We start from the raw sequence: 115343 nt of genomic DNA on the forward strand, positions 1-115343 counted from the left end.
GATGCAACCTCCGGATGGCCTCCCGCGTCGTACGCAGGTACAGGCATATGCGCCCAGGTGTCGGGTAGAGGCGCGGATGTTCGATGAAGCGATGGGGCTGCTGTGACCAGAGGGACCGAAGGACACGCCCGGGGCGCGCGGCGAGGGCTCCGCCGCCATGCCGTGGTCCTCGCCCTGGCCACCTCCTTCGCACTGATAACCGGCGGGGCGGTCGCGGGGAGCGCGAACGCCGCCTCGGTCTGCGCGGGCCGCCCGAAGAAGACGGTGAAGTTCGCGACGGGCGAGCTCCGCGTCTACAAGTCCCGCGCCTACGCCTGCGTCACCGCCGTCGCCGCCAAGCCCGGCAAGCGCCGCCCCATGTCCGTGACCATCCAGCCGCGCGGCGGCCTCCCCGTCACGGACAGCGGCCGCTTCACGCAGCTGGCGGGCCCGGTGACCGTCCACGCCCTGAACCGGTGCGTGCGGGTCTCCGGCACCGTCGACGGCAAGGGCGCCCGCACGGGCTGGATCCTGTGCTGACCGAGTGACAGCTCCCCGGACCCGGCAAGGGGGTCTGGTGATAGGTGTGTTGCCCCGCTAGGTTCACCGCGTCAGCTGTGGACCAAGAGCCGTCTCGCGGGACTCCGGAGACGGCTCAGGGGAGGACACGCATGCGTAAGGCGCTCAGAGGAATCCTGTCGCTCGCGGTGCTCATCGGCACGGTGAGCGCGACGGGTGCCTCGGCCGGGGCGGCCACCGCCGCCGTACCGGCCCCGCTCGGTACCGCCGTGAGCGACAGCGGAACGAGCACGGACATCAAGGACCGCATCCTGGCCATCCCAGGTATGAGTCTCATCGAGGAGAAGCCCTACGCGGGCTACCGCTACTTCGTCCTCAATTACACCCAGCCCGTCGACCACCGCCACCCGTCCAAGGGAACGTTCCAGCAGCGGATCACCCTGCTGCACAAGGACACCTCGCGTCCCACGGTCTTCTTCACCGGCGGCTACAACGTCTCCACCAACCCCAGCCGCTCCGAGCCCACCCGGATCATCGACGGCAACCAGGTCTCGCTGGAGTACCGCTACTTCACCCCCTCCCGGCCCTCGCCCGCCGACTGGTCCAAGCTGGACATCTGGCAGGCGGCCAGTGACCAGCACCGCGTCTTCACGGCGCTCAAGCGGATCTACTCCGAGAACTGGCTGACCACCGGCGGTTCCAAGGGCGGCATGACCGCCACCTACTACGAGCGCTTCTACCCGAAGGACATGGACGGCGTCGTCGCCTATGTCGCCCCCAACGACGTGGTGAACGACGAGGACTCGGCGTACGACCGGTTCTTCGCCCGCGTCGGCACCAAGGAGTGCCGCGACAAGCTCGGGGGCGTACAGCGCGAGGCCCTGATCCGCCGTGCGCCGCTGGAGGAGAGGTACGCGCGGTACGCGGCCGACAACGGGTACACCTTCGACACGGTCGGCTCGCTGGACAAGGCGTACGAGGCCGTCGTCATGGACTACGTGTGGGCGTTCTGGCAGTACAGCCTGCTCGCCGACTGCGACAGCCTCCCGGCCGACGCGAAGAAGGCGACCGACCAGGAGATCTGGGACTCGGTCGACGCGATCTCCGGCTTCTCCGCCTACGCCGACCAGGGCCTGGCCAACTACACCCCGTACTACTACCAGGCGGGCACCCAGCTCGGTTCGCCCGACATCAAGCAGCCGTGGCTCGGCAAGCTCAGCCGCTACGGCTACCAGCCGCCGCGCACCTTCGTGCCGCGCTCCATCCCGATGCGGTTCCAGCCCGGGGTGATGCGGGACGTCGACAGCTGGGTGAAGCACCACGCCACGCACATGCTGTACGTCTACGGCGAGAACGACCCGTGGGGCGCGGAGCGCTTCCGGCTCGGGGCGGGCGCCCGTGACAGCTACGTCTTCACCCAGCCCGGCGGGAACCACGGTTCCAACGTCGCCGGTCTGGTGCCCTCCGAGAACGCGACGGCCACGGCCGCGATCCTGCGCTGGGCGGGCGTCGCCCCGGCCGCCGTCCAGCAGGACGAGTCCAAGGCGAAGCCGCTCGCGAAGTTCGACGCACGACTCGACAACAAGGACCTGACGACCGACCACCGCCTCGGCGTCCGGCGCCCGTGAGGTGATCCTGCCCCGGTGGCCGCGGCCACCGGGGCAGGAGGTGCTCAGTACTTCAGCCCGTACCCCACCGGGTACAGCACCTTCGACGGGTCGTCCGCCCGTTGCACCGGCACCGGGAGCCTGCCCTCCGGCCGGGCCCGGCCCGCGATCACCCGGGCCGCCGCGCGCAGTTCGACGTCGGTCCAGGAGTACGCGGCCAGGTGCGCCTTGTGCCCGGTCCCCGCCAGCTGCGCGATGTCGTACGGATTGCGGATGGCGACCGTGATCACCGGGACGCCCGTCGCGGCCAGCGCGCTGACCAGGGTGCGCTGCGAGCTGGTCGCCGAGACGTTGTACGTCCCCACGACCACCGCGTCCTTGCCCCGCGCCGCCGCCACCGCCGCGTCGATGGACGCCTGGGTGGGCGCGGTCCCGGTGGACAGCGCGGTCGCGGCGAAGCCCAGCTCGTTGAACGCCTCGGCCAGCGTCGTCGTCGGCGGACCCGTGGTGCCCGAGGGCGAGGCCGGGTCGGCGCCCACCACCAGCAGGTTCCGGTGCGAGCGGCGCGACAGCGGCAGCAGCCGGGCCTCGTTGGCCAGCAGGGTCGTCGTGTGCTCGGCGATCCGGTCGGCGGCGGCCAGATGCGCCCGGGTGCCGACCGTACGGTCCACCCCGCGACCGGAGACGAACGGCTGCTCGAAGAGCCCCAGCTTCGTCTTCAGGCGCAGGACGCGCAGGATCGATTCGTCCAGCCGGGCCTCGCTGACCTCACCGCTCTTGACGGCCGCCAGCAGCGCGTTCCACGAGACCTCCAGGCTCGGCGGGTTCAGCAGCTGGTCCACGCCGGCCTGGAGCGCGAGCACCGGAACCCGGTCGTCCCCGTACTTCGTGCGCACCCCCTCCATGCCCAGCGAGTCGGTGACCACGACCCCGTCGTAGCCCAGCTCCTCGCGCAGGATGCCGGTGAGGATCGGCTTCGACAGGGTCGCCGGGTCCTCCGCCGGGTCGAGCGCGGGCACCACGATGTGCGCGGTCATGATCGAGTCGATGCCCGCCGCGATGGCCGCCCGGAACGGGGGCGCGTCCAGCTCCGCCCACTGCTCCCGGGTGTGGCCGATGACCGGCAGGCCCGTGTGGCTGTCGGTGCTGGTGTCGCCGTGGCCCGGGAAGTGCTTGGCCGTGGAGGCGATCCCGGCGCTCTGATACCCCTTCACCTGAGCGGCGACCATCTCCGCCACGGACTGCGGGTCCGAGCCGAAGGAGCGGACCCCGATGACCGGGTTGGCCGGGTTCACGTTGACGTCGGCGTCCGGCGCGTAGTTCTGGTTGATGCCGATCGCCGCCAGCTCGGCGCCCGCGATCTGCCCGGCCCTGCGGGCGTCGGAGTGCGAACCGCCCGCGCCCAGCGCCATCGCGCCCGGCATCAGCGTGGCGGGCTCGCCCACGCGGCAGACGATGCCGTGCTCCTGGTCGGTGGAGATCAGCAGCGGCACGCGGGACGGGCCCGCGAGGCCCGCGCGCTGGATGCCGTTGGAGAGCTCGGCGATCTGGTGCGGGTCGCGGGTGTTGTGCGCCCAGGCGAAGTAGATGATCCCGCCGACGTGGTACTTGGCGATCATCTCGGCGGCCGTACGCACCCCGATCTCGGCGAGGTTGGCGTCGATGTCGGCCTGGTCGGGGTCGGTGGCGGAGTGCCCGTAGACCCGCATGACGAAGAGCTGGCCGACCTTCTCCTCCAGGCTCATCCGGGAGATGAGCCGCTTCAGCCGCCGGGTCGTGGCGGCGGAGGTGTGACCGCTGTGCGCGGAGCCCTGGGAGGCGAGGGCCCCCGGGGCGGTCGCCATGCCCGCTGCCGCCGCGACGGCGGTGGCGGCGGTGGCGGTGAGGAGGGTGCGTCTGGAGGTGCGGTGGTGCACGTGAGCTCCTTCGGCCGTTCTCGGTGACGAGGGGGTGAAAGAAACTTCCAAGGAGCACGGATATCCAGAAAATAACTTCCGGTCAAGGGTGCGGGCCGTTTCGAGCGCGTCCCTTCCGGTCATCGTGTGCCGGGACGACCGGCTCGCACCCCGCCGCGCGCCCGCCCCGGCACCGGCACCCGTCTGAGACCGCTTACTGCTTGGGCGCGCCCAGCCGCAACAGATGCTCGCGCCCCGCGCCCAGCAGCCCCGGCAGCTCCGCCGCCTCCGGGTACCAGCGCTTCTCGTACTCCCAGCAGACCCAGCCGTCCGGGTCCAGCGTGTCCAGGCACGCCCGCAGCGGCAGCACCCCGGCCCCGAGCGCGAGCGGCGTGGTGTCGTCCGCCGACGCGATGTCCTTCACCTGCACGTAGCCGAGGTGCGGGGCCAGCACCGCGTGACTGGCCACCGGCGCCTCGCCCGCCAGCCAGGTGTGCATGACGTCCCACAGCGCACCGATGTTCTTGTGCCCCACCGTCCCGGCCACCCGGGCCACATCGGCTCCCGCCCGGTGCGAGTCGTGGGTCTCCAGGAGCAGGTGTACGTCCAGGTCGGCGGCGTACGGAGCGGCCGCCCCGAGCCTGCGCGCGGCGGTCGCGTCGGCCTCCGCCGGGTCTTGGTCGCTGCCCCCGGGGAACACCCGGACGTAGGACGCGCCCAGGTCCCGGGCCAGCTCGGTCAGCGCGGCCAGCTCGTCCAGGACCGGCTGGTCGTAGCCCTCGGCGGCGACCTTCGCGTACCCCGCCACGCCCAGGATCTCGACCCCGCCGCGCTCGAACTCGGCGCGCGCGGCGGCCCGTTCGGACTGCCCGAGGCCCAGGTGTACCGGCTCCTCGGGGTGGGCGCGCAGCTCGACCCCCGGGTAGCCGTTCCCGGCGGCCAGCCGGACGACCTCGGGCATGGGCAGCCCCGGCACCCCGAGGGTGGAGAAAGCGAGCTTCACTGCGTGTTCCTTCCGTCGTTCACGAGGGCGGGCGCCCTCACGTGTACCCAGGCACCGGACTCGGACTCACCCCCGGGGCGCCGCCGTCGAGCCGCGCACCATCAGCTCGGCCGGGATCAGCGCGATGCCGCCCGGCGGCGGGTCCTCCTTGCCCATGGCCAGCCTGCCCGCCCGGGCCCCCGCCTCGACCAGCGGCAGCCGTACCGTCGTGAGGGCCGGGACCACGTCCACCGAGAACGGGAGGTCGTCGAAGCCGGCCACCGAGATGTCCTCCGGGATGCGCAGTCCCCGGTCGCGGATCGCCGCCGCCGCGCCGAGCGCCACGGTGTCGTTCGCGGCGACGACCGCGGTGATCTCCGGTTCGCGGCGCAGGAGTTCGACCGTGGCGTCGTAGCCGGAACCCCGGTCGTACGAGCCGTGCACGGTCAGCCGGTCCTCGTCCCCGGCCGCCCCCGCCGCGCGCATCGCCTCGCGGTGACCGGCCAGGCGGTGGCGGGTGGTGGTCCGTTCCAGCGGGCCCGCGACATAACCGATGCGGCGGTGGCCCAGGGAGAGCAGATGGGCGGTGAGGCGCCGGGCGCCGCCCTGGTTGTCGAAGGCCAGCGCCGCCACCACGGACGCCCCGTCCGGCAGCGGGGGCCGCCCGCAGAGCACCACCCGGGTCCCCGCCTCCGCGAGCTTCGCCAGCTTCGCGGCCATCGCCACCTGGTGCTCCGGGTCCTCCACCGCGCCCCCGGTGAGGACGACGGCGGCGGCGCGCTGGCGCTGGAGCAGGGTGAGATAGGTCAGCTCGCGGGCGGGGGAGCCGCCGGTGTTGCAGACGACCGCCAGTTTCTCGCCGCCCGCCCGGCCGGACCCGTCGCCGGGCCCGCCGATCTCGGTCTGCGCGGCGCCCGCCATGATCCCGAAGAACGGGTCGGCGATGTCGTTGACGAGGACGCCGACCAGGTCGGACGTGGCCGCCGCCAGGGCGCTGGCCTGCCCGTTCAGCACGTAGTCCAGATCGTCCACCGCGCGCAGCACCCGTTCCCGGGTGGACGCCGCCACCGGGTAATTGCCGTTCAGCACACGGGAGACGGTGGCCGGGGACACCCGGGCGCGGGCCGCCACGTCCGCCAGGGTGACTGTCATCGCTTTCCTCCGTGGCCGGTGACCGATTGACGGGCCCCCTCTTGTCCGGGCCGCTGTCGGCAGGCTAGCGTCATCCCGCATAGAAAGCGCTTGCTACGGCTGTACGGAGGGAACTTTCGTGACACGCAGGACAGTGCGCATCGCCATGAACGGCGTGACGGGACGCATGGGATACCGGCAGCACCTGGTGCGCTCGATCCTCGCGATCCGCGAGCAGGGCGGCCTCGACCTCGGCAATGGCGACGTGCTGTGGCCGGAACCGGTCCTCGTCGGCCGCCGTGCCCACGCCCTGGAGGAACTGGCCGCCCGCCACGGCCTGACCGAGTGGTCGACCGACCTGGACGCGGTCCTCGGCGACGACACCATCGACATCTACTTCGACGCCCAGGTCACCCAGGCCCGGGTGGAGGCGATCAAGAAGGCCGTTGCCGCGGGCAAGCACATCTACACCGAGAAGCCCACCGCCACGGACGTCGAGGGCGCCCTCGACCTGGCCCGGCTGGCCCAGGAGGCCGGCATCAAGCACGGCGTCGTCCAGGACAAGATCTTCCTGCCGGGCCTGCTGAAGCTGAAGCGCCTCATCGACGGCGGCTTCTTCGGCGAGATCCTGTCCGTGCGCGGCGAGTTCGGCTACTGGGTCTTCGAGGGCGACTGGCAGGAGGCGCAGCGTCCCTCCTGGAACTACCGCGCGGAGGACGGCGGCGGCATCGTCGTGGACATGTTCCCGCACTGGGAGTACGTGCTCCACGAGCTGTTCGGCAAGGTCACCACGGTCCAGGCGCACGTCCAGACCCACATCCCGGAGCGCCGGGACGAGCGCGGCCAGCCGTACGCGGCGACCGCCGACGACGCCGCCTACGGCATCTTCCAGCTGGAGGGCGGCGCGGTCGCCCAGATCAACTCCTCCTGGGCGGTCCGGGTCAACCGCGACGAGCTGGTCGAGTTCCAGGTGGACGGCACCCACGGCTCCGCCGTCGCGGGCCTGCGCAACTGCCGCGTCCAGCACCGCTCGGCCACCCCGAAGCCGGTCTGGAATCCGGACCTGCCGGTCACCGAGTCCTTCCGCGACCAGTGGCAGGAGGTCCCGGACAACGCGGTCTTCGACAACGGCTTCAAGGCCCAGTGGGAGCTGTTCCTCCGCCACATCGTGCTGGACGAGCCCTACGCCTGGGACCTGATGGCGGGCGCCCGCGGCGTGCAGCTCGCGGAGCTGGGCCTGAAGTCCCACGCGGAGGGCCGCCGCCTGGACGTCCCGGAGCTGTCCCTGTGACCCGCCGCCTCCCTTCCGCCCCCCAGGAGCCGTCACCGTGACCATCCCTCTCCCGCAGGGCCCGTACGAACCCCGGGCCACCCCGCTGGACCTCACCCCGACGGGCACGCCGCTCGCCTCCCGTACGGTCTTCTCCGCCGCGCACGTCGTCGCCGACCCGTACGCGGACGTCACCCCGGACTCCCCGGCCGCCGTCGACTGGGACGCCACCCTCGCCTTCCGCCGCCACCTCTGGGCGCACGGGCTGGGCGTGGCCGAGGCCATGGACACCGCGCAGCGCGGCATGGGCCTGGACTGGGCGGGCGCCGAGGAGCTGATCCGCCGCTCGGCCGCCGAGGCCAGGTCGGTCGGCGGCCGCATCGCCTGCGGCGTCGGCACGGACCAGCTGCCGCCCGGCCCGGCGACGCTCGCCGAGGTGCGCGCGGCCTACGAGGAACAGCTCGCCGTGGTCGAGGAGAGCGGCGCCCAGGCCATCCTGATGGCCTCCCGCGCACTCGCCGCCGCCGCACAGGGCCCCCAGGACTACCTGGACACGTACGCCCATCTGCTGCGCCAGGCCACCGAGCCGGTCGTCCTGCACTGGCTGGGCCCGATGTTCGACCCGGCGCTCGAAGGCTACTGGGGCTCCACCGACCTGGACCTGGCAACCGACACCTTCCTCCAGGTCATCGCGGAGCACCCGGACAAGGTCGACGGCATCAAGATGTCGCTGCTCGACGCGGAACGCGAGATCGACGTGCGCCGCCGGCTCCCCAGCGGGGTCCGCTGCTACACCGGGGACGACTTCAACTACCCGGAGCTGATCGCGGGCGACGACCGGGGCTTCAGCCACGCGCTGCTCGGGATCTTCGACCCGCTGGGCCCGCTGGCCGCGCACGCGGTACGGGTGCTGGACACGGGTGACACGAAGGGCTTCCGCGAACTGCTCGACCCCACGGTCGAGTTGTCCCGGCACCTCTTCCGGGCGCCGACGCGCTTCTACAAGACGGGCGTCGTCTTCCTCGCCTGGCTGGCGGGCCACCAGGACCACTTCACGATGGTGGGCGGCCTCCAGTCGGCCCGCTCGCTCCCGCACCTGGCGAAGGCGTACGCACTCGCCGACGGGCTCGGCCTGTTCCCGGATCCGGACCTCGCGGAGTCCCGGATGCGGGCGTTCCTCACGGTCAACGGAGGCACCCGATGAGCGACGGCCGTCTCTCGATCAACCAGGAGACCATCAAGCAGTGGTCGCTGCCGGAGCTGGCCGAGGGCTGTGCGAAGGCGGGTATCGACAAGGTGGGCCTGTGGCGGGCCCCGGTGCAGTCGTACGGGGTCGAGGCGACGGCCCGGTTGCTGTCCGACCACGGCCTGACCGTCACCAGCCTGTGCCGGGGCGGCTTCCTCACCGCCCTGGACCCGGCGGAGCGCGCCCGCGCCCTGGACGACAACCGCGCCGCCCTTGACGAGGCGGCGGGCGTGGGCACGGACACCCTGGTCCTCGTCTCGGGCGGCCTCCCGGAGGGCAGCAAGGACCTGTACGGCGCCCGCGAACGCATCGCGGACGCCCTGGCCGAGCTGGCCCCGTACGCGGCGGAGCGCGGGGTGCGCCTGGCCATCGAGCCCCTGCACCCCATGTTCGCCTCGGACCGCTGCGTGGTCTCGACGCTCTCCCAGGCCCTGGACCTCGCCGAGCGCTTCCCGGCCGACCGGGTGGGCGTGGTCGTGGACACGTACCACCTCTGGTGGGACGACCAGGCCCCCGCCCAGATCGCGCGGGCCGGTGCGGCGGGCCGCATCCACTCCTTCCAGCTCGCGGACTGGATCACCCCGCTCCCGGCCGGCGTCCTGCTCGGACGGGGCCAACTCGGCGACGGCAGCGTCGACTTCCGCTTCTTCCGCGAGGCGGTGGAGGCGACGGGATTCGACGGCCCGGTCGAGGTGGAGATCTTCAACGAGGCGCTGTGGGCGCGGGACGGCGCGGAGGTCCTGACGGAGGTGGCGTCCCGCTACGCCGAGCACGCCTGCTGAATCCACCCCGCCCCGGGGCCCGCCTGTGCGGTGCGGGTCCCGGGGCGGGGTGGTCGACGAGGCGGGGTGGTCGACGAGGCGGCCCTAGCGGCCGCCGCTGCCCGAACCAGACCCCAGCAGCTTCTCAATGCTTTCCGTTGCAAGGGAGTCCACCTGCGCGGCGACTGAATCATCAAGGTCCACGCCCGTGGAAGCGAGGTAGGCCAGAAGCGCCCCGCGAACAACCGACCTGACGTCGCCCGCCCCCACATCGACCTGAGCGTCCCGAAGGTCTGTCAGCTCCCTCAGGGCGGTTGTCAGGGCTTCCTCCACCGACGCATGTGGATTCGCGGCTCCGTCGACGGCTCGGCGGCACACCACAACGCTGTCGAGATTGGAGGGCTCGCGGGCTCCCGCCTTGACGACACTGGTCGTCATCTCGCCCTTCACCGGTTGGACGGCCGTCACGATCCACCCGGAGCGGCGCAGCGACTCGACCACCTGCACCCACCCGCTGATCCGGGCCTGATGGAAAGTGAAGGCCAGCAGACCACCCGGTTTCAGGACGCGCGCCGACTCGGTCCACACGGCCTCCAGCGCCTTCCCGAATTCAACTGGGTCAGCGTTCTGGACCTCGCCCACTCGACGGGTCGTTGTCGCGTCGGAATATCCGGTGTACGGCTGCATGCACTGGAGCCACGCATGAAAGAAGTCCGCGAGCTCCGCGTAGTGGACATTGTCCATGTAGGGCGGATCGGTGATGATGAGGTCGATCGCCCCGTCAGGGATATCTGTCTGCGCCGAATTTTTGGTGGCAACGTAGGCTGCCTGCTCTTCGGCCGAGACGAAAGATGCCCACGAGTCCGCAATGCTCGCGCCGACCGGCTGAGAAACTCCGGAGATCCGCTCGATCGCTGCGCCTTGGTAAATAAGGTCTGCAGGCTTCTTCTTGTACTCGTGAGCGCGTCGCAGACGACTCTTGAAGAGAGTCGAGAACGCGCCGGAGGACTGCGGCGTGCCCCAGGGGTGCGCCTCCAGTGGAGTCCGCTCCGGTTTGAGGACGTGATGGCTGAACATATGCCGGACAGCCCCTGTCCCCTCACCCTTGAACGATGTGAACAAATTATTGAACTCAAGCGTCCCTGAAAACAGTGCGCACAGTGCTTCGCGTTCGGGAGCTGATCCGGCGAGGTCGCGAATGGCCGTCGCAATCAGCGAGAGAGAGACCAGCTGACGTGCGTTGAAGAAGTCGCGCCATTCCCGGAAGTTCCATTTCAGGGCCTGGTCGGTACTGTTGCCGGGAGCCAGTCGGCCGCGTGGAAGCACTGCGGACTGTGATAGCCCTGCAAGAGTCGCTACACATTCGTCATAGAGATCGCGGTCCCAGTCGGTGATGCCTTCATAGCTCTTCGAACCGTCCGAGTTGGCCACCATTTTGGCGTACATCTCGTATGCGGGGGGCGCCCCGTCCAGGGCGTCCAGAACCTTGAAGATGTGACCGTTTCCGCATGTAGAAAAAGAGCCCCGCACTGCGCCGCGCTGAGTGATGAGGTGGCCCTCTGGGCATGTCTCGGTGACGAAGTCGTATCGACTCTCCTTAATGGAGAGACATTCGGGGCAAACAATTTGTGCTTTGGGAACTCGCCTCGGGTACGCGTTCTTGGAGAAAACTGGCGAGTCGAACAGGCGAACTTCTGTGGAGCACTCCGGGCACCCGAGGGTTGCGACCCAGAAGTAGTAGAGGACAGTTCGCCCGTCCTCTGCTCGGTGGAGTCGGTCTACCTCGGATCGGCAGGCCGATTCGACCTCTCTGTAGGCAGTCTCCAGAGACCCGAGATCCCACGGCTGGATGGCTTGGCGTTGAACGAGCGTTGCCACGGGGTTGATATCGAAACAAACAGCCTTGGCGCCGAGCTTGAGAACTTCCACGCCGGTCACGCCCGAACCTGAGAACGGGTCGAGCACGATGGCTCCCGCCAGGTCGAGCGACGATCCGTAGGCTTCTGCGGCGTCAGTTCCATCAGGTGTCGTCGCCGACGCAATGATTCCCCGAAACACGGTGCCGAGGCGCTTTGCCCACCACTTGTGCGTGCTGGTGGCCGGCCGGTGCACTTCCTTGCGCCAGGATTCCTTCGCGCCGATGCCGCTGAGCATCGCTGCCGGAAAGTTTGACTCCAGGCTGGTGCGCTGCGGTACTACGAACGTCACAGTCGACCGCTTACAAGGGAAACCGATTTGGATTCGCCCGCCCCGTGCGAACGATATGCTCGGAAACTGTGGACCTTACCCGCATGGGGATTCGGTGCCTTGTGCGTCACCATCTCATTGGTTTGAAGGTTGAACTCGTACGACACGACGACCTCGTCAGCCTCGGGCCGGTCAAATTCACCCACCTGGACAAGGGCATCCGACTGCAACGCGAACTCAGTAGGCACGATCAGGGTTGCGAGCCCTGCGGTTCCAGAAGTCAGCGCGAAGGGAGTGGGCACGACGTACATTTTTCGATCGCGGACCAGGATGTCACCGTACGAGCCGAAACCACGGAACGACTTGTTTTTGTGGAGATACTCGCTGTCGGCATTGAGGAAGCTGCCATGGCACACCACCAGATCGACAACGGGGTACTCCTCGACGCCGCGCTCTGCTTTCGGGTAGCGGCCGAACACGTAGAAGACCTCACGGCCGCTGTGGTTGCCGGTGGGCACCTGGGAGTTCGAGTCGTAGTCCGCCTCGCGGCCGGGAAATTCGAGCCCCTTGACCTCGTACCCTTCCGGGTGGTGGATCAGCCGGAAGTCCGGATACGTGTTACGGCCGGGACTGTCGTATGCGAGCCCGCATGCATCTATGCGAGCCTGCACCCAATTCTGGAAGTGGTACTCCTTGTCGCTGGCGGAGACTCGCTGAATCAAGTCACCGTCCGCGCGAGCGCGTTCGCACTCCAAGAATACCTGTTCGACCGCGCTCATTGGCACCCTCTGTCACCCTCGATAGCTCAGCGTCCGTTCTGGCCGCCTTTCGCGGCGACAATGTCCCGAGGTTACAGAACAAGCACCCATGCATGGACGCGTGCCGGCAGATCGGACCCGGACCTTGCTGAGCGCTTCCCGGCCGACCGGGTGGGACGGGGGTGGCGTCCCGCTACGCCGAGCACTCCTGCTGAATCCGCCCCGCCCCCGGGCCATAACGGCCGGGGGGACCGCCAAGTCGGACGGCGACGGCCGAGACGTCGGCGGCCGGCAACGTGGCGGCGTATGCCGCGATGCCATCGGTGTCCGAGGCCAGTACGGCGCCGCCGCCGTGGACCGCCGCGATGAAGACAGCCAGGGCGTCCACCGGGTCCGGGCGCTTCTCGGGAGGCAGGGCGGCCGCGCCGACCATGTCGCCGACTATTTTCCAGTGCTCGATGGTCATGCCTGCCGCGCAGGGCAGGCAGTGCGGCACCTGGTCCGCGGTCAGCCGCGTCCGGGCCGCAGGGAAGACGAAGACGTCGGCGAGAAGGCGCTTCCACGCGTAGGCGGTTTTCGGGCTCGTCCGCCACGCCTGCGACAGGGCGGGACCGGGGACGATCGGCGGGTGGCCGCCCGTGACGACGAAGCCCTTGTGCAGGGCGTGTGCTCGTTGGTCCTGGCTCACCAGCGCCATCGGCATGCCGGTGTCGTAGACGACGACACTCACGCGGCGGCCTCACCCCGTGAAGGGCGGCCGAGGATCGCGTCGACCTCCGCTTGTTCCGCGTGGGTCAGCGCGATGTCGTCGCCTGCCCAGGCCCCGGTACCCGCCTCCTCCTCGGCTGCCGCGCGCGCCTCGTGGAACGGGGCGAAGACCTTCTTGACGCGGTCCTGCTGGTCCATTTGCGCCTGTGCGGCAATCGCCAGAAAGGTCGAGACGTCGAGCCCGGCGGCGGCATGGTGCTTGAGCCGCTTGCGGACCTCTCCCGGCATGCTGACGGAAAAGCGTTCAGTGGCCATGCCAGTACGGTCACACCCGGTGTTACGGGGCGTCCGGTGCGCGGCCGAGTTGTCACCCCGCCCGGGTACCGTCTCCCCATGGCCTCCCCACCCCACGCCCCCAACCTGGCCGTCCTCGAAGGCGTCCTCGAACGGATCACGTACGCCAACGAGGAGAACGGGTACACCGTCGCCCGCATGGACACCGGGCGCGGGGGCAACGATCTGCTCACCGTCGTCGGGGCGTTGCTCGGGGCACAGCCCGGGGAGTCCTTGCGGATGGAAGGGCGTTGGGGGTCCCACTCGCAGTACGGCAAGCAGTTCCACGTCGAGAACTACACGACCATCCTCCCCGCCACCATCCAGGGCATCCGGCGCTACCTCGGCTCCGGGCTGATCAAGGGCATCGGGCCGGTGATGGCCGACCGGATCACCACCCACTTCGGGGTCGACACCCTCGACATCATCGAGCGCGAGCCCAAGCGGCTCGTCGAGGTCCCCGGCCTCGGGCCCAAGCGGACGAAGATGATCGCCGCCGCGTGGGAGGAGCAGAAGGCGATCAAGGAGGTCATGGTCTTCCTCCAGGGCGTCGGCGTCTCGACGTCCATCGCCGTGCGGATCTACAAGAAGTACGAGGACGCCTCGATCTCCGTCGTGAAGAACCAGCCCTACCGGCTGGCCGCCGACGTCTGGGGCATCGGCTTCCTGACCGCCGACAAGATCGCCCAGGCCGTGGGCATCCCGCACGACAGCCCGGAACGGGTGAAGGCCGGGCTGCAGTACGCGCTGTCGCAGTCCACCGACCAGGGCCACTGCTTCCTGCCGGAGGAACGGCTGATCGCGGACGCGGTGAAGCTGCTCCAGGTGGACACCGGGCTCGTCATCGAGTGCCTGGCGGAGCTGGCCGAGGAGCCGGAGGGAGTCGTACGGGAGAAGGTGCCGTCGCCCGAGGGCGGGGAGCCGGTCACGGCGGTGTATCTGGTGCCGTTCCACCGGGCGGAGATCTCGCTCGCCGCCCAGGTACGACGGCTGCTGCGGACGCCGGACGAGCGGATGCCCGCCTTCGCGGACGTGGACTGGGACAAGGCCCTGAAGTGGCTCGCGGGCCGGACGGGCGCCAAGCTGGCACCCGAGCAGGAGGCCGCCGTGCGGCTCGCGTTGAGCCGGAAGGTCGCCGTGCTGACCGGCGGTCCCGGCTGCGGCAAGTCGTTCACGGTCCGGTCCATCGTGGAGCTGGCCCGGGCCAAGAAGGCCAAGGTCGTGCTGGCCGCGCCCACCGGCCGGGCCGCCAAGCGGCTCTCGGAGCTGACGGGGACCGAGGCGTCCACCGTGCACCGGCTGCTCGAACTGAAACCGGGCGGCGACGCGGCGTACGACAAGGACCGCCCGCTCGACGCCGATCTGGTCGTCGTGGACGAGGCGTCGATGCTTGATCTGCTGCTCGCCAACAAGCTCGTGAAGGCGGTGGCACCGGGTGCCCACCTGCTGCTCGTCGGCGATGTGGACCAGCTGCCGTCGGTGGGGGCGGGGGAGGTGCTGCGGGACCTCCTCGCCGAGGGCGGCCCCGTGCCCGCGGTCCGGCTGACCACGATTTTCCGCCAGGCCCAGCAGTCGGGCGTCGTCACCAACGCGCACCGCATCAATTCCGGAGTACCGCCCCTCACCCAGGGGCTCAGTGACTTCTTCCTCTTCGTGGAGGACGAGACGGAGGACGCCGGAGTGCTCGCGGTGGACGTCGCGGCCCGCCGTATTCCGGCCAGGTTCGGGCTGAACCCGCGCCGGGACGTCCAGGTGCTCGCCCCGATGCACCGGGGCCCGGCCGGGGCCGGACATCTCAACGGTCTGCTCCAGCAGGCGATCACCCCGGGCCGGCCGGACGTGCCCGAGAAGCGGTTCGGCGGGCGGGTCTTCCGCGTCGGGGACAAGGTCACCCAGATCCGCAACAACTACGACAAGGGCGAGAACGGCGTCTTCAACGGCACGGTGGGCGTCGTCACCGCCCTCGACCTGGACGAACAGCGGCTGACGGTCCTCACCGACGAGGACGAGGAGATCGGCTACGACTTCGATGAGCTGGACGAGCTCGCCCACGCGTACGCCATGACGATCCACCGTTCCCAGGGCAGCGAGTACCCGGCCGTCGTCATCCCCGTGACGAGGAGTGCCTGGATGATGCTCCAGCGCAACCTGCTCTACACCGCCGTGACCAGGGCCAAGAAGCTCGTCGTGCTGGTCGGCTCGCGGCAGGCGATCGGCCAGGCGGTCCGCACGGTTTCCGCAGGAAGACGCTGTACGGCGCTGGATCACCGGCTCCGCGGTGGCGGCGACGGAGGATCGTCGGTAAAAATGATCGATCAAATCGGTGGGAAACATCACGGAGGTCTTCCGGAACCGCAGTCAAGGGGGCAGGATGGCTAAGTTCGCGGCACTCAGTGCCGCGAGTAGGTCCAATGGACGACCCCGAGTGCACTCTCCTGAGCCAAATGGGGGAGGGTGGAGACAGTCAGGGAACCTCGAAGAAGAGGCACTACGTCGGTGAGGGATGACGTGAGCGAGCACACCAACAACGCTGTGGTACTGCGGTACGGCGATGGCGAGTACACCTACCCGGTGATCGACAGCACCGTCGGCGACAAGGGCTTCGACATCGGGAAGCTCCGGGCGAACACCGGCCTGGTGACGCTGGACAGCGGATACGGCAACACCGCTGCCTATAAATCGGCCATCACCTACCTCGACGGCGAGCAGGGCATCCTGCGCTACCGCGGCTACCCGATCGAGCAGCTCGCGGAGCGTTCGACCTTCCTTGAGGTCGCGTACACGCTGATCAACGGTGAGCTTCCCAAGGTCGACGAGCTGTCGACCTTCAAGAACGAGATCACCCAGCACACGCTGCTGCACGAGGACGTCAAGCGGTTCTTCGACGGCTTCCCGCGCGACGCCCACCCGATGGCCATGCTGTCCTCGGTCGTCAGCGCGCTGTCCACGTTCTACCAGGACAGCCACAACCCGTTCGACGAGGAGCAGCGCCACCTCTCGACCATCCGGCTGCTCGCCAAGCTCCCGACCATCGCCGCGTACGCGTACAAGAAGTCGATCGGTCACCCGTTCGTCTACCCGCGCAACGACCTGGGCTACGTCGAGAACTTCCTGCGCATGACCTTCTCGGTCCCCGCCCAGGAGTACGAGCTGGACCCGGTCGTCGTCTCGGCGCTCGACAAGCTGCTCATCCTGCACGCGGACCACGAGCAGAACTGCTCGACCTCCACCGTGCGCCTGGTCGGCTCCTCGCAGGCGAACATGTTCGCCTCGATCTCCGCCGGCATCTCGGCGCTCTGGGGCCCCCTGCACGGCGGCGCCAACCAGTCGGTCCTGGAGATGCTGGAAGGCATCCAGGCCAACGGCGGCGACGTCGACTCCTTCATCCGCAAGGTGAAGAACAAGGAGGACGGCGTCCGCCTGATGGGCTTCGGCCACCGGGTGTACAAGTCCTTCGACCCGCGCGCCAAGATCATCAAGGCCGCCGCGCACGACGTGCTGTCCGCCCTCGGCAAGTCCGACGAGCTGCTGGACATCGCGCTCAAGCTGGAGGAGCACGCGCTCTCCGACGAGTACTTCGTCTCGCGCAACCTCTACCCGAACGTGGACTTCTACACGGGCCTCATCTACCGCGCGATGGGCTTCCCGACCGAGATGTTCACCGTGCTCTTCGCGCTCGGCCGGCTGCCCGGCTGGATCGCCCAGTGGCACGAGATGATCAAGGAGCCCGGCTCCCGCATCGGCCGCCCGCGCCAGATCTACACCGGCGAGGTCCTGCGCGACTTCATCCCGGTCGAGGGCCGCTGAACATCCCCTCACGCATCACCCGGCCCTGACTGACGCCGGACCCGCGCCCCCTCCCGCCGCGCCCTCGCCCCGAGCGACGCGGCGGGCGGGGGCGTCGGGCGTTTCTGGGGGCGTACGGGGGTGCGCCAGGCGCGTACGCCGGGGCGCGCGCCGTCCGGGAGCGCTCCCGCGTAAAAGAAGAAGCGCCTCGCCATCGATCCCCCCACGGGCCGACAGCGAGGCGCTTCCCATGTCCCGGAGCGGATTCCCCCCACGGGATCCGGCCGGGCGTTCAGTGGGAGCCGTAGCTCCTGGGCTGGGTGCCTCGGTACTGCTTGTCCTGCTGCTGTGCTGTGGTCTGCCGGGGTACGTACCGACGGGAGGGCCGCTCAAAGCTCCCCGGTGTACGTGCCCCGGCCCACTCTTGCCCGGAGCATCCCCCAAGATGCTCCGTCGGACGTCCCCCAAGACATCCTTGGCATCGCACTCTAAGACTTACGAACCCATCGAATGGTTACCCTGAAACCGATGTGATCTGAATCTCATTGTGGAAATTACGTGAAGGACCGCAGGCGCAGGCTGTTCGTCACGACGAAGACCGATGAGAACGCCATCGCCGCTCCGGCAATCATAGGGTTGAGCAGCCCAAATGCCGCAAGGGGTAGGGCGGCCACGTTGTAGCCGAATGCCCAGAAAAGGTTGCCCCTGATCGTGGTGAGGGTGCGGCGGGAGAGACGGATGGCGTCTGCTGTCACCTTGAGATCTCCACGAACCAGGGTCAGGTCGCTCGCCTCGATCGCGGCATCGGTGCCGGTGCCCATGGCCAGGCCCAGGTCGGCGGTGGCCAGGGCGGCGGCGTCGTTGACCCCGTCGCCGACCATGGCGACGACCCGTCCCTGCCCCTGGAGACCCCGGATGACGTGCGCCTTCTCCTCCGGCAGCACCTCGGCGCGGACCTCGTCGATCCCGGCCTCGCGGGCCACGGACTCCGCCACGGCGCGGTGGTCACCGGTCAGCAGGATCGGGGTGAGGCCGAGTTCCCGGAGCGCGGCGACGGCCTCCGCGCTGGTGTCCTTGATCGCGTCGGCGACCTCCAGGACCGCGCGCGCCTCGCCGTCCCAGGCGACCGCGACGGCCGTACGCCCTTGAGCGGCGGCGTCCGTGACGGCGGCGGCCAGAACGTCGGGGAGGGTGATTCCGGCCTCGGTGAGCAGCCGGGGGCGCCCGACGAGCACGGTGTGGCCCTCGACGGTGCCCCGGACGCCGAGCCCGGGGACGTTGGTGAAGTCCTCGGGGGCGGGGAGGGGTGCGCCGGTGCGTTCGGCGGCTCCGGTCGCCACCGCCTGGGCGATGGGGTGTTCGGAGGCGTGTTCCAGGGCTCCGGCGAGGCGGAGGGCGTCGGATTCGGTGGTTCCGGGGGTCGTGTGGACGGCCTGGAGGGTCATGCGGCCCGTGGTGACCGTGCCGGTCTTGTCGAGGACGATCGTGTCGACCCGGCGGGTGGACTCCAGGACCTCGGGGCCCTTGATCAGGATGCCGAGCTGGGCGCCGCGCCCCGTACCGACCATCAGCGCGGTCGGGGTGGCGAGGCCGAGGGCGCAGGGGCAGGCGATGATCAGGACCGCCACGGCCGCCGTGAACGCGGCCGTCACGTCGTCGGTGGCCAGCAGCCAGCCGATGAGCGTGCCGAGCGCGAGGAGCAGGACGACCGGGACGAACACCGCCGAGATCCGGTCCGCGAGGCGCTGCACCTCGGCCTTGCCGTTCTGCGCGTCCTCGACCAGCCTCGCCATCCGGGCCAGTTGCGTGTCCGCGCCGACGCGGGTCGCCTCCACGACCAGGCGGCCGGAGACGTTGAGCGTCGCGCCGGTCACCGCGTCGCCCGCGCCCACGTCCACGGGGACGGACTCGCCGGTGAGCATGGACGCGTCCACGGCCGAGGAGCCCTCGGCCACGGTGCCGTCCGTGGCGATCTTCTCGCCGGGGCGGACGGTGAAGCGGTCGCCCACGACGAGCCGGGCGACGGGCACGCGGACCTCGGTGCCGTCGCGCAGGACGGTGACGTCCTTGGCGCCGAGGTGCATCAGGGCGCGCAGCGCGGACCCGGCCCTCCGCTTGGACTTCGCTTCCAGGTAGCGGCCCAGCAGGATGAAGGTGACGACGCCCGCCGCGACCTCCAGGTAGAGGGTGGACGAGGCGTCGGTCCGGGAGGCCGTCAGGTCGAAGCCGTGCCGCATGCCGGGCATTCCGGCGTCCCCGAGGAACAGCGCCCACAACGACCAGCCGAAGGCGGCGAGCGTCCCGACGGACACCAGGGTGTCCATGGTCGCCGCGCCGTGCCTCAGGTTGGTCCAGGCGGCCCGGTGGAAGGGCAGCCCGCCCCAGACCACGACGGGCGCGGCGAGGGTGAGCGAGAGCCACTGCCAGGAGTCGAACTGGAGGGCGGGGATCATCGCCAGGGCGACCACGGGGGCGGCCAGCACGGCGGAGACGATGAGCCGCTGCCGGAGGGCGGCGAGGGCGGGGTCGGGGGTGTCGGCGGGGTGCGGCGGGGCTTCCGTTTCCGGTTCCGGTTGAGATGCGCGCGGGGCGGGCCGCGGGGCCTGCGGGACGCCATCGGCGGCGGGCTCGGCGGCCTGCGGGGCTTCCGTGGTGGCGGCGGGCTCGGGGGCCCGTGCGGAAGCCCCGGGCAGCGGCTTCGCCGTATAGCCGGTCCTCTCCACCGTAGCGACAAGATCGCTTACGGAGACGGCGGCGCCGTCATAGCTGACGCGGGCCTTCTCCGTGGCGTAGTTCACGGTGGCCGTGACGCCGTCCATCCGGTTGAGCTTCTTCTCGACGCGGGCCGCGCACGAGGCGCAGGTCATGCCGCCGATCGTGAAGTCGGCCCGGGAGAGCTCCGCCTCCGGGGCGCCGGCCTCCGTCGCGCCGTGGGTGTCCGATGCGCTGTGCATGTCCGAGCTCCTGGAACGCCGACCGGGCCGTACCCCACCAGTATCCGCTGGTCGGTGCGGCCCGGCCGGGACGGGGTGTCGCGGGTGGGTGGTCCAGGGCCGGTCAGGCGCGCCCGGTGAGCTCGTAGCCCGCCTCGTCCACGGCGGCGCGCACGGCCTCGTCGTCCAGGGGGCCCTCCGAGACCACCGTCACCCGCCCGGTGGACGCCACGGCCTTCACCGAGGTGACACCCTCGATGGCGGAGACCTCCTCGGAGACGGCGCCCTCGCAGTGGCCGCAGGTCATGCCGGTCACCTGGTAGACGGTGGTGACGCCGGACTGCCCGGCGTCGGCGCCCGCGCTGTCGTGGCAGGAACCGCTGGGCGAGCAGCAGGAGCCGGTCGCCTGGGGGAGCTGGGTCTCGGCGGTCATGGTGATCTCCTCTTCGACGGGCACACGGGGCGGAGCGACGCACACCGGTGCGCCTCCACGGTCCCCACTTTATACCCCTAGGGGGTATGAAGCGAGTGAGGCCCGGCCGCCGTGTCGTCGACCGGGAGGACCGCCGCCGTCACGCCCCCGCGTCGGCCGGGGCGTCGCCGCGCCAGAGCGCGGCCCAGGTGTCCGTGTCGACCAGGCCGGTGCTGAGCAGGGGCGGGTGGTCGGCCTGGAAGCGCCGGACCGCGTCCAGGGTGCGCAGGCCGAACGTCCCGTCCACCGCGTCCCACGGCAGGTAGCGCCGGTTGGCCAGCATGCACTGCACCTGGAAGGCGCGGTCGCCCTGGTCGCCGACGACGGTCATCCCGTCCCCGTCGTAGAAGGCGCACACGGGGCTGGAGCCGGCCGGGGGTACGTTCTCGGCGTCGGCGGCGGCCCCCGGGGCCACGGCCACGGCGGCGGCCAGCGCGGCGGCGGCCAGGAGTCCGGTGGTCAGGGCCGAGGCGCGGGCGGACCGGCGCGAAGGCTGCGGGGACGAGGGGGTTCGGGACATGGAGGTCGCTCCTCGGTGAGTGCGGGGGGCGGGCCCGGGGGCCCGGTCTCACCGAGGACAACAGCCCGGCCCGGTCTCACGTCACTGCCCGGGGCCGGGCGAGCCCCGGACGGGTCAGGGCCGCCCGCAGGAGCGGAGGTAGTCGCGGGTGCGGCGGGCGATCGGGGACGGCCGGTCCGGCGGGCAGGGGTACATGTCCTGCTCGACGATGGCGAACAGGTCGACGTCCAGCCGGCGGGCGGCGGCGAGGACGGGCTCCAGGGCCGGGACCCCGCCCGGCGGTTCGCACATCACGCCGCGCGCCACGGCGGGACCGAACGGCACCTCGTCCGCCACCACCTCGGCGAGGACCGCCGGGTCCACCTGCTTGAGGTGGAGGTAGCCGATGCGCTCCCCGTACGTCTCGATCAGCTCGACGCTGTCGCCCCCGCAGTACGCGTAGTGCCCGGTGTCCAGGCAGAGCGAGACCAGGTCCGGGTCGGTGGCGTCGAGGAAGCGGGCGACGTTCTCCGCGGTGTCGATGTGGGTGTCGGCGTGGGGGTGAACGACGACGCGCAGCCCGTAACGGTCCCGGACCTCGCGCGCCAGCCGTTCGGTCTGCGTGGTGAGGTGGCGCCACTGATCGGCGGTGAGGACCCGGTCCTCCAGCACCTCGCCCGTCTTGTCGTCGCGCCAGAAGGAGGGGATGACCACGAGGTGCCCGGCGCCCATCGCTTGGGTGAGTGCCGCGATGCCGGCGACATGCTCCCAGGTCCGGTCCCAGACGTCCGGCCCGTGGTGCAATCCGGTGAAGACGGTCCCCGCCGAGACGGAGAGCCCCCGGCTGCCCGTCTCGTCCGCGAGGCGGGCCGGATCGGTCGGGAGGTAGCCGTACGGACCCAGCTCGATCCACTCGTAGCCCGCGGCGGAGACCTCGTCCAGGAAGCGCCGCCACGGCACCTGCCGCGGATCGTCGGGGAACCACACCCCCCAGGAGTCGGGCGCGGAGCCGATGCGGATGCAGGGCGAAGCGGAGGACGGGGAGGAGGTCATGCGCCAAGCCTCACCACGCGGGTGGACCACTGTCAAGAATACGTCCGTATGTCCGTACAAATGATTGACGATGATCCAAGCGGAGATGATCCAGGTACAGGCGCCCAGCCGAAGGGACGTTGCATGCCTGAGCAGCCGTACGACGTGATCACGATGGGGCGGATCGGGGTGGACCTCTACCCCCTGCGGACGGGGGTGCCGCTGGCCCGGGTCGACACCTTCGGGAAGTTCCTCGGCGGCTCCCCGTCCAATGTGGCGGTCGCCGCCGCCCGCCTCGGCCGGCGCACCGCCGTGGTGACCCGCACCGGCGAGGACCCCTTCGGCGACTATCTGCGGGAGCAACTGCGGGAGTTCGGGGTCGACGCCCGGTGGGCGACGCCCGTCGCCGCCTATCCGACGCCGGTCACCTTCTGCGAGGTCTTCCCGCCCGACGACTTCCCGCTGTACTTCTACCGGCAGCCCAAGGCCCCCGACCTGGAGATCCACGCCTCCGAGCTGGACCTCGAAGCGGTCCGGGCCGCCCGGGTGTTCTGGATGACCGGCACCGGCCTGTGCGCCGAGCCGAGCCGTGCGGCGACCCTCGCCGCGCTGCGCGCCCGCGACCGCTCCGGCACCACCGTCTTCGACCTCGACTGGCGCCCGATGTTCTGGCCGCCCGGCACCTGGGAACCGAGCCCGTCCGCCCGTTACCGCGAGGCCCTGGCTCATGCCACCGTCGCCGTCGGCAATCTGGACGAGTGCGAGATCGCCACCGGCGAGCGCGAACCGTACGCGGCCGCCCGCGCCCTCATCGAGGCCGGTGTCGAGCTCGCCGTCGTCAAGCAGGGCCCCGCGGGCGTCCTCGCCGTCCACCGGGACGGGACCGTCGCCGACGTACCGCCGCTCCCCGTCGACGTGGTCAACGGCCTCGGCGCGGGCGACGCGTTCGGCGGCGCGCTCTGCCACGGGCTGCTCAGCGGCTGGGACCTCGCGCGCACCATGCGGTACGCCAACGCGGCGGGCGCCATCGTCGCCGCCCGGCTCGCCTGCTCCTCCGCGATGCCGTTCCCGCACGAGGTCGAGGCCGCCCTCGCCGAAGGCGCGGTCACCGCACACGGCGAAGGGGCATGAGCATGCGAGGCGAACCGGCGTACCACCTCCCGGCCGGCTCCACCGCGCACGGCCCGTACGCCCTGGACATCGACCCCGAGCAGGCCGGCTGGGACCGGTCCGGCCTCCGCGTGCTGGAGCTGGAACCGGGAGGAGTTCACACACTTGTCACCGGGGAGAGCGAGTGGATCGTACTGCCGTTGACCGGCAGCTGTACGGTGCACATCTCAGATGAGATCTTTGAACTGCTGGGCCGGAGAAGCGTGTTCAGCGGCGTCTCCGACTTCGCCTATCTACCGCGCGACGCCCACGCACAGATCGCCTCCGGCGCAGGCGGCCGCTTCGCCCTGGCAGGAGCGAAGTGCGAGCGACGACTCCCCGCTCGCTACGGCCCCGCGCCGGAGGTACGCGTGGAACTGCGCGGCGCCGGCACCTGCTCCCGCCAGGTCCACAACTTCGCCGCCGCCGACGCCTTCGACTGCGACCGCCTCATCGCCGTGGAAGTCCTCACGCCCGGCGGCAACTGGTCCTCCTACCCGCCGCACAAGCACGACGAGCACCACCCCGGCGAGGAATCCGTCCTGGAGGAGATCTACTACTTCGAGGTCGAGGACGGCGGCCTCGGCTACCACCGGGTCTCCCCGTCCCGCCCCGGCGGAACGGACGTGCTGGCCGAGGTCCGCAGCGGCGACGCGGTCCTCATCCCGGACGGCTGGCACGGCCCGTCCATCGCCCAGCCGGGCCGCACCCTGTACTACCTCAACGTCATGGCGGGCCCCGGCGAGCAGCGGGAGTGGCTGATCCGCGACCACCCCGACCACCAGGGGGTGCGCGACACCTGGCCGTCCCAGCCGGTCGACCCCCGGCTGCCGCTCCACGGACCGGAGGACCCCGCATGACCGCGACGCCCGGCACGCCCTCCCCGGCCGGGGAGGCCACCCGCCGCCTCACCACCGCCCAGGCGCTCATCGCCTTCCTCACGCGCCAGTACGCCGAGCGCGACGGCGAACGCCACCGGCTGATCGCCGCCACCTGGGGCGTCTTCGGCCACGGCAACGTCGCCGGAATCGGCCAGGCGCTCCTGGAGACCGGCCCCGCGATGCCCTACCTCCAGGGCCGCAACGAACAGGCCATGGTGCACGCGGCCACCGGCCACGCCCGCCAGTCCGGCCGGCTGTCCGCCCACGCCGTCACCACCTCCATCGGCCCCGGTGCCACCAACCTCGTCACCGGCGCCGCCCTCGCCACCGTCAACCACCTCCCCGTCCTGCTGCTGCCCGGCGACACCTTCGCGACCCGCCCCGCCGACCCCGTACTCCAGCAGCTGGAAGTGGCGTACGCGGGCGACGTCTCCGTCAACGACTGCCTGCGCCCGGTCTCCCGCTCCTTCGACCGGATCACCCGGCCCGAGGCCCTGATCCCGGCCGCGCTGCACGCCATGCGGGTCCTGGCCGACCCGGCGGAGACCGGCGCGGTCACCCTCGCGCTGCCGCAGGACGTCCAGGCCGAGGCGCACGACTGGCCGGCGGAGTTCTTCGCGGAGCGCGTCTGGCACGTACGCCGTCCCGCCCCCGACCCGTACGAACTCGGCGCCGCCGTACGGGCGGTGCGGGCCGCCCGCCGTCCCCTGGTCGTCGCGGGCGGCGGGGTCCACCACAGCGCCGCCGAGGACGCGCTCGCCGCGTTCGCCGCAGCCACCGGCATCCCCGTCGCCTCCACCCAGGCGGGCAAGGGCTCGCTTCGCCACGACCACCCCGCCGACGTCGGCGGTATCGGCCACACCGGCACCGCCACCGCCGACGACCTCGCCCGCACCGCCGACCTCGTCATCGGTATCGGCACCCGCTACACCGACTTCACCACCGCGTCCGGGACCCTCTTCCAGCACCCCGGCGTCCGCTTCCTCAACGTCAACCTCACCGGCTTCGACGCCCACAAGCTCGCCGCGCTCCCGCTCGTCGCCGACGCCCGCACGGCCCTCGTCGCCCTCACCGAGGCCCTGGCCGGACACCGTACGGACCCCGTGTACGAGGCCGGGTACACCGAGGCCAAGGCCCGCTGGGAGCGGCGTGTCGACGCCGCGTACGCCACGCCCGACCCGCGGGCCCGCCCCACCCAGACCCAGGTCCTCGGCCTCCTGGACGAGCTGGTCACCGACGAGGACATCCTCGTCAACGCGGCCGGTTCGCTCCCCGGCGACCTGCACAAACTCTGGCGGACCCGCTCCCCGCGCCAGTACCACGTGGAGTACGGCTACTCCTGCATGGGCTACGAGATCCCGGCGGCGCTCGGCGTGTGCATGGCGGCCCCGGACCGCCCGGTCTGGGCGCTCGTCGGCGACGGCACCTACCTCATGAACCCCACCGAGATCGTCACCGCCGTCCAGGAGAACCTGCCGGTCAAGCTGGTCATCCTGCAGAACCACGGCTACGCCTCGATCGGCGGCCTCTCCGAGGCGACCGGCGGCGAGCGCTTCGGCACGGACTACCGGCACCGGTCGGCGGACGGGGGCTTCACCGGACCCCCGCTCCCCGTGGACCTCGCCGCCAACGCGGCCTCGCTCGGCATGCGGGTGCTGCGCGCCGGGACGGTGGCCGAGCTGCGGGCGGCCCTCGCCGAGGCCCGCGTGGCAGACCGGCCCGTCTGCGTACACGTGGAGACCGAAACGCCCGGCGACGGACAGGGGCCGCCGGAGGCACAGGCGTGGTGGGATGTTCCCGTGGCCGGGACGGCCACCCGCCCCGCGGCGGTCGAAGCACGGAAAGAGTACGAACGACACAGCGCCGGCCGACGCCGTCACCTCTGAAGGAGCCACAGCATGAAGACCGTGAACCACTGGATCGGTGGCAAGACCGTCGAGGGCACCTCGGGCAACTACGGCGAGGTCACCGACCCCGCCACCGGCGCCGTCACCACCCGGGTCGCGTTCGCCTCGCCGGACGAGGCCGATACGGCGGTGGCCGCCGCGAAGGACGCCTACCGGACGTGGCGCGACTCCTCACTGTCGGCCCGTACGGCGGTCCTGTTCCGCTATCACGCGCTGCTGGACGCCCACCGGGACGAGATCGCCGCGCTGATCACCGCCGAGCACGGCAAGGTGCACTCCGACGCGCTGGGCGAGGTGGCGCGCGGCCTGGAGATCGTGGAGCTGGCCTGCGGGATCACGACGCAGCTCAAGGGCGAGCTGTCCACCCAGGTCTCGAACCGGGTCGACGTGTCCTCGATCCGCCAGCCGCTGGGCGTCGTCGCGGGGATCACGCCGTTCAACTTCCCGGCCATGGTGCCGATGTGGATGTTCCCGCTCGCCATCGCCTGCGGCAACACCTTCGTGCTCAAGCCCAGCGAGAAGGACCCGTCCGCCGCCCACCTGCTGGCCGAGCTGGCCGCGGAGGCCGGGCTTCCGGACGGTGTGCTGAACGTGCTGCACGGCGACCGGGTCGCCGTCGACGCGCTCCTCGACCACCCGGACGTCGCCGCCGTCTCCTTCGTCGGCTCGACGCCCATCGCCCGCCACATCCACGCCACCGCCTCGGCCAACGGCAAGCGCGTGCAGGCGCTCGGCGGCGCGAAGAACCACATGCTGGTGCTGCCCGACGCGGACCTGGACGCCGCCGCCGACGCCGCCGTCTCCGCCGCGTACGGCTCGGCGGGGGAGCGCTGCATGGCGATCTCCGCCGTCGTCGCCGTGGGCGCGATCGGCGACGAGCTGGTCGCCCGGATCAAGGAGCGGGCCGCCCGGATCACGATCGGCCCCGGCACGGACCCCTCGTCCGAGATGGGCCCGCTGATCACCGCCGCCCACCGCGACAAGGTCGCCTCGTACGTCACCGGCGCCGCCGCCCAGGGCGCCGAAGTGGTCCTCGACGGGACCGGATTCACCGTCGACGGCTTCGAGGACGGCCACTGGATCGGCCTCTCCCTCCTCGACCACGTCTCGACCGGCTCCGACGCGTACAAGGACGAGATCTTCGGCCCGGTGCTGTGCGTGCTGCGCGTGGAGACGTACGAGGAGGGCGTCGCCCTCATGAACGCCTCGCCGTACGGGAACGGCACCGCGATCTTCACCCGCGACGGCGGCGCGGCCCGCCGCTTCCAGCTGGAGATCGAGGCCGGCATGGTCGGCGTCAACGTGCCGATCCCGGTCCCCGTCGGCTACCACTCCTTCGGCGGCTGGAAGGACTCCCTCTTCGGCGATCACCACATCTACGGCAACGACGGCGTCCACTTCTACACCCGCGGCAAGGTCACCACGACCCGCTGGCCCGACCCGGCGGACGCCCCGGCGGGCGTGGACCTGGGCTTCCCCAGGAACCACTGACCCGGTGACGGCCCGAGTACGGGCCGGGCCCCCGCCCCGGCCCGTACTCAGCCCAGCTCCAGCACCCCGACCGTCTGGTCCCCGCTCGTCTCGCCCGTGGGCCGGAAACCGAGCCCCAGGTAGAAGCCTTCGGGGCCGTCGTCGCCCGGATGCCAGGTGACGTACATCCGCGTACCGCCGCGCCGCCGGATCTCGTCGGCCACGCACCCGACCGCGAACCGCCCGTAGCCGCGCCCCTGTTCCCCCGCCGCGATGTTGAGGCGCCACAGCCCCGAGCGGATGTCCCGCCCGGTGCCGTCACCCGCGAAGTCGATGTCCAGGAAGGCCATCAGGAAGCCGACGATCCGGTTCCCGTCGAGCACGAGCCGGGGCCAGGCGGTCTCCTGATGCGCGTACGCCTCGGCGAGGGACTTCACGACGGGCGCCACCAGGTGCTCCTGGTCGGGCCGGACGCGCAGGCCGATCGCGGCATCGACATTGGCGGCGGTGACCTCGGCCAGCCTCAGCGAAGTAGTCATACGAAAACGGTAAACGCCGAGGTCAACCGGTTTACGGCCGCACACATGACCGCAGGGCCACTCCCCCGGAGTGGCCCTGCGGAGTTCTGGTGGACGGTCAACGGTCCGAGGAGGCGTCCGCCTCGGCCGCGATCATGCGCTCCATCGGGACGACCCCGATACGGCCCGAGACGAGGAAGGCCAGGACCATCGAGGCGACCATGAGCACCGTTCCGGCCCACACCATCGTCTCGACCGGCACGGTGTACGCGCCCACGGCCCGCACCGCGCACTCGGTGAGCAGCGCGCCGCCCCACACCGCCGAGAACCGGATCTCGGCCCGCTGGAAGGCCGGCGAACCGGCGGAGAGCCGTTCCCAGGCGGCCGTCTTCGCGGCCTCGCCCCGGGTCAGCCACGGCCGCAGGCCCGCCGACAGCATCGGGCGGCCCCGCAGCGCCGTCACCAGGAACGTCAGGCCGACGACGCTGCTCACCGCGCTGTCCTTGAGGAGCATCAGCCGGGGGTCACCGGACACCAGGCCCAGCAGCAGCGAGACCGCGTTGACCGACACCATGAGCGCCGCGAGGGCGTTGAGCCGCCGGTCGCGCACGGCGCCCCACACGGTGCGCACGAGCGGCACCACGCTGCTCCAGGCCAGCGCGCCGAAGGTGGAGAACCCCGCCGCCTTCAGCGCGTAGTACGCGGCGAGTGGCAGCGCGACGTCCACCAGCAGCGGCTTCAGGCTGTCCACGAGGGCCTTGCGGGGCGCGATCGGGGCGGGGGTGTCGACGGCGGGGGAGGGGGCGGTGAGTGTGGCGGCCGGGCTGCTCATGTCGGTTCCTCCCGTTGCGGCGGCGCCTTCGTGGCTCCCGCTCTCGACACGTACAGACTGCCGATCCGGGCCCCCTCCCCGGCAGAGCCGCGTGTACTGACCTCCGCATGACGAATGTCATCGCCTTCGCATGCGGTCGTACGGCTCCGAGCGCGTGACCCGATCGTTGCCGTACGGCGTACAACCGCGTCGGGTCATGCCTGGTCCCACTGACGTTCCGGTTTTCAAAGGGAGGGGATGGTCTCGCGTATGGCGAAGACGATGTGGAACGCGGTGGTGGCCGGGGGAGCGGCGGCCGTGTTCACCGCGATGGCAGCGGTACCGGCGGGGGCGGCGGAGGGGGGCGCGTCCTTCTCGCGGGTGTCGTTCAACGGCGGAAAGCCGATCGTGATCGGGGTGCAGGAGGTGGTCGAGGTGCACGGGACCTTCCGGATGACGACCACGCGACAGTTCGACTACGGGCCGACCGTGTATCCGTACCGGGGGAGCCTCGAAGGCGGGGACAGCCTGTGGACCTTGATCACCACCAGCGACTGCCGCCCCGTGGCGAAGGGGACCTGCGACTTCGAGGAGTGGCTGGAGATCGACCCGCGTCACGTCGACTTCGGCAACGAGGACGTGGGCACCTGGAAGACCGCGGCCGAGATCTCGTACGTCGGTGACGACTACGACAAGGACGACATGAACATCCCGATCCAGGTCCAGCGCGCCACCCGCGTCACCGTCAACGCCGCGCCCGAGCCGGTCACGTTCGGCAAGACCGTCACCGTCACCGGCAAGGTCACCCGGGCGAACTGGGACACGCACACCTACCAGGGCTACGCGGGCCGCACGGTCAGCCTCCAGTTCAAGGCGGACGGCGCGTCCTCGTACAAGACGGTCAAGAAGGTGACGTCCAGCTCGACGGGGGCGCTCAAGACCACCGTGAAGGCCACCGAGTCCGGCACCTGGCGGTGGAACTACTACGGGAACTCCACGGCCGGCGCGAAGGCGTCGACCGGTGACCACGTCGTCGTGTCGTCCGGCGTCCGCGTGATGCACGGCCCGCGCGTGATGCACGCCGCCCGGTAGCGCCGCCGGGGGCGCTACCGGAAACTCGTTCGCCGTCCCCCGCCGCCGGTGCTGGGATGGCTGCATGACCGCATCCGCAGCCATCCCGCCCCAGCACCGGATCCGCGCCCTCCACACCGCCGGGACCGTGACCGTCTATCAGGCGTACAGCCCGTCGCTCGGGCTGCCCGCCGCCCGCGACGGGCGTTTCCCGGCCGCCTGGAAGCGCGACCGCATGACGTGGATCAAGCCGAGCTTCCTGTGGATGATGTACCGCTGCGGCTGGGGGACGAAGGAGGGCCAGGAGACCGTCCTCGCCGTGGAGATCACCCGCGAGGGCTTCGACTGGGCTCTCGCCCACGCCGAACTCTCCCACTACGAACGGGACGTGCACCCCGACCGCGCCACCTGGCAGCGCGACCTGCGCCGGGCCCCCGCCCGCGTCCAGTGGGACCCCGAGCGCGACCTCCACCTGAACCGGCTCCCGTACCGCTCGCTCCAGCTCGGCCTGGCCGGGGAGGCGTCACGGCGTTACGCGGACGAGTGGACGGTCTCGATCCGCGACGTCACCCCGCTCGCCCGGGAGATCCACGCACTGGCCGGCGCGGGCGAGACGGAGGCCGCGACCGCGCTGCTGCCCGCCGAGACGCCGTACCCGCTGCCGGTGCCCGCGACCTGGTGATCTGACCGGAAATGATCACCTGATTGGTGTCGACTGATCTTGCGCCGGTCGGATGTGACGACACGTCCGGACGGCGGGGGAGGCGCGATGGCAGAGCTGGTCAGTCTGCGGCCCCTGTTCCCCCGCCGCGATGTTGAGGCGCCGCGCCACAGCCCACTCAGTGGGCGGGAGGCCGTCCCCGCCTGCTTGACGATGACGACGAGGAGTTCGTCATCCAGACGGCCACCACCCGCCCACCAGAATTGGCAGGCCCTTCACTCGCTGGTCGATCCGCAAGCTCGCCTACCATCTGCGGTACAACATCGCCCGGCTGATAGCCATCGGCCGCGACACCCTGCGATGCCTGAGGAACCCAGCGACCCGGATTTCGACGCCAAGCTGGACCGGATCGAGTACGCGCTGACCGAACGCCCCTGCGCTTTCGCCGAGTTCGGACCGTTCGGTATCCGCCCGACCGGCGGGTCCTGCTGGGCGAGGCAGAGCCGTCCGGACCGGCCGGCGCGACATCAACGCCCGTCACCGCGAAGTCCTCGCCGCCCAACGCAAAGAACGCGCCCGCATTCGCAGCGAGAAAGGCATCCGCCGGGGTGGTCGGCCGTTCTCCTCGGTAGCAGCCTGACCATCGAGTTCGGTGATTGTTTCCGCTCACGGCTCCAGGCCGGCGCGGACGAGCCGGAATGCAGCCACAGGGTCTGCGGCACGGCTGACGGCCCGGCCCACGACAATATGTGACGCACCTGCGGCAATGGCCGCACGTGGTGTGCCGATCCGGGCGTGCTCACCTGGGGACTCACCAGGAAGCGCGACTCCCGGCGTGACGATCAGGGTGCCGGCTCCCAGCGCACGACGCAGCGGCCCGGCTTCCTGCGGCGATGCGATCACGCCATGGCAACCAGCGCCTTCCGCCAGGCGCGCCAGCCGCAGCACCTGTTCCTCGGTCGAGGCTGAGCCGGTGACTCCGACGTCAGCGAGATCGGATCTCGTCATACTGGTGACGACAGTCAAAGCCAGCACGCGAAGACGTGGAAAGTCGCGGGCCGCTTCGACAGCGGCGGACATGATGGCGGTGCCACCCATGCTGTGGACGGTCACCATGGAGACACCCAGAGCACCCGCGGCACGGACCGCACCGGCCACAGAGTTCGGGATCTCGAAGAGCTTCAGGTCCAGGAAGACCTCCTTGCCCTTGGCTACAAGGTGCCCGATCAGATCCGGCCCGGCCGCCGTGAGCAGCTCAATCCCGACCTTGTAAAAACGGCACTCCTCGCCCAGCCGGTCGACCACTTCGTCAACCGCTCGGCGATTGTCAAAGTCCAAGGCAACGATGATCTGACTGTTTCGATCCACGGCGTCATTGTCACCCACGTGGCATTGAGGGCGTCAGCGGCCTGCACCGCAGCCGCCTGCCCTCACGAGCAATCCCGGCCGTCCAACCCGGTGAACCTTTGCGGCCCTAGCCCCACCCCGTCAGCTCCACGATCTCCCGCGCGATGTCCGGCACCGTCCGCCCGTCGGTCGCCACCCGTGCGGTGTCCGCCGGGGCCCGTGCGTCGAGCATCCGGGCCTTGCGGTGGCTGCTGAGCAGCTCGTGCTCCAGCTCGGAGCCGATCTCGCGGCCGGTGAGCCGCTGCTCGGCCGTCGCGTCGGACGCGGTCAGCAGCACCCGTGCGCACCGCACCCCGGCCCCCATCGCGCGCTCGAACATGGTCGCCGTCTCGGGCAGCACGCACACCGTGTTGGTGTAGACGAGGCGGCGCACGCCCAGGGCCGCGTAGTTGGCCCAGACCGCCGTCAGATTGCGTTCGGTGATCAGGGAGCGGTGCGGGTCGCCGTCCGGCGCGGGATGTACGGCGCACATGAAGTCCCCGTCGATCACCGCGTGCACGGCCCCCGCCTCGCGCAGCCGCGCCGACACCTCCCAGGCCACGGTGGTCTTCCCGACGCCCGCGCGGCCGCCTATGAGCAGTACTTCCGGCTGTTCCATGGCGGCAGCGTTCCAGAGCGCGGGGGCGTCGCGCGACGCGATTGCCGGGCCGGGGCATACCGCGTCCGGAGTACGAGGCCCGCTTCCGTACGCCTTGAGGATGCCCGGGAGTTCCGACCGGCGGCAGGTGGGGCGGGGTGGCGGGCCGCATAGGGTCGACGCATGGACTCCCCTGTTGCGCGTACGTCCCGGTGGCGGCGCCTGCTGCCCCGCACCCGAGGCCGGTGGGCGGCGGCCGGTGCCGCGCTCCTCGTGCTCGCCGGTGCGGGCACCTGGACGGCGGTGGCCGACGACAGCGGCCCGGCCGTGCACCGCCAGGACCGGATGATGCGCGTCGACGGGGTCTCCCTCGACACCTCGTACTTCACGGCCGGGGGCGACGGGCGCCGGCCCGCCGTGCTCATCGGCCACGGATTCGGCGGCAGCAAGGCGGAGACCCGGGCGCAGGCCGAACAATTGGCCCGCGACGGGTACGCCGTCCTCACCTGGTCCGCCCGCGGCTTCGGCAAGTCCGGCGGCAGGATCGGGCTGAACGCCCCCGACCGCGAGGTCAAGGACGTGTCCCGGCTGATCGACTGGCTCGCCGGGCGCCCCGAGGTCCGGCTCGACGCCAAGGGCGATCCGCGCGTCGGCATCACCGGAGCGTCCTACGGCGGCGCGGTCTCGCTGCTCGCCGCCGGCTACGACCACCGCGTCGACGCCGTCGCCCCGCAGATCACCTACTGGAACCTCGCCGACGCGCTCTTCCCGGACGGGGTGTTCAAGAAACTCTGGGCCGGGATCTTCGTCAACTCCGGCGGCGGCTGCGCCAACTTCGAGAAGGAGCTGTGCGACCTGTACGAGCGGGTCGCCGTCAGCGGCAAGCCGGACGCCGCCGCCCGCGACCTGCTCACGCAGCGCTCCCCGAGCGCCGTCGCCGACCGCGTCAAGACCCCCGCGCTCATCGTGCAGGGCCAGACCGACTCCCTGTTCCCGCTCGGCCAGGCCGACGCCATGGCGAAGGCCATCGCCGCCAACGGCGCCCCCGTCTCCGTCGACTGGGCGGCCGGCGGGCACGACGGGGGTGACATGGAGACCGGCCGGGTACAGAAGAGGATCGCCGGCTGGTTCGACCGGTATCTGAAGGGGGAAGAGGGCGCCGACACCGGACCCGCCTTCCGTGTCACCCGGACCGGCGGCATCGACTCCACGGACGGCGCCGCCCTGACCAGGGGCGCGAGCAGCGACACGTACCCGGGCCTGCACAGCGGCCCCCGGACCGTCGGACTGCACGGGCGCACCCAGAGGATCAGCAACCCCGCGGGGGCCAACCCGCCGTCGATCTCCGCCGTCCCCGGCGTCGGCGGCTCGCTCGCCCAGCTCTCCACCCTCGGCGTCGGCGGCCTCGCCCTCGACTTCCCCGGCCAGTACGCCCGCTTCGACTCCGCCCCGCTGCCCACCGCCCGCCGCATCACCGGCGCCCCCACGGTCCGGGTGACCGTGAAGGCCGACCACGGCGACGCGGTCCTGTTCGGCAAGGTGTACGACGTGTCGCCGGACGGGAAGCGGCAGGTGCTGCCCGCCCAGCTCGTCGCGCCGTACCGGATCGCCCCCGAGCGACAGGGCAAGCCGCTGGAGCTGACCCTGCCCGCCGTCGACCACGAACTCGACGCGGGCCACCGCCTCCGCCTCGTCCTCGCCTCGACCGACCTCGGCTACGCGTCCCCGGCCGAGCCCGCCACGTACACGGTCTCCCTCGACGGGCCCCTCACCCTTCCCACCGCGCCCGGCCTGAAATCCGCCTCGGCCGCACTGCCCTGGTGGACCTGGGGCCTGCCGGCCGCCGCCCTGGTGATCGCCGCCGTCCTGCTGCTCACCGCCCGGCGCCGTACCGCGACGCCCGCACCCGACCCCGCACTCACCGACGTACCGCTCCAGATCACCGGCCTGTCCAAGAAGTACGCCAAGTCGGCCGACCGGTACGCCGTGCGCGACCTCTCCTTCCGCGTCGAGAAGGGGCAGGTGCTCGGCCTGCTGGGCCCCAACGGGGCCGGGAAGACCACCACCCTGCGCATGCTCATGGGGCTCATCACCCCCGACGACGGCGAGATCCGGGTCTTCGGGCGGGCCATCCGCCCCGGCGCGCCCGTGCTGTCCCGGGTCGGCTGCTTCGTGGAGGGCGCGGGCTTCCTGCCGCACCTGTCCGGGCGCGCCAACCTGGAGCTGTACTGGAAGGCCACCGGGCGCCCCGACGAGGACGCGTGCATCGAGGAGGCCCTGGAGATCGCCGGACTCGGTGACGCCCTGGCCCGCGCCGTGCGCACGTACTCGCAGGGCATGCGGCAGCGGCTCGCCATCGCCCAGGCCATGCTCGGCATGCCGGACCTGCTCATCCTGGACGAACCGACCAACGGCCTCGACCCGCCGCAGATCCGGGAGATGCGCGACGTGATGATCCGGTACGCGGCCGGCGGCCGCACCGTGATCGTCTCCAGCCACCTCCTGTCCGAGGTGGAGCAGTCCTGCACGCATCTGGTCGTCATGGACCGGGGCAGGCTCGTCCAGGCGGGCCCGGTCGCCGAGATCACCGGCTCCGGCGACATGCTCCTGGTCACCGCCGCCGACCCGCTCACCGAACCCCTCGTGGAGAAGGTCGCCGCCCTGCCGGGCATCGGCTCCGCCGTCCGCACCGACGACGGGCACGGGCTCCTCGTCCGGCTCGACGGGGCGAGCTCCCCGGAACTGATCGCCGAACTGGTCCGCCTCGACGTCCCGCTGACGGGCGTCGGCCCGCACCGCCGCCTGGAGGACGCCTTCCTCACCCTGATCTCCGGAGGCTCCGCATGAGCACCGCAGCCGGCCTCGCCGAGGCCCCCGAGGCGCCCGGCTACCGCGCCCGCCACACCCTCCCGCTGCGCGTCGAGGCGGTCCGGCAGCTGCGCCGGCGCCGGACCCTGCTCATGGGCGGGGTGCTGGCCGCACTGCCGTTCATCCTGATCATCGCCTTCGCGATCGGCGGCACCCCGGACGGCGGGCCCGGCGGCGCCGACCGGATCACGCTGATGGACACGGCGACCGCGTCCGCCGCGAACTTCGCCGCGACCTGCCTGTTCGTCTCGGCGGGCTTCCTGCTCGTCGTCCCGGTCGCGCTGTTCTGCGGCGACACCGTGGCCTCCGAGGCGAGCTGGTCCTCGTTGCGCTATCTGCTGGCCGCGCCCGTGCCCCGGGCCAGGCTGCTGTGGAGCAAGCTCGTCGTCGCGCTGGGCTTCAGCCTCGCCGCGATGGTGCTGCTGCCGCTCGTCGCGCTCGCGGCGGGGGCGGCGGCCTACGGCTGGGGGCCGCTCCAGCTCCCGACCGGCGGAGCGCTGTCGGCCGGGGACGCGGTGCCGCGCCTCGCGCTCGTCGTCGCGTTCGTCTTCGTGTCCCAACTGGTGACCGCGGGGCTCGCGTTCTGGCTGTCGACCAAGACGGACGCCCCGCTCGGCGCGGTGGGCGGGGCGGTCGGGCTGACCATCGTCGGCAATGTGCTCGACGCCGTGACCGCGCTCGGCTCCTGGCGCGACTTCCTGCCCGCCCACTGGCAGTTCGCCTGGGCGGACGCGCTCCAGCCCACCATTGAATGGGGCGGTATGGCGAAGGGCGCGGCCGTATCAGTGACGTATGCCCTGATCCTGTTCGCTTGCGCGTTCCGGGGGTTCAGCCGTAAGGACATCGTGTCCTGACCTTGACATTCCGCCGGTTCCGCGCTCGCCGTTGCCGCATCGAGATCGTTCCGCAACCCTTTCGTCCGGTCCGGGCCACCCGTTCGCACGTCACATTCACCAGTGCTGACGTGATGACACAGGGGGTACGGGATGGAACACCGCATACGGAAGTACCGGGGCCCGGTCGGGCTGTTGCTCGCGGCGGGCGTGCTGCTCACCGGATGCTCGGGGGCGGACAGCGGCGGCAGGGCGACGTCCGACCAGCGGCGCGCGGGGGCGCCCGCGCCCGCCTACACGGGTGGAGCGAAGGAGGGGGGCGAGGCGGACCGGGTGAAGGAGACCGCGCGGCCCGACTACCTCTCCACCTTCGCACTGGACGTCGACACCGCCTCGTACGGCTACGCCCGCCGCACCCTCGCCGACGGCCGGCTGCCCGGACCGGAGACCGTGCGGCCCGAGGAGTTCGTCAACAGCTTCCGCCAGGGCTACCACCGCCCCGAGGGCAACGGCTTCTCGGTCTCCGTCGACGGGGCCAGGGCCGCCGAGGAGGACGGCGACTGGTCGCTGGTCCGGGTCGGCCTGGCCACCAAGGCCGCGCCCAGCACCGCCGAACGGCCCCCGGCCGCGCTCACCTTCGTGGTGGACGTCTCCGGCTCGATGAACTCGCCCGACCGGCTCGGCCTGGTCAAGACCTCGCTCGGCATCCTCACGGACGAGCTGCGCGACGACGACTCGATCAGCCTGGTCACCTTCAGCGACGAGGCGGAGACCGTCCTGCCGATGACCCGGCTGAAGGGCCACCGGAGCAGGATCCGCGACGCGGTCGACTCGCTGGAACCCGGCGCCTCCACCAACGTCGGGGCGGGCATCGAGCGCGGTTACGAGGAGGCGGTGGAGGGCCGCCGCAAGGGCGGCAACAACCGGGTCGTCCTGCTCTCCGACGCGCTGGCCAACACCGGCGACACCGAGGCGGACGACATCCTCGAACGGATCGACTCGGCCCGCCGCGAGTACGGCATCACGCTGTTCGGCGTGGGCGTCGGCAGCGACTACGGCGACGCGTTCATGGAGCAGCTGACCAACAAGGGCGACGGCCACACCACGTACATCGCCGACGAGGAACAGGCCCGCAAGGTGTTCGTGGACCAGCTCCCCGCCCACCTCGAACTGACCGCCCGGGACGCCAAGGCGCAGGTCGCCTTCGACCGGAAGACCGTCGAGAAGTTCAAGCTGATCGGCTACGAGGACCGCAAGGTCGCCGACGACGACTTCCGCGACGACACCGTGGACGGCGGCGAGGTCGGCCCCGGCCACACCGTCACCGCCCTGTACGCGGTGCGGCTGCGCGACGGCGCCTCCGGCCATGTCGCCACCGCGACCGTGCGCTGGCTCGACCCGAAGACCCGCAAGCCGCACGAGGAGACCGGTTCCGTGACGACCGGGGCGATCACCGGCACGCTCTGGGGCGGCCGGAGCACCCGCCTCCAGGTGACGGCGGTGGCCGCCTACTTCGCGGAGAACCTGCGCGGCACCGCCCTGCCCGGCGCCCCGGGCCTCGGCGAACTCGCGGACCGGGCCGAGAAGCTGGCCACGACGACCGAGGACACCTCGGTGACGAAGCTGGCCGACGCGATCACCCGCGCGGAGCGGCTGAAGGGCGGCCGGGACACCGTGGAGGACAAGGGAGAGGGCGAGATGGACTGACAGGCCGGGCGGCCGGTGCGCTCGCGTCGGCTGCCCGCCGGACCCCTCGGAGCCCCAACCGGTCTTATGCGTCTGTGAATTGCGGCGACGCGTGCGCCTGTACCGGGCCATGATGGGACCGCGTGACCCTCGTCGTGATCACGACCGGCCTCTACGCCGGATTCCTGCCGGCCTTCCTCATCGCGGTGATGCCCGGCTTGGCTGGACCTGGCCGACCTCAGCCCAAGGAGCAGGCGGCGCTGATCGCTGGCCGGACCGTGGGTGTGCTCCCCTCGGAGGACGCACTGTCCTCGGCCATCGAGGCCGCCTGGGCGGAGGGGCGGCCGCTGCGGGTCAAGCTGGGCATCGACCCTACGTCGTCCGACGTGCACCTGGGGCACACCGTCCCCATGATCATTCTGAGCCGGTTCCAGCGCATGGACGCGACATCGTTCTGATCATCGGGGACATCACGGCGAAGATCGGCGACCCCTCCGGGCGGCGGTGTCGACCAGCTGCTGAACATGCAGATGGGCCGCAAGGTCATGGAGATCGCGGGTCAGAAGCCGCAGCTGGTCCTCTCCATGCCCCTGATCGCGGGCACGGACGGCAGCGGTGCCAAGATGAGCAAGAGCAAGGGCAACTACATCGCCTCGACCGCGACCGCCGACGACATCTTCGGCAAGATCATGTCCATCCCGGACCGGCTGATGGTGCCCTACCTCAAGGCATGGACCGAGTGGACCGACGTCGAGGTGGTCGCGGCTGTCGCCCGTATCGACAGCCAGAGCCGGCACCCGATGGACCTCAAGAAGGTCCTTGCCGGCGAGGCCGTCGCCGCGGTCCACGGCCTCGAAGCGGCGATGGCCGCCGGCCCGACGCGTATGCGGGACGCCCACTGTTTTGGGGGCAGCAGGCCGGCACCAGCGTTGCCCTGGTGTTCGCCGCGTACGCGTAATGCATCAGTGATCAAGAGCGAGATCTGGGGCAGCGACTTGACGGGATGGAGGACGCCCGGGCCACCCCGGTCGCGTCATCGCCGACGGGTGTCACCGCTCCTGCCGGTAGGGGTCCGTGTACGGCTCCATGGACTGGCGGACCTCGTCCCGGACCGGATCCATGAGCGGGCCCGGGGCGTAGTAGCGGGCGCGGGCCTTGCCGTGAGGGACGAGCCAGCCGCGGGCGACGAGTTCCCGAATGTCGCGGATGGCTTGTTGGTCGCTGAGGTCGGCGTCCTGCTGGTAGACAGTGCGGCGCACCTTCGCATCCGAGAACGCGGGCAGCAGGGCGTAGACCACCCGCTCGTCCAGCCCGGTGGCCCCGACGCCTTCGACCAGGCGGGTCCAGGCCCGCGACATGACGTCGAAGCGGCGCTGAGCCTGCTGGGCCTGGCGATGGTGGGCGGTGAGGCAGAACCGGATCCAGGGGCGGGTGTCCCGCTCGGGGCTCCAGTGAGGGCCGCCCACGTCCTCCAGGATCTGGTAATAGGCGTACGTGTTCTGTCCGCGGCCGAGCCATTCCTCGATGGAGGAGAACTCGGCCGGTATCAGCGCCTCACGGGAGAACACCAGGGTGGACAGGGCGCGAGACATGCGCCCGTTGCCGTCCTTCCACGGATGAATCTTGACGAGGTTGAGGTGGGCCATGGACGCGCGGACGTGGACGGGCGCGTCGAGGTCGCCCTCGTTGAGCCAATCGATGAATTCCGACATCAGAGCGGGGACGTTCGTCCGGTCCGGTGCGGTGTAGGCGGGAATCAGAGGATCGTCCGGGCTGGTCACGTAGACGGGTCCGTCGCGCCAGCGGCCGGGACGTTTGTCCAGGTGATGTCCCTGAAGCATGAAGTGCAAGCTGTTCAGCAGGCCGGCGTCGTACTGGAAGTCCTCTCCGGCGTCGGCGAGGGCCTGGATGTAGGTCATGCCGCGCTGATATCCCTCCAGCTCGGCGCGCGTCTTGTCCCCGGTCTCCAGCGGTTCCTCACCGGACATGAGGGCTTCCACATCGTCGACCGTCGCCGCGTATCCCTCGATCGTGTTCGATCCGGCGATGGCGCGGGCGGTGAGGTTGCGGCGCAGCTGGCGAGTCCAGCGCGGGGTGGCCCGGAGCATGTGGCGCAGGGAGCGACGCATGGTTTCGATTTCGTCGAGGACGCGGCGGTCGTTGGCGTCCAGGGAAGGCGTTACGTACAGCATGACTTCATGACATGATAATTGTGTCGTGGAGTCAAGCGTCAGTGCCTCGGTCACCTGGCGGTCTTCCGCCCCCGCCGAAGGGGGTGGCTGTCGTGGACCAGGAAGTCCGGCACCCGGCCGTGACGGTGGGCGAATCGGGCGAACAGTCCGGTGGTCACCCGCGCGGAGCGGCTGAAGGGCGGCCGGGACACCGTGGAGGACAAGGGAGAGGGCGAGATGGACTGACAGGCCGGGCGGCCGGTGCGCTCGTGCCCGGGGCCACTCGCCTACTTGTGGTCATGGAGGAAGGCCGGGATGTCGGCGCGGGTCGGGTAGTCGGGCAGCGGTGCGGGCTTGTCCTGGAGGAATGCGGTGATGACGGCTGCCGCTCGTCGGTCGTTGTCGCCCAGGCCGTTCCACATGTGGTGGCCGACGCCGGGCATGTACTGGGTGCGCTGGATGGCGGGGTTGTCCGCGAGGACGGTTGTCTCCCACTGCCGGACCTGGGAGGAGCACTCGGCGATCATCAGCATCGCGGGCGTCCGGGAGCGCTTGAGCTGCGGGGCGATGGAGGGGGAGTCCTTGATCGTTTCCTGGATGCGGAGGCTGGCGGCGGGGCTGAAGGAGAAGTTCTGCTCCGTGTCCTCGACCGGGATGCGGTGCGCGTCCCGCGCGCAGTAGGCGGACGCGGTGTCGCTGCCGAGATCGGCGGCGGTGAAGGCGTTGTCGCCTTCGGCCTGTCCTGCCAGCCCGTTGTCGGGGTTGAGCAGCCCGAGTCGCATGAGGCCGAAGGCGACCGCGTACCGCGGGACGTGTGTGGAGCGCGGTCCGGTCATGGCCGGGGCGATGCCGCGGGCCGACGGCCGGCCCTTCTGTCCCGCGATCCGGGCGGTGGGGCCGTCCATCGGGCCCGGCTCGGCGATGACCGCCCGGTGCAGACGGGCGGCGACGGCCGGGTCGGCCAGCGCGCGGGTGAGGGCGACCGCGCCCGAGGAGAATCCCAGTACGTCGGCACGGCCCTCACCGAGTCTGCCGACGAAGGCACCGAGGTCCTGGACGGACCGGGTGATCGAGTACTGGTCCATGGGCAGCAGGTCGCTGCGTCCACCGCCGGCCTGCTCGTACGCGTACACGTCGTGTCCCTGGCCCGCGAGCCGTTGCAGGAAGCGGTGGTCGAGCACTGAGATGCCGCGCACCGGTCCGCCGTTGAGGTAGACGAGCGGAACGCGGTGGCGGGGGCCGTCGCCGGTGGGCGGGTAGTGGTAGACCGCGACCCGGCTGCCGGTGGACAGGCGCCAGTGCTCGGTGGTGACGAACGACAGGGCGGCCGGGTAGCGGCGCGTCGTGGGAACGGTGGGGACGCACACCGACAGCGTCAGGGCCGCCGCGACGAGCACCGGCAGGAAGGGCACCAGCCGCCCCCGCCAGGAGCGTCGGCGGCCCCGCCACAGCGCCGCGACGACCGCGACCCCGACAGCCGCGGACCATGCGGCCAACCCCGACCCCGCTCCGTCGGTGGCGACGATCAGCGCCAGGAACACGACGACCATCCCCACCGCCCCGGCGACAGCCGCCAGCAGGCGGCCGACAAGGTGTAGCGAACGTATGGCGGATGGTGACATGGTGAGCTCTCCCCGTTTTGTAACGCAGTTTCGTAACGTCGTTTTGAAACGATGTTATCAGAACGGGTAAGCTGTTTCCCATGGGAAGGCCGAGAACGAACGACGCCGAGGTCGGAGAGCGGCTCGTGGGGTGCGCGACCGAGATGTTCGCCACCCGCCCGCAGGAGTCGGTCACGGTGCGCGCGCTGGCCACCGCCGCCGGAACGTCGACGGCGGCGGTGTACACGTTGTTCAAGGGGAAGGACGGACTGATCCGCGAGGTGCGCGACCGGGCGGTCTCCGGCCTGTTCCGGGACCTGGCGGCCGTCCCCGGCTCGGAGGCGGCCCTGGAGGATCTGCGCGCGCTGGCCGTGGCGTATCGCCAGTGGGGGCGCGAACACCGCCATCTGTACACGGTGTTGTTCGGCGGCGCGCAGTCCTTCGTCCCGTCGGCCCAGGTCGGCGAGCGGGACCCGGTGCGGCCGCTCGTCGCGGCGATCGACCGCGCCGTGGCGGACCGTATCCTCGCGGGCGACACCACGCTGATCGCCGTCTCGTTGTGGGTCGCCCTGCACGGGCTCGTGACCCTCGAACTCGCCGGGAGCCTCGACGGCGCCTCGGCCGAGACCGCGTTCCGGTCGACGGTCGATGCGGTCCTCCGCGGCTGGGCGACCCCCGCCGCCTTCCCAGCCCTTCGACGCCCGGACCCGGCGCGCTGAGGCGTCCGGCCTCATTGCCGGGCGGGCCCCTCTCGCCGGTCCGGCGCTTACGTTCCCGCTACGCCCTGCTGGGTAGCATGCCGCTGACCAGCGAAAAGGCCCTCCGGGGTGGAGGGCCTCACAGGGCTGGGATCTGTGCGCCCCCGGCAGGACTCGAACCTGCGGCCAAGTGCTTAGAAGGCACCTGCTCTATCCACTGAGCTACGGGGGCCGGGTGGTGGCTGCGGTGGTCAGGAGCCCCGGGACCCGGGCGGTCCGTGACCTTGCCGGGACAAGGATAGGGCTCCGATTGGCTCGACCTCGTTGCTTCACCTGCGTGGCACGATGTGGAGGTTCGGTGAAGCGAGACGATAATCGCAGGTAGGCCCGGATCACGCACCGCTTTTGGCGCTTCACGCCACGGGTGTTGTGCACTCGTTATGCCTGCGTCCCACTCATCCCGTCTGTCCGGACGGAGGAACCGGCGCGCAGAGGTGGCTATACGCTTCAAAAAGGCTCCAAAATTGGGCATTCTTCGCATGTGGTGACCTTGGACGTACGGCCTCAGCTCATCGACGCACTTTCCGCCCTGCGCGACCGTGTCGCTGCCGTGCGTCTCCCACTCCCGCTCCCAGGCGCCCCCCGCGCCAGGCAGACCAGGACCGAGCTGCTCGCCCAGCTGGACGACTACCTGCTGCCCCGGCTCAAGGATCCCGAGGCGCCCCTGCTCGCCGTCATCGGCGGATCGACCGGCGCCGGCAAGTCGACACTCGTCAATTCCCTGGTGGGGCGCCGGGTCAGCGAGGCCGGGGTGCTGCGCCCCACCACCCGCACGCCCGTCCTCGTCTGCCACCCGGACGACCAGCACTGGTTCACGGGCGTACGGGTGCTGCCGCAGCTCACCCGGGTCTGGCTGCCGCCCGAGGAGTACGCCGAGCCCGGCCAGTGCGACGACCTGGACGGACCCGACGGCCACGCGGCCGAGGAGGGCACCGCGCTGCGCGTCGAGACCGCGCCCGGGCTGCCCCGCGGGCTCGCCCTGCTGGACGCCCCCGACATCGACTCCCTCGTCGTCCGCAACCGGGTCCTGGCCGCCGAACTCATCTGCGCCGCCGACATCTGGGTCATGGTCACGACGGCCTCCCGGTACGCCGACGCCGTGCCCTGGCACCTGCTGCGTACCGCCAAGGAGTACAACGCCTCGCTCGTCACCGTCCTCGACCGCGTCCCGCACCAGGTGATCGCCGAGGTCTCCCGCCAGTACGGGGCCCTGCTCACCAAGGCCGGGCTCGGCGAGGTGCCCCGGTTCACCATCCCCGAGCTGCCCGAATCGGCGGGCGGCGGCCGCGGCCTCCTGCCCACCACCGCCGTTGCCCCGCTCCGCGCCTGGCTCGCGCACCGCGCCCAGGACCCGGCCGCCCGCCAGCAGGCCGTCGGCCGGACCGCCGCCGGGGTCATCGACTCCCTCGACGTCCGGATGCCCACGCTCGCCGGAGCCGTCGCCGCGCAGTACGCCGCAGCCGTGCGGCTCACGGGTGTGGTCGAGGAGGCGTACGGCAAGGAGGGCGCCCGGCTCCGGCGCAGGCTGAAGAACGGCGGCGCGCTCGCCGGCGACGCCCGGACCAGGTGGCGGGGCTACCCCACGTACAGCAGCTCCGACGAAGTGCTGGACGCGCTGGTCGAGAGCCTGGCCGCGCTCCTGGAGTGCGGCGTCGCGGCCGCCGACGAGCAGATCCGCGCCGTCTGGCGCAAGGAACCCGCGGCGGCGGCCTTCGCCTTCGAGGCGGCGGGCCGCGAGGAGGGCGGCTGGGGACCGGCCGAGGACATCCGGGGCCGGATCGACATGGCCGTACGCAGATGGCGCCGCATCCTGGAAGAACTCGCCGAGGAGGAGCTGCGCCTGATGGAGCGCAACACCGCTCCGGACCCCGAGACCGTCGCCGCCCTGCTGGCCGCCGCCCTGCTCGGCGGACGCCGCGCCCGCACCGCCGGCGAACAGCTCGCCGAACGCATGGGGGCGCAGGGCGCGCTGCGGCTGCGTGACAAGGGCGGCGCGCTGCTCACCAACTGCCTCGACCACGTGCTGAACGGCGAACGCGACCGGCGGCTCGCCCCCCTGGACGCCCTCGACGTGGCCCCCGAGCCACAGGCCGAACTCATTGCCGCGCTGTCCCTACTGCAGAAGGAGAGGTGGCAGCGATGACTGCCGTCACTGACGAGAATCCGGGGCAGGGCGGGACCGGGGAGCAGCTGTCCGACACCTCACGCTCCGGCACCGGCTGGGACGACGGGCTGATCGCCCGGCGCGCGCAGGCCGACCGGAAGGAGGCCGGACAGACCCCGGACGAGGTCCCCGAGGACGAGGACGAGGACGACGGACGGCCGCAGGTCGAGGCGTACGTGGACTCCGGCAGCCCGCTCCGGCCGCGCCTGGACGCCCTGCGTGAGCTCGTCGGCCTCTCCCGGGCCCGCCTGGACCGGGCCGCGCTCGCCGAGGCGGGCCGGGTGCTGGACGAGGCGGCGGCCCGGCAGCGGCTCTCCTCCCGGCACACCGTCGTCGCCATCGCCGGGGCGAGCGGCAGCGGAAAGTCGGCCCTCTTCAACGCGCTCGCGGGCGCCCAGCTCTCCGAGACCGGCCTGCGCCGCCCCACCACCTCCTCCCCCCTCGCCTGCTCCTGGACCGACGGGGCCGCCGGACTGCTGGACCGCCTCGCCGTGCCCGGCAGGCTCCGGCGCAGGCCGACGCCGGGCGCGGCGGCCGACGAGGCGCTTCAGGGCCTGGTCCTGGTCGACCTGCCCGACCACGACTCGGCGGCGAAGGGTCACCGCGACCAGGTGGACCGCGTGCTCGCGCTGGTCGACGCGGTGATCTGGGTGGTGGACCCGGAGAAGTACGCGGACGCCGCCCTGCACGAGCGCTACCTGCGCCCCCTCGCCGGCCACGCCGAGGTCACCTTCGTCGTGCTCAACCAGATCGACCGGCTCCCGGGCGAGGCCGCCGACCAGGTCCTGGACGACCTGCGCCGGCTGCTGGACGAGGACGGCATGGCGCTCGGCGAGCACGGCGAGCCCGGAGCGACCGTCCTGCCGCTGTCCGCCCTCACCGGCGAGGGCGTCGGCGAACTGCGCGAACTGCTGGGCCGGTTCGTCCAGGACCGCACGGCCGCCACCCGCCGCCTGTCCGCCGATGTGGACGCGGCGGCGGCCAGGCTCCGCCCGGTGTACGTCGCCGAGGGACGGCCGGGTCTGGGGGAGCGGGCCCGGGAGGAGTTCACGGACCGGCTCGCCGAGGCCGTGGGCGCGGCGGCGGCGGGCCAGGCGGCCGAACGCGAGTGGCGCCGCAACGCCGGACGGGCCTGCGGCACGCCGTGGCTGCGGCTGTGGCGCTGGTACGAGACAGCCCGGCAGCCCGGCAGCCGGGACCGGGCCCCGCTCGCCGCCCCGCCCGAGGAACGGCTCACCGCCCGTCAGCGCGTCGAGCAGGCCGTGCGCACGGTCGCGGACGACGCCGCGGCCGGACTGCCCGGACCCTGGGCGCAGGCGGTGCGGGAGGCCGCGGTGCACGGGGCGAAGGGGCTGCCGGACGCGCTGGACGAACTGGCGGGGCGCGTGACGGGCGGGGAGACGGCCGCGCGGGGCGCCGGCGGCGGCGCGGTGTGCGCGACGGCTTCGGAGCCCGCGGGCGGCCCGGCCGGTGAGGGCCGGGGCGGGCGCGCCGCCGGGAGGCCGCCGCGCCCCGCGTGGTGGCCGGCGGCGGTGCTGGCGCAGGTCGCGATGACGCTGTTGCAGATTTTCGGCGGCCTGTGGCTGGCCGGCCAGATCATCGGGGTGCTGGAGCCGGGGCTGCTGACGCCCGCCCTGGTGATGCTCGGGGGCATCGTGGGCGGCCCGCTCGTCGAGTGGTCGTGCGCGGCGGCGGCCCGGGGGCCGGCCCGGCGGTACGGGCAGGAGGCCGAACGGCGGTTGCGCGAGGCCGCGGCGGCCTGCGGGCGGGCCCGGGTGCTCGACCCGGTCGCGGCCGAGCTGATGCGCTATCGCGAAGTGCGGGAACGCTATGTGGCGGTGACGGAGTTTTCCACAACGGGCCGTTAGTCCACAGCCCCCGGCAGGATTTCCGCCTCCCCTCCAGCATGGGACCGGTGACCGCGCGCACGGCGCGGCCACGGGATCCGGGCGAAGGGGAGGCGGAGTCATGAACGAGACCCTGGTGACGCTGGTGGGCAACGCGGCGACGGCGGTGGAGTTCCGGGAGACGGTGAGCGGGGGCATGGCCCGGTTCAGGTTCGCGGTGACGCCCCGGCGGTGGGACCGGGTGAAGGAGGTCTGGGCCGACGGGCACACGAGCTTCTACACCGTGTGGGCGTGGCGCACGCTGGCCGTGAATCTGACGGGCTCGGTCGCGGTGGGGGAGCCGCTGGTGGTGCACGGCAGGCTGAAGGTGCGCGAGGAGGAGTTGGAGGGGCAGCGCCGCACCTTCGTGGACATCGAGGCGGTGGCGGTGGGCCACGATCTGACCCGGGGCACCGCGGCGTTCCGCCGGGTGCTCAGGGGCGAGCAGGGGCTGACATCGAGGTACGGCCCGGCGCCGGTCGCGGCGGGGGCCGATCCGTGGGCGGTGCGGGAGGCGCCGGAACGGCCGGGCGAGGAGCCGGTGGGCGGTGGTGAACCGGTGGGAGGCGTGGAGCCGTCGGAGGAGGCGCCGGTGCGGGAGCGGCCGGCGCGGCGGCGGACGGTGCGTCAGAAGGGCGGTGCGGCGCCCCGGAAGCCCGACTCCGATCTGGTGACCGCGTGATGACCACGCGTGCCGGGGCCGGTGGGGGCAACAGGGCACGAGTTGCCCGTGATAACGATTGCGATTCGGAATGGTTGTCGGATGGTATGGCGGGGGACTGTTCATGGCCCGCTCCATAGGATCTCCCCGTACTCACAAGGCACTTGAGTAGTCAGGCGGGACAACCCCCACACGCGTACCGGGCGCGAGGGTCTCGCCCGGAGGGGAAATAAGTGTTTTCTGCTTCTTCAGCGACCGCTTCGTCATCCAGGGCGACGGCTCCGACCGCACGGCGCGGGCGCATAGCCCGGCTGACCGCTTCCGTGATGGCGTCCGGCCTGGTCGTGGCCGGAGCCCTCGTCGGCGCCGGCACCGCGACGGCCGACGAGGTGCCCGCGCACCAGGGCGGGGCCACCGCCGTACTGGACGGCCTCAAGACCTTCGACACCGCCTACGTCCACGCGGACGGAAAGCAGGACAAGGTGTCCGCGGGCCTGTTCGAGATGAACGTCGACGGCGGCGGCACGCTCAAGACGTACTGCATCGACATCCACAACCACACCCAGGACCAGGCGAAGTACCTGGAGACCCCCTGGGGCCAGACCTCGCTCGGCAGCAACAAGGACGCCGGCAAGATCCTCTGGATCCTGCAGCACTCCTACCCGCAGGTGAACGACCTCTCGAAGCTCGCCGAAGCGGCCGGCACCGGCGCGCTCACCGAGAAGACCGCGGCGGCCGGTACGCAGGTCGCGATCTGGCGGTTCTCCGACCACGTCGACGTGACCGCCCAGGACGAGCAGGCGGAGAAGCTCGCCGACTGGCTGGAGAACTCCGCCACCGTCATCGCCGAGCCCAAGGCGTCCCTGGCGCTCGACCCGGTCGCGGTCTCCGGCCGCTCCGGTGAGCGCCTCGGCCCGGTCACCGTCCGCACCAACGCCGGTCAGGCCACGGTGACCCCGCCGGCGGACCTCGCCAGCGGCGTGAAGGTCACCGACAAGGCGGGCAAGCCCGTCACCACGGCGTCCGACGGCGACCAGCTCTACTTCGACGTGCCCGCCGGCTCCGAGGAGGGCACCGCCTCGCTGACCGTCCAGGCCGCCACCTCCGTCCCGGTCGGCCGCGCCTTCGCCGGGGTCACCAAGAGCCAGACCCAGATCCTGGCCGGCTCCAGCGAGTCGACGGTCTCCGCGACCGCCACCGGCACCTGGGCCAAGAAGGGCCCGATCCCGACGGCCACCGCCGAGAAGAACTGCGACAAGGGCGGCGTCGACATCACCGTCGGTAACCAGGGCGACGAGCCGTTCACCTTCGAGCTCGACGGCAAGCAGAACACCGTCGAGGCCGGCAAGACCGTGACCGTCACCGTGCCCGTCGCCGAGGACCAGGCGTACGACGTCACGGTCACCGGCCCGAACGGCTTCTCCAAGACCTTCAAGGGTGTCCTGGACTGCAAGACCACCAGCAGCGGCACCGGCGGCACGGACACCCAGACCGGCGGTGACGAGCCCACCCCGACCACGGCCACGGCCGGCGGCAGCACCTCGGGCGGCGACGACACCAACCTCGCCGAGACCGGCAGCTCCAGCGCCACCCCGATGATCGCGGGCATCGCCATCGCCCTGGTCGTCGTCGGCGGCGGCGCGGTCGTGCTCCTGCGACGCAAGGGCCGCACCGCCAGTGAGTGACCAGCGGTAGCACACCGTCACACGCACTGATCAAGGCCCCGGCAGGCTTCGGCCCGCCGGGGCCTTCGCGTACCCCCGCCGCACCACCCCGTCCCGCCCGCACGTACCGAGACCCGGGATCGCGCGTATCGCGCACCGGACCGGTTTCCGTCAAGAGGCGGCCGTCAGGCAAGATGGGATGCATCTGCCCACTCATCGATTGCCGGACGGTTTCTCTTGGCTGAGTACATCTACACGATGCGCAAGACACGCAAGGCGCACGGCGACAAGGTCATCCTTGACGACGTGACGCTGAGCTTCCTGCCCGGCGCGAAGATCGGTGTGGTGGGTCCCAACGGTGCCGGTAAGTCCACGGTGCTGAAGATCATGGCGGGCCTGGAGCAGCCCTCCAACGGTGACGCGTTCCTGTCGCCCGGGTTCAGCGTCGGCATCCTCATGCAGGAGCCCCAGCTCGACGAGGCGAAGACGGTTCTGGAGAACGTCCAGGACGGCGCCGCCGAGATCATGGGCAAGCTCAAGCGCTTCAACGAGGTCGCCGAGCTCATGGCGACCGACTACTCCGACGCGCTCATGGACGAGATGGGCAAGCTCCAGGAGGACCTGGACCACGCCAACGCGTGGGACCTGGACGCCCAGCTGGAGCAGGCCATGGACGCCTTGGGCTGCCCGCCCGGCGACTGGCCCGTCGTCAACCTCTCCGGTGGCGAGAAGCGCCGCGTCGCGCTCTGCAAGCTCCTCATCGAGGCGCCCGACCTCCTGCTCCTGGACGAGCCCACCAACCACCTCGACGCCGAGTCGGTGAACTGGCTGGAGCAGCACCTGTCCAAGTACGCGGGCGCCGTGGTCGCCGTCACCCACGACCGCTACTTCCTGAACAACGTCGCCGAGTGGATCCTCGAACTCGACCGCGGCCGGGCCATCCCCTACGAGGGCAACTACTCCACGTACCTGGAGAAGAAGGCCACCCGCCTCAAGGTCGAGGGCCGCAAGGACGAGAAGCGCCAGAAGCGGCTCAAGGAAGAGCTGGAGTGGGTGCGGTCCAACGCCAAGGGCCGCCAGACCAAGTCCAAGGCCCGTCTCGCCCGGTACGAGGAGATGGCCGCCGAGGCGGACAAGATGCGGAAGCTGGACTTCGAGGAGATCCAGATCCCGCCGGGGCCGCGGCTCGGTTCCATCGTGGTCGAGGTCGAGAACCTCTCGAAGGCGTTCGGCGACAAGGTCCTCGTCGAAGACCTGTCGTTCACGCTCCCGCGCAACGGCATCGTCGGCATCATCGGCCCGAACGGCGCCGGCAAGACCACGCTGTTCAAGATGATCCAGGGCCTGGAGACGCCGGACAGCGGCTCCATCAAGGTCGGCGACACGGTCAAGATCAGCTACGTCGACCAGTCCCGCGCCAACATCGACCCGAAGAAGACCCTCTGGGCCGTCGTCTCGGACGAGCTGGACTACATCAACGTCGGCCAGGTCGAGATGCCTTCGCGGGCGTACGTCTCCGCGTTCGGCTTCAAGGGCCCGGACCAGCAGAAGCCGGCCGGTGTCCTCTCCGGTGGTGAGCGCAACCGCCTCAACCTGGCGCTGACCCTCAAGGAGGGCGGCAACCTGCTGCTCCTCGACGAGCCCACCAACGACCTCGACGTCGAGACCCTGTCCTCGCTCGAGAACGCGCTGCTGGAGTTCCCGGGTGCGGCCGTGGTCATCTCCCACGACCGCTGGTTCCTGGACCGCGTCGCCACGCACATCCTGGCGTACGAGGGCGACTCCAAGTGGTACTGGTTCGAGGGCAACTTCGAGTCGTACGAGAAGAACAAGATCGAGCGTCTCGGTGCGGACGCGGCCCGCCCGCACCGCGCCACGTACAAGAAGCTCACGCGAGGCTGATCGTCTTGGCTCGTCACATCTACAGCTGCCCGCTGCGCTGGTCGGACATGGACGCCTTCGGCCACGTCAACAACGTGGTCTTCCTCCGCTATCTGGAGGAGGCGCGGATCGACTTCATGTTCCGGCTGGCGCCGGGGGACGGCTCGCCGTCCTTCGCGGGCGGCTCCGTCGTGGCGCGGCACGAGATCGACTACGTGCGGCCCCTGGTCCACCGGCACCGCCCGGTGACCGTCGAGTCCTGGGTCACGAAGATAGGCGCCGCGTCCCTGACGATCGCCTACGAGATCAAGGACCCGGACCAGGTCTACGTACGCGCCTCGACCGTCGTCGTGCCGTACGACCTGGCCGCCGAGCGCCCCCGGCGCATCTCCCCGGAGGAGAAGCGGTTCCTCCAGGAGTACCTGGCCGAGGAGCCCGCCGCGGTATGACCGTGTCCGTACAGTCGCTGCGGTTCGCCGACGCGAGGGAGTCCGCCGATCTCGGCGCCTTCCTCGGGCGGCTGCTCCACTACGACCGTGCCGCCGCCGTACGCCTCCAGGCGGGCGGCGGCGCGCTCGCCGTGTTCGGCAGGCCCCCGTCCTTCGACGTGCTGGCGATCCGCACGGCCCGGCTCGCCGACCCGCACGACTTCGACGTCACCGTGTCGGCCGGCGACCTCCTGGAAGCCCTGCCCGACGAGGGGCCGGACGCCGCCGTCCTGCCCGCGCCGGTCACCGGGCCGCCCTGGGCCGGTGTCCTCCCCCCGCGCGGCGGCTGGCGGGAGCGGTCCGGGCTGCCCGGCCCGGTAGCCCTGCGCGCCGCTCTCACCGCCGCCGTCACCGAATTCCGGGTCCGCGACGAGGCCCTGCCCGAGGACCGGCGCACCCGCGAGGAGCGGGACCGCATCGGCCACGACATCTGGTCGCGCACCCTCGCGAGCACCGAACTCCCGCTCCGCGCGGTGCACGCCGCGCAGTCCCTCGGCTTCCTGCGCGCCGACCCCGCCTTCCCGGTCGCCCTCCTGGCGGCCGGCAGTTGGCTGCGCCTGCGCACCCCGTACGGCTCCGTCGCCCTGCGCCGGGCCGGAGCGGTGGGCGGCCTGGGAGACCTCGCGGTCTCCGTGAACGGCTGAATCCCGCGTTCCTACGCAGTAAAGCTCCGCTCACCACCGCATCCGCACGTCCTCCGCCCACCCCAGCAGGCGCTCCACCGCGATCCGCGTCCCGTCGTCCGCGCGGACCGTGCCGTCGTAGTGGCCGAACAGCTGGTCGGTGCGATTCGCCAGCACCCCCGCCTCGGTGCGGACGCGGCGGTTGTGGAACGGAGTGAACGTCAGGTCGACCTGCCCGGTCAGCGGAGTGCGGATCGTCCACGGGCGGAGCGGGTCCACGGCGGACCAGCGCCAGTCCAGCTCCTCGCCGATCTTGCTGAGCCGGCCGTCCACGCAGAGCGCGTTCTCCGTGGAGCCGGTGCCCAGCGTCCACTGCCCGCCGAGCTGGACGCCCAGGGTGTGCCCGTCGGTGCGGCCGGACGCGGCGCCCCAGTTCCAGCGGACCGTACGCGGCCAGCGGCCCCGGCCGTGGTCCAGCACGGCCCAGGTGTCGTCCCCGTCGAAGTCCAGGAACTCCCCGCCCACCCTGACCCGGCCGGACGCGGGCAGCGCGGTCTGCTTGGAGGTGTACTGGAAGCGCCGGCTGTCCCACGGCACGACCACGGAGAGCGATTCGTGGTCCGCCGGCCGGGCGACCAGGAGGTCCACCTCCACCGGCACCCGCTCCGGGGTCAGACAGCGGGCCCGCAGCCGGGTGCCGCCGGGCTCGTCGCGGATCTCCACGCGCACCTTTCCGCCCGTCGGGCGCGCCGGGCCCGTCGCCACGTCGGGGGTGCCGGGGGAGCCGGCCACGGTGTCGGGGAGGCGGGCGCCGAGACCGGCGGGGAGGATCGCCGTACGTTCGAACTCAAGGCCGCCGGGCGTGTATTCGAGCAGGTAGACGCTGTTCAGGGCGAGGAAGTCCAGATCGCTGACGGTCAGCGCCACCAGGTGGGTGGGCGTCGCCACGCACCAGTACTCCCACCGCTTCGTCCGCCCCCAGCCGCGCAGATTGGCGCGGTGCAGCGGGGTCCGCGACCAGCCGACCGCCGCCGGGTCGAGGCTGCCGTCGGGCAGGCACAGGTCCACCGGCTCGGTGATCTCGCGTTCGAACGTCGTCATGGCCGGATCCTAACGGCCGGTCACACGGTGTTCCGGGGCCGGTCACCCGCCCTTCGGGCCGTCCGGCCACACCCCGATGTGGTCCTGCTCCAGCTCCAGCATCACCCGGTGCTCCATGCCCAGCGCCTCGGTGTAGTCGGCGGGGAGCTGCAGCCGGCCGGCGCGGTCGAGCATCGCGTACTCGCGGGCGACCTGGGACTCCTGGCCGGTCGCCGCGTCGACCTCGGTGCGGCGCAGCACCTCGAAGGACGTGCGGCCGTCGCGGATCGCGACCGTACGCCGCACCTCGTCGGCGACCGCCTGGTCGTGGGTGACGATCACGATCGTCGTGCCCAGCTCCTCGTTGGCACGGCGGAACGCGGCGAAGACCTGCTCCCCGGTGGCCGAGTCGAGTTCGCCGGTCGGCTCGTCGGCGAGCAGCACCGAGGGGGAGTTGGCGAGCGAGACGGCGATGGCCACCCGCTGCTGCTGGCCGCCCGACATCTGATGCGGGCGCCGGTCGCGGCAGTCCTCGACCTCCAGCATCTTCAGCAGCGCCTCGGCGCGCGCGGCCCGTTCGCGGCTCCGGCCCCGGCCGCGCAGCTGCATGGGCAGGGTGACGTTCTGGATCGCCGTGAGATACGGCAGCAGGTTGCGGGCGGTCTGCTGCCAGACGAAGCCGACCACGTCCCGGCGGTAGCGGAGGCGTTCCTTCGGCCCCATGGACAGCAGGTCGCGGCCCGCCACCTTCGCCGCCCCGGCCGTCGGCTCGTCCAGGCCCGCCAGGATGTTCATCAGCGTCGACTTGCCGCTGCCGGACGCGCCGACCAGCGCCAGCAACTCGCCCTCCTCCACCAGCAGATCGAGGCCCTGGAGGGCCTGCACCTCCACCCCGTCCGTGGTGAAGATGCGTACCAGCCGGTCGCAGGCGATCAGCGCGTCATGGCCGTAGGAGGGCCGGTCGCGCCGGGCGGTGGCCCGCTGTTCGAGCTCCGCCAGCGTGGAATCGGTCGACGGCGTCGTCATCGGGAGTCTCCTGCCCTGAGTTCGGTGATCGATCCGCGGCGGCCGGCCCACCACGCCTGCACACCGGCCACCGCCCCGGTCAGCACGATGACACCGAGCGCCGGGAGGACCAGCGACCACGGATCGGTGCGCAGCGGAGCGGTGTCCAGCAGGCTGGTACCGGGGCCGGACGAGAGTGCCAGGCGTACGAGGTCGATCCCCGGGGCCAGCAGAGCGATGGTCGCCCAGCCGACGAGGAGCCCGCCGCCGGCCGCGAGCAGCGCCTGCGGCAGGGCCTCGAAGCCCAGCAGCCGCCCGCCCTGCCGGGAGGTGAGACCCATGGTGCGCAGCCGGGCCAGCAGCGTGGTGCGCTCCGGCGCGGTCTGGAGCAGCGAGAGCAGGACGGCGAGCAGGGCGTATCCGGCGCCGGCGATGATCGCCGCCAGATAGATCCGCTCCGCCCCGGACTGCATCGGGGTGTCGACGTACGTGGCCCGCTCCTCGGAGCGCAGCTGTACGGCGGCCTTCTCGCCCGAGTGCCGCGCCGCCGCGCGCAGTTCCTTCGCGTCCAGCCCGTCCCCGGTCAGCAGCAGCGCCGTGGTCTGCCGGTGGGTGAAGGCGGCGGCGTCCACGACGATGAAGGAGCTGCCGTCCACCGCGGGTGTACGGGTGACCGTGGCGGCGGCCTTCACCCTGAAGTCGCCGGCCAGCGCGCGGAGGCCGAGCGGCCGGTCGCCGAGGCGTTCGGCGACGGACGGCGAGACGAGTGCCGGCACGACCCGGTCCTCGTCCGGCGGCGTCCCCTCGCGGACCGCCGCGCCCTTCGCCCGCAGCCGGTCGGCGGAGAACGGGCCGAGCCCGGTCGAGCGGGCCAGCGCGGCGTACGTGGCGGGGTCGACCCCGATCAGGGTCGCACCCTTGGCGTCCTGGGTGCCGTTGTCCGGGGCCGGCAGGGCCACCCCGAACTCGACCTGGACCCGGGCCGATCCGCGTACCCCGCCGGCCTTCTCCACCGCGCGGACCAGACCGGCCGACAGCGGTACGGAGTCGGCCTCGCCGGTGACCCGGGCGTCCGCGCCGGTGGCCAGGACGGCGGCGTCGTCGCGGGCGTCCGCGACCCCCGCGAGGACCGAACCGCCGAACGCGGCCGTGGTCAGCGCGACCAGCAGGGCGAGCAGCGGCAGGGTGCCGGCGGCCGAGGTGCGGCCGGCCCGGGCCAGCGACAGGAAGCCGACCGCGCCGCGCAGCCGGGACACCGAGCGCAGCGCCAGGCGCAGCGGCAGCGGGTAGAGCCTGACCAGCACCACCGCCGCGATCAGCCCGACCAGTACCGGCGCGGCGCTGACCAGCAGGTCGGTGCCGCCCTCGGCGTCCGTGCCGCGCCGGCGCAGAGCGAGGACCGCGCCCACGGCCAGGACGAGGAGGGTGAGTTCGGCGACGGTGCGCCGCCGGGACGGGCGCGCGGTCGCCAGGTCGTCCCGGCCGATGTGGGTCTGCGGGGTGCGGTGGCGCAGGGCGGTGCGCAGGGGGAGCGCGGCACAGACCAGGGCGACGACCGCGCCGGCGCCGACCGCTGCGGGCCACAGCCGGGCCTCGCCCACGGTGAGCACGGCGAGCAGCAGACCCAGCGCCCCGGCGGGCACCGCGGTGACCGCGGTCTCGGCGAGGAGCCGGCCCCCGATGCCCCGCAGGGAGCCGCCCCGGGCCCGCAGCAGGGCGAGTTCGGCGTGTCTGCGGCCGGCCAGGAGCCCGCCCGTCATCAGCAGGACGACGACGGCGACCGCGCCGATGCCGACGGCGGCGACGGTGACGACGGGCTGGATCGCGGTCCGCATCCCCTCGTACCCGGTCAGGATCTCGTCCAGGTCCGTCGCCATGCTCACCGTGGCACCGGCCACGTCGCGCATGGCCAGCAGCCCCGGGCCGCCCTCCAGCGACGCCACCGAGGTCCGCAGCTCCGGCACGTCCAGCGCGGTGAGGCGCGAGACGTCCGGCGCGATCCGCCAGTACAGCTCGGGCTGCCCGGCGGTGGAGAGCAGGGCGGGCGCGGCGTCCGGTGGCAGCAGCAGCGCGGCGATCCAGTAGTAGCGGGGCGTGTCCTTGGTGGGCTTGGCCACCAGCGAGGGCGTCCGCAGCAGCGGCTCGGCCGACCAGTAGGAACCGTCCGGGTTCTTCGGGGCGACGATGCCGGTGATCCGCACGGTCAGGGTGTCGTCGCCCCGGGTGGGGACGGCGATCGTCGCGCCGGCCTCGATGCGCAGCGCCTTCGCGGTGTCCTCGGTGACGGCGGCCTCGACCTCCCTGGTGCTCATCGACACCGTGCCGTGCGTGGCGGGCCAGCCGCCGGAGCGCAGGGTGGCGTGGGAGGACAGCCCGGACTGGGTGACGTACGTCAGTGTCGGGTCCAGGCCGAACGGGCGCGGGAACCACGGCTCGCCGGCCGCGATCGGAGTCGAGGTGCGTATCCCGTACGCCGACTCGGCGGTGTCGGCGCGCAGTGGAGCGGGAAGCCGCTTCAGGACCTGCGCGTGGGCGGCGGCCATGGTGCCCTCGCGCACCGCGGCCTCGCGTGCCGCCGGGGGCAGTTCGAGGCCGGGCTGGGGGCCCTTCAGCTCCAGCACGCTGTGCGCCGGGGTCGCCGTGCCGAGGTCGTGGCGCAGCCCCTTCGTCCCGTACGCGTCGACGGAGCGCGGGAAGGCGGCGGCGAGGAACGCGGTCACCAGCACCAGCAGTGCGAACGCGCAGGCGGCGCCGGGTGCCGTGCGCAGCCGGGTGCGCACCCAGGGGGCGCAGGGGGCCGCGGCGCGGGGGGTTCGGGCACTCATGTCAGTTGTCCCCCTGGGTGCGCAGCGAGATCGCGGGGTCGGCGCGGCGCAGGGTCAGGGCGGCGACGATGAGGAGGGGCAGGGCGGCGACTCCGGCCAGCAGCGCGGCGACCTGTCCGGGCGGCAGCTGGACCAGGACCGGTGGCACCGGCTGGGCGGCCTGCCCGGTCAGCACGATCAACGGCACGACCGCCCGGGTCAGCAGGGCCCCGAGCAGGGCCCCGACGAGCAGCGCTATCGCGATCAGGACGCCCTGCTCGGCGGCGGTCATCCGGGCCAGTTGGCGACGCGGGGTGCCCAGCGCCCGCAGCACGGCGAACTCGGCGGAACGTTCCCGCTGGGAGCCGGCCGCGGCCACTGCGAAGCCGACCGCGGCCAGCGCGGCGGCGATCACCGCGACGGCGAGCAGCGCGGACTGCGGGCCCGCCCCCAGTGGGTCGGTGACCAGCTCGTCGGCGATCTCGTCGCGCACCTGGACCTGGACGGGGTCGGTGTCGGGCTGTGCGCGCAGGGCGGCGGCCACCTCCGCCGTGCGGCCCGGTTCGGTGCTCAGCCACCACTCCGTGGCGGTCAGCCGGGCGGTCGGGCGCGCGGCGAGGACCTCGCCGAGGGAGCGCAGGTCCAGCAGGAGCGCCCCGCCGTCCCTGGCCCGCTGGGACTCGGCCGACGCGCTGGAGGAGCCCGAGCCGGGTCCGGTGGTGGGCAGCCGGTGCACGGACCGGGTGATCGTCACCCGGACCGTCTCGCCGGCCAGGGTCACATCGGTCTTCTGGCCGGGCTTGGCACCGGTCGCCTTGAGGTACGCGTCCGTGGCCACGGCGTTCAGGGCCGGGGCCTGGGGACGGGCCGCGGTGAGCCGCACGCCGATGGTGGGGACCGAGTACGCCGCGTCCTCGGCGGTGACCGAGCCGGTGGAGTAGCCGACGGCGAGGGGGGTGGCGGCCGTCGCGGCCGGGGAGAGCGGCACGCCCGGCTTCGGCTCCTCCACGAGGGAGTCCTCGGTCTGCTCGCCCTGCCAGCGGAAGCCGTCGGGGACGGGGACGGGCCGTTCGGTGCCGTCGGTGGCGGTCGTCCGCAGCGCGCTCACGGCCAGCCGCTGCGACTCCGCGTGCTCCACGGGCTGCTTGCCGCTCAGCTCGATCCCGGTGACGGCGAACCCGGCGCCGGGCGCCACGGCGACGGAGAGCGGGTGCGCCTTCCCGTCGGCGGGGGCGGACCCGGCGACGACCTGGTAGGGCAGCCCGTAGCGGTCCTCCAGGAGGACGGAGACCCGGGCGGTCATGCCGGACGGTGAGGCCGTGCGCGGGGCGCCCTCGGTGGATATCCGTACGTCGAAGTGGAGACGGGTGCTGTGGTCCGGCAGCGGCAGCCCGACGCGGGCGGCCTTCGGCGGGGCCAGGGCGTCGAAGAGCCCGGCCACCGGGCCGCCCCCGAGGTCGTCGCGCATCAGCATCCGCTCGTCGGCGTGCGCGGTGTCCAGGGCGAGGATCTCGGCGGTGCGCTCGCCGGAGAGGCCCACCGTCGTGCGGTAGGCGGGCGCCGCCGCGCGTACCCCGGGCAGCTGTCCGTACGCGGGTGCCTTCGCCGGGTCCGCGTTGACACCGGCGGTCATGCGCACCGACGCTCCGGACCTGAAGTCGGCCTGGTCGCTCTGCGAGCGGTTCCACGACGTGCTCTGCCCGATCGCCAGCATGCCCATCGCCACCGCGAGGACCAGCAGCAGCACGGGCCCGGCACCCCGCAGCGGCCGGCGGCTGAACTGCCAGCCCGCCAGCGCGGTCGTCAGCCCCCGCCCGCCGGAAGCGCGCCGCTCCGCGAGCCTGGCGGCGGGCGGCAGCAGACGCAGCGTCAGTACGGTGCCGGCGAGCAGGGCCAGCGCGGGCGCGGCCACCAGCAGCGGGTCGATCCCGAGCCCGCCCGCCCGGTCCCCGCTGAGGGCGCCGCTCCCCGAGCCCTTCGTCTGCCGGTCCAACTGCCAGTACGCCACCGCCGCGACGAGCAGCAGCGCGAGGTCGGCGCCCGCCCGCACCGGGCCCGGCAGCGCGGCGGACCGCGTGGTGCGCCGCCCCCCGCCGCCCGCGGCCAGGGCGGGCGCCACGACGGCGAGCGCGCAGGCCAGCGCGGTGACGGCGGCGACCAGCCACACCTGTCCGGTGACGCCGGTGTCCAGGCGGAGCCCGATCCGGGAGAGCTCGCTGCGGTCCGCGAGGAGCCGGGTCAGCGGGCCGGAGAGCAGGGGCGCGACGAGGGCGGCGGGCAGCGCGAGGAGCAGCGCCTCGACGGACGCGAGCCAGGTGATCCGGGCCCGCGAGCCGCCGCGCGCCCGCAGCAGCTCGGTCTCGCCGGCCCGCTCGCTGCTGAGCAGCCGGGCCACGAGGAGCAGGGCGTATCCGGCGAGCAGGACCAGCTGCACGGCCACGATGGTGAGCGTCGAGCGGGAGACCAGCAGGGCCCGGTCGATCTGTTCCAGGACGGTGGGCAGCGAGGTCTGCGCGGTGGCCCCGTCCGTGAACCCGGGCTGTGCCAGCAGCTTCTTCGGGCCGGCGGTCGCCGCCTCGCGCAGCGCCGCCATCCGGTCCGTGGTGACCGGGCGGAAGTCGGCGGACGCCAGCCAGGACACCTCGCCCGAGGTGGTCCGGCCGGAACCGAGCACGGCGGGATCGGTGAGCAGGGGACCGTACGTGGTGAAGACGACCTTGCGGACGCCGCGCCCGCCGAGCGCGTCCAGCTGCCAGTACGGGTCGGCCTGGTCGGCGGCCTTGTAGAGCCCGGTGATCACGACGTCCACCGGCTTGCCGCCCAGCCGGTCGGTGAGCCTCAGCCGGGCGCCGGGCTTCAGCGACAGCGCCTCGGCGGCGGTCGCGGGCAGGGCCACCTCGACGGGGGCGCCGCTCTTCCCCGCCCCGGCGGCGGGCATGCGTCCGGCGGTGAGGCGGACGCGGCTGCGGTCCAGCGAGGCGAAGTGCGTGAGGTCGGGGTCACCGCGCCGGGCGGCCGGGTCCTGGAGGCTGCGCGGCAGCGCGTACGGGCCGGACGCCTCCAGCTTCCGTACGGTCACCGGCAGCCCGTCGAAGGTCTCCCGGGCGGCCTTGCGCGCCGCCGCGTCGGCCGGCTGCCGCTCGTCCGGTTCCAGCTGCGCGGAGACGACGAGCGAGGCGGGGACGGCGGAGCGGTGGGTGAGCGTGTGGCGCAGCGCGGCATCGCCGACGGAACCGGAGAACGCGGTGAGCGCGGCCAGGACCGAGGTGGTCAGGAGCACGGCCAGCACGGCCGCCGCGAGGAGGAGCCGGTGCGCCCTCACCCGCAGAAAGACGAACCCCGTCACTTGCCCCCCAGTCACCACTCACCGCACGCGCGCCCCCCGGCGTTGTCTGGATGCTGTCAGACGGCCCGTGCCCGTGGAAACCGCTGACGGGTACAACTTGATGCATTCGTGACCGCTATCCGGTCGCGGAGTACCGGATTCCGGCCGGATGTGGGCGGTCGGTGACCAGTGGTCAGCCGTCGGTGTTCACCATCGAGGCGGCCGCGTAGGTGAGGTAGTCCCAGAGCTGGCGCTCGTGCTCCGGGGCGAGACCCAGCTCGTCCAGCGCGACGCGCATGTGGTGCAGCCAGGCGTCGTGCGCGGCACGGTCCACCCGGAACGGCGCGTGCCGCATCCGCAGGCGGGGGTGCCCGCGCCGGTCGCTGTAGGTGCGCGGTCCGCCCCAGTACTGCATGAGGAACAGCGCGAACCGCTCCTCGGCAGGACCGAGGTCCTCCTCCGGGTACATCGGCCGCAGCAGCGGGTCCTCGGCGACGCCCTGGTAGAAGCGGTGGACCAGGCGCCTGAAGGTCTCCTCGCCACCGACCTGCTCGTAGAAGGTCAGCTCCTGCACCGTGTCGCGCGGAATCTCAGTCACGCGTCCATGGTCGCAGACGCGCGCCGCGACGGGCCGGGCTCGGGGGATCCTCTCCGTTTCCGGCCCTTTCCGTCTTGTCGGTTCGTTGTACGAACTACTATGGTTCGCGTAACGAACGAAATAGTGTCCCTTCAATGGCTGGGGTCGGCATGGCAAACGGAACAGGTAAGCGCACCGTCGTCGTCATCGGCGGCGGATACGGCGGCTCGGCCGTCGCGAAGGCGCTCGACGAGGAAACCGATGTGGTGCTGGTCGACCCGAAGGACGCATTCGTCCACGCGGCGGGCTCCCTGCGGGCGCTGGTCCGGCCCGACTGGGCGGAGAACATCTTCTTCCCGTACGACACCCTGCTGAAGCGCGGCACCGTCCGCCGCGAGCGGGCCGTCGCCGTGGACCGCGGCGGGGTCACCCTGGCCGGCGGCGAGCGCGTCGACGCCGACTACCTGGTGCTCGCCTCCGGGTCCGACTACCCCTTCCCGGCCAAGACCGACACCGACCTGGCGGGTGAGGCGCTGGCCCGGATCAGGGAGGCGCACCAGGAGCTGGCCGGGGCCGGGCGGGTCCTGATCGCCGGCGCCGGACCGGTCGGCCTCGAACTCTCCGGCGAGATCAAGGCGGTCTGGCCCGAGAAGCACGTGGTCATCACCGACCCGGCCGATGAGCTGCTGCCGGGCTTCCTGCCCGAGGTCCGTGAGGAGCTGCTGCGCCAGCTGGACGCGCTCGGCGTGGAGCTGCGGCTCTCCACCGCGCTCACCGGCGAGCCGGCGGCCGCCCCCGGGCGGCTCGACCCGTTCACGGTGACCACCGACGGCGGTGAGCGCATCGAGGCCGACCTCTGGTTCCGCTGCTACGGCGTGCGCTCCAACGGCGACTACCTCGCCGACGGCCGGGTCTCCGAGCGCGACGCGCAGGGCCGGGTCCCGGTGGACGAACGGCTCAACGTCACCGGGCACCGGCACATCTACGCCCTCGGCGACCTCACCGACCTGGCCGAGGCCAAGATGGCCGGGTACGCGATGAAGCACGCCGAGGTGGTCGCGGCCAACATCCTCGCTCAGGTGCGCGGCGAGGACCCGGCGGCCGTCTACCTGCCGTCCCCGGTGCGCTCCGCGCTGCTCCCGCTCGGGCCCGGCGGCGGGGTGGGACAGGTCCCCTCGCCGGGCGGGCCGGTGCTGCTGCCGGCGGAGGAGGTCAGCGCGTACAAGGGCAAGGACCTGTTCACCGGGCGCTTCGCGGAGCTCTTCGGCATCGTGCGCTGACGGCCCAGTGGCAGGGGCGGTCCTCAGCAGCCGGGGGTGGCCGCCGGGGTGTTCTCGCAGGACTCGCGGAAGACCATGGGCACCTTGTTCTCCAGCACCAGGCGGCCCAGGAGTGCGGTCAGCTGCTCGCGGCCGGCCGCGTCGAGCCCTTCCGCCAGGGCCTCGACGCGCCGGCAGGTCTCCGCGTAGAACGCCTCGGCGAGCTCGCTCCCGGCCTCGGTCGGGGCGACCCGCACCGCGCGCCCGTCCTCCGGATCGGCCTCCCGGCGCACCAGGCCGCGCTGCACGCACCGGTCCACGAGGCCGGTGAGGCTGGACTTCGCCAGACCCAGTACGGTGCCCAGCTCGCGCATGCCGTACGGCTTCACCATCAGCACGCAGAGCAGTTGGCCCTGCTGGGCGGTGATTCCGTGTTCGCGTCCGGAATCGGCGTACACGGCATTCACCAGGAATGCGGAGCGCACCAATGCGGTGGCGATCCCCATCTGCCCCTCGTCGGCCTTTCGCATGTGAACAGAATATGGCAGGCGCGAGCGGTACGGACCCGCCCGGACCGTACATTCGTGGTACGAACTACCGCACGGAAGAGCGGCCGGTGAAGGGGCATCCCCTCACCGGCCGCTCTTTTGCGCGCGGTTCGTCAGTCCCGGCGGACCGTGATCGTCGTCCACGCGCCGACGTGCACCTGGTCGCCGTCCTGGAGCGGAACGGGGACGTAGGGCTGGATCGGCTCCTCGGAGCCGTTGACCGTCGTGCCGTTGGTGGAGTTCTGGTCGACCACGGCCCAGCTGCCGTCCGGCTGCTGCACCAGCACGGCGTGCTGGTGCGAGACGCCCGGGTCCTCCGGCGGCACCGACAGGTCGATGTCCGGGGACTCGCCCGTGCTGTGCCGGCGGCGGCCGATCGTGATCTGCCCGCCGGTGAGCGCGAGCTGCTGCTCCGGGGAGTACGCGGGCAGGTTGAGCCCGGTCGCCTCGGGGCCGCTGCGCTGCATCATCGCCAGGAAGTACTCACGGTCGGGCGCGATGAACGCGGTCCAGTTGTTGGACAGCGGCGGCCGGCCGGGCCCGGGACCGTGCTGAGGGCCGGGGTCGCCGTGCTGTCCGTGGCCGTGGCCCTGCGGGCCGGGGCCGCCGTGCTGCGGGCCCGGTCCGTGCTGGCCGAAACCCTGCGGGCCAGGCCCCTGCTGCCCCGGGAGCGGCGGCTGCGGGCCCGGGCCCGGCGGGGGCGCGGGCTGCGAGGGCGGGGACAGCAGCCAGTCGTCGCCGTCGGTGCGCGGCGGGGCCGGCGGGGGCGCCGTCTGCTGCTGGAAGGCGGGCGGTGCGCCCTGCTGCTGGAACGGCGGCGGGCTCTGCGGGCCGCCCTGCGGACCCTGCTGGTACGGGGGCGGGGGCGGCGGCGGCCCCTGCCGGCCCTGCGGACCGGGGCCGGGGCCCTGCGGACCGGGACCCTGCGGACCGGGGCCGCCCTGGCCGAACGGCGGCGGGCCGCCCTGCGGGCCCTGGCCGAAGGGCGGCTGCCCCTGGCCCTGGCCCTGGTGGCCGGACTGGCCCGGGCCCGTGGACAGGGGCTCGGCGGACCGGTTCACCTGCGAGGGGCGGGAGCTCTGGTAGTCGAAGGGGTCGCGCGACTGCGGCGGACCGGGCGGCTGCTGCGCCGGGAAGCCCTGCGGCCGGTTGCCGGCGGGGCCGGGGTCGCCCGGGAGGTTGTGCCGGGGAGCCAGCGGGGTGTAGGACGTCGCCGTGTTCGTGAGGAAGTTCCAGCGGCACTCCTCGCAATACGGCGCCATCGCCTCGCGCGGCGTGCGGCACTGCGGGCACAGCTCGGCCTGGGCGGTCGCGTCCGGGTCGTGCGGCCGGGGATATCCGTAACCGTGTGCGGGCGGCGGGGGAGGCGGCGGGGGGACCGCACCCGCAGGCGCGCCCGCCCCGGTCATGCGGTGGCCGCAGACCTCGCACCAGTCCTCGGAACCCGACTGGTGTCCGTTCGGGCAGGTCGGCATGTCGGCGCTTCCCCCTCTCCTTCTCCGGCCCGCAGGCCGTCATGTGGCGTGCTCCGCCGCCCGGCGGACCTGGACCGGCGGGCGGCTGATCGTTGCGGATATGTGGTTATTTCTTGACGCGGACCGTCTTCGTGGAGCGCGTCTCGAGAGTCATCTCGTCCGCTTCCGCGACCTTCGCCTTCAGTCGCACAGTACCCGTCGCCGCATCGACCACGTCTACCACCTTCGAAAGCAGTTTCGCAGTGTCCTCGTTCCCGGACGCCGATGCCAACTGCACCGCTCGGCCCAGTTTGGCCGTGGCGCCGTCGAAGTCTCCCGACTTTCGGGCATCGAGCCCCTGCTGGATGACCTGTGCCAGTTCGGCCTGGCCCGTGTAGTGCGCCACCTGCGGATTGATGGAGGTCGACGCCACCATGTCGTCCGTCCACACCGCCCGTACCAGCCCCTGCGAGAGCGTCTGCGGGGCCCCGCCGGACGGGTCGGGAAGGACCAGGGAGACCCGGGCGGCGAGCATCTCCTGCCCGATGCCGGCCTCCGGCACCCGGACGCACACGTGGTAGTCGCGGGACTCGTCGCCCCAGGAACCGGTCGGGTAGTCCCCGGCGCGGGGGCCCGCCTCGGTGCGGCGGCCGGTCAGGTCGGCGACCGTCGGCGCCACCTGCTTCACGAACTGGATCTCCACGCCGACCGGGGTCCACAGCCGCAGCGCCACGTCCGCGACCTCCTTGCCCATGGCGTTCTCCATCATCTGCGTGAAGTCCGCCGAGAGCCCGGCCGGGTCGGCGACGATGTCGGCGGTGCCGAGGAGGGCGGAGGCGATGCCTGTGACCTCCTTCACCTCCCAGTCGGTGCCGACCCCGCGGGCGTCACAGGTGAACCGGCCCGCACAGGCGTCCAGCGCCGCACGCAGGTCCTCGGGCGACTCGTGCTCGTTGCGCCCGTCGGTGAGCAGGATGCCGTGCCGGATGTCCACGTCCGCCGCGCCGAGCAGCCGGTCCGCCAGCCGCAGCCAGGTCCCGATCGCCGTACCGCCGCCCGCGCTCAGTCGGCGCAGGGCCCCCCTGGCCTCGGCCCGGGTCCGCGGGTCGGCGACCGCGAGCCGGCCGTTGCCCGGGTAGACCTCCTTGGCCACGTGCGTCCCGGCGACCACGGCGAACGAGGTGCCGTCGCGCAGGGTGTCCACGGCCGCCGCCGTCGCGTCGCGGGCGTTGCGCATCTTGGTCGGCGGGTAGTCCATCGAACCCGAGCAGTCCACCATGATCACCACGGCGGCCCCGGTGGCCCGCCCCGGCAGCGGCACGCCCCCGGTCGTGCCGCCCCCGGTCGACGTGACCGTGATGATGCCGTTGACCTCACGGCCGCCCTCGGGCAGGTACTCGTTCTGGTACACCTCGACGGAGAACTGCGGCACGTTCGACTTGGAGAAGTTGGCCATCTGATCGGCTCCTTGAGGCTCCACGTCTCGGATGAAGCCAGAGGTACGGACAAGGCGTAGAGGGGGTGAATCCCCCCGTATCAGGCGGAGCCTGCCCCTTGCGGTGACACGGCGAACGGCAGCAGGGCCACTGTTACGTTGTCGTGGCCGCCGCCGTCCAGGGCGTGGCCGACCAGGACCTGGGCGCCGTGCAGCGGACGGGCGTACGCGTCCTCGGGCACCGCGGCGGCCATCTCGGCGGCGGACTCCGCGTAGTTCCACAGGCCGTCCGTGCAGACCACCACGAGGCCCGGCCGGTCCGGTTTGAACGAGGCGGTGTGCGGCTCCAGTTCGTACGCGTCCGCGCCGAGCCAGCCCGTGATGGCGTGGGCGCGCTCGTCCGCGTACGCCTCCGCCTCGTTCATCAGGCCCGTCGCCACCATCTGCGCGGCCCACGAGTCGTCCTCGGTGAGCCGGGCGGGCGCGGTGGAGCGGTCCTCGGGCACCCAGTACACCCGGCTGTCGCCGACCCAGCCGACGACGAGCAGCCCGGCCGCCATGACCGCGCCGACCAGGGTGCACGCCGGGGCGTTCTGGTGGCGGTGCGGATCGCGCTCCGGGCCCCCGGGCTCCTGGGCCAGCACGTTGACCGACTCCGCGGCCGCCACGATCGCCTCGTGCATCGCCTGCTGCGGATGCGTGCCGCGCGGCAGCGACGCCAGCAGGGAGGCGTTGGCCGCGCTCGCCGCCGCCGCCGACGCCTCGTCGGGCCGGCTGGCCGAGGACACCCCGTCGCAGACGATCGCCACGACGGCCGGGGAGCCGTCCGGCAGCGCCGTCGTGGACACCGCGAACGAGTCCTCGTTGCGGTGGTGGCGCAGCCCCCGGTCGCTCACCGCGGCGACCGCGCCGAGCTCCTGCTCCATGTGGTCGCGCTCGCGCGGCTGGGCGTGGCCGCAGTTCTCGCAGTAGCCGTCGCCGTCGACCCGCCCGGCCCGGCAGGCCACGCACACCTGGCCGCCGGCCGCCGGGGCCGGGGCGGCCGCGGGGGCCGGCGGAGGCTCCGGGACCGCACGGGGGTCGGGTGCCGCGCCCGGGGCTGCCAGCTCGAAGTCGCCGGAGGCGCCGGGCCCGTCGTAACGGACCTCCGAGGAGGCCGCCGCTCCCGGGGTGGCGATGGCGACCGTCGGGCGGTCGCGGGGCGGCTCGGGCACGGCCGACAGGTCGTACCCGCAGGCGCCGCAGAACAGGTCGCCCTGCTCCAGCGGCTCCTCGCAGCCGGGGCACCTCGGCAAGGCGGTCTCCTGGTGGTTCTGCGACATGTTCACACCCACGTTCGGGGGCGGAAGCGGTTGGCCCGCTCCACCAGTTCGATCCTCTCGGCCCCGGGCTCCGCGAGCCGGGCGAGCATCCGGTACGCACGCTCCAGGCCGAACCGCAGTCCGCGCTCGTCCAGCTCGCTGCCGAGCAGCGTCCCCGGGCCGCGCGTCCCCGCCGGCTGCGGGCCCGAGGGGCTACCGGAGAGTACCCAGTCCAGCGCCGTACCCAGCACCTCGGTCGAGAGGCGTTCCCGCCGGACCGCGTCGAGCCCCAGCCCCGACAGGGCCGACACCTGGGCCGAAGCGGCCGTCAGGTCCGCCATCAGCGGCTCCTGGGGGGCCCGTTCACGCAGCCGGGCCCGGACGGCGGCGATCCGGGCCGCCGTGTAGTGGATCGACGCCTCCGGTACCGACTCCAGCGTCCGGACGGCCGAGCTCCGGTCACCGGCCGCGATCTGCACCCGGGCCAGCCCGAAGGCCGCGCTCACGAAGCTCGGGTCGGTCAGCCACACCAGCCGGTAGTACTCGGCGGCGTTGTCCAGCTGCCCCAGGACCTCCGCGCAGATGCCGAGGGCCAGCTTCGGCGCGGGCTCCCCGGGGAACGCGTCGTACACCGCGTCGAACGACAGCGCGGCGTTCTCCTTGTCGCCGTTCACCAGCGAGGTGAGGCCCCGGTACCAGACGACGCGCCAGTCGTCGGCGTGCTGCCCCTCCAGCGCGGCCAGGGTCTGCGCGGCGGCGGCCGGGTCGCCCATCTCCAGGTAGGCGCGCAGCTCGCGCAGCCGGGTCTCCAGGGAGGCGGCCGGCACCGCCTGCAACGCGGCGATCAGCTCGGCGGGCGCCGACGCCATCACCCCGGCCAGGAACCCCGCGTTCGGGTCGCTCGCGTCGACCCGGGGCACGGGCAGCGCGAGCGAGGTCCCCCGCACGTCGAGCCCGCCGAGCCGGGGCGCCCCGGAGCCCGCCGGCACCGGAGCGGCACCGGGGGAGGGGACCGGGCTGCGCGGAGCGGGGACGCTCGCGGCGGGCGCGTACGGCAGGGGGCCCGGGCCGGTGCCCGCCCCGCCCGGCGTACGGACATGGGTGGCGGCCGTGGGCACCGGCGCCGCGCCCGTGGGCGAGGCGGGAGGCGGTCCGGCGGGCAGCGCCCCCGGTATGCCCCCGGGCGGGGTCGCGGCGGCGGGCGCCGCGGCGCTCGTACCGCCGCGGCGGCCGAAGCGGCCCCCGGACCCGGCGGCGGCCCGCGCCCCCAGGCGCGACACCTCGCCCGCCCCGTCCGCGAACAGCTCCGTGTCGGTGACCCGCAACTCCGCCCCGAACAGCGTGGACAGCGCCGGGCGCGGGCGCCCCGACTGGAGCGAGACCACCTCGCGCAGCACGCCCGTCAGCTGCTCGGCCATCTCCGCCGCCGAGGCGAACCGGCGGGCCGGGTCGGGGTCGGTGGCGCGGACCAGGAGCCGGTAGAACGACTCGTAGCTCCGGAACACCTCGATGTTGTCCGGGTCCGGCAGCGAGTCCACGAAGACGTTCGTGTACCCCTGGAAGTCGAAGGTGAGCACCGCGAGCGTGCGGGCCACCGTGTACAGGTCGGAGGCGACCGACGGGCCCAGCTCCGCGACCTCGGGCGCCTGGTAGCCGACGGTGCCGTAGATCGCCGACTCCTCGTCGTCCATCCGGCGGACCGCGCCCATGTCGATCAGCTTCAGCTGGTCCTCGGTCTGGATCGCGTTGTCGACCTTGAAGTCGCAGTACAGCAGGTTGCGGCTGTGCAGATGCCCCAGCGCCTCCAGGGCCTCGATGCCGAACGCGCACGCCTGCTCGACCGGCAGCGGATCGCGCTTCCCGGCCGGTGTGCGGCGCTCGTTGGCGATCTCCTTGAGCGACTTGCCGCCGACGTACTCCATGACGATGTAGCCGTCGAGTGAACCGGTCCGCTGGTCCAGGTGCTCCACGAAGTTGTAGATCCGGACGATGTTGGAGTGCTCGATCTCCGCGAGGAACCGCCGCTCCGAGATCGCCGCCGCCATCGCGTCCTGGTCACCCGTGTCCAGCAGGCCCTTGAGTACCACCCAGCGGTCCGAGACCGCCTTGTCCACCGCGAGGTAGACCCAGCCGAGCCCGCCGTGCGCCAGACAGCCCGCGACCTCGTACTGCCCGTGGACGACGTCGCCCGCCTCCAGCTTCGGCACGAAGGAGTACGGGTGGCCGCACTTGGTGCAGAAGCCCTCGGTGCGGCCCGGCCGGTCGCCCCGGGCCCGCCCCACCGGCGCCCCGCAGTCGGAGCGCGAGCAGAACCGCTTGCGCTCGGGCACTTCCGGGTTCTCCATCACGGCCGTACGCGGATCGGGCCGCGGCACGTCCGGCACCTGCACCAGACCCGCGCCCAGCCGGTTGCGGCCCGAGGTGTTGGCCGACTTGGCGGAGGAGCGCACCGACACCGACTGCGCGCCGGTCCGGCCGGACAGCGACAGGGACCGCGAGAGCCGCCCCGACACCGAACGCCGCGACGTCGAGGACCGTGACGAGGACCGCGAGGACGCCCGCGAGGAGGACTGCGAACTGCTCCGCGCCGAAGCGCTGTTGGACCCCCGGCTGCCCCGGCCGCCGACCGCGACCCCGGTGGGAGGCGAACTCACCATCCCATCCCCGAGTTCTCGGCTTCGCTCGAACAGGGGAGACCCCACTGGCGACACCACGGGCGCCAGACCGCAGGTGTCGCAGTACAGCTCACCGCCGCCCATGTCCTCGTAACCGCCCTCGCACGCGGGGCGCTGGCACTGCGTACTCATGTCCGTTCCCCCTCTTCGCCCCGCCGCCACGACGGTTTGTCACCTCTGCCCAGCAGCTCCAGCGCCGCGTCCTGATAGCGCTGCACCGCCTGCGCCGCCACCCGCAGATCGCACGGGGCGCTCCACAGCATCCGCCGCGCCGCGTCGTACCGCTCGATCAGGACCGGGTCCTCCGCAAGACCGTGGCGGGCCACCTTCGCCTTGTAGGCGTCGAGCCGGCCGCGCAGCTCCGCCCGGACGGCCAGCGGCGCGGTCACCGCCGTCAGCTGCTCGCGGGCCCGCAGCAACTCCTCCTCGGCCTCCCGCTCCAGGGTCTCCAGGAGCGGCGAGAGCCGGTGCCAGCGGGCGTGCCTGCGGTACTCCGACGCGGCGGCCAGGCGCTCCTGGAGGACGGTCGGCGGGCCGTTGACCACGGGCACCTCCGACGCGGCGATCTTGGCCAGCACCTCGCCGCGCGCCACCCGGGCCTCGGCCAGCGTGCGGTCCGCCCTCGACAGCACGTCGCGCAGGTGCACCAGCCGCTGTTCGGCGTCCTGCCGTACGGCGAGCACCGCCTCGACCTCGCGCCGCACCTCTTCCAGCGCCCGGGCCGCCCGGTCGTAGCGCGTCGTGTCGGGGCGCCCGCCGCCGGGCGCCGCGCTCCCCGGTCCCGGCAGCCAGAAGGCCAGCGGGTCCGAGATCACCTGCGCCCGCAGCGTGGCCAGCTCCTCGGTGATCGCCTCCAGCTCGTCGCCCGCCGGGTGCTCACCGGGCCGGACGCCCACCGAGTGCGCCAGCGAGTGGGTGCGGCGCAGCTCGGCGGCGAGGAGGTCTATGCGGGCGGGCATCGCCGACCACACGGCGTCCGAGGCCACCACCATGTCCAGGGCGCTCGCGTACAGACCGTTCATCCGGGAGACCAGCTCCTCCAGCGTGAACCGCTCGGAGAGGCGGGCCGGGCCGGAGACGGACGGGTCGTGCCCGGCGGCGCCGTGCGCCACGGTCACGCCCTGGCCGCGCAGCAGCTCGGTCAGGACCGTCAGGTCCTCGCGGTTGGGGTGGCGGCGCCGGGCCCGCACCTCACGGGCCCGGTCCAGCACCCCCGTATACGCGTCGAAGTAGCTCCACAGCAGCGTGACCGACCGCTCGGTGACGGCCCACCGCTCCCTGGTGACACCGGACAGCTCGGCGCCCTCCAGGAGCCTGCGGCCCGCGTGGTCCTGGAGGGCGAGGAGCGAGGTCTCGATCGCCTCGTGCTCCGCGCCGAGCCGGGACAGCGCACGGTCGGCCTCGTCCCGGTCCATGACCGGACCGGGCGGCCGGGCCGCGTAGCTGGGGAAGGGGCCAGCGACGCCCATCGATCACCTCTCCGCTCTCCCCGCCGGGCCTCGGCCCCGCGGGATCAGTGCGCCGCCGCCCGCAGGGCGGGGCCGCCGCTAGTCCCGGTACTTCGGCTCCGGCGGCGCCTGGACCCCCGGCAGGCCCTCCTGGAGCCAGGACCGGTACGACTTCATCCAGAGGCTGTCCGCGCCACCCGCCCGGTAGTCGACCAGGACCTTGTTGACCCGGGACACCAGGTCGTCCGCGCCCTTCTTCGTGGCCACGCCGTAGTACTCGGTGGTGAACGGGTCGCCCTTGAGTTCGACCGCCGGGTCCTGGGCGGCCTGGCCCGCGGCCAGCGCGTTGTCCGTGACGACCGCGTCGACCTCGCCCAGCTGGAGCCGCACCAGGCAGTCCAGCTGGTTGGGGACGGTCAGCCGGTCCTCGTCGGCCGGGGTGCCGTCGTGCTCGTCCTTGAAGACCGAGCCGAACGACTCCTTCTCCAGCGCCTCGTACGCCGTCGAGCCCTCGGCGGTGCAGATGCGCTTGCCGGACAGCGTGGAGTTGAAACCGGTGATCGAGTGGTCCTCCTTCGCGGCGAGGACCTGCTGGCCGGCCTGGAAGTAGGCCGTGGAGAACGAGACCTGCTTCAGCCGGGCGCAGTTGATCGTCATCGTCCGCACGACCACGTCGACCTTGTCGTTCTCCAGCGCGGCGATGCGCTGGTTGGTCGGGATGGCCCGGAAGATCACCTTGTCGCCGTCACCGAGGATGTCCTTGGCGAGGGCCCGGACCAGGTCGATGTCGAAGCCTTCGAGGTCCCCGGTCTCCGGATTGCGGAAGCCCCACTGGAAGCTGTTCTGGTCGACGCCCGCGATGAGCTTGCCGCGCTCCTTGATCTTGCGGACCGCGTCCCCGTCCGCCGCGCCCGGCCGCAGGCTCGCCTCCGGGTCCGTGCAGGCGTCGGCCTTCGCCTGGAGGGCGTGCGCCGCGCCGGGCCCCGTCACCTGGGGGCCGAAGACGTCGTCGCCCGAATGGGAGAGGGGCAACAGGGTCAGCGCCGCGGTCAGCGCGCAGGCGGCGGCCATCGCGGTCACCCCGCCCCAGCCGCGCAGCCGGTGCGGTGGACGTCCGTGTCCGGAAAGGCCCGTCCTCGGGTCCTTCGCTGTCATCGCTCCCCCTGTCACCGGAACTCCGAGAGCCTGCGGTTGACGCCGACGATGCCCGCGACCGCGCCCAGCACGGCCAGGATCACCGCGCCGGCCGGCAGGCCGCCCAGGGCGCCGCGGCCGTCCCGCGCGGCCCGGGTGAAGTCGTCCTGCTCGTGCGCCAGGGCGTCGCGCAGCGCGTCGTCCACCTTCTTGAAGGACTCGCCCGTGGAGTTCTCCTGGCCGATGATCTGCTCCAGGGCCGATTCGTAGTCACCGGCGTCGTCGGTCCTGCGGGCCGTACGGTGGCGGCCCTGCCACTCCTTGACCGCCTCGGCCGCCGCGGCGACCGGCTTGCCGCCCTCGCCGTCCCCGGTGTCGTCGGCCAGCTTCGCCGCCGCGGCCAGCTCGCCGCCGAGCGCCTTCATGCCCGCCGTGTAGTCGGTCTCGTACTTGTCGTTCTTGCCGTCCGCGGTGAGCACCGCGCCCCGGGCGACCACCGTCAGGTTCTCGTCGGCGCGCGCCTTCAGCGAGTCGATGCGCGCCCGGTTGAGCACGTCCATGGGCCGCTGCCCGTGCGAATCGGCCTCGGCCAGGCCGGACCTGGCCACCGTGTGCCCGACCGCGAGCCACAGCAGCAGCACCGTCGTCGCGGCCGTCGCGGCCAGCAGCCCGTGGTTGAACACCCGGTTCGTCCGGCGGTAGTTGCGGCGCTGCGCCCAGGCCAGCACGGCCAGCGCGACGATGCCGGCGACGAGCGAGAGGAGCGGCCAGCGGCGCGCCGAGCCCTGGTCGTCGCCGAGCCGGCCGGTCTCCGCCGCGTACAGCCGCTCGGCGGCCGGCAGCAGCTCGCCGGACATCGTCTGGTTCGCGTACCGCAGATAGGCGCCGCCCAGCGGGAGCCCCTGGCGGTTGTTGGCGCGGGCGCGCTCGATCAGGCCCGTGTAGCGGGGGAGTCCTTCGTTGAGCGTGGTGATCTCGCGGCCGGACGCCGTGGCCGCGTCCGTGTTCGCCGCGGCCTTCACCAGCAGCCGGGACGCCTCCTCGATGTCCTTCACATACTGCTCGTGCACCGCGCGCGGCTCCTGCGGCCCGGCCAGGAAGCCGCTCGCCGCCGCCGCGTCCGCGTCCGCGAGCGAGCGGTAGATGCCCGCCGCGTCCGCGCTGAGCGGCTGGCTGCGCTCCACCACGTCGTCGGCGGAGGCGGCCCGGTCGTTGATCTGTACCGCCGTCACCGCCCCGAACGCGAGGACCAGGAGGGCCAGGACGGCCCCGATGACGCGCAGCCGGCCCGGTTCGGTGGTCGCGGCGGCACGCAGCCGCCCCACGACGACGGCCAGGGTGCTCGGCTGCGGCGGCACGGGCGCGGGCCCCGGCACAGGCGCGGGCGCGGCCTCCGGCGCAGGCGGCTGTCCCAGCGCGCGTTGCAGCGCCTCACGCGCACTCGGCGGGTGTGTCACTCGACCTCCCCCTCGGTCACTGACGGCGGCCCGCCCCCCGGCCGATCGGGGGACTGGTGCCCGGCCAGAAGTATGGCCTCAGGGACCGGCACCCACATCCAGAACGCCTGGATCGGGCACCGGACCACGCGGCGGCCGGCCGTGACCGGCCGCGGTCAACCGCATTCGATCAAGACCGGCGCCGTTGATCAAGGCGAACGGCACGATCCCCCGCCGAACCGTCCTCCCCATCACCAACACGACTGGGAAGCCCGATCGGTTCCCCTACGCGAAAGGCGCCCCGCAACCCGCAGGCTACGGGACGCCCCTGACGGCCCGGCGGTCAGGCGTACTGCGCCCGCAGCCTCGCGTGCACCCCGGGCGCCGCGCCCGTGTGGTCCAGGGCCAGGAGCCCGGCGCCGAGGACCGGCGACTCCTGCACCACGCGCACCACGGCCTTCGGGGCCCGCGCTGCGAGGAGTTCGCGGATCCGGTCGTCCAACCGCGGGTGGCGCGCCGCGAGAACGCTGCCGCCGAGCAGCACCGGCGCCTCCTCGTCCAGCAGCCCGAGGCGGGTCAGCGCGACCGAGGCCAGCGCCACGACCTCCTCGGCCAGCCGGTCCACCAGGGCCCGCGCGACCGGGTCGCCTGCGGCGCCCGTCGCGAAGAGCACCGGCGCCAGCTCGTGCCGGCGCTCCGGCGCGATGCGGCCCAGGTGCAGCGCCTCGATCAGGGCGTACATCGAGCCGAGCCCGAAGTGCGCGGGGAGCGTCCGGGCCAGCTCGGTCGGCTCGCCCCGGCCGTCCTCGGCGCGCGCGGCGAACCACAGCGCCTCCTCGGACAGGCCCGAACCGCCGCCCCAGTCGCCGGAGATCCGCCCGATCGCCGGGAAGCGCGCGGTGCGCCCGTCCGGGACCATGCCGACGCAGTTGATGCCCGCGCCGCACACCACGGCCACGCCGCGCGGCTCGTCGACCCCGGCCCGCAGGATCGCGAAGGTGTCGTTGCGCACCTCGACGGTGCGGCCCCAGCCGCGCGCGGCCAGCGCCGCCGTCAGCTGCTCCTCCTCGACCGGCAGGTCCGCGTTGGCGAGGCAGGCGGACACATGGGCCACCTGCCCGGCGTCCGCCCCGGCCTCGGTGAACGCCCGCTCCACCGCCGCGCCGAGCACGTCGACGGCCGTCTCCACTCCGGCCAGCGGCGGCTGGAACCCGCCGCCCCTGGCCGTGGACAGCACCGTGCCGTCCGCACCGATGAGGGCCACGTCGGTCTTGCTGTTCCCCGCGTCGATCGCGAGGACGGAACCGTTCACGCCCACGCGAGGTGCTCCCGGTTGTGCGCGATCAGCTTGTCGGTCAGCGCCTCGGCGTACGCGAACTGGCCGATCAGGGGGTGCGCGAGCAGCGCCTTGAACACCCGGTCCCGGCCGCCGTGCAGCGCGGCCTTCAGGGCCAGGTCCTCGTACGCCGTGACGTTGCCGATGAGCCCCGCGTACAGCGGGTCCAGGGCGGGCACGGCGAGCGGTGTGGCGCCCGAGCCGTCGACCTTCGCCTGGACCTCGATCACCGCGTCGTCCGGGAGGAACGGCAGGGTGCCGTTGTTGTACGTGTTGACCACCTGGTGCGCCGAGCCGCCGCCTCCCAGGAGGGCTGCCGCCAGGTCCACGGCCGCCTCCGAGTAGAAGGCGCCGCCGCGCTTGGCGAGCAGCGCGGGCTTCTCGTCAAGGGCCGGGTCGCCGTACATCGCCAGGAGTTCCTTCTCCATGGCGGCGACCTCGGCGGCCCGGGAGGGCTTGGTGCCGAGCTCGCGGACGACCTCGTCGTGCGCGTAGAAGTACCGCAGGTAGTACGAGGGGACGACGCCGAGCCGGTCCACGACCGCGCGCGGCATGTGCAGGTCGTCCGCGATGGCGTCGCCGTGTTCGGCGATCAGCCGGGGCAGCACGTCCTCGCCCTGCGGGCCGCCGAGGCGTACCCCCAGCTCCCAGGTGAGGTGGTTCAGCCCGACGTGGTCGAGGTGCACCTCGCCGGGGGCCACATCGAGCAGCCGGGCGAACTTGCGCTGGAAGCCGATGGCCACGTTGCACAGGCCGAGGGCCTTGTGCCCGGCCTGGAGCAGGGCGCGGGTGACGATGCCGACCGGGTTGGTGAAGTCGATGATCCAGGCGTCCGGGTTGGTGCGCCGGACCCGTTCGGCGATGTCCAGGACGACCGGGACGGTGCGCAGGGCCTTGGCGAGGCCGCCGGCGCCGGTGGTCTCCTGGCCGATGCAGCCGCACTCCAGGGGCCAGGTCTCGTCCTGGTTGCGGGCGGCCTGGCCGCCGACGCGCAGCTGGAGCAGGACGGCGTCCGCTCCGGCGACGCCCGCGTCGACGTCCGAGGTGGTGACGATGCGGCCCGGGTGACCCTGCTTGGCGAAGATCCGCCGGGCGAGGCCGCCCACGAGGTCGAGCCGGTCGGCGGCCGGGTCGACGAGGACCAGCTCCTCGACCGGCAGCGTGTCACGCAGCCGGGCGAATCCGTCGATCAGTTCGGGGGTGTAGGTGGACCCGCCACCCACTACAGCGAGCTTCATGGTTCAGCCCTTTACTCCGGTCAGTGTGACGCCCTCGACAAAAGCCTTCTGTGCGAAGAAGAAGACGACGATCACGGGGGCCATGACCAGAACGGTCGCGGCCATGGTCAGGTTCCAGTCGGTGTGGTGTGCGCCCTTGAAGGACTCCAGTCCGTAACTCAGCGTCCAGGCCCCCGGGTTCTCGGATGCGTAGATCTGTGGGCCGAAGTAGTCGTTCCAGGCGTAGAAGAACTGGAAGAGGGCGACCGCGGCGATCCCCGGCCTGGCCATCGGCACCACCACGCGCAGCAGGGCACGCAGTTCGCCGCAGCCGTCGACCTTCGCCGCGTCGAGGTACTCGTCGGGGATGGTCAGCAGGAACTGCCGCAGCAGGAAGATGGAGAACGCGTCGCCGAAGGCCATCGGGATGATCAGCGGCCAGAGCGTGCCGGACAGGTCCAGTTGCTTGGCCCAGAACAGGTACATCGGGATGACCACGACCTGCGGCGGCAGCATCATCATCGAGATGACGAGCATCAGCGACAGATGCCGGCCGCGGAAGCGGAACTTGGCGAGCGCGTACGCCACGGGCAGCGAGGACACCACCGTGAGGACGGTGCCGGCTCCCGCGTACAGCAGGGTGTTCCGCCACCAGGTCAGGAAGCCCGGGGTGTCGAACACCCGCTTGTAGTTGGCCCACTCGAAGGGGTGCGGCCACAGGTCCCGGGTGAGGGCCTGCTGGTCGCTCATCAGCGAGGTGAGCACGAGGAAGACGAACGGCAGTACGAAGAAGAGCGCCGCCGCCACGCCGAGCGCGTGCACGGCGATCCAGTTCAGCAGCGCCTTGCGGCGTGCCACGCGCTGGGCCGGGGTGACGGGGTCACTCACCGGTCCGGCGGCCTTCGGGTGGTCGAGAACCTGCGCCATGTCACTCACCTGCCTGGATCAGTCCGCTGCGGCGCCGCATCAGCAGTGCGGTGAACGCCATGGCGAGGACGAAGAGTACGAGCGCGACCACACAGGCGGAGCCGTAGTCGAAGCGCTGGAAACCGAGGTTGTAGACCAGCTGCGGAAGCGTCAGAGTCGACTTGTCGGGATAGCCGGGTTCGAACTGCTGGCCCGAACCGCCCATGACCCCGGACGCGACCTTCCCGGCCACCAGCGGCTGGGTGTAGTACTGCATCGTCTGGATGATGCCGGTGACCACGGCGAACATGATGATCGGCGAGATGTTCGGCAGCGTGACGTACCGGAACCGGTGGTACGCGGTCGCCCCGTCCAGCTCCGCCGCCTCGTACTGCTCCTTCGGTACGTCGAGCAGCGCGGCCATGAAGATCACCATCAGGTCGCCCACCCCCCACACCGCGAGCGCGGTCAGCGCGGGCTTGGACCAAGTGGCGTCGGTGAACCAGCCGGGCGTGCCCATCCCCAGGTCGCCGAGGATCGAATTGACCGGTCCGGTGCCGGGGTTGAGCAGGAAGACGAAGCCCAGCGTGGCGGCGACCGGCGGCGCCAGATAGGGCAGGTAGAACAGCGTCCGGAAGACGCCGGTCCCCGTCTTGATCTTGGTGATCAGCATCCCGACGCCGAGTCCGAAGACCACCCGGCAGGTCACCATCACGACGACCAGCCACAGGGTGTTGCGCAGCGCCGGCCAGAACAGCGGGTAGTCGTTGAAGACGTACGACCAGTTCTTGAAGCCGCTGAACTCGGGGGCGGAGAACCCGTCGTAGCTGGTGAAGGAGAAGTAGACCGTGGAGATCAGCGGGTAGGCGAAGAAGACGCAGAACCCGATCAGCCAGGGCGACATGAAGGCCGCCGTCCGAAGCGCCGACCTGCGGCGCTTCGAACGGAGTGTGTACGTGCTCATCGCGTCGGCCCTACTTCGCCTGGGCGATCGCCGCGTCGATTTCCTTCGCGGTCTTCTCCAGACCCGCCTTGACGTCCTTCTGCGTGCCCTTCTCGACCTCGAAGCCGAGGTTCTGCAGGGAGGTCAGGTACGCGCCGCCGTTCACCGAGGGCGGGGTGGTGGTCGACTTCGGGTTGGCCGCGATGTCCAGGAAGACCTTGAAGCGCGGGTCGTACTTCAGCTTCGGCGACTTCAGCGCCTCCAGCGTGGACGGCACGTTGTGGATGGCATTGGCGAAGTTCACCACCGCGTCGGTGTCGGTCGTCATGAACTTGACCAGCTCCCAGGCCGCGTTCTGCTTGGTGGAGGTCGACGCGATGCCCGCGATGGTGCCGGTCAGATAGCCCTTGCCGTACGTGTCGGCCTCGTCGTCCGCGACGGGCGTCGGGGCCACCCCGATCTCGAAGCCCGGCTTGGTGTCCTCGGCCATGCCGAGCCGCCACTCGCCGTCCAGCTGCATGGCGACCTGGCCGGTGTGGAACGGGTGCTTGGCGCCCCACTCGTCACCGAAGCCGGTACGGAACTTCTCCAGCTTCGCGTAGCCGCCGAGCGAGTCGACCAGCTTCTTCTGGTCGGTGAGCAGCGCGGCGAACGCCGGGTCCTTCGCGATGTTCGACTTGCCGTCCGCGTCGAAGTAGGTGGGGTTCCAGGCGCCGAGGTAGTGCTCGGTGGTCGACTCGTAGCCGTGGTAGTTCGGCATGAAGCCCAGCTGCTCGTACGAGTCGCCCTTGGTCTTCGTCAGCTTCTCGGCGTCGGCGGCGAACTCGGACCAGGTCTTCGGCGGGTTCGCGATCCCGGCGGCCTTGAAGGCGTCCTTGTTGTAGTAGAGCCCGTACGCGTCACCCAGCAGCGGGACCGTGCAGCGCACCCCGTCGTACTGGGTGTACTCGTTCATCGCCTTCGGGAAGGTCGCCTCGGGGTCGATGCCGTCCTTCTTCAGGAACGGGTTGAGGTCCACGAACGCCTTCGAGGAGCAGAACTTGCCCACGTTGTTCGTGGTGAACGACGAGACCACGTCCGGCGCCTTGGACCCGCCGGCGCGCAGCGCCTGGTTGATCTTGTCGTCGGTCATGTTGCCGACGACCTTCACGTGGATGTTGGGGTGGGCCTTCTCGAAGGCGGCGATCGTGGCCTCGATGCCCTTCACCTCGCCCGGCGCGCTCCAGCCGTGCCAGAACGTGATGGTCGTCTCCTTGGACGCGTCGTCGTCGGCCCCGGAGCCGCTCTGCCCGGTACAGGCGGAGGCGAACAGGGCTATCGCGGCGGTCGCGGCGAGTGCGACGGCCGGCTTCCGGCGGTTTCCGGACATGGTGGTGTCTCCCGGTGAAGCGGTGGGCAGCAAGGGACGGAAGGTGAACGGAAGGTGAGAGGTCAGCGCGAGGTGTCGAACACTTCGTCGCGGGTGGTGGCGAGCGCGCTCTCCAGCGCGCCGCGCAGAACGGGCCGGTGGGTGACGTCCCCGGCGAGCAGCCGGGGCCTGGACGCGGCGAGCTCGGCCAGCTCGGCCGCGACCCGGGCGCGCAGCTGCTCCCCGCCGCGCGAGAACAGCTCGCCGGAGAGCACGACGATCTCCGGGTCGAGGACGGCGACCAGGGAGGCCAGGCCGGTCGCGAGGCCGGTGGCGAATTGGTCGAGCAGCGTGGCGTACGGTTCCGCCTCGCCCCGCTCCACGGCCTCGACGGCCCGGCCCACCAGCTCGGCGGCGATCGCGTGATGGGTGCCGGAGCCCGGCGCGTCCTCGATGCCCAGCTCCCGGGCCAGCCGCGCGAGCACCTGGGCGCCCGCCAGCTCCTGGAAGCCGCCCGCGTTGGCCTTGGTGACCTGGCGGACCAGCGGCGCCCCCGGCACCGGCAGGAAGCCGACCTCGCCGGCGCCCCCGGTGAAGCCCCGGTGCAGCCGGCCGTTGATGACGAGGGCGGCGCCCAGCCCCTCCTCGTTCCACAGGAGCACGAAGTCGTCGTGGCCCCGGGCCGCGCCGCGCCGCTGCTCGGCCACCGCGACGAGGTTGACGTCGTTCTCGTACTCGACGGGCATCGGCAGCACCGCCGCCAGCTCGTCGAGCAGCGTGCTGGAGTGCCAGCCCGGCAGGTGCGAGGCGTACCGCAGCCGGCCCGTGTTCGGGTCGAAGGCGCCCGGCGTGCCGATGACCACCCGGTGCACGTCGGCCCGGGTCAGCCCGGCGGCCGCGACCGCGCCGTCCAGCGCCTCGGTCACCTCGCGCACCACGCTGTCGGCGCGCCGCCCGGGGGTCCGCAGCTCGAACTCCCCGACCGTCTCGCCGGTCACGTCGGCGACGGCGGCGACGATCCGGTGGGCGTTCACATCGAGCCCGGCGACATGGGCGGCCGAGGCGTTGACCGCGTACAGCTGGGCATTGGGTCCGGGGCGCCCGGCGGCGGTCCCGGTGGCGACGACGAGCCCGGCGGCTTCGAGGCGGGCCAGCAGCTGGGAGGCGGTGGGCTTGGAGAGCCCGGTGAGCTTCCCGATCCGGGTCCGCGACAGGGGGCCGTGCTCCAGGAGCAGATCCAGGGCGGCACGGTCGTTCATGGCGCGCAGAACGCTGGGTGTGCCCGGCGTGTTTCCGGCCATGAGCGTGGCACCTGCCCCTCTGTTAGGAAAGTTTCCTATTCGGTGAGAGGAAGGTAGGGCCCGGGCCACCGGGGCGTCAATGACCTGACCCCCGGTGGCAACCAAAGCGTTACCGGGCCGGGCGGGCTACTTCGTGGTGCTCGGCGGGATCGGGGTCGTGGCGAGCGACTGCGGGGAGGTCGCCGAGGCGTACGCGGACGGGGCGGCCATCCCGGCCGTGGGGTCCGCGCCCTCCGCGGCCTCCTCCGGGGCACCGGTCACCATGCTGATGCCCGCCGCGTCCAGGGCCACCTTGATGCGCCAGCGCAGCTCGCGCTCCACAGCGGCCGCCTGGCCCGGCATGGTCTTCGCGCTCACCCGGACCGTCATCGAGTCCAGCAGCACCGTGTCCAGGCCCAGGATCTCCACCGGGCCCCACAGGCGCTCGGTCCAGGGGTCCTCCTTGGCCATCTCCTGGGCGGCCTCGGTGATCACCGCGCGGATCTTCTCCAGGTCCTCCGTCGGGCGGACCTGGACGTCGACGCCCGCCGTGGACCAGCCCTGGCTGAGGTTGCCGATCCGCTTGACCTCGCCGTTGCGGACGTACCAGATCGCGCCGTTCTCGCCGCGCAGCTTGGTGACGCGCAGGCCCACCTCGATGACCTCGCCGGAGGCGACGCCCGCGTCGATCTGGTCGCCGACCCCGTACTGGTCCTCCAGGATCATGAAGACCCCGGACAGGAAGTCGGTGACCAGGTTGCGGGCGCCGAAGCCGAGCGCGACGCCGGCGACCCCGGCGGAGGCGAGCAACGGGGCCAGATTGATCTGGAACGCGCCCAGGATCATCAGCGCCGCGGTGCCCAGGATCAGGAACGAGGCCACCGAACGGAGCACCGAGCCGATCGCCTCCGACCGCTGGCGGCGGCGCTCCGCGTTGACCAGGAGACTGCCCAGCGCGGTGCCCTGGACGGCCTGCGCGCTGCGGTTCATTCGTTCGATGAACTTGCTCAGGGCGCGGCGGACCAGATGGCGCAGAACGATCGCGACGGCCGCGATGAGGACGATCCGCAGCCCGGTGTTCAGCCAGGTGGACCAGTTCTCCTCCACCCAGCCCGCGGCGTCTCCCGCCTGCTTCGCGGCTTCGTCCAGCGAGCCGCCCGGCTCCGGTGACGGGGCTGCGGCCAACAGGGCGGACAGGGACACGGCGAGACCTCCAGGGGGCGGGCGCTGAACGGAAGAGCGCTGAACAACCACACTAACGGGGGACCCGTGCGGGAAAAATTCCTTCCGCCCCGTTACCCGTACGTGGTGGCGCTTCGACCAGGCGTGAGGGGAGACTGAGAGCGGAGATCGTCCCGGCGCGAGCCACGCGCCGCCGGCGTACAAGGAGGCATACGTGCCGCATGTCCTGGTTCTCAACGCGTCGTACGAGCCGCTCGGCGTCGTACCGCTCCGCCGCGCACTCGTCCTCGTCCTCGAGAACAAGGCCATCTGTCTTGAGGAGTCGGGCGCCCTCATGCACAGCGAAACCCGGGTCGTCCCGGCCCCCAGCGTCGTCCGGCTCAAGCGGTTCGTCCGCGTCCCCTACCGGGGTCCGGTGCCGCTGACCCGGCGGGCCCTGTTCGCCCGGGACGGGGGGCGCTGCATGTACTGCGGGGCCGCCGCGACCAGCGTCGACCACGTCATCCCGCGCAGCCGGGGCGGCCGGCACGCCTGGGACAACGTGGTGGCGGCCTGCCGCCGCTGCAACCACGTCAAGGCCGACCGCCATCTGCCCGAGCTCGGCTGGCGGCTGCACCAGCAGCCCGCCCCGCCGACCGGGCTGGCCTGGCGGATCATCGGCACGGGGCACCGCGACCCGCGCTGGCTGCCCTATCTGCAACCGTTCGGCGCGGACGACGCGATGGCCCGGATCGACGGCATCTCAGCCTGAGACCGGGCCCGCGTGCTTCCCGGGACGGTCCGCCGCCGCCCCGGAGCCCCGGCCTGCCCGTGCCCCGTCAGTCGTCCTTCGCCACCGCGTAAGCCTCGGCCGACCAGAGCGAGATCCCGTACTTCGTGGCCCGCTCGTCGCCCACGACGCGCACGAACCGGGTGTCCTTCGCGTCCATCCGCACCGACTCGCGACCGCCCGCGCCCTCGCGGACGGTCGCGGCGGTGCGCCAGGCGCGGCCGTCCGGGGAGACCTGGACGCGGTAGCGCGAGGCGTACGCGTCCTGCCAGTGCAGCACCACCTCGCCGAGGCGGACCGGGGCGGGCAGTTCCGCCTGCCACCACGCCCCGTCCCCGGCCGGTGAGGACCAGCGGGTCTCCGGGTCGCCGTCCGACGCGGCGGACGCCGGGAAATCGGCGGTCTCGTCGCCCGACGAGGAGGCGGTGGCCCCGCGCAGCAGGTCCGCCCCGGCGGTGCGCGGGTAGGCCCGCACGGTCAGGGTGGTCTTCTCGTCGCCGAAGGTGAACGGCACCTCGTACTCGCCGGCCGGGGTGTCCTCCGGGACCGTGATCTCCACCGGGACCTCGGTCCGCGTCCCGCGCGGCACGGTCGTACGCTTCGGCACCCGGACCTCGATGCCCTCGGGCGCCTTCGCGGTCAGCCGGCCGCGCACCTCGGCCGGGCGCCGGCCGGACAGCCGGGCCCGGACCTCCTGCGGCCCACCGCCGATGACCGCGTCGGTCTCGCCGCGCGCCAGGTCCAGCCGGGCGGCCGGCTCGTCGCCGAACCAGGGCACCAGGGAGCGCACGTCCGGGGCGGTCCCCGCGCGGACGGACGCCCCGGCCAGCGGCGGGATGATCAGGGGCGGGGCCCCGCCCGCCAGCGGGGTCGCGGCCGGCCAGCTGATCCGGACCGCGTCGGCCCGCACCCCCTCGCCCGGCGCCTGGGACCACCCGCTCGCCGACAACGGACCGAGCGCGCGCCACCCCTCGCCCGGCACATGCGCCTGGACCGTCGCGCCCACCGCCACCCCGTCGTCCGGCACGGTCGTCGCGGTGACCGCCTCCAGCGGACGGGCCCGGTCGAGCCGCACCGTATAGCTGCCCGGGGCCTTCGACACCTCGCCGCCCGGCCGGTCCGTGCCGGTCCAGGAGCGGGCCTCCTCGCGGACCCGGTCGAGGAACGGGTCGAGCACGCCCTCGCCGACCTTCGCGTCGCCCGCCGCGATGTCCTCGCGGACCGGTTCCAGCGCCAGGGAGGCCCGCCAGGCGGCGGCCCCGTCGCCCCGGGCCTGGGCGCGCAGCAGGTCCACGGCCAGCTCGCCCGCGTGGCCGTAGCGGGACAGCTGCGCGCTCCACGGGCGGACCTCGGCCCCGAGCCGGCCCCCGGCGACGCCCGCCAGCCGCGCCGGGGCCGCCCGCATCTCGCCGAACGCGTCCCGCAGCCGGTCCGCCGCCGCGTCGAGCGCCTTGCCCGCGCCGTCCGCGTACGCCTCGTGGAACGCGGCGATCAGCGGCCGCAGATAAGCGGACTCGGGGGAGCCGAGCACGGAGCCCGCGCTGTTGCCCGCGAGCGCCCGCAGCGCGCCGCCGCTCCGGCCGTCGCCGCCCGAGAGGTCGTCGATCGCGGCCTCCCAGGACTTCGCGGAGTCGTAGCCCCTCGGGTTCCACGCGAAGTCGGCGGCCGTGAAGAGCGGGATGCGGGAGGCGGCGGGCTGCTCCATCGCGTTGGCCAGCAGCGCCGCCGAACCGGACGCCACCGCCGGGTCCCGGCCGGTGTACGGGCCGAGGAAGATCCGGTCCTGCGCGTAGTCGTTGACCGGGTAGTTGTCCATGGTCACCAGCGGGTGCCCGAACGCGGCGCGCGCCCCGGCCAGTTCGCCGCCGGTGATGGTCCTCGGTACGACTCCGACGCCCGTCCAGGCGACCTCGACCCCGTCCGCCAGCTCCCGGGCGAGCGCCGTGCGGTAGGCCGTCACGCCGTCCTGGTAGTACTCGGTCGGCATCACCGACAGCGGCAGGGCGTCCGGGTGGCGCTCCGCCAGGTGCCGGGCCACGCCGTTCACGACGCGGGCCTGCGCCCGGGCCGCCGCCGCGGGGCCGCTGCCGAAGGCGTCCGCGTCGGCCGCGCAGTGCCACTCGCTGTAGCTGACGTCCTGGAACTGCACCTGGAAGACCCGCACCCCCAGGTCCCACATCGCGTCGATCTTGCGGTTCAGCGCCTTGAGGTCGCGGTCCGACGACAGGCACATGGACTGGCCCGGCGCCACCGCCCAGCCGAGCGTCACATGCTCGGCCCCGGCCCGCTCGGCCAGCGCCCGGAAACCGGCCTTCCGCGCCGCCGGGTACGGGTCGCGCCAGCGGGCCTGGCGGTACGGGTCGTCGCCCGCCGCGTACAGATAGCGGTTCTGCTTGGTGCGCCCCAGGAAGCCGAGCTGCGCCAGCCGGTCCTCCTGGCTCCACGGCTGCCCGTAGAACCCCTCGGTCAGCCCGCGTACGGCGGTGGACGGCCAGTCCCGGACGGTGACCCCGGCGACCTTCCCGCCCCGGACCAGCTGGCGCAGCGTCTGCACCGCGTGGAACAGCCCGTCCTCGCCGACGCCGTCGACCGCCACCGTGTCCCGCTTCGCGACCCGCCCGGCCGCCAGCCGGTAACCGCCCGCCGGGAGATCCGCGCGGTCCGGGGCGCCCAGGCCGCGCAGCGCGTCCGCCGCCCCGTCGCCGCCCAGCCGCAGGACCGGACCGGCGCCCGGCAGCGTCTCGTGGACCGTGCGCACCCCGGCGTCCGCCAGGACCGCGCGCAGCGCCTTCACGGCGTACGGATCGGCCTCCGCGTCCGCGAGCAGGGTGACCTCGCGGCCCAGGGCGACGGCGGGCCCGGCCGCCGCCATGCTCTGCGGGCGCGGCCACACGGCGGGGAGCGCGGCGTCCGCCGCGCGGCTCCGGTCGGCCGCCGACCTGGACGCCGGGTCCGGGGGAGCGGCGAGCGCGGGCGGAGCCCCGGCGGCGAGCAGCCCGCCGAGCACGGCCACGGCGACGGCCGTCGCCCGTGTCCTCCCACTGAGCCGCATCCCTGTCTCTCCCCTCGCCCGGCCGATGGCCTCCGAGCCCACCACCCCGCGCGCGAGGGTGTCAATGTGCGAGGCGTTAGGTGCGGAAACGCCCTGATGTGACCGGTGTGATGAACGGGGTGCGTGCGGCGGGGCGATACGCGAAAGACAGCGCCGAATGGCCGAAAAAGGCGAACGTCTTGCGGGCAACCGGCTCTTCGGGAACGGAATGTGACCCGGAGCACGTTGAACTCGTTGTTGTCACGCCTACGTCTGCGGCGGTGTCCGCTGGGTAGGCCGTCACTGTCCTGTTCTCCACGGCCAGGAGGCCACCATGCCCGCCATCGCGCAGCGTCCGCTCTCCGCCCTCTCCAAACAGGCATCCGGTCCCGCCCCCCTGATCAGCGCCTGCCCCGCCACCGTGCCCGGCCCGCTCACGAGCGAACAGCCGCTCGCCGACGCCATACCCCTGACCAGCGAGCCCCCGCTCGCCGACGCCACCCCCCTGACCAGCGAGCCCCCGCTCGCCGTCCTCGCCCCGCTGACCAGCGAACCGGCCGCGTCCGGCTGCGCGTGGGCCATGGAGTCCCCAGGAGTCTGAATGGGCTTGTCCCGGCTCGCCGCACTGCACGGCGTCGCCACCTCCTTCTCCCCGTCCGCCGGCGTCACCGGGCCCGTCCCCGAGACCACGGTCGTCGCCGTGCTCGGCGCGCTCGGCGTCGACGCCACGACGCCCGAAGCGGTACGCGACGCGCTCGCCGCCGCCGAGTCGGCCGCCCGCGTCCGGCTCCTCCCGGACACGCAGGTGGTGTGGTCCGGCGAACCGCTGCCGCCCGCGCTGACCGGGCTGCCGCCCGACACGGAGCTGACCGTCCGGCCGGAGGAGGCCGACGAGGCGGACCGGGTCCTGATGCGGGTGCCCGCCGGGGAGCCGGATCCGGCCGGACCGGGAAGCGCCTGGTGGACCGAGCCCCCGCTCGGGGTCCACCGGCTCACCGTCCGCGCCCCGGACCGCGAGCCGCAGGACTGCACGCTCGTCGTCGCCCCGGCCCGGGTGCCGCAGCCGCCCGCCCGCACCCACGGCTTCCTCGTCCAGCTCTACTCCCTGCTCTCCGCCCGCTCCTGGGGCATGGGCGACCTCGGTGACCTCGCCGACCTCGCCTCCTGGTCCGGCCGCCGCCTCGGCGCCGGCTTCGTCCAGGTCAACCCGCTGCACGCGGCGGTGCCCGGCGACCCCACCGACCCCTCGCCCTACCGCCCGTCCTCCCGGCGCTTCCCCGACCCCGTGCACCTGCGCGTCGAGTCCGTCCCGGAGTACGGACACGTGCCCGACGCGGTCGCCCTGGACGCGCTGCGCCGCCAGGGCGCCGAGCTGCGGGAAGCCGTCCTGGACAAGGGCGCCCTCATCGACCGGGACGCCGTCTGGGCCCTCAAGCGGCAGGCCCTCGACCTGGTCCTCGCGGTCCCCCTCACCCCCGGCCGGCACGCCGCGTACTGCGACTTCCTCGCCGACCGGGGCCGCGCCCTGGAGGACCACGCCCTGTGGTGCGCGCTCGCCGAGGTGCACGGCCCCGACTGGCACGGCTGGCCCGAGGAACTGCGCGACCCCCGCTCCGACGCCACCGCCCGCGCCCGGGCCGAACTGCTCGACCGGGTCGACCACCACTGCCGGCTCGCCTGGCTGACCGCCACCCAGCTCGCCGACGCGCAGCGCGCCGCCCGGGAGGCCGGGATGCCCGTCGGCGTCGTCCACGACCTCGCGGTCGGCGTGCACCCCGGCGGCGCCGACACCTGGGCCCAGCAGGACGCCTTCGCCCACGGCATGTCCGTCGGCGCGCCCCCGGACGCGTTCAACGCGCGCGGCCAGGACTGGGGCCTGCCGCCCTGGCGCCCCGACGCCCTCGCCGCCTCCGGCTACGCCCCGTACCGCGGCCTGCTGCGCGGCCTCCTCGCCGACGCGGGCGCCCTGCGCATCGACCATGTGATGGGCCTGTTCCGGCTCTGGTGGGTGCCCGAGGGCCGCCCGCCCACCGAGGGCACCTACGTCTCGCACGACGCGGAGGCGATGCTCGCCGTCCTGGTCCTGGAGGCGCACCGGGCCGGCACCGTCGTCGTCGGCGAGGACCTGGGCACGGTCGAGCCCGGCGTCCGCGAGGCGCTGGCCCGGCGCGGCGTCCTCGGCACCTCGGTGCTCTGGTTCGAGCGGGACTGGGCGGGCGACGGGCACCCCCTGGCCCCCGAGCGGTGGCGCCGGGACTGCCTGGCCACCGCGACCACCCACGACCTGCCGTCCACCGCCGCCCGCCTGACCGGCGACCATGTGACGCTCCGCCACCGCCTCGGCCTGCTCACCCGCCCCCTGGACGAGGAGCTGAGGGAGGACGGCGCGGACACCGCCGAGTGGCTGGCCCTCCTCACCCGCCTCGGGCTGCTTCCCGGGGGAGCGGCCGGAGCGCTCCCCGCGGCCGGAGCGCTCCCCGGCGGCGGTGACGAGGAGGCGGCCGTCCAGGCCGTCCACCGCTTCCTGCTGCGCACCCCCGCCCGGATGACCGGCATCTGGCTGCCCGACACCGTCGGCGACCGCCGCCCGCAGAACCTCCCGGGCACCTGGGACCAGTACCCCAACTGGCGGCTGCCCGTCGCCGACGCGGAGGGCGTCCCGGTCACGCTGGAGCAACTGGCCGCCTCGCCCCGGCTGCACCGTCTGATGGACGTCCTGCGCGCCCCGAAGGAGCCCCTGGAGGTCCGCATGCCATGAGCCGGACCCCGTACGGCACCCCCGGGCGCGCGGCCCGCGCGGGTGTTCGCTACGTTTGCACCGTGGACAAGAAGAACGCTATGCGCGCCGGCGCCGTCGCCGCCGGAACGACGCTGATGATGCTGCTGATGTCGTCCCCCGCGCTCGCGCTCACCCGAGACGACGGCGACGACCCGGGTACCGGCCTGAGCGTGATCGACACGCTCGGTCTGTTCGTCCTGGCGCCCCTCGTGCTCTTCGGGGTCATCGCGGGCCTGGTCATGGTGCTCGACAAGTCCAAGAAGCAGGTCTGACCCAGCGGCCCGGGGCCCCGCCTCGGCCCAGTCCCGCCCCGGTCCCGCCCCGCACGGCACGGGTGCGCCGCACGGTAGCCACTACCGCGCGGCGCACCCGCATGTCCGGACCCGGGCGCGCCGGTAGGTTGCGCTCATGACCGAGTGGGACGTCAAGAAGCTCCGCATCCTGCGCACCCTGCGCGACCGGGGCACGGTCACCGCGACCGCCGACGCCCTGCTGATGACCCCCTCGGCGGTCTCGCAGCAGCTCTCCAACCTGGCCAAGCAGCTCGGCGTGCCCCTCCTGGAGGCCCAGGGCCGGCGCGTCCGCCTCACCGACGCCGCCCATCTCGTCCTGCGCCACGCCGAGGCGGTCTTCGCCCAACTGGAGCGCGCCGACGCCGAACTGACCGGCTATCTGCGCGGCGAGGCGGGCGAGGTCCGGGTGGCCGCGTTCGCCACCGCCGTGCCCGCCCTCGTCGTCCCGGCCGTGCAGCGGCTGCGCGCCGACCCCCGCCCCGGGCCCGGGATCCGGGTGCGCGAGGCGGAGGCCGCCCAGGCGTACGAACTGCTCGCCGCCGCCGAGGTCGACCTCGCCCTGTCGCTGGCCGCCGACGCCCCGACGGCCCGCGACCCCCGGTTCGCCGTCCTGCCGCTGCTCGCCGACCCGCTCGACGTGGCGCTCCCGGCCGGCCACCGCCTCGCGGACGCGCCCGGGCTGCGCCTCGCCGACCTGTCCGCCGAGCCCTGGATCTACGGCGGCTCGGGCCCCTGGTCGGAGATCACCGTCTCCGCGTGCCGGGCGGCGGGCTTCGTACCCGAGCAGGCGCACAGCGCGTCCGGCTGGACGGCGATCCTCGCCATGGTCGCCGCCGGTCTGGGGGTCGCCCTGGTCCCGCGCATGGCCTCGGCGGAACGGCACGGCCGGGAGGGCGTGGTGATGCGGGTCCTCGACGCGGACCGGCCCCGCCGCCATGTCGTCGCCGCCGTCCGGCGCGGGGGAGAGGACGCACCGGCGGTGGCCCGGGTCCTCGCGGCGCTGCGCGAGGCGGCGGAGCCGTACGGGGACCGCGCGACCGTTCAGCCCAGCTGAACAATTCATGCGGAAACTTTCGATGGACCTACCGGCTTCCGGCGTACGACAGTGCACACATGACCACCGAACAGAATGAGATCCGGAACGACGACCCCCACGCCAACGACGCGGCCCCGTACGGCGGCGGTGACCCCTACGCCGACTACCGCGCCGCCGACCTCCCCTTCACCGACCTCGTGGACCTCGCCGACCGGCGGCTCGGCGCGGGCGTGATCGCCGCCAACGACGAGTTCTTCGCCCAGCGCGAGAACCTGCTCGTCCGGGAGCGCGCGGTCTTCGACCCCGAGCACTTCGGCCACAAGGGCAAGATCATGGACGGCTGGGAGACCCGCCGACGGCGCGGCGCCGACGCCCAGCACCCCTTCCCGGCACCCGACGAGCACGACTGGGCGCTGATCCGGCTCGGCGCCCCCGGCATCATCCGGGGCATCGTCGTGGACACCGCCCACTTCCGGGGCAACTACCCGCAGCGCGTCTCCGTCCAGGCCGCCTGCGTCGAGGGCGCGCCCGGCCCGGAGGAACTGCTCGCCGGCGACGTGAAGTGGGAGGAGATCGTCCCCCCGACACCCGTGCGCGGCCACGCCGCCAACGGCTTCGAGATCACCGGCGGACGCCGCTACACCCACATCCGCCTCTGCCAGCACCCCGACGGCGGCATCGCCCGCCTCCGTGTGCACGGCGAGGTCGTCCCCGACCCGTCCTGGCTGGCCACGCTCTCCACGTTCGACCTGATCTCGGTCCTGAACGGCGGCAGTTACGAGGACGCCTCGGACCGGTTCTACTCCTCGCCGACCCAGATCATCCTGCCCGGCACCTCGCGCAAGATGGACGACGGCTGGGAGAACCGCCGCCGCCGGGTCCGCGACACCCACGACTGGGTCCGCTTCCGGCTGCCCGCCCAGGGCGCGGTCCGCGCGGTCGAGATCGACACCGCCTACCTCAAGGGCAACGCGGCCGGCTGGATCGCCCTGCACGGCAGGGACGGCGAGAGCGGCGAGTGGTTCGAGATCATCCCGCGCACCCGCCTCCGGCCCGACACCCCGCACCGCTTCCCGCTGCCGGACGAGGCCGTCGTCACCCACGTACGACTCGACGCCTTCCCCGACGGCGGCGTCGCCCGGATGCGCCTGCACGGCTCCCTGACCGAGTCCGGCGCGGCGGACCTCACGGCCCGCTACGAGGCGTCGGCCTCGTAACCCCCCGCCCCGCCCGGCGGACGGCTGCGCTTCAGCGCCTGTCCGCCGGGCGGTTTCCAGCTTCTTACGCGGTCGCGGCCGCCGCGTCCGCCGTACGGGCCCGCAGCGCGCGCTCCACGCCCGAGCGGGACTCCGACATCAGCCGGCGCAGACCCGCGCCCGGCTCGGCCGAGGCCAGCCAGGCGTCCGTGGCGTCCAGGGTCTCCTGCGAGACCTGGAGCGCCGGGTACAGGCCGAGCGCGACCTGCTGGGCCATCTCGTGGCTCCGCGAGTCCCAGACGCCCTTCACCGAGGCGAAGAACTTCTCCGTGTACGGGGCCAGCAGCTCGCGCTGGTCCGTCTGCACGAAGCCGGCGATGACCGCCTCCTGGAGCGAGTTCGGCAGCTTGTCGGACTCCACGACCGACGCCCACGCCTCGGCCTTCGCCTCCTCGCTGGGCCGCGCCGCACGGGCGGCGGCCGCGTGGCGCTCGCCCGCAGCCGTCCGGTCCCGCGCGTACTCGGCGTCGATCTCCTCCTCGTCGATCAGCCCGGTGGCGGCGAGCCGCTGGACGAACGCCCAGCGCAGCTCGGCGTCCACGGCCAGGCCCTCGATCGCCTCGGCGCCGTCGAGCAGCGAGCGGAGCAGGTCCAGCTGCTGCGGGGTGCGAGCGGTGGCCGCGAACGCGCGCGCCCAGGCCAGCTGGTGGTCGCTGCCCGGCTCCGCCGCGCGCAGGTGCGCGAGCGTCGCGTCGGTCCACTGCGTCAGGCCCGCCTCGCGCCACTCCGGCGTCGCGTACAGGTCGATCGCCATCTTGACCTGGCGGTGCAGCGACTGCACGACGCCGATGTCCGACTCCTTGCCGATCCCCGACAGGACCAGGGAGAGGTAGTCACGGGTGGCCAGCTCGCCGTCGCGGGTCATGTCCCAGGCGGACGCCCAGCACAGGGCACGCGGCAGCGACTCGGTGAAGTCGCCCAGGTGCTCGATGACGGTCCGCAGCGACTCCTCGTCGAGGCGGACCTTCGCGTACGAGAGGTCGTCGTCGTTGAGCAGGACGACGCCCGGGCGCGCCTTGTCGGCCGGGAACGGCACGGTGGTGCGCCGGCCGTCCACGTCCAGCTCGATCCGGTCCGTACGCACCAGCTTGCCCTCGGCGTCGAGGTCGTAGCAGCCGATCGCGATCCGGTGCGGGCGCAGCGTCGCCTCGCCCTTGGCGCCGGCGGGCAGCGCGGGCGCCTCCTGGAGCACGGTGAACGAGGTGACGCGGCCGTTCTCGTCGGTCTCGATCTCCGGGCGCAGGATGTTGATCCCGGCCGTCTCCAGCCACAGCTTCGACCAGGTCTTCAGGTCGCGGCCGGAGGTCTCCTCCAGCGCGCCCAGCAGGTCGGTCAGGCGCGTGTTGCCGAAGGCGTGCGCCTTGAAGTACGCCTGGACGCCCTTGAAGAACTCGTCCATGCCGACGTACGCCACCAGCTGCTTCAGGACCGAGGCGCCCTTGCCGTACGTGATGCCGTCGAAGTTGACCAGGACGTCGTCCAGGTCGCGGATGTCGGCCATGATCGGGTGGGTCGACGGAAGCTGGTCCTGCCGGTAGGCCCACGTCTTCATGTTGGTGAACGTGGTCCACGCGTGCGGCCACCCCGAGCCCTCGGCGTACGCCAGGCAGGCGATCGAGGTGTACGTGGCGAACGACTCGTTCAGCCAGAGGTCGTTCCACCACTCCATCGTGACGAGGTCGCCGAACCACATGTGGGCCAGCTCGTGCAGGATGGTCTCGGCACGCGTCTCGTACGCCGCGTCCGTCACCTTGGAGCGGAAGACGTACTGGTCGCGGATGGTGACCGCGCCCGCGTTCTCCATCGCGCCCGCGTTGAACTCCGGGACGAAGAGCTGGTCGTACTTGGCGAACGGGTACGCGTAGTCGAACTTCTCCTCGAACCAGTCGAAGCCCAGCCGGGTCACGTCGAAGATCGCGTCCGCGTCCAGGAACTCGGCGAGCGAGGGCCGGCAGTAGATGCCCAGCGGGACGGTCCGGCCGTCCTTCTCGTAACTGCTGTGCACCGAGTGGTACGGGCCGACGATCAGCGCGGTGATGTACGAGGAGATGCGCGGCGTCGGCTCGAACGACCAGATGTCGTCCTTCGGCTCCGGCGTCGGCGAGTTGGAGATCACGGTCCAGCCGGACGGGGCCTTCACGGTGAACCGGAAGGTCGCCTTCAGGTCGGGCTGCTCGAAGCTCGCGAAGACGCGGCGCGCGTCCGGCACCTCGAACTGGGTGTACAGGTACGCCTGTTCGTCAACGGGGTCGACGAAGCGGTGCAGGCCCTCACCGGTGTTGGTGTACGCGCAGTCGGCGACGACCTTCAACTCGTTGACGCCGGCCCGCAGGTGCGGCAGCGCGATGCGCGAGTCGCGGAACACCGCTGCGACGTCCAGCGCGCTGCCGTTCAGCTCGACCTCGTGCACCGCGGGGGCGACCAGGTCGATGAAGGTCTCCGCGCCGGCTTCGGCGGAGTCGAAGCGCACGACGGTGACGGACCGGTAGGTCCCGCCCTCCTGCGCCCCGGAGAGGTCGAGATCGATCTCGTACGCGTCCACGGTCAGCAGGCGCGCCCGCTCCTGTGCCTCTTCGCGGGTCAGATTCGTGCCAGGCACGCGGTCATCTCCTTGCTCTGTGATGTTTCCCGCCATCCTTCCACGCCGACGCCCGCGACGGCCCGGGGGCGCTGCCCCGGATTCGGGAAGGGGCGGGGAGGGGACAGCCCCGCGCGGCGGCACCGCCCCCCACCTCCGGCGTCAGCCGGCGAGCTCCGCCGCGACGAGCTCCGCGATCTGCACCGCGTTCAGCGCCGCGCCCTTGCGCAGGTTGTCGTTGGAGACGAACAGCGCGAGCCCGTTCTCCGCGGTCTCGTCGTTGCGGATGCGGCCCACGAAGGAGGCGTCCTTCCCCGCCGCCTGCAGCGGCGTCGGGATCTCGGACAGCTCGACGCCCGGCGCGTCCTTCAGCAGTTCGTACGCGCGCTCCACGGAGACCGGCCGGGCGAAGCGGGCGTTGACCTGGAGGGAGTGCCCGGAGAAGACCGGGACGCGGACGCACGTGCCGGAGACCTTCAGCTCCGGGATCTCCAGGATCTTGCGGGACTCGTTGCGGAGCTTCTGCTCCTCGTCCGTCTCGAAGGAGCCGTCGTCCACGAGGGACCCGGCCAGCGGCAGCACGTTGAAGGCGATGGGGCGCTTGTAGACACCCGGCTCCGGGAAGTCCACGGCCGAGCCGTCGTGCGTGAGCTTGTCCGCGTCGGCGACGACCTTCGACGCCTGGCCGTGCAGCTCGGCGACCCCGGCGAGACCGGACCCGGAGACCGCCTGGTACGTGGCGACGGTCAGCGCTTCGAGCCCCGCCTCCTCGTGCAGCGGGCGCAGCACGGGCATCGCGGCCATCGTGGTGCAGTTCGGGTTGGCGATGATGCCCTTGGGGCGGTCCGCGATCGCGTGCGGGTTGACCTCGGAGACGACCAGCGGGACCTGGGGGTCCTTGCGCCAGGCGGAGGAGTTGTCGATCACGACGGCGCCCTGCGAGGCGACCTTCTCGGCGAGCGCCTTCGAGGTCGCGCCGCCGGCCGAGAACAGCACGATGTCCAGGCCCGTGTAGTCGGCCGTGGAGGCGTCCTCGACGGTGATCCCGCGTCCCTGCCACTCGATGACGGAGCCCGCCGAGCGCGCGGAGGCGAACAGCCGCAGCTCGTCGGCCGGAAACTTCCGCTCGGCCAGGATGCTGCGCATGACTGTGCCGACCTGACCGGTGGCGCCGACGATTCCGACCTTCACAGGAACTCCCTCAGACGTACGAACGGGCACGGTTGCCGCTCCATGATGTGTCTGTCCACGGCCGCCTTGTCCAATCCATTGTCCGACCTGCGGACGAGTGGCGCGCAGCACAGTGGGGCGGGTGCCCGGTGAGCACCCGCCCCACTGCTGTACGGATCACATGTACGGATCACATGTACGGCACCGTGTGGCTACGGCGTGACCTTCTCGATCACGACGCTGCCGGTGCCCGCCGCGGTGCCCCGGGCGTTCACGAGGGCGACCTCGCCGAAGAACTGCCGCCCCTCGGGAGCCGCACCGGCCACCTTCACCTCGGCGCCGACCTCGGCCGACGCGCCGGCGGCCAGCTTCACGGCCTTCGACTCGTCCACGGAGATCGTGCCGAGCGACGCGGAGTAGTACACGTCGCGGTAGTCGTACTCGGTGGTCCCGGACGGGACGTCGTACCCGTCGATGACGACGGTGTACGTGCCGGCGGCCGGCTTCACCAGGCTGACGGACTCCTCGGAACCGGCCGTGGTGGAGGAGCCCACCTCGGCGCTCCCCTTGTACACGTACAGGTCGAGGTCGGCGTTGGCGTCGCTCGTGCCGCCGATGGCGACGTCCAGCTTCTCGACGCCCGCACCGATGGTGACCTCCTTGGTGTACGAGCCACCGGTGGAGATCGACGGGCGCTCGACGGCGGCCGAGCCCAGCGAGCCGCCCTTGAGCCTGCCCTCCAGGGGACCGGCGTTGTTGGTGACCGTCCAGTCGACCGACGCCGGGGTGCCGATCTTCGCCTCGGCGATGGTCCGCACCGCCGGGTCGAAGGTCGCGCCGAGCAGCGCCACGTCCAGCTTGAACGGGTTGTCCAGCAGCGGCGACGTGCGCCGGGCCTCGACCTCGATCTCCCAGACACCGGGCTGCGGGTCCGGGTAGGAGCGCGCGTCCGGGCGGCAGGTGTTGGCCGGGTTGTCGTAGTTCGGGTAGCAGAACGGCGTCCCGCTGTCCTCCACCGCGACCCCGTACGGGTGGATGGAGATGAAGCGGGTCTGGCTGCCCGAGCGCAGGGCGCTCATCGCGACCTCAAGGGTCTTGGCGCCCTCCGGCACGGTCACGAAGTACGACGTGGTGCCGTTGCGCTGCACCGAGCCGGACGCCTTGAACGCGTAGGACGGCTTCGCCAGCTCCTTGGAGACGACGACCGTCGTCAGGATCTGCTGGTCGGTGCCGGCGGTCTTCCTGTCGTCCAGCTGGAGGATCGCGCTGTGCACGCCCGCGGTCCGCGGCTTCGCCTGGACCTTGACCGTGACCGGCTTGCCGAGCGGCAGCGAGACCTTCTTGGGGCCGACGAGCGAGAAGGTGCCGTCGTCGTACTTCCAGGAGAGCTTGTGCTCGACCTTCTTGTCCGGGCCCGTGGTGCGGGTGACCGTGACGTCGTAGGTCTTCTTCTGGCCGGCCTGGAGGCCGCCCTCGCGGTCGTACAGGCCGGTGCCGAAGCCCGGGGTCTTCAGCGCGAAGTCGATCGCGGTGTCGACGGGGGCCTTGACCGTGTACTCGTGCGCCGGGGCGCCCTGCTTCGCGATCAGCTTCCAGGCGTCCACGATGTTGATCAGACCGGCGCCCTGGGCGTGCGCGGGCACGTCCTTGATCTTGGTGGCGGTGCTGGTCAGCGCGGTGCGCAGGTCGGCCGGGGGCAGCTCGATGTGCTTCTGCTTCGCGGCGGACAGCAGCAGCGCGGTGGCGCCGGCGGCCTGCGGGGAGGCCATCGACGTGCCCTGGAGCATGGAGTAGCCGGCCGGCAGGGAGTAGCCCGCCTCGGCGACCGGCGAACCGGGCAGCCAGGTCTGCGTCGAGTTGATCGACGCGCCGGGCGCCGTCAGGGTCGGCGTGAAGCCGCCGTCCTCACGCGGGCCGCGCGAGGAGAAGGGCAGCATGTCGTACTTCTTGGTGACGTTCGAGCCGTAGTTGGCGGCCCAGGTCTCCTTGGAGATGGACGCGCCGACCGAGATGACGTGGTCGGCGAGGCCGGGGTCACCGATGGTGTTGACGCCGGGGCCGTCGTTGCCGGCCGAGATGACCAGCTGGACGCCGTAGATGTCGACCAGCCGCTTGTACAGCTCGGAGCGGGCGTTGTTGCCGTCGTTCAGCGGGGGCAGGCCGCCGATCGACATGTTGACGACGTCGACGCCGCGGTTCACGACGAGGTCGATCATGCCCTCGGTGAGCGCGATGTTGGTGCAGCCGCCGGACCAGGTGCAGGCGCGCGAGGAGACGATCTTCGCGCCGGGCGCGGCACCGTTCATCCGGCCGCCGAAGAGGCCGTTGGCGGCGGTGATGCCGGCGACGTGCGTCCCGTGCTCGGACTCGATGACCCCGATGGAGACGTAGTCGGAGGTGTCGCCGGCCGCGTCGTAGACGACGTCCTCGCGGTTCTCCACGACGAACGGGATGCGCTCCACGACGTCCGTGCGCGGGTTGTCCTTGCCGAAGTAGGAGACCTGGTGCTTCTCCTTGTACGGCTTCAGGGCGGTGTCGTCGCGGAAGTCGCCGTTGTTGTTCAGGTCGACCCGGGAGGCGCCGCTGACCGGGTCGTAGAGCACGGCCCAGGTGTCGGTGGTGTCGCCGTCGCGGTTCAGGTCGCCCGCCATGTCGCCGCCCTTGGTGGCGGCCTCGGCGAACAGGCTGATCTTGTACGAGCCCTTGGGCGCGTTGTACGTACGCCCCTTGTACGTGAACACCGGACCGGAGACGGCGTCCGTCATCCGCAGCCAGGTGCCGTCGCCGTCGCTCACCGGGTCGGTGGCGGTCACCCAGTCGGTGATCTTGCGCTCACCGGTGGTGGTCTTCTGGAGCGCGGGGTGCGCGATGTCGACACCCGCGTCCAGGACGCCGATGGTGATCCCGCGGCCGTCCGCCTGCGGGTGCTGCTTCACGAAGTCGACCGCGCCCGTCTCGAAGGACGGGTTGTACGGGTTCCTCGCCGGCGTCTTCTTCCCCGGGGCCGGGTAGTCGCCGGTGGACTTCGCCTTGCTCTTGGCGCCGGTCGCCCGGTCGGCCGCGGGCGTCGGGTCGTCCAGCACGATCTCCTGCTTGAGATCGATGCCGTGGACGGAGCTGAGCTTCGACGCCGCCTTGATGGTGGCCTCGGCGGTCGCGGTCGGCACGGTCGCCCGTACGTAGCCCAGCCTGTCGTAGGCGCGTCCCAGCATGGAGCCCTTGACGGCGTCCAGCTGCTTGGTGACCTGCTCGGTCGCGCCGGGGGCGGTCGCGACCATCATCGTGACGTTCTTCTCGCCCTTGGCCTTGGCCTTGGTCAGGACCTCGGCGTCGGCGGTGCCCAGCTTGTCCGCCGGAGCGGTGCCGGCGGCCTTGACGGGGGAGGAGGCCGGATCGTCGGCGGCGAAGACGGGGGCGACACCGGTGGCGGCCAGCGCGGCCACCAGACCGGCGGCGGCCGCCACCCGGGCCGCTCGTCTCGCTCCGGATATGGAACCGGGGGATTCGGAGGTCATCAGCATCCCTGTATGTGAAAGAGAGAGTCCGGAAATCGGTACCGGATGACCGCTCACCCTTTCGTAAATGACAGGGGTTTGTGGAGAGTTGTGGGGGGCTTGTTGAGTACATGGCGGGATCCCGCCACCGGTACGGAAGCGTCAGCAGGGACGAACGGGCTGATACGGGACGCGAATGCAGCCATGCGACGTGAGGGGGCGAGGCGTGCGGTGTGGCGCCCCGGTTCAGCGGGGAAGGATCATCACATACGCCGCCGGCTCCCGGTCCGCCGCGGCCATCAGCGCCGTCCGGACCACGGTCGCCTGCTGCCCGAGCGCGGCCCGCAGCTTCTTCGGCGTGAGGTGCACGACGGTGACGCCGAGACGTTCCAGGTGCTCGCGCCGCGCCGCGTACGCCGACCACTCGGCCTCGTGCCTCTCGTCATGGCGGCTGTGGCGCGGGGCCCTGGTGTCCAGCTCCACGGCGACCGCCTCGTCGGGCCAGTAGGCGTCCACACGGCCCAGGTGCGGGCCGCCGGGCAGCCTCAGGTCCACGTTCCACAGCGGCTCCCGGAGCCCGTGCGCGCGCACCATGGCGTACAGCCGCTCCTCCGCCATCGCCCGGCCCTCGGCGAGCAGCGAGTCGACCGCGCCGACCACCTGGGGCCGGCCGAGCACCTTGGCCCGGTGCAGCTCGCCCACCAGCACGGCCGGTTCGCAGTGGCCGCCGCGCACCGCCTCGGTGAGCAGCCGGCGCACCGTGACCGAGTCCCCGAGCCCGGCCACCGCGTCCGCCAGCGCCCGCGCCACCGGGGCCACCGGCAGCCCGTCCAGCCACTCCGGGCTCGGCGGTTCGGCGGTCCGCAGCAGCCGGGCGTACCCGGCCGAGCGCAGTCGGCGCACCCGGGGCACCAGCACATCGACCCGTTCCACGGAGGCGGCGGGCGGCGCGGCGGCGAAGCCGTACAGCGAGAGCGCGGCGAGCCCGGTGAGCACCGCGTCCCCGTACACGGGGGCCGCGGTCCGCCCGGGGGCCGGCGGGCGGCCCGCGTACAGCAGCGCGGACCGCAGTCGCTCCCGGCCGCTGAGCGGACCGGGGTGCAGGACGAAGACACCGGGCAGCGGCTGCTGCCACGGACCGCCGTCCCGGCACCGCTCCGCGGCCCGCCCGACGGGCACGCCCATCGCCTTCAACTGGGCGGCGGAAACGACGCGTTGCCGCCCATGGAGGGGAGCGGAGCGGCCGGACTGGAGCGGGGTGTTCTGGGTCATGCTCCGGTGTATCCCGCCAACGGGCGTGACCTTAACCCCTGTTACAGGGCCGTCGACATACCCGGACAAGAACACCGTCCTGCATCAGCACCCAGCCCGTCCGGCGTTTGAGGACGGAACCCTCGCCCGGGACCGGGGCAACCGGGCAAGGGCCTTGGGCCGGACGGCCTACGCCACCGAATCCGCCGCCTGCGCCCGCAGCGCACGCGCCAGGTCGTCCCGGGCCTCCAGCACCAGCCGCCGCAGCGCCGGAGCCGCGTCCGCCCGGGCCGCCAGCCACGCGTCGGTCGCCTCCAGCGTCGCCGGGTCGTCCTGGAGGGACGGGAACAGGCCCTTGACCACGGCCATCCCGATCTGGATCGACCGCTCGGCCCAGACCCGCTCGATCGCCTCGAAGTACCGCGTTGCGTACGGCGCCAGCAGCTCCCGCTGGGAGGACTGCGCGAAGCCCGCGATCGTCGCCTCCACCAGCGCGTTGGACAGCGCGTCCGACTCCACGATGTCCGCCCACGCCCGGGCCTTCACCTCGGCGGACGGCCGGGAGGCCAGGCACCGCACGTGGTGCCGCCTGCCGGAGGCCGTGTCGTCCCGGGCCAGCTCCGCGTCGACCGCCGCCTCGTCGGCCGCGCTGTGGGAGACCAGCGGCGACAGGAACGCCCAGCGCAGCTCCTGGTCGACGTCGAGCCCGTCGATCCTGGCGGTGCCGTCGAGCAGCCCGGCCAGCAGCTGGAAGTCGGTGTCCGACGCGGCGACCGACGCGAAGAACCGGGCCCAGGCGAGCTGGTGCTCGCTGCCCGGCTCGGCGAGCCGCAGTTCGCCGAGCGCGCCCTCGGCCAACGCCCGGCCGCCCTCCTCGCGCCACGCGGGAGCCGCGTAGTTCACGAGCGCGCCGCGCGTCCAGGCGTGCAGCATCTGGAGGACACCGATGTCCGTCTCGCGCCCGGCGCAGGTCAGGACCAGCGAGACGAAGTCGCGGACCGGCATCAGCCCGTCGCGGGTGAGGTTCCACAGCGCCGACCAGCACAGCGCCCGGGCCAGCGGGTCCGTGATGTCGCCCAGGTGCGCGCGCAGGGTGGCGAGCGACACCTCGTCGAAGCGGACCTTGCAGTACGTCAGGTCGTCGTCGTTGACGAGGATCAGCTCGGGCCGCTCGGCCCCCGCCAGCTCCCCGATCACGGTGCGCGGACCCGACACGTCCGCCTCGGCGCGTGCGTAACGCACCAGCTCGCCCTCGGGGTTGCGGCGGTAGAGGCCGACGGCGACCCGGTGGGGCCGCAGCTCCGGGTGGGACTCGGCGGCCTCCTGGAGGACGGCGAGCTCGGTGATCCGGCCGGCCGCGTCGTAGGTCGCCATCGGGGTCAGCGAGTTGACGCCCGCGGTCTGGAGCCAGGAACGCGACCAGGCGGTCATGTCACGGCCGGACGTCTCGGACAGCACCGACAGCAGGTCCCCGAGCCGGGTGTTCCCGTACGCGTGCTTCTTGAAATAGCGCCGGGCACCCTCCAGGAACGCGTCCCGTCCCACGTACGCCACGAGCTGCTTGAGGACGGAGGCGCCCTTGGCGTACGTGATGCCGTCGAAGTTCAGCTTGGCGTCCTCCAGGTCACGGATGTCGGCCGTGACCGGGTGGGTGGAGGGCAGCTGGTCGGCGCGGTACGCCCAGGACTTGCGGTTGTTGGCGAAGGTGATCCAGCCGTCCTCGAAGCGGGTCGCGCCGGTCATCGCGAAGACGCCCATGAAGTCCGCGAAGGACTCCTTCAGCCACAGGTCGTCCCACCACCGCATGGTGACGAGGTCCCCGAACCACATGTGCGCCATCTCGTGCAGGATGACGTTGGCCCGGCCCTCGTACGCCGCCTGCGTCACCTTGCCGCGGAAGATGTACTCCTCGCGGAAGGTGACACAGCCCGGGTTCTCCATCGCGCCGAGGTTGTACTCCGGCACGAACGCCTGGTCGTACTTCCCGAACGGGTACGGGTAGTCGAAGTTGTCGTGGAAGAAGTCCAGGCCCTGCTTGGTGATCAGGAAGACGTCGTCGGAGTCGAAGTGCTTGGCGAGCCCCTTGCGGCACATCGCGCCGAGCGGGATCTCCAGCGTCGTGCCGTCCTCGAAGGTCCGGCTGTAGGAGTCGGTGACGTAGTGGTACGGACCGGCGACGACCGCCGTGATGTACGTCGAGATCGGCTCGGTCTCCGCGAACCGCCACACCCCGCCCTCGCGGGACTCCTCCACGCCGTTGCTCCACACCGTCCACTCGGCGGGCGCCGTCACCCGGAAGCGGTAGGGGGCCTTGAGGTCGGGCTGTTCGAAGTTGGCGAAGACGCGGCGGGCGTCCGCCGGCTCGTACTGGGTGTAGAGGTAGACCTCGCCGTCCTCCGGGTCCACGAAGCGGTGCATGCCCTCGCCGGTCCGGCTGTACGCGCACCGCGCGTCGACCACCAGGACGTGTTCGCCCTCCGCCAGGTCCGCCAGCGCGATCCGCGCCCCGTCGAACACGGCCGCCGGGTCCAGCGCGGTGCCGTCCAGCGTCACCGCGTCGACCGAGGGGGCGATCAGGTCCGCGAAGGTCGACGCGCCGCCGCGCGCCGCGCGGAACCGGATCGTCGTCACCGAGCGGAAGGTCAGCGGACCGCCCGCCGTGTCGTCCCCGCCGGGTCCGCCGGTCGCGGAGCGGACGTCGAGTTCGACGTCGTAACCGTCGACGGTCAGCAGCTCGGCCCGCTCACGGGCTTCGTCTCGGGACAGGTTCTCGCCGGGCACGGCACACTCCTTTGTGTCACGTTCGAATAGTTTGATCCTCCCATGCCGTGATCCGGACCGGCGGGCGGGAATGGCCGGAGCGTCGTCCGGTGTTCTCGGGCACAGACTTTCGCACCGACGCGATCCGTCCGTTCGAGGAGAGAGATGTCTGACAACAGCACGGCGACCGGCAGGACCCCCGTCGACTTCTGGTTCGACCCGGTCTGCCCCTGGGCCTGGATGACCTCCCGCTGGATGCTGGAGGTGGAGAAGGTCCGCGACGTCGAGGTCCGCTGGCACGTCATGAGCCTGTCCGTGCTCAACGAGGACCGGCTCGACGACCTGCCCGCCGAGTACCGCGACATGCTGGAGACCAAGGCGTGGGGCCCCGTCCGCGTCGTCGTCGCCGCGCAGCAGCTGCACGGCGAGGAGGTCGTCGGTCCCCTCTACACCGCGCTCGGCACCCGCTTCCACAACCGCGCGGAGGGCCTGACCCGCGAGGCCGTCGAGAACGCCCTCAAGGACGTCGGCCTCCCCGTCGAGCTCGCCGACCACGCGGACTCCGACACCTACGACACCGAGCTGCGCGCCTCCCACAAGGAGGGCATCGAGAAGGTGGGCCAGGAGGTCGGCACCCCGGTCATCGCCGTCCCCGGCGCCGACGGCGAGCAGATCGCCTTCTTCGGCCCGGTCGTCACCCCGGCCCCCAAGGGCGAGGACGCCGCGAAGCTCTGGGACGGCACCCTGATGGTCGCCTCGATCCCCGGCTTCTACGAGATCAAGCGCACCCGCACCCAGGGCCCGGTCTTCGACTGACCGTCCGACGGCGGCGGGGAGCACTCCCCGCCGCCGTCTGTGACGCCACCGTGACGCAATATGTGACCTGGCACACAGCCCGACCCGGGCGCTCTTTGATCTTCTGAGCGGATGCGCCCCGCCCCCGCCCTCCTCCTGTGTGCCGCCCTCGCGAGCACCGCACTGCTCACCGGATGCGGGAAGGAGACCGCCGGGGCCTCCGCCTCGCCCGGCGCGACCTGCGCCTCCCTCGCGCCGCTCCCCGACCCCGCCGGGCGGACCTGGGACAACGTCCGGGTGATCAGCGGCAAGTGCGGTCCCTCCGGCGCCCCGTCCACCGGGTTCGAGGTCACCAACACGGACAAGGAACCGCTCACCTTCACCCTCACGTTCACCCTGGTCAACGGGTTGGGCGAGGCCATGGACAACATCACCCGCACCGTGGAGGCGGTGAAGCCCGGCCAGACCGTGCGGCGGCCCCTGGACGCGGCGGACGGACCGGGCTCGGCCCGCTCGTACCGGGCCCGGATCATGAAGGTGCGGGCCGTCCCGGCGGACGGGGCGGGCGGCGACTGTCCCTCCTCAGGGGTCCGCATCACCAACGACCGGGGCGACGCCGCGATGGGGCTGCGCGTCGTGGGCATCCTCCTGGAGAACTGCGGGGCCGCCGACTACCGCCTCAACGGCTACCCGGCGCTCCGGCTCCTCGGCGAGGACCGCGAGCCGGTCAGCGGGGTCAAGATCCTGCGCGGCACCACCGCGATCTCCACCGGCATCGGCGGCGACGCCGAACCCCGCCCCGTCACGCTGCGCCCAGGCGAGAGCGCGCGCGCCACCCTCGCCTGGCGCAACACCACCACGGAAGGCGACCCGGTGAACGCCCCCTACACCGAGGTCACCGCGAAGCCCGGCGCCGCGCCCGTGACGGTCACCCCGGAGCTGGACCTCGGCACCACGGGCCGGCTCGGCGTCGGCCCCTGGACGAAGACCCCGGCGGCGGCGCGGACCGGTGAACTTCCCGGTCAGGAGTAGAAGTCGCGCGGCCAGCGGTGCTTGGCCAGGACCGCCAGCTGCTCGGCGGTGAGCGGCTGCCCGTCGCTGAGCGCGGTGTTGCGCTCCACGTTCCGGACGCTGCGCATCCCCGGGATCACCGTCGAGACCGCCGGGTGGCTCAGGACGAACCGCAGCGCGTGCTCCGCGATCGCGTCCGGCTCGATGCCCAGGTCCGCCACGATCGCCGCGACGCGCCGCTCGACCCGGGCCGGGCGGTCGCCCTGGAAGTAGCGGTTGCGGAAGTCGCCCTCGGGGAACGTCGTGTCCGCGGTGATCCGGCCGGTCAGCCCGCCCTCGTCCAGCGCGACCCGGACGATCACCCCGACCCCGTGCTCCGCGCAGGCCGGCAGCAGTTCCTCGGCGGGGGCCTGGTCGAACACGTTGTAGATGACCTGCACGCTGTCCACGGCCCCGCTGCGCACGAGCGCGACCGCGCTCTCCGGGGAGTGGTCGTTGACGGAGACCCCGAACAGGCGGATCTTGCCCTCCTGCTTCAGTGCCGTGACGGTCTCCAGCCAGTCCCCGCGCCCCAGCCACTCGTCGTTCCAGACGTGGAACTGGAGCACGTCGAAATGGTCGAGCCCGGACGCGGCGAGGCTGGTCTCCAGGCTGCTGCGGATGTGAGCGCCGGGGAACGTGTCCGCCGGGTCCAGTCCGTCCGCCGCCGGCCACTCCCCGTTCTTCGGCGGCACCTTGGTCGCGACCAGCACCTCGTCACCGGTCCGTTCGCGGACCATCTGCCCGACGATGCGCTCGCTCTCGCCGTAGCCGCGCGCGGTGTCGATGAGGTTCACCCCGAGGTCGACGGCCCGGTGCAGGGCGCGCAGCGACTCGTCCCGCGTCGCCCCCACCCAACTGGACTCGCCGATGCCCCAGGCCCCGTAGCCCACCTCGGACACCGAAAGTCCGCTGCGTCCCAGCTCGCGGTAGCGCACAGTCATCCTCCACGTCGTCGTCCCGTTCCGGGCAAATCAGCACGACGATAAGGGAGTCGCCCGGCCGGGGCAGCTGGTTTTACGGGGTGCTCAGCCGCCCGCCGGGCTGTGGACGGAGACCGGGTCGCCGACCCGTACCACGCCCTCGCGGACCACCGCGTTCTTCGCGCCGAAGCTGAGCTTGTTGCCGAACTCCGGCTCCCTGCGGTACGTGGCCAGGGTGCGGACCGGCTCCGGGCCGGCGCGGCGCCCGGTCCGCTGGTCGACGAGCGGGACGTTGCAGCGGATCGCCTTGACAGAGTGGGCGAGTTCGGCGGTGCCCAGGGTCATCCGCGCCACCCGGTCCTCGAAGTGCGGCTCGTCGTCACCGGTCAGCACGATGTTGGCCCGGAAGCGGTCCATGGGCACGGGCGAGGCGTCGTTCCGGGCCGCGATGCGGGCGTTGAGACCGGCCAGCGAGGCGGTCGAGGTGACCAGGACCGCGTGCGCGTCGGCGAAGTTGAGCTTGCCGGGGGTCTCGCCCCAGCCGTCGCGGTCGAAGCCGGGGCGCACCCGGACCAGCCGGGACGCGGCCCCCAGCGCGTCGGAGAACCACTGCGCGGCCTCGTCCCCCTGGTCGACGGCCTCCCCGAGGTCCCGGCCGAACATGCTGACCTCGCGGCGCGGGCCGTCCGGCGCCACCTCCAGGCGCAGCGGCCCGACGGCCTCGGCGGACAGGCCGAGGGCCGTCCCGGCGTCGAGGACGCGGACCTCGATCGCCGCCATCGCGGGGTGGGTGCGCTGGCTGCGGAACGCGCCGTCGGCCGCGTCGACCACCATGAACGTACGGTCGTGTTCCAGGCCGGTGGTGGTGACCCGCGCGGAGTCGGTCCGGGTCCCGGCGCAGCCCTTGACCGGGTAGTACACCAGCTCGTGGACGGTGATCGTCATGATGTGCTCCTCATGCCGGACATCATCGCAGCCGGGGCCGGACCACAGAGAGGCCCCCACCTGTCACGTCCAGGCGGGGGCCTCCCCTTCATCCGCCTGCCAGGTGAAGGGTGAGAAGACGATCACGAGGCAGGACGTCCGGTAGACCCCGGCCGGGGCCCTCACTCAGGGCGCGAGCAGCAGCACGTCCGCGCGCTCCTTGGCGGCGGCGTAGCGCCTGGCCACGTCCTGCCAGTTGACGACGGCCCACATCGCCTCGATGAAGTCGACCTTCTGGTTCTTGTACTGGAGGTAGAAGGCGTGCTCCCAGGCGTCGAAGACCAGGACCGGGACGGAGCCCTGGCCCACGTTGCCCTGGTGGTCGTAGACCTGCTCCACGATCAGCTTGCCGCTGACCGGCTCGTACGCGAGGACGCCCCAGCCGGAGCCCTGCGTGGTGGCCGCGGCCTTCGTCAGCTGGGACTTGAAGCCGGCGAAGGAGCCGAAGGACTCGGTGATCGCGTCCGCGAGGTCGCCGACCCCGTCCGCGGCCAGCGGCTCGCCGCCGCCGTCACCGGTCATGTTGTGCCAGTAGATCGAGTGCAGGATGTGGCCGGACAGGTGGAAGGCGAGGTTCTTCTGGAGGCCGTTGATCGCTCCCCACGCCTCCTTGTCCCGCGCCTCCTCCAGCTGTTCCAGGGTGTCGTTGGCGCCCTTCACGTACGCGGCGTGGTGCTTGTCGTGGTGGAGCTCGACGATCTGCGGATTGATGACCGGTTCGAGCGCGGCGTAGTCGTACGGGAGTTCCGGGAGCGTGTACGTGGCCATTGGTTTCGAACCCTCCAACTGCTGACAAGTTGTTATTGCAACCTCTATGCAACAGCAGGCTAACAGCAGCAACGCGAAACACCGGGTCAGCCCTTCGGCTTAGGACCCGGTGTTTCGTACGGTTTTGCGGGGTTACGGCTCAGACTCCGGCGCGCCTGCGCTGGCGTACGGCCCCGATGGCGGCCAGGGCCACCGTCAGCGCACCCGACGCCAGGAGCTGGTCGCGGGTCGAGGGCTGGCGGAGCATCAGCACGAAGATGCCGGCCATGGCGAGCAGCGCCACCACCGTCAGCCCCGGGAACAGCCACATCCGCACCACCAGCTTCTCGGGCGCCTCGCGCTCCAGGCGGGCCCGCAGGATCAGCTGGGAGACGGCGATGAAGATCCAGACGACCAGGATCACCGCGCCGGTCATGTTCAGCAGCCAGGGGAAGACGTCGTCCGGCCGCCAGTAGCTCAGCAGCACGCACAGGAAGCCGAAGACGGACGAGACCAGGACCGCCGTGCGCGGCACCCCGCCGGAGACCCGGCCCAGCCGCTTCGGGCCCTGGCCGCGCGCCACCAGCGAGCAGGCCATGCGCGAGGCGCCGTAGATGTTGGCGTTCATCGCGGAGAGCAGGGCGACCAGGATGACGACGTTCATGATCTGCGCCGCCTGCCCGATGCCGAGGTGGTCCAGCGCCGCGTAGAACGGCCCCACCTCGACCACCTTCGGGTCGTCCCAGGGCACCAGCGTGACGACGACCGCCATCGAGCCCACGTAGAACAGCGCGATCCGCCACATCGCCGTCCGCACGGCCTTCGCGACGCCGCGCACCGGGTTCTCGGACTCCGCGGCGGCGATGGTGACCGTCTCCAGACCGCCGTACGCGAAGACGGAGGCGAGCAGTCCGATGACCAGGCCGTCCGGGCCGTTCGGCAGGAAGCCGCCCTCGCCGCTGAGGTTGGCGCTGCCCGGCGCGTCGGTCCCCGGCAGCACGCCCAGGACCGCCAGCACGCCGAGGACCAGGAACAGCGTGATCGCGGTGACCTTGAGCGCGGCGAACCAGAACTCGAACTCGCCGAACTTCGTCACCGAGGCCAGGTTGGTGCCCAGGAACACCACCATGAACAGCGCCACCCAGGCCCACTCCGGGGTCCCCGGAAGCCAGCCCGTCACGATCTTGGCGGCGCCGATCCCCTCCAGGCCGACGGCTGTGCAGAGCAGCACCCAGAACGCCCAGCCCGCCGTGAACCCGGCCCATGGCCCGATCGCCCGCTCGGCGTGCACCGAGAACGAGCCGGAGGCCGGATGGGCCGCCGACATCTCGCCGAGCATCCGCATCACGAGCATCACCAGCACCCCCGAGACGGCGTACGCGATGACGATCGAGGGGCCCGCGGCGGCGATGCCCGCGCCGGAGCCGACGAAGAGCCCGGCGCCGATGACACCGCCCAGGGCGATCATCGAGAGGTGGCGCTGCTTCAGCCCGTGCGACAGGGGCGGTTCGGGGCCGGTGTCCGGCGCGGTGGCCGGGGAGTCGGTGGGGGAGGGCGCGGAGGTCCGGGACATGGACGAGCTCTGTTCGGTCGGTGAGACGGGGGACGTCCGCCCAGTCTGGACACGCGATCCGCTCGCCGGTAACCGCCGTCCGCTATACGGTCACCGGGTCCACACCGGGCGCGCACGCGGCGGCGGACGGTGGGCCACCGTCACGTACCGCGCTTTTAGAGGGAGTTCACAGTCCCGCTTCCGCGCGCCTTCCCGGACCGCCCCGGACGCATCCCCGCTCACCTCCGTGACAAGCATCACGCTCCGGGATGATTGCGCCGCCCTCCTTGTGCGAACCCCACCAACGCCCCGAGCACCGCTTTGTGGGCCGCTGACGGTGATCGGGCACGGCCCGGTCGGATAGCGTCACGGTCAGTCCCTCGCCACCCTCACCCCCGCGGAGTCCCCGATGAGCACTGCTGCCGCCCCCGCCCGCACCGGAGCGGTCCTCGCCGACCTGCTGCCCGCCGCCCGGCACCGCTACGCCGTGGACACCGCCCTGGTGCTCGGCGGCGCCGCGCTCACCGGCATAGCCGCCCAGATCGCCGTGCCCGTCCCGGGCTCCCCGGTCCCGGTCACCGGCCAGACCTTCGCCGCGCTCCTCGTCGGCACCGCGCTGGGCGCCCGCCGCGGCTTCCTCTCCCTCGCCGTGTACGCCCTCATCGGCATGGCCGGCATGCCGTGGTTCGCGGACGGCACCTCCGGCGCGGGCGGCGCCTCCTTCGGCTACGTCCTCGGCATGCTCCTGGCCGCCACCGTCGTCGGCGGCCTGGCCCGGCGCGGCGGCGACCGCTCGGTGCCGCGCACGGCCGGGACGATGGTCCTCGGCTCGGCGATCATCTACGCGGTCGGCGTGCCGTACCTGGCCCTGTCCACCGGCATGTCGGCGAGCGCCGCGATCGCCGCGGGCCTGACGCCGTTCCTGCTCGGCGACGCGCTGAAGGCGGCGCTGGCCATGGGCGCGCTGCCCGCCTCCTGGAAGCTCCTGGGCCGCCGGGGCTGACCCCGCGACACCTCTTGAGGAGGCCCGCCGACCGCACCGCGGACCGGCGGGCCTCCGCGCGTGTGCCCGGCACCGGACAGGCCCTGGTCCGCGCCCCCGCCCCGCACATGCCACACTCCTCCCATGCGCGTGTACCTCGGATCCGACCATGCCGGTTACGAACTCAAGAACCACCTCGTCGAGTGGCTCAAGGCCCAGGGCCACGAGGCCGTCGACTGCGGTCCCCACATCTACGACGCCCAGGACGACTACCCGCCGTTCTGCCTCCGCGCCGCCGAGAAGACGGCCGCCGACCCGGACAGCCTCGGCATCGTGATCGGCGGCTCCGGCAACGGCGAGCAGATCGCCGCCAACAAGGTCAAGGGCGTCCGCGCCGCACTCGCCTGGAGCGAGCAGACCGCCGCGCTCGGCCGCGAGCACAACGACGCCAACGTGATCTCCATCGGCGGCCGGATGCACACGGTCGAGGAGTCCACCAAGTTCGTGGAGATCTTCCTCTCCACCCCGTACTCCGGCGAGGAGCGGCACACCCGCCGCATCGACATGCTCACCGCGTACGAGAACACCGGCGAGCTCCCCCCGATCCCGGCCCACCACCCGCAGCAGGGCTGACCAGCGGGGCCTGTGTCGAGCGCCCCGCCACAGGCCCCCGTGCCGCCGGTCCTCCCGGCGGCACAGTCATGTCCGGCCCCCGCACCACCAGGAGACCCGCCGCCGTGCCCGAGGGACACACGATCCACCGCCTCGCCGCGGACCACCGCGAGCGTTTCGCCGGCCGGCCGGTGCGGACGAGCAGCCCGCAGGGCAGGTTCTCCGACAGCGCCGCCCTGCTCGACGGCCACGTCCTGGACACGGCCGACGCCCACGGCAAGCACCTCTTCCTCGGCTTCGGCGACACCGGCTGGGTCCACATCCACCTCGGCCTCTTCGGCAAGCTCACCTTCGGTACGGTGCCGGCCCCGCCGCCCACCGACACGGTCCGGCTGCGCCTGGTCAACGACGCGCACCACGCGGACCTGCGCGGCCCGACCACCTGCGCCCTGATCACGGACGCCGAGAAGCGCGCGATACACGACCGGCTCGGCCCCGACCCGCTGCGCACCGACGAGGACGGCGAACGCGCCTGGCAGCGGATCTCCCGCAGCCGGATCACCGTCGCCGCCCTGCTGATGGACCAGAAGGTCATCGCCGGCGTCGGCAACGTCTACCGCGCCGAGGTGCTGTTCCGGCACGGCATCGACCCGTACCGTGCGGGCAAGGACCTCACCCGGCGCGAGTGGGACGCGATCTGGGCGGACCTGCGGGAGCTGATGCGCGAAGGCGTACGGAACAACCGGATCGACACCGTCCGCCCCGAGCACCTGCCCGAGGCGATGGGCCGCCCGCCCCGCGTGGACGACCACGGCGGCGAGGTCTACGTCTACCGGCGCGCCCGCCAGGGCTGCCACATCTGCGGCACCGGGATCCGCACCGCCGACCTGGCCGCCCGCAACCTCTTCTGGTGCCCCGGCTGCCAGTCCGCGTAACACACGCCGTACCCGCCGGTACGGCACCGAGCGCGCCGATTTCGCACACATGGTCACGGGGTCCCCCTGCACCGGAGGCCGCCGGGTGGATAAGGTCCCCGCAATGGCCCGACGCGCAGGAGCGAAGACGTACCCGGCCCGATGGCGGAAATCGGCGCACCGGGTCTACACCACGCTGCGCCGGTCCGGGGTCGACTACTTCCGCGGCGACGGCTCCGACTGGATCGCCCTGGCCGGCCTCTTCCTGGTCATCCCGGTCATCACCTGCCTCACCCTGGTCGACCCGGTCTGGTGCGCGCCCACCATGCTCGTCCTGCCGATCGTCGCGGGCGGCCTGCTGCTGCGCCCCGCCAGCCTCCTCGGCCTGTACGCGGGGGTCGCCGTCGCCCTCATCGTGGAGTCCATCCGGCTCGGCCCCTACGAGGACGGGCCGGCCGGGGTCACCCCCGGCACCGTGCTCACGGTCGCCGCCTGCGGGTTCCTCGGGCTGATCCTCGCCCAGTTCCGCGCCCGGGTCGGAGTGCCCTGGCGGCGCGGCGGCACCATGCTCTTCGACCTGCGCGAACGCATCCGCGTCCAGAGCTCTCTGCCCCGCCTCCCGCAGGGCTGGCACCGCGAGATGGCGCTGCGCCCGGCCGGCGGGCAGTCCTTCTCCGGCGACTTCGTCGTCGCGGCCCGCACCCACGGCGGCCGCACCCTGGAAGCCGTCCTGACCGACGTCTCCGGCAAGGGCATGGACGCCGGCTCCCGCGCCCTGCTGCTGTCCGGTGCCTTCGGCGGGCTCCTCGGCTCACTGCCCCCGCACGGCTTCCTGCCCGCCGCCAACGGCTATCTGCTGCGCCAGGACTGGGACGAGGGCTTCGCGACCTCGATCCACCTGGTCCTCGACCTGGAGACCGGCGACTACGAACTCCTCTCGGCGGGCCACCCGCCTGCCCTCCAGCTCCACGCCGGCAGCGGCCAGTGGGAGGAGAAGGCGGCGGAGGGCCCGCTGCTCGGGGTGTACGACGGTGCCGAGTTCGACGCGGTCAAGGGCCATCTCGCCCCCGGTGACGTGCTGATGCTGTTCACCGACGGACTGGTGGAGGCGTCCGACCGGGACATCGCGGAGGGCATCGACCGGCTCACCGGCGAGGCCGACCGCTACGTCAGCACCGGCTTCGAGGGCGCGGCCTGGCACCTCATCGAGGCGTGCGCCAAGGACGTCAACGACGACCGGGCCCTGCTGCTCCTGTCACGGAAGTCCTGAACTCACGGAAGTCCTGAACCTGCCCCGACCGGTTCGGGGTGCACCGGTTCCGGCTTGCCCGGCAGGAAGCGCGCCAGCCAGTGCGAGCGCCCGGCCGCCAGCGGCGCAAGGACCGCGAGGACGAGCACATAACCCGCGATGAACGGGGAGAGCCGTTCGTCCAGACCGGCGCCCGCCGCCATCGTGGCGAGGATCAGGGCGAACTCCCCGCGCGCCACCAGGGTGGTCGAGATGTTCGCGGTGGCCTGCGGGCCGAAGCCGTACACCCTGGCGGCGGCGATTCCGGCGCACACGTTCATCGCGAGGGTGACCGCGACGGCGGCCAGCACCGGCCAGAGCACGGTGGGCAGGGTGCCCGGGTCGATGGAGAGCCCGAAGGCGAAGAAGAAGATCGCGCCGAACGCGTCGCGCAGCGGGTGCACCAGCTTGAGGATGCGCTCGCCCGACGACGTACTGCCGAGCATCAGCCCGACCATGAAGGCGCCGATCGCGTCCGCGACGCCGAACCACTCCGAGATCCCGGCCACCAGGACGGCGGCGCCGAGGAACGAGATGACCAGGAGTTCGTCGTCCTTGGTCCGGATCAGCTTGCCGACGACCCGGGTGCCGAAGCGGGCGGCCAGGGCGAGCAGCAGCAGGAAGCCGAACGCCTTGCCGCCGTCGGTCACCGCCGCGGCGAGACTGTCGGCGCCGGACAGGATGGGCTGGAGGGCCGCCAGATACAGGGCGAGGAAGACGTCCTCCACGACGATGATGCCGAGGATGGGCCGGGTCTCCGGATTGCCGATCCGGCCGAGGTCCACCAGCACCTTGGTGACGATGGCCGACGAGGAGATCCCGAGCACCCCGGCGAGCACCAGCGCCTCGGAGGTGCCCCAGCCGAGCGCGAAGCCGAAACCGAGCCCGGCGCCGACGTTCAGGGCGAGATAGGTGCCCCCGGCGACGGCCATCTTGCGGCCGCCCGCCTTGAGGTCGTCCAGGTGGAATTCCAGGCCCAGGTAGAAGAGGAGCAGCACCAGGCCGAGCGCGGAGAGCATCTCCAGGTCGTGCGGGTCGGCGACGAGGACGATGCCGGGGGTGTGCGGGCCGAGCAGGATTCCGGCCAGGATGAACAGGGGGATCGTGGGCAGTCCGATGCGGCGGCCGGCGCGGGCGAGGACCGCGGCGGCGAGGAAGGCGCCGCCCATGGCGATGAGCGTGTCTGCGTGTCCGATGAGCCTGGCCTTTCGAAGAGTCAAGAGATCGTCAAGGAATGGTCAGAAGTTAGTTTACCGAACGGTTGACGTTGCAACTCTTCGGACCGGTATCAGGGGGTGCGCCTAGAGTCCTCGCCATGACCGCATCGCACGCTCAGCTGACTCTCGCCGAGGTCGAGGCCCTGGCCCGCGAGGCCCACGCCGCCCAGCGGGACAAGGCCGGCCGCCCCTACATGGAACACCTCGCGGCCGTCGCGGAGGGCGTACGGAGCCGAGGCGGCAGCGACGATCAGATCGCCGCGGCCTGGCTGCACGACGCGGTGGAGGACGACGCGCTGTCGGCCGAGTGGCTGGCCGGGGCCGCGCTGCCGCAGGCGGTCAAGGACATGGTGCTCGCCGTCACCAAGCGGGCGGGCGAGGAGCCGGAGGCGTACACCCGGCGCATCCTGGCCACCCCCGGCGCCCTGCTGGTCAAGGAGGCGGACCTCGCCCACAACGCCGACCCGGCCCGCCTCGCGGTGCTGGAGCCGGCCACCCGTACCCGGCTGACCGCGAAGTATGCGCGGATACGGGAGCTGCTGGGGCTCACCGCACCGAACCCGCCCTCGGAGCGTCGGGATTGAGCCAACACCGCCCGCCTACACCGCTCGCCGACACCGCTCACCGGCATCGCCCGAGACACGACGAAGCCCGGCCACCGGGGCCGGGCTTCGCGGGGTGCGCGGGGCGGTCAGATCTTGGCGGCGTCCCGGCGGAACGCCCAGTTCATGTCCGGCTCGGTCACGCAGCGCAGGACGCGCCGCACCGGCGGCGTGCACAGCAGCGTGACGGCGGTGGAGGCGACCACGGTCACGATTACCAGGCCCGCCGGACCGACCAGCCAGTCGTGGTCGTCGAAGATCCCCGCGTAGTCGGCGCCCTTCACCAGGAAGCCGTGCAGCAGGTAGCCGCAGATGGTGCCGGCGCCGAGCACCGTGAACCACATGTGGCGGCGCGGGACCAGCGCCAGGAACCCGGCCGTCAGCAGTACCGCGCAGCCGAACATCGCCAGGGTCATCACCGCGCCCGACCACCACGGCGCCCCCATGTCCTGGGCGCTGGAGTCCCGCAGGAACCAGCCCAGCTGCATCCGGGGCGCCGCCCAGTAGGCGAAGACCAGCGCGCCGGCGAAGAGCGGCAGCGCGTACAGCCGGGCCTCGCGGCGGCGGACCAGCTCGAAGTGCTCGGGCCTCAGCTGGAGTCCGAGCACGAAGAAGGGCAGGAACTGCAGCACGCGCGGCAGATCGAGGTCGTCACCGATGCTGGGCGCGAGCGAGGCGAGAACGGCGATCACGAGCGAAACGGCCAGCGGATGGCGGAGGTTGCGCCAGACCGGGGTGGTGAGCCGCCAGATGAACAGGGCGGCCAGGAACCAGGTCAGGTACCAGGGCTCCAGCAGGCTGACGGCCGCGTCCGGCTGGTCGTTCGCGTACCGCCGGAACAGCGAGTACGCCGTCTCGAACACCACGTACGGCACGGCGACACCGGTGACGAGCCGCTTCACCTTGGCGGGGGTCAGGTCGAACGACCGTGAGAAATAGCCCGAGATGAGGATGAAGGCGGGCATGTGGAACGTGTAGACCACCATGTACAGCGCCCGGGCCGTCCGGCTCCCGTCCATGACCGGAACCCACGAGTGCGCCACCGCGACGAGCACGATGGCGAGGTACTTGGCGTTGTCGAAGAAGGGGTTGCGCTTCTTGGCCGCGCTGCTCCGGGCGGGCCGTTCCGCCGCTGGTGAGGGGGGTTTCGGGGCCGCCGTCGGCGCAGCGTGTCTGGGCTCCGCCCCCTCGGTCGCCGGGGGGAGCGCGGCCCTCTGCATTGCGTTCGGAGCGTGGAACATCTCAGGCACCCTAGACGTCTCGATTGCCATTCGTAAAACCGCCGTTGAATAGCGCGTCTTCCCTGCATATCAAATGGCAAACCAGCAGAATGTGCCCGTTATGACCTGTTTAATCCGCATCAAATGGGGCAATCCGTGAGGCGGTTGGCCGAAGTGAATTACCTCGCGTTCGGCGTCGAATTCGCCTGTGAATGAAGTGTGTGGGTACGGAAACGATCACTGTTGCATATTCCCGGAGGGCGCGTGGCCGCGCCCCGGCCCGCGCACGGCCCCCGGCCCGGCGCGCAGGGGGCGCAAGGGGCGCAGGATGGCGCGATATCGACAGGTCGATACGTCACCCGGCAACACCCGGGCGGGAGTTGGTGGCACGATGGAGTCGACGGAGGGTGCAGGGCCGCACATCTCCGGGCCGGCAAGGCGGACCGACCGAGGGTGTGAGCAGTTGTGGCCATTTCGCTGTCTGTGGTGCTTCTGTTGGGGATCGTCCTGGTC

General features: G+C 72.3%; 88 protein-coding genes, 1 tRNA gene and 2 pseudogenes (1 of these 91 cut by a window edge). 41 read left to right on the forward strand and 50 right to left on the reverse strand.

Annotated elements, in window-relative coordinates:
• Positions 1 to 102: 102 nt before the first annotated feature.
• Positions 103 to 519, forward strand: a complete 417-nt coding sequence (locus tag OG867_RS21520) for a hypothetical protein (RefSeq protein ID WP_406287621.1) — start codon at positions 103 to 105, stop codon at positions 517 to 519.
• 131 nt (positions 520 to 650) lie between these two features.
• A complete protein-coding gene (locus OG867_RS21525; RefSeq protein ID WP_406287623.1) occupies positions 651 to 2126 on the forward strand; it encodes a S28 family serine protease in 1476 nt (491 codons plus the stop codon).
• A gap of 44 nt (positions 2127 to 2170) precedes the next feature.
• Here OG867_RS21525 and OG867_RS21530 read toward each other — a convergent pair whose 3' ends face one another.
• From OG867_RS21530 to OG867_RS21540, 3 genes are all read right to left on the reverse strand, one after another.
• A complete protein-coding gene (locus tag OG867_RS21530) occupies positions 2171 to 4021 on the reverse strand; it encodes a glycoside hydrolase family 3 protein (protein ID WP_406287625.1) in 1851 nt (616 codons plus the stop codon).
• Between the two features lie 193 nt (positions 4022 to 4214).
• On the reverse strand, positions 4215 to 5003 hold the full coding sequence (locus OG867_RS21535; RefSeq protein WP_406287627.1) for a sugar phosphate isomerase/epimerase family protein: 789 nt from the start codon (positions 5001 to 5003) through the stop codon (positions 4215 to 4217).
• A 66-nt stretch (positions 5004 to 5069) separates the two neighbouring features.
• Positions 5070 to 6134 carry a LacI family DNA-binding transcriptional regulator gene (locus tag OG867_RS21540; protein ID WP_018105982.1) on the reverse strand — a complete coding sequence of 355 codons (1065 nt, stop codon included), beginning with the start codon at positions 6132 to 6134 and terminating at the stop codon, positions 5070 to 5072.
• A gap of 118 nt (positions 6135 to 6252) precedes the next feature.
• Between OG867_RS21540 and OG867_RS21545 the strand changes: the two genes are divergently transcribed.
• The 3 genes from OG867_RS21545 to OG867_RS21555 are packed head-to-tail and all read left to right on the forward strand — an operon-like array spanning position 6253 to position 9411.
• Positions 6253 to 7404 (forward strand): Gfo/Idh/MocA family oxidoreductase, encoded by a 1152-nt coding sequence (locus OG867_RS21545; protein ID WP_328900243.1) that lies wholly within the window; start codon positions 6253 to 6255, stop codon positions 7402 to 7404.
• Between the two features lie 37 nt (positions 7405 to 7441).
• Positions 7442 to 8587: a dihydrodipicolinate synthase family protein gene (locus OG867_RS21550; protein WP_328900242.1), complete on the forward strand. Its 1146-nt coding sequence runs from the start codon at positions 7442 to 7444 to the stop codon at positions 8585 to 8587.
• On the forward strand, positions 8584 to 9411 hold the full coding sequence (locus OG867_RS21555; RefSeq protein ID WP_328900241.1) for a sugar phosphate isomerase/epimerase family protein: 828 nt from the start codon (positions 8584 to 8586) through the stop codon (positions 9409 to 9411). Before OG867_RS21550 ends, OG867_RS21555 begins: the two co-directional genes overlap by 4 nt.
• 84 nt (positions 9412 to 9495) lie before the next feature.
• Here the strand turns inward: OG867_RS21555 and OG867_RS21560 are convergent, their stop codons facing one another.
• From OG867_RS21560 to OG867_RS21575, 4 genes are all read right to left on the reverse strand, one after another.
• Positions 9496 to 11598 (reverse strand): DNA methyltransferase, encoded by a 2103-nt coding sequence (locus OG867_RS21560; protein ID WP_406287630.1) that lies wholly within the window; start codon positions 11596 to 11598, stop codon positions 9496 to 9498.
• Positions 11595 to 12356, reverse strand: a complete 762-nt coding sequence (locus OG867_RS21565) for a hypothetical protein (RefSeq protein ID WP_406287632.1) — start codon at positions 12354 to 12356, stop codon at positions 11595 to 11597. The genes OG867_RS21560 and OG867_RS21565 overlap by 4 nt, the downstream gene beginning before the upstream one ends.
• A gap of 172 nt (positions 12357 to 12528) precedes the next feature.
• Positions 12529 to 13065: a hypothetical protein gene (locus OG867_RS21570; protein WP_406287634.1), complete on the reverse strand. Its 537-nt coding sequence runs from the start codon at positions 13063 to 13065 to the stop codon at positions 12529 to 12531.
• Positions 13062 to 13358 (reverse strand): hypothetical protein, encoded by a 297-nt coding sequence (locus OG867_RS21575; RefSeq protein WP_406287636.1) that lies wholly within the window; start codon positions 13356 to 13358, stop codon positions 13062 to 13064. Before OG867_RS21575 ends, OG867_RS21570 begins: the two co-directional genes overlap by 4 nt.
• A 78-nt stretch (positions 13359 to 13436) precedes the next feature.
• Here OG867_RS21575 and OG867_RS21580 point away from each other — a divergent pair, with 78 nt between their 5' ends.
• Both OG867_RS21580 and OG867_RS21585 read left to right on the forward strand, forming a co-directional pair.
• Entirely contained in the window at positions 13437 to 15755 is a 2319-nt protein-coding gene (locus tag OG867_RS21580; RefSeq protein WP_406287638.1) for an ATP-dependent RecD-like DNA helicase, read from the forward strand.
• Between the two features lie 129 nt (positions 15756 to 15884).
• The gene (locus tag OG867_RS21585; protein WP_328900235.1) at positions 15885 to 17183 is read left to right on the forward strand and encodes a citrate synthase; all 1299 of its coding nucleotides are present in this window, start codon (positions 15885 to 15887) and stop codon (positions 17181 to 17183) included.
• A gap of 533 nt (positions 17184 to 17716) precedes the next feature.
• Here the strand turns inward: OG867_RS21585 and OG867_RS21590 are convergent.
• The 4 genes from OG867_RS21590 to OG867_RS21605 form a co-directional block, all read right to left on the reverse strand.
• Positions 17717 to 20116 carry a heavy metal translocating P-type ATPase gene (locus OG867_RS21590; protein ID WP_406287641.1) on the reverse strand — a complete coding sequence of 800 codons (2400 nt, stop codon included), beginning with the start codon at positions 20114 to 20116 and terminating at the stop codon, positions 17717 to 17719.
• Between the two features lie 103 nt (positions 20117 to 20219).
• The gene (locus OG867_RS21595; protein ID WP_406287644.1) at positions 20220 to 20528 is read right to left on the reverse strand and encodes a heavy-metal-associated domain-containing protein; all 309 of its coding nucleotides are present in this window, start codon (positions 20526 to 20528) and stop codon (positions 20220 to 20222) included.
• Between the two features lie 139 nt (positions 20529 to 20667).
• Positions 20668 to 21087 carry a peptidoglycan-binding protein gene (locus OG867_RS21600; RefSeq protein ID WP_406287646.1) on the reverse strand — a complete coding sequence of 140 codons (420 nt, stop codon included), beginning with the start codon at positions 21085 to 21087 and terminating at the stop codon, positions 20668 to 20670.
• A gap of 114 nt (positions 21088 to 21201) precedes the next feature.
• Entirely contained in the window at positions 21202 to 22119 is a 918-nt protein-coding gene (locus OG867_RS21605) for a sugar phosphate isomerase/epimerase family protein (RefSeq protein ID WP_406287649.1), read from the reverse strand.
• A 123-nt stretch (positions 22120 to 22242) separates the two neighbouring features.
• Between OG867_RS21605 and iolC the strand changes: the two genes are divergently transcribed.
• The 4 genes from iolC to OG867_RS21625 are packed head-to-tail and all read left to right on the forward strand — an operon-like array spanning position 22243 to position 27526.
• Positions 22243 to 23229 (forward strand): 5-dehydro-2-deoxygluconokinase, encoded by a 987-nt coding sequence (gene iolC / locus OG867_RS21610; RefSeq protein WP_328900230.1) that lies wholly within the window; start codon positions 22243 to 22245, stop codon positions 23227 to 23229.
• A complete protein-coding gene (iolB, locus tag OG867_RS21615; protein ID WP_328900229.1) occupies positions 23226 to 24107 on the forward strand; it encodes a 5-deoxy-glucuronate isomerase in 882 nt (293 codons plus the stop codon). The genes iolC and iolB overlap by 4 nt, the downstream gene beginning before the upstream one ends.
• Positions 24104 to 26014, forward strand: a complete 1911-nt coding sequence (gene iolD / locus OG867_RS21620) for a 3D-(3,5/4)-trihydroxycyclohexane-1,2-dione acylhydrolase (decyclizing) (protein ID WP_406287652.1) — start codon at positions 24104 to 24106, stop codon at positions 26012 to 26014. The genes iolB and iolD overlap by 4 nt, the downstream gene beginning before the upstream one ends.
• 12 nt (positions 26015 to 26026) lie before the next feature.
• Positions 26027 to 27526 (forward strand): CoA-acylating methylmalonate-semialdehyde dehydrogenase, encoded by a 1500-nt coding sequence (locus OG867_RS21625; protein ID WP_406287654.1) that lies wholly within the window; start codon positions 26027 to 26029, stop codon positions 27524 to 27526.
• Between the two features lie 47 nt (positions 27527 to 27573).
• On the opposite strand, the gene OG867_RS21630 is transcribed toward OG867_RS21625, so the two are convergent.
• Both OG867_RS21630 and OG867_RS21635 read right to left on the reverse strand, forming a co-directional pair.
• Positions 27574 to 28044 carry a GNAT family N-acetyltransferase gene (locus OG867_RS21630; protein ID WP_406287656.1) on the reverse strand — a complete coding sequence of 157 codons (471 nt, stop codon included), beginning with the start codon at positions 28042 to 28044 and terminating at the stop codon, positions 27574 to 27576.
• 97 nt (positions 28045 to 28141) lie between these two features.
• Complete coding sequence (locus OG867_RS21635) at positions 28142 to 28855, reverse strand: VC0807 family protein (RefSeq protein WP_406287658.1); 714 nt, start codon at positions 28853 to 28855, stop codon at positions 28142 to 28144.
• Between the two features lie 249 nt (positions 28856 to 29104).
• Here OG867_RS21635 and OG867_RS21640 point away from each other — a divergent pair, with 249 nt between their 5' ends.
• From OG867_RS21640 to OG867_RS21650, 3 genes and pseudogenes are all read left to right on the forward strand, one after another.
• Positions 29105 to 29926: a hypothetical protein gene (locus tag OG867_RS21640; RefSeq protein WP_406287661.1), complete on the forward strand. Its 822-nt coding sequence runs from the start codon at positions 29105 to 29107 to the stop codon at positions 29924 to 29926.
• 64 nt (positions 29927 to 29990) lie between these two features.
• Entirely contained in the window at positions 29991 to 30587 is a 597-nt protein-coding gene (locus OG867_RS21645; protein ID WP_328900223.1) for a DUF4291 domain-containing protein, read from the forward strand.
• A gap of 137 nt (positions 30588 to 30724) precedes the next feature.
• Positions 30725 to 31100: pseudogene (locus tag OG867_RS21650) on the forward strand (IS630 family transposase); the annotation flags it as partial.
• A gap of 132 nt (positions 31101 to 31232) precedes the next feature.
• Here the strand turns inward: OG867_RS21650 and pyrF are convergent.
• Entirely contained in the window at positions 31233 to 31934 is a 702-nt protein-coding gene (gene pyrF, locus OG867_RS21655) for an orotidine-5'-phosphate decarboxylase (RefSeq protein WP_328900222.1), read from the reverse strand.
• A gap of 106 nt (positions 31935 to 32040) precedes the next feature.
• Positions 32041 to 32571 (reverse strand): AAA family ATPase, encoded by a 531-nt coding sequence (locus tag OG867_RS21660; protein ID WP_328900221.1) that lies wholly within the window; start codon positions 32569 to 32571, stop codon positions 32041 to 32043.
• 162 nt (positions 32572 to 32733) lie between these two features.
• Between OG867_RS21660 and OG867_RS21665 the strand changes: the two genes are divergently transcribed.
• The 4 genes and pseudogenes from OG867_RS21665 to OG867_RS21680 form a co-directional block, all read left to right on the forward strand.
• On the forward strand, positions 32734 to 35397 hold the full coding sequence (locus tag OG867_RS21665; RefSeq protein ID WP_406287663.1) for an alpha/beta fold hydrolase: 2664 nt from the start codon (positions 32734 to 32736) through the stop codon (positions 35395 to 35397).
• On the forward strand, positions 35394 to 36272 hold the full coding sequence (locus tag OG867_RS21670) for an ABC transporter permease (protein WP_406287665.1): 879 nt from the start codon (positions 35394 to 35396) through the stop codon (positions 36270 to 36272). Before OG867_RS21665 ends, OG867_RS21670 begins: the two co-directional genes overlap by 4 nt.
• A gap of 132 nt (positions 36273 to 36404) precedes the next feature.
• Positions 36405 to 37958, forward strand: a complete 1554-nt coding sequence (locus OG867_RS21675) for a von Willebrand factor type A domain-containing protein (protein WP_406287667.1) — start codon at positions 36405 to 36407, stop codon at positions 37956 to 37958.
• Positions 37959 to 38156: 198 nt separating this feature from the next.
• Positions 38157 to 38809: pseudogene (locus tag OG867_RS21680) on the forward strand (hypothetical protein); the annotation flags it as partial.
• 177 nt (positions 38810 to 38986) lie between these two features.
• Here the strand turns inward: OG867_RS21680 and OG867_RS21685 are convergent.
• Together OG867_RS21685 and OG867_RS21690 are read right to left on the reverse strand one after the other, a co-directional pair.
• Positions 38987 to 40129 carry a Fic family protein gene (locus tag OG867_RS21685; protein WP_406287669.1) on the reverse strand — a complete coding sequence of 381 codons (1143 nt, stop codon included), beginning with the start codon at positions 40127 to 40129 and terminating at the stop codon, positions 38987 to 38989.
• A 266-nt stretch (positions 40130 to 40395) separates the two neighbouring features.
• Positions 40396 to 41730, reverse strand: coding sequence for an alpha/beta fold hydrolase (locus OG867_RS21690; protein ID WP_406287672.1), 1335 nt, complete (start codon positions 41728 to 41730; stop codon positions 40396 to 40398).
• A gap of 80 nt (positions 41731 to 41810) precedes the next feature.
• Here OG867_RS21690 and OG867_RS21695 point away from each other — a divergent pair, with 80 nt between their 5' ends.
• Positions 41811 to 42428: a TetR/AcrR family transcriptional regulator gene (locus OG867_RS21695; RefSeq protein ID WP_406287675.1), complete on the forward strand. Its 618-nt coding sequence runs from the start codon at positions 41811 to 41813 to the stop codon at positions 42426 to 42428.
• Positions 42429 to 42566: 138 nt separating this feature from the next.
• On the opposite strand, the gene OG867_RS21700 is transcribed toward OG867_RS21695, so the two are convergent.
• Positions 42567 to 42639: transfer RNA gene (locus OG867_RS21700), tRNA-Arg, on the reverse strand.
• A 318-nt stretch (positions 42640 to 42957) separates the two neighbouring features.
• Here OG867_RS21700 and OG867_RS21705 point away from each other — a divergent pair.
• The 7 genes from OG867_RS21705 to OG867_RS21735 all read left to right on the forward strand — a co-directional run bounded on the left by OG867_RS21705 (position 42958) and on the right by OG867_RS21735 (position 51855).
• On the forward strand, positions 42958 to 44610 hold the full coding sequence (locus tag OG867_RS21705) for a dynamin family protein (RefSeq protein WP_328904324.1): 1653 nt from the start codon (positions 42958 to 42960) through the stop codon (positions 44608 to 44610).
• Entirely contained in the window at positions 44607 to 46499 is a 1893-nt protein-coding gene (locus OG867_RS21710) for a GTPase (protein ID WP_406287677.1), read from the forward strand. Before OG867_RS21705 ends, OG867_RS21710 begins: the two co-directional genes overlap by 4 nt.
• 100 nt (positions 46500 to 46599) lie before the next feature.
• Entirely contained in the window at positions 46600 to 47199 is a 600-nt protein-coding gene (locus OG867_RS21715) for a single-stranded DNA-binding protein (protein ID WP_406287679.1), read from the forward strand.
• A 305-nt stretch (positions 47200 to 47504) separates the two neighbouring features.
• Positions 47505 to 48863 carry an LAETG motif-containing sortase-dependent surface protein gene (locus OG867_RS21720; RefSeq protein ID WP_406287682.1) on the forward strand — a complete coding sequence of 453 codons (1359 nt, stop codon included), beginning with the start codon at positions 47505 to 47507 and terminating at the stop codon, positions 48861 to 48863.
• A 216-nt stretch (positions 48864 to 49079) separates the two neighbouring features.
• Positions 49080 to 50744, forward strand: coding sequence for an energy-dependent translational throttle protein EttA (ettA, locus tag OG867_RS21725; RefSeq protein ID WP_328900210.1), 1665 nt, complete (start codon positions 49080 to 49082; stop codon positions 50742 to 50744).
• Positions 50745 to 50749: 5 nt separating this feature from the next.
• A complete protein-coding gene (locus OG867_RS21730; protein WP_026171908.1) occupies positions 50750 to 51172 on the forward strand; it encodes a thioesterase family protein in 423 nt (140 codons plus the stop codon).
• Positions 51169 to 51855: a hypothetical protein gene (locus OG867_RS21735; RefSeq protein ID WP_406287686.1), complete on the forward strand. Its 687-nt coding sequence runs from the start codon at positions 51169 to 51171 to the stop codon at positions 51853 to 51855. Before OG867_RS21730 ends, OG867_RS21735 begins: the two co-directional genes overlap by 4 nt.
• 30 nt (positions 51856 to 51885) lie before the next feature.
• On the opposite strand, the gene OG867_RS21740 is transcribed toward OG867_RS21735, so the two are convergent.
• The 5 genes from OG867_RS21740 to OG867_RS21760 form a co-directional block, all read right to left on the reverse strand.
• Positions 51886 to 52935 (reverse strand): DUF2804 domain-containing protein, encoded by a 1050-nt coding sequence (locus tag OG867_RS21740; RefSeq protein ID WP_406287688.1) that lies wholly within the window; start codon positions 52933 to 52935, stop codon positions 51886 to 51888.
• A 42-nt stretch (positions 52936 to 52977) separates the two neighbouring features.
• On the reverse strand, positions 52978 to 53940 hold the full coding sequence (locus OG867_RS21745; RefSeq protein WP_406287690.1) for an ABC transporter ATP-binding protein: 963 nt from the start codon (positions 53938 to 53940) through the stop codon (positions 52978 to 52980).
• Entirely contained in the window at positions 53937 to 56744 is a 2808-nt protein-coding gene (locus OG867_RS21750; protein WP_406287693.1) for an FtsX-like permease family protein, read from the reverse strand. The genes OG867_RS21745 and OG867_RS21750 overlap by 4 nt, the downstream gene beginning before the upstream one ends.
• Position 56745: 1 nt before the next feature.
• Entirely contained in the window at positions 56746 to 60069 is a 3324-nt protein-coding gene (locus tag OG867_RS21755) for an FtsX-like permease family protein (RefSeq protein ID WP_406287696.1), read from the reverse strand.
• Between the two features lie 172 nt (positions 60070 to 60241).
• Complete coding sequence (locus tag OG867_RS21760) at positions 60242 to 60646, reverse strand: globin (RefSeq protein ID WP_020207350.1); 405 nt, start codon at positions 60644 to 60646, stop codon at positions 60242 to 60244.
• Positions 60647 to 60795: 149 nt separating this feature from the next.
• On the opposite strand from OG867_RS21760, the gene OG867_RS21765 reads away from it, so the two are divergent.
• Positions 60796 to 61905, forward strand: a complete 1110-nt coding sequence (locus OG867_RS21765; RefSeq protein ID WP_328900204.1) for an FAD-dependent oxidoreductase — start codon at positions 60796 to 60798, stop codon at positions 61903 to 61905.
• A 23-nt stretch (positions 61906 to 61928) separates the two neighbouring features.
• Here the strand turns inward: OG867_RS21765 and OG867_RS21770 are convergent, their stop codons facing one another.
• The 15 genes from OG867_RS21770 to OG867_RS21840 form a co-directional block, all read right to left on the reverse strand.
• On the reverse strand, positions 61929 to 62390 hold the full coding sequence (locus OG867_RS21770) for a MarR family winged helix-turn-helix transcriptional regulator (RefSeq protein ID WP_328904323.1): 462 nt from the start codon (positions 62388 to 62390) through the stop codon (positions 61929 to 61931).
• A 155-nt stretch (positions 62391 to 62545) separates the two neighbouring features.
• Entirely contained in the window at positions 62546 to 63907 is a 1362-nt protein-coding gene (locus OG867_RS21775) for an FHA domain-containing protein (protein WP_406287699.1), read from the reverse strand.
• A 106-nt stretch (positions 63908 to 64013) separates the two neighbouring features.
• Positions 64014 to 65342, reverse strand: a complete 1329-nt coding sequence (locus OG867_RS21780) for a vWA domain-containing protein (protein WP_406287701.1) — start codon at positions 65340 to 65342, stop codon at positions 64014 to 64016.
• An 80-nt stretch (positions 65343 to 65422) separates the two neighbouring features.
• A complete protein-coding gene (locus OG867_RS21785) occupies positions 65423 to 66643 on the reverse strand; it encodes a PP2C family protein-serine/threonine phosphatase (RefSeq protein WP_406287703.1) in 1221 nt (406 codons plus the stop codon).
• A gap of 2 nt (positions 66644 to 66645) precedes the next feature.
• On the reverse strand, positions 66646 to 69429 hold the full coding sequence (locus OG867_RS21790) for a tetratricopeptide repeat protein (protein ID WP_406287705.1): 2784 nt from the start codon (positions 69427 to 69429) through the stop codon (positions 66646 to 66648).
• Positions 69426 to 70766 carry a hypothetical protein gene (locus OG867_RS21795; protein ID WP_406287708.1) on the reverse strand — a complete coding sequence of 447 codons (1341 nt, stop codon included), beginning with the start codon at positions 70764 to 70766 and terminating at the stop codon, positions 69426 to 69428. Before OG867_RS21795 ends, OG867_RS21790 begins: the two co-directional genes overlap by 4 nt.
• Before the next feature lie 78 nt (positions 70767 to 70844).
• The gene (locus OG867_RS21800; protein WP_406291106.1) at positions 70845 to 71816 is read right to left on the reverse strand and encodes a glutamate ABC transporter substrate-binding protein; all 972 of its coding nucleotides are present in this window, start codon (positions 71814 to 71816) and stop codon (positions 70845 to 70847) included.
• Positions 71817 to 71911: 95 nt separating this feature from the next.
• The gene (locus OG867_RS21805) at positions 71912 to 73336 is read right to left on the reverse strand and encodes a hypothetical protein (RefSeq protein ID WP_406287710.1); all 1425 of its coding nucleotides are present in this window, start codon (positions 73334 to 73336) and stop codon (positions 71912 to 71914) included.
• Positions 73337 to 73658: 322 nt separating this feature from the next.
• Positions 73659 to 74633 (reverse strand): N-acetylglucosamine kinase, encoded by a 975-nt coding sequence (locus tag OG867_RS21810; RefSeq protein ID WP_406287713.1) that lies wholly within the window; start codon positions 74631 to 74633, stop codon positions 73659 to 73661.
• Positions 74624 to 75889, reverse strand: a complete 1266-nt coding sequence (locus OG867_RS21815) for a 6-phospho-beta-glucosidase (protein ID WP_406287715.1) — start codon at positions 75887 to 75889, stop codon at positions 74624 to 74626. Before OG867_RS21815 ends, OG867_RS21810 begins: the two co-directional genes overlap by 10 nt.
• Positions 75890 to 75892: 3 nt before the next feature.
• Positions 75893 to 76795 (reverse strand): carbohydrate ABC transporter permease, encoded by a 903-nt coding sequence (locus OG867_RS21820; protein WP_406287718.1) that lies wholly within the window; start codon positions 76793 to 76795, stop codon positions 75893 to 75895.
• Between the two features lies 1 nt (position 76796).
• Positions 76797 to 77738: a sugar ABC transporter permease gene (locus OG867_RS21825; protein ID WP_328900195.1), complete on the reverse strand. Its 942-nt coding sequence runs from the start codon at positions 77736 to 77738 to the stop codon at positions 76797 to 76799.
• A 10-nt stretch (positions 77739 to 77748) separates the two neighbouring features.
• Positions 77749 to 79086 carry an ABC transporter substrate-binding protein gene (locus OG867_RS21830; protein ID WP_406287720.1) on the reverse strand — a complete coding sequence of 446 codons (1338 nt, stop codon included), beginning with the start codon at positions 79084 to 79086 and terminating at the stop codon, positions 77749 to 77751.
• 62 nt (positions 79087 to 79148) lie between these two features.
• Positions 79149 to 80366, reverse strand: a complete 1218-nt coding sequence (locus tag OG867_RS21835) for an ROK family protein (RefSeq protein WP_406287723.1) — start codon at positions 80364 to 80366, stop codon at positions 79149 to 79151.
• Positions 80367 to 80492: 126 nt separating this feature from the next.
• Positions 80493 to 81548, reverse strand: coding sequence for a mechanosensitive ion channel family protein (locus tag OG867_RS21840; protein WP_406287726.1), 1056 nt, complete (start codon positions 81546 to 81548; stop codon positions 80493 to 80495).
• Between the two features lie 193 nt (positions 81549 to 81741).
• Here OG867_RS21840 and OG867_RS21845 point away from each other — a divergent pair, with 193 nt between their 5' ends.
• Entirely contained in the window at positions 81742 to 82278 is a 537-nt protein-coding gene (locus OG867_RS21845) for an HNH endonuclease (RefSeq protein ID WP_018106039.1), read from the forward strand.
• Between the two features lie 67 nt (positions 82279 to 82345).
• Here the strand turns inward: OG867_RS21845 and OG867_RS21850 are convergent, their stop codons facing one another.
• A complete protein-coding gene (locus tag OG867_RS21850; protein WP_406287728.1) occupies positions 82346 to 85348 on the reverse strand; it encodes a beta-N-acetylglucosaminidase domain-containing protein in 3003 nt (1000 codons plus the stop codon).
• Between the two features lie 313 nt (positions 85349 to 85661).
• Here OG867_RS21850 and OG867_RS21855 point away from each other — a divergent pair, with 313 nt between their 5' ends.
• The 5 genes from OG867_RS21855 (at position 85662) to alc (ending at position 90652) form a co-directional block, all read left to right on the forward strand.
• Complete coding sequence (locus OG867_RS21855; protein ID WP_328900190.1) at positions 85662 to 85928, forward strand: hypothetical protein; 267 nt, start codon at positions 85662 to 85664, stop codon at positions 85926 to 85928.
• Positions 85929 to 88085 (forward strand): 4-alpha-glucanotransferase, encoded by a 2157-nt coding sequence (malQ, locus tag OG867_RS21860; protein ID WP_406287730.1) that lies wholly within the window; start codon positions 85929 to 85931, stop codon positions 88083 to 88085. It begins immediately after the preceding gene.
• A gap of 62 nt (positions 88086 to 88147) precedes the next feature.
• Entirely contained in the window at positions 88148 to 88378 is a 231-nt protein-coding gene (locus OG867_RS21865; protein ID WP_026171913.1) for a hypothetical protein, read from the forward strand.
• 136 nt (positions 88379 to 88514) lie between these two features.
• Positions 88515 to 89453, forward strand: a complete 939-nt coding sequence (locus OG867_RS21870) for a LysR substrate-binding domain-containing protein (RefSeq protein WP_328900188.1) — start codon at positions 88515 to 88517, stop codon at positions 89451 to 89453.
• Positions 89454 to 89512: 59 nt separating this feature from the next.
• Positions 89513 to 90652, forward strand: a complete 1140-nt coding sequence (gene alc, locus OG867_RS21875; protein ID WP_328900187.1) for an allantoicase — start codon at positions 89513 to 89515, stop codon at positions 90650 to 90652.
• 64 nt (positions 90653 to 90716) lie between these two features.
• Here alc and pepN (OG867_RS21880) read toward each other — a convergent pair whose 3' ends face one another.
• The 5 genes from pepN (OG867_RS21880) to pepN (OG867_RS21900) form a co-directional block, all read right to left on the reverse strand.
• Positions 90717 to 93290, reverse strand: a complete 2574-nt coding sequence (gene pepN / locus OG867_RS21880; protein ID WP_406287733.1) for an aminopeptidase N — start codon at positions 93288 to 93290, stop codon at positions 90717 to 90719.
• A 141-nt stretch (positions 93291 to 93431) separates the two neighbouring features.
• On the reverse strand, positions 93432 to 94460 hold the full coding sequence (locus OG867_RS21885) for an aspartate-semialdehyde dehydrogenase (RefSeq protein ID WP_406287735.1): 1029 nt from the start codon (positions 94458 to 94460) through the stop codon (positions 93432 to 93434).
• 191 nt (positions 94461 to 94651) lie between these two features.
• Positions 94652 to 97960 (reverse strand): S8 family serine peptidase, encoded by a 3309-nt coding sequence (locus tag OG867_RS21890; RefSeq protein WP_406287737.1) that lies wholly within the window; start codon positions 97958 to 97960, stop codon positions 94652 to 94654.
• Between the two features lie 219 nt (positions 97961 to 98179).
• On the reverse strand, positions 98180 to 99205 hold the full coding sequence (locus OG867_RS21895) for a hypothetical protein (protein ID WP_406287739.1): 1026 nt from the start codon (positions 99203 to 99205) through the stop codon (positions 98180 to 98182).
• Positions 99206 to 99373: 168 nt separating this feature from the next.
• Positions 99374 to 101965, reverse strand: coding sequence for an aminopeptidase N (gene pepN, locus OG867_RS21900; protein ID WP_406287741.1), 2592 nt, complete (start codon positions 101963 to 101965; stop codon positions 99374 to 99376).
• A 144-nt stretch (positions 101966 to 102109) separates the two neighbouring features.
• Between pepN (OG867_RS21900) and OG867_RS21905 the strand changes: the two genes are divergently transcribed.
• Positions 102110 to 102760: a DsbA family protein gene (locus OG867_RS21905; protein WP_328900181.1), complete on the forward strand. Its 651-nt coding sequence runs from the start codon at positions 102110 to 102112 to the stop codon at positions 102758 to 102760.
• A gap of 111 nt (positions 102761 to 102871) precedes the next feature.
• A complete protein-coding gene (locus OG867_RS21910) occupies positions 102872 to 103771 on the forward strand; it encodes a DUF4232 domain-containing protein (RefSeq protein ID WP_406287743.1) in 900 nt (299 codons plus the stop codon).
• Here OG867_RS21910 and OG867_RS21915 read toward each other — a convergent pair.
• The 4 genes from OG867_RS21915 to OG867_RS21930 form a co-directional block, all read right to left on the reverse strand.
• Positions 103762 to 104727 (reverse strand): aldo/keto reductase, encoded by a 966-nt coding sequence (locus OG867_RS21915; RefSeq protein ID WP_406291108.1) that lies wholly within the window; start codon positions 104725 to 104727, stop codon positions 103762 to 103764. The genes OG867_RS21910 and OG867_RS21915 overlap by 10 nt on opposite strands.
• Positions 104728 to 104817: 90 nt before the next feature.
• A complete protein-coding gene (locus OG867_RS21920) occupies positions 104818 to 105657 on the reverse strand; it encodes an MOSC domain-containing protein (RefSeq protein WP_406287745.1) in 840 nt (279 codons plus the stop codon).
• A gap of 165 nt (positions 105658 to 105822) precedes the next feature.
• Positions 105823 to 106464, reverse strand: coding sequence for a superoxide dismutase (locus tag OG867_RS21925; RefSeq protein WP_328900178.1), 642 nt, complete (start codon positions 106462 to 106464; stop codon positions 105823 to 105825).
• 139 nt (positions 106465 to 106603) lie between these two features.
• Positions 106604 to 108016: an amino acid permease gene (locus OG867_RS21930; protein ID WP_328900177.1), complete on the reverse strand. Its 1413-nt coding sequence runs from the start codon at positions 108014 to 108016 to the stop codon at positions 106604 to 106606.
• 388 nt (positions 108017 to 108404) lie between these two features.
• On the opposite strand from OG867_RS21930, the gene OG867_RS21935 reads away from it, so the two are divergent.
• The 4 genes from OG867_RS21935 to OG867_RS21950 all read left to right on the forward strand — a co-directional run bounded on the left by OG867_RS21935 (position 108405) and on the right by OG867_RS21950 (position 111773).
• A complete protein-coding gene (locus OG867_RS21935; protein WP_406287748.1) occupies positions 108405 to 108998 on the forward strand; it encodes a biotin transporter BioY in 594 nt (197 codons plus the stop codon).
• A 123-nt stretch (positions 108999 to 109121) separates the two neighbouring features.
• Positions 109122 to 109610 (forward strand): ribose-5-phosphate isomerase, encoded by a 489-nt coding sequence (locus OG867_RS21940; RefSeq protein ID WP_018103175.1) that lies wholly within the window; start codon positions 109122 to 109124, stop codon positions 109608 to 109610.
• A 104-nt stretch (positions 109611 to 109714) separates the two neighbouring features.
• Entirely contained in the window at positions 109715 to 110524 is an 810-nt protein-coding gene (locus OG867_RS21945; RefSeq protein ID WP_406287751.1) for an Fpg/Nei family DNA glycosylase, read from the forward strand.
• Positions 110525 to 110627: 103 nt separating this feature from the next.
• Positions 110628 to 111773, forward strand: coding sequence for a PP2C family protein-serine/threonine phosphatase (locus OG867_RS21950; protein WP_328900174.1), 1146 nt, complete (start codon positions 110628 to 110630; stop codon positions 111771 to 111773).
• Positions 111774 to 111775: 2 nt separating this feature from the next.
• Here the strand turns inward: OG867_RS21950 and OG867_RS21955 are convergent, their stop codons facing one another.
• Positions 111776 to 112960 (reverse strand): cation:proton antiporter, encoded by a 1185-nt coding sequence (locus OG867_RS21955; protein ID WP_406291110.1) that lies wholly within the window; start codon positions 112958 to 112960, stop codon positions 111776 to 111778.
• A gap of 146 nt (positions 112961 to 113106) precedes the next feature.
• Between OG867_RS21955 and OG867_RS21960 the strand changes: the two genes are divergently transcribed.
• Positions 113107 to 113592, forward strand: coding sequence for an HD domain-containing protein (locus OG867_RS21960; RefSeq protein ID WP_406287755.1), 486 nt, complete (start codon positions 113107 to 113109; stop codon positions 113590 to 113592).
• Positions 113593 to 113699: 107 nt separating this feature from the next.
• Here the strand turns inward: OG867_RS21960 and OG867_RS21965 are convergent, their stop codons facing one another.
• The gene (locus OG867_RS21965) at positions 113700 to 114851 is read right to left on the reverse strand and encodes an acyltransferase family protein (RefSeq protein WP_406287757.1); all 1152 of its coding nucleotides are present in this window, start codon (positions 114849 to 114851) and stop codon (positions 113700 to 113702) included.
• A gap of 444 nt (positions 114852 to 115295) precedes the next feature.
• Here OG867_RS21965 and OG867_RS21970 point away from each other — a divergent pair, with 444 nt between their 5' ends.
• On the forward strand, positions 115296 to 115343 hold the start of the coding sequence (locus OG867_RS21970) for a hypothetical protein (RefSeq protein WP_328900171.1). 147 nt of this gene lie beyond the right edge of the window; the window shows 48 of its 195 coding nt (coding positions 1-48); it begins with the start codon at positions 115296 to 115298; the stop codon falls past the right edge of the window.

Origin of the sequence: Streptomyces sp. NBC_00209 (assembly GCF_045206345.1) — a bacterium.
Lineage (GTDB): Bacteria > Actinomycetota > Actinomycetes > Streptomycetales > Streptomycetaceae > Streptomyces.

Excerpts from the sequence above, each read along its gene's own strand:
- OG867_RS21525 (WP_406287623.1), top strand. The coding sequence starts at position 651 with ATGCGTAAGGCGCTCAGAGGAATCCTGTCGCTCGCGGTGCTCATCGGC.
- OG867_RS21540 (WP_018105982.1), bottom strand. The coding sequence starts at position 6,134 with ATGACAGTCACCCTGGCGGACGTGGCGGCCCGCGCCCGGGTGTCCCCG.
- OG867_RS21555 (WP_328900241.1), top strand. The coding sequence starts at position 8,584 with ATGAGCGACGGCCGTCTCTCGATCAACCAGGAGACCATCAAGCAGTGG.
- OG867_RS21565 (WP_406287632.1), bottom strand. The coding sequence starts at position 12,356 with ATGAGCGCGGTCGAACAGGTATTCTTGGAGTGCGAACGCGCTCGCGCG.
- OG867_RS21575 (WP_406287636.1), bottom strand. The coding sequence starts at position 13,358 with ATGGCCACTGAACGCTTTTCCGTCAGCATGCCGGGAGAGGTCCGCAAG.
- OG867_RS21580 (WP_406287638.1), top strand. The coding sequence starts at position 13,437 with ATGGCCTCCCCACCCCACGCCCCCAACCTGGCCGTCCTCGAAGGCGTC.
- OG867_RS21590 (WP_406287641.1), bottom strand. The coding sequence starts at position 20,116 with ATGCACAGCGCATCGGACACCCACGGCGCGACGGAGGCCGGCGCCCCG.
- OG867_RS21595 (WP_406287644.1), bottom strand. The coding sequence starts at position 20,528 with ATGACCGCCGAGACCCAGCTCCCCCAGGCGACCGGCTCCTGCTGCTCG.
- OG867_RS21600 (WP_406287646.1), bottom strand. The coding sequence starts at position 21,087 with ATGTCCCGAACCCCCTCGTCCCCGCAGCCTTCGCGCCGGTCCGCCCGC.
- OG867_RS21605 (WP_406287649.1), bottom strand. The coding sequence starts at position 22,119 with ATGACCTCCTCCCCGTCCTCCGCTTCGCCCTGCATCCGCATCGGCTCC.
- iolC (WP_328900230.1), top strand. The coding sequence starts at position 22,243 with ATGCCTGAGCAGCCGTACGACGTGATCACGATGGGGCGGATCGGGGTG.
- iolB (WP_328900229.1), top strand. The coding sequence starts at position 23,226 with ATGAGCATGCGAGGCGAACCGGCGTACCACCTCCCGGCCGGCTCCACC.
- iolD (WP_406287652.1), top strand. The coding sequence starts at position 24,104 with ATGACCGCGACGCCCGGCACGCCCTCCCCGGCCGGGGAGGCCACCCGC.
- OG867_RS21625 (WP_406287654.1), top strand. The coding sequence starts at position 26,027 with ATGAAGACCGTGAACCACTGGATCGGTGGCAAGACCGTCGAGGGCACC.
- OG867_RS21630 (WP_406287656.1), bottom strand. The coding sequence starts at position 28,044 with ATGACTACTTCGCTGAGGCTGGCCGAGGTCACCGCCGCCAATGTCGAT.
- OG867_RS21635 (WP_406287658.1), bottom strand. The coding sequence starts at position 28,855 with ATGAGCAGCCCGGCCGCCACACTCACCGCCCCCTCCCCCGCCGTCGAC.
- OG867_RS21640 (WP_406287661.1), top strand. The coding sequence starts at position 29,105 with ATGGCGAAGACGATGTGGAACGCGGTGGTGGCCGGGGGAGCGGCGGCC.
- OG867_RS21645 (WP_328900223.1), top strand. The coding sequence starts at position 29,991 with ATGACCGCATCCGCAGCCATCCCGCCCCAGCACCGGATCCGCGCCCTC.
- OG867_RS21660 (WP_328900221.1), bottom strand. The coding sequence starts at position 32,571 with ATGGAACAGCCGGAAGTACTGCTCATAGGCGGCCGCGCGGGCGTCGGG.
- OG867_RS21665 (WP_406287663.1), top strand. The coding sequence starts at position 32,734 with ATGGACTCCCCTGTTGCGCGTACGTCCCGGTGGCGGCGCCTGCTGCCC.
- OG867_RS21670 (WP_406287665.1), top strand. The coding sequence starts at position 35,394 with ATGAGCACCGCAGCCGGCCTCGCCGAGGCCCCCGAGGCGCCCGGCTAC.
- OG867_RS21675 (WP_406287667.1), top strand. The coding sequence starts at position 36,405 with ATGGAACACCGCATACGGAAGTACCGGGGCCCGGTCGGGCTGTTGCTC.
- OG867_RS21685 (WP_406287669.1), bottom strand. The coding sequence starts at position 40,129 with ATGCTGTACGTAACGCCTTCCCTGGACGCCAACGACCGCCGCGTCCTC.
- OG867_RS21690 (WP_406287672.1), bottom strand. The coding sequence starts at position 41,730 with ATGTCACCATCCGCCATACGTTCGCTACACCTTGTCGGCCGCCTGCTG.
- OG867_RS21695 (WP_406287675.1), top strand. The coding sequence starts at position 41,811 with ATGGGAAGGCCGAGAACGAACGACGCCGAGGTCGGAGAGCGGCTCGTG.
- OG867_RS21710 (WP_406287677.1), top strand. The coding sequence starts at position 44,607 with ATGACTGCCGTCACTGACGAGAATCCGGGGCAGGGCGGGACCGGGGAG.
- OG867_RS21715 (WP_406287679.1), top strand. The coding sequence starts at position 46,600 with ATGAACGAGACCCTGGTGACGCTGGTGGGCAACGCGGCGACGGCGGTG.
- OG867_RS21720 (WP_406287682.1), top strand. The coding sequence starts at position 47,505 with ATGGCGTCCGGCCTGGTCGTGGCCGGAGCCCTCGTCGGCGCCGGCACC.
- OG867_RS21735 (WP_406287686.1), top strand. The coding sequence starts at position 51,169 with ATGACCGTGTCCGTACAGTCGCTGCGGTTCGCCGACGCGAGGGAGTCC.
- OG867_RS21740 (WP_406287688.1), bottom strand. The coding sequence starts at position 52,935 with ATGACGACGTTCGAACGCGAGATCACCGAGCCGGTGGACCTGTGCCTG.
- OG867_RS21745 (WP_406287690.1), bottom strand. The coding sequence starts at position 53,940 with ATGACGACGCCGTCGACCGATTCCACGCTGGCGGAGCTCGAACAGCGG.
- OG867_RS21750 (WP_406287693.1), bottom strand. The coding sequence starts at position 56,744 with ATGAGTGCCCGAACCCCCCGCGCCGCGGCCCCCTGCGCCCCCTGGGTG.
- OG867_RS21765 (WP_328900204.1), top strand. The coding sequence starts at position 60,796 with ATGGCAAACGGAACAGGTAAGCGCACCGTCGTCGTCATCGGCGGCGGA.
- OG867_RS21770 (WP_328904323.1), bottom strand. The coding sequence starts at position 62,390 with ATGGGGATCGCCACCGCATTGGTGCGCTCCGCATTCCTGGTGAATGCC.
- OG867_RS21775 (WP_406287699.1), bottom strand. The coding sequence starts at position 63,907 with ATGCCGACCTGCCCGAACGGACACCAGTCGGGTTCCGAGGACTGGTGC.
- OG867_RS21780 (WP_406287701.1), bottom strand. The coding sequence starts at position 65,342 with ATGGCCAACTTCTCCAAGTCGAACGTGCCGCAGTTCTCCGTCGAGGTG.
- OG867_RS21785 (WP_406287703.1), bottom strand. The coding sequence starts at position 66,643 with ATGTCGCAGAACCACCAGGAGACCGCCTTGCCGAGGTGCCCCGGCTGC.
- OG867_RS21790 (WP_406287705.1), bottom strand. The coding sequence starts at position 69,429 with ATGAGTACGCAGTGCCAGCGCCCCGCGTGCGAGGGCGGTTACGAGGAC.
- OG867_RS21795 (WP_406287708.1), bottom strand. The coding sequence starts at position 70,766 with ATGGGCGTCGCTGGCCCCTTCCCCAGCTACGCGGCCCGGCCGCCCGGT.
- OG867_RS21800 (WP_406291106.1), bottom strand. The coding sequence starts at position 71,816 with ATGGCCGCCGCCTGCGCGCTGACCGCGGCGCTGACCCTGTTGCCCCTC.
- OG867_RS21815 (WP_406287715.1), bottom strand. The coding sequence starts at position 75,889 with ATGAAGCTCGCTGTAGTGGGTGGCGGGTCCACCTACACCCCCGAACTG.
- OG867_RS21820 (WP_406287718.1), bottom strand. The coding sequence starts at position 76,795 with ATGGCGCAGGTTCTCGACCACCCGAAGGCCGCCGGACCGGTGAGTGAC.
- OG867_RS21825 (WP_328900195.1), bottom strand. The coding sequence starts at position 77,738 with ATGAGCACGTACACACTCCGTTCGAAGCGCCGCAGGTCGGCGCTTCGG.
- OG867_RS21830 (WP_406287720.1), bottom strand. The coding sequence starts at position 79,086 with ATGTCCGGAAACCGCCGGAAGCCGGCCGTCGCACTCGCCGCGACCGCC.
- OG867_RS21835 (WP_406287723.1), bottom strand. The coding sequence starts at position 80,366 with ATGGCCGGAAACACGCCGGGCACACCCAGCGTTCTGCGCGCCATGAAC.
- OG867_RS21850 (WP_406287728.1), bottom strand. The coding sequence starts at position 85,348 with ATGCGGCTCAGTGGGAGGACACGGGCGACGGCCGTCGCCGTGGCCGTG.
- OG867_RS21855 (WP_328900190.1), top strand. The coding sequence starts at position 85,662 with ATGCCCGCCATCGCGCAGCGTCCGCTCTCCGCCCTCTCCAAACAGGCA.
- malQ (WP_406287730.1), top strand. The coding sequence starts at position 85,929 with ATGGGCTTGTCCCGGCTCGCCGCACTGCACGGCGTCGCCACCTCCTTC.
- OG867_RS21870 (WP_328900188.1), top strand. The coding sequence starts at position 88,515 with ATGACCGAGTGGGACGTCAAGAAGCTCCGCATCCTGCGCACCCTGCGC.
- alc (WP_328900187.1), top strand. The coding sequence starts at position 89,513 with ATGACCACCGAACAGAATGAGATCCGGAACGACGACCCCCACGCCAAC.
- OG867_RS21890 (WP_406287737.1), bottom strand. The coding sequence starts at position 97,960 with ATGCTGATGACCTCCGAATCCCCCGGTTCCATATCCGGAGCGAGACGA.
- OG867_RS21895 (WP_406287739.1), bottom strand. The coding sequence starts at position 99,205 with ATGACCCAGAACACCCCGCTCCAGTCCGGCCGCTCCGCTCCCCTCCAT.
- OG867_RS21905 (WP_328900181.1), top strand. The coding sequence starts at position 102,110 with ATGTCTGACAACAGCACGGCGACCGGCAGGACCCCCGTCGACTTCTGG.
- OG867_RS21910 (WP_406287743.1), top strand. The coding sequence starts at position 102,872 with ATGCGCCCCGCCCCCGCCCTCCTCCTGTGTGCCGCCCTCGCGAGCACC.
- OG867_RS21920 (WP_406287745.1), bottom strand. The coding sequence starts at position 105,657 with ATGACGATCACCGTCCACGAGCTGGTGTACTACCCGGTCAAGGGCTGC.
- OG867_RS21925 (WP_328900178.1), bottom strand. The coding sequence starts at position 106,464 with ATGGCCACGTACACGCTCCCGGAACTCCCGTACGACTACGCCGCGCTC.
- OG867_RS21930 (WP_328900177.1), bottom strand. The coding sequence starts at position 108,016 with ATGTCCCGGACCTCCGCGCCCTCCCCCACCGACTCCCCGGCCACCGCG.
- OG867_RS21935 (WP_406287748.1), top strand. The coding sequence starts at position 108,405 with ATGAGCACTGCTGCCGCCCCCGCCCGCACCGGAGCGGTCCTCGCCGAC.
- OG867_RS21940 (WP_018103175.1), top strand. The coding sequence starts at position 109,122 with ATGCGCGTGTACCTCGGATCCGACCATGCCGGTTACGAACTCAAGAAC.
- OG867_RS21950 (WP_328900174.1), top strand. The coding sequence starts at position 110,628 with ATGGCCCGACGCGCAGGAGCGAAGACGTACCCGGCCCGATGGCGGAAA.
- OG867_RS21955 (WP_406291110.1), bottom strand. The coding sequence starts at position 112,960 with ATGGGCGGCGCCTTCCTCGCCGCCGCGGTCCTCGCCCGCGCCGGCCGC.
- OG867_RS21960 (WP_406287755.1), top strand. The coding sequence starts at position 113,107 with ATGACCGCATCGCACGCTCAGCTGACTCTCGCCGAGGTCGAGGCCCTG.
- OG867_RS21965 (WP_406287757.1), bottom strand. The coding sequence starts at position 114,851 with ATGTTCCACGCTCCGAACGCAATGCAGAGGGCCGCGCTCCCCCCGGCG.